Source organism: Parabacteroides gordonii MS-1 = DSM 23371 (assembly GCF_000969825.1).
Taxonomy (GTDB): domain Bacteria; phylum Bacteroidota; class Bacteroidia; order Bacteroidales; family Tannerellaceae; genus Parabacteroides; species Parabacteroides gordonii.
The window spans coordinates 117,281-228,599 of sequence record NZ_KQ033922.1 but is presented as its reverse complement, the minus strand read 5'-3'; the positions used below and the strand labels follow the sequence as shown (position 1 = coordinate 228,599).

The 111,319-nt window shown below is 46.1% G+C and carries 85 protein-coding genes, 1 other RNA gene and 2 pseudogenes; 42 read left to right on the top strand and 46 right to left on the bottom strand.

Annotation, left to right across the window (positions count from 1 at the left end):
* Positions 1–582: 582 nt before the first annotated feature.
* A complete protein-coding gene (locus tag HMPREF1536_RS26340; RefSeq protein ID WP_005641668.1) occupies positions 583–1,443 on the bottom strand; it encodes a sigma-70 family RNA polymerase sigma factor in 861 nt (286 codons plus the stop codon).
* Between the two features lie 143 nt (positions 1,444–1,586).
* Positions 1,587–3,170 carry a trypsin-like peptidase domain-containing protein gene (locus tag HMPREF1536_RS26335; RefSeq protein WP_028727544.1) on the bottom strand — a complete coding sequence of 528 codons (1,584 nt, stop codon included), beginning with the start codon at positions 3,168–3,170 and terminating at the stop codon, positions 1,587–1,589.
* Between the two features lie 518 nt (positions 3,171–3,688).
* On the opposite strand from HMPREF1536_RS26335, the gene rnpB reads away from it, so the two are divergent.
* The 3 genes from rnpB to HMPREF1536_RS26325 all read left to right on the top strand — a co-directional run bounded on the left by rnpB (position 3,689) and on the right by HMPREF1536_RS26325 (position 6,797).
* Positions 3,689–4,045, top strand: an RNA gene (gene rnpB, locus HMPREF1536_RS26840) — RNase P RNA component class A.
* Positions 4,046–4,089: 44 nt separating this feature from the next.
* A complete protein-coding gene (locus tag HMPREF1536_RS26330; RefSeq protein WP_044192022.1) occupies positions 4,090–5,466 on the top strand; it encodes a YihY/virulence factor BrkB family protein in 1,377 nt (458 codons plus the stop codon).
* Entirely contained in the window at positions 5,463–6,797 is a 1,335-nt protein-coding gene (locus HMPREF1536_RS26325; protein ID WP_044192019.1) for an MATE family efflux transporter, read from the top strand. Before HMPREF1536_RS26330 ends, HMPREF1536_RS26325 begins: the two co-directional genes overlap by 4 nt.
* Positions 6,798–6,859: 62 nt before the next feature.
* On the opposite strand, the gene HMPREF1536_RS26320 is transcribed toward HMPREF1536_RS26325, so the two are convergent.
* Positions 6,860–7,462 carry a riboflavin synthase gene (locus HMPREF1536_RS26320; protein WP_028727541.1) on the bottom strand — a complete coding sequence of 201 codons (603 nt, stop codon included), beginning with the start codon at positions 7,460–7,462 and terminating at the stop codon, positions 6,860–6,862.
* A gap of 87 nt (positions 7,463–7,549) precedes the next feature.
* On the opposite strand from HMPREF1536_RS26320, the gene HMPREF1536_RS26315 reads away from it, so the two are divergent.
* Genes HMPREF1536_RS26315 through HMPREF1536_RS26305 form a run of 3 tightly spaced genes read left to right on the top strand, consistent with a single transcriptional unit; the run spans position 7,550 to position 8,663 of the window.
* On the top strand, positions 7,550–7,891 hold the full coding sequence (locus HMPREF1536_RS26315) for a TM2 domain-containing protein (RefSeq protein WP_028727540.1): 342 nt from the start codon (positions 7,550–7,552) through the stop codon (positions 7,889–7,891).
* Positions 7,892–7,901: 10 nt separating this feature from the next.
* Positions 7,902–8,273 carry a DUF2752 domain-containing protein gene (locus HMPREF1536_RS26310; RefSeq protein ID WP_028727539.1) on the top strand — a complete coding sequence of 124 codons (372 nt, stop codon included), beginning with the start codon at positions 7,902–7,904 and terminating at the stop codon, positions 8,271–8,273.
* Positions 8,274–8,330: 57 nt separating this feature from the next.
* Entirely contained in the window at positions 8,331–8,663 is a 333-nt protein-coding gene (locus HMPREF1536_RS26305) for a TM2 domain-containing protein (RefSeq protein WP_028727538.1), read from the top strand.
* 140 nt (positions 8,664–8,803) lie between these two features.
* Here HMPREF1536_RS26305 and HMPREF1536_RS26300 read toward each other — a convergent pair whose 3' ends face one another.
* Together HMPREF1536_RS26300 and HMPREF1536_RS26295 are read right to left on the bottom strand one after the other, a co-directional pair.
* Entirely contained in the window at positions 8,804–10,450 is a 1,647-nt protein-coding gene (locus tag HMPREF1536_RS26300) for a diphosphate--fructose-6-phosphate 1-phosphotransferase (RefSeq protein ID WP_028727537.1), read from the bottom strand.
* Between the two features lie 104 nt (positions 10,451–10,554).
* Positions 10,555–11,205 carry a DUF1349 domain-containing protein gene (locus HMPREF1536_RS26295; protein WP_028727536.1) on the bottom strand — a complete coding sequence of 217 codons (651 nt, stop codon included), beginning with the start codon at positions 11,203–11,205 and terminating at the stop codon, positions 10,555–10,557.
* 93 nt (positions 11,206–11,298) lie between these two features.
* Here HMPREF1536_RS26295 and HMPREF1536_RS26290 point away from each other — a divergent pair, with 93 nt between their 5' ends.
* Together HMPREF1536_RS26290 and HMPREF1536_RS26285 are read left to right on the top strand one after the other, a co-directional pair.
* A complete protein-coding gene (locus HMPREF1536_RS26290; protein ID WP_028727535.1) occupies positions 11,299–11,997 on the top strand; it encodes a DinB family protein in 699 nt (232 codons plus the stop codon).
* A gap of 296 nt (positions 11,998–12,293) precedes the next feature.
* Complete coding sequence (locus HMPREF1536_RS26285; protein ID WP_028727534.1) at positions 12,294–12,899, top strand: HU family DNA-binding protein; 606 nt, start codon at positions 12,294–12,296, stop codon at positions 12,897–12,899.
* 114 nt (positions 12,900–13,013) lie between these two features.
* Here the strand turns inward: HMPREF1536_RS26285 and HMPREF1536_RS26280 are convergent, their stop codons facing one another.
* From HMPREF1536_RS26280 to HMPREF1536_RS26260, 5 genes are all read right to left on the bottom strand, one after another.
* Complete coding sequence (locus tag HMPREF1536_RS26280) at positions 13,014–15,338, bottom strand: GH92 family glycosyl hydrolase (RefSeq protein ID WP_044192016.1); 2,325 nt, start codon at positions 15,336–15,338, stop codon at positions 13,014–13,016.
* Between the two features lie 63 nt (positions 15,339–15,401).
* The gene (locus tag HMPREF1536_RS26275) at positions 15,402–17,690 is read right to left on the bottom strand and encodes a GH92 family glycosyl hydrolase (RefSeq protein ID WP_028727532.1); all 2,289 of its coding nucleotides are present in this window, start codon (positions 17,688–17,690) and stop codon (positions 15,402–15,404) included.
* Between the two features lie 16 nt (positions 17,691–17,706).
* Positions 17,707–20,046 carry a GH92 family glycosyl hydrolase gene (locus tag HMPREF1536_RS26270; protein ID WP_028727531.1) on the bottom strand — a complete coding sequence of 780 codons (2,340 nt, stop codon included), beginning with the start codon at positions 20,044–20,046 and terminating at the stop codon, positions 17,707–17,709.
* 17 nt (positions 20,047–20,063) lie between these two features.
* Positions 20,064–21,191, bottom strand: coding sequence for a basic secretory protein-like protein (locus HMPREF1536_RS26265; RefSeq protein WP_028727530.1), 1,128 nt, complete (start codon positions 21,189–21,191; stop codon positions 20,064–20,066).
* 227 nt (positions 21,192–21,418) lie between these two features.
* Entirely contained in the window at positions 21,419–25,483 is a 4,065-nt protein-coding gene (locus HMPREF1536_RS26260) for a hybrid sensor histidine kinase/response regulator transcription factor (RefSeq protein WP_199884269.1), read from the bottom strand.
* A gap of 192 nt (positions 25,484–25,675) precedes the next feature.
* On the opposite strand from HMPREF1536_RS26260, the gene HMPREF1536_RS26255 reads away from it, so the two are divergent.
* The 5 genes from HMPREF1536_RS26255 (at position 25,676) to HMPREF1536_RS26235 (ending at position 29,253) form a co-directional block, all read left to right on the top strand.
* On the top strand, positions 25,676–26,785 hold the full coding sequence (locus HMPREF1536_RS26255) for a TlpA disulfide reductase family protein (RefSeq protein ID WP_028727528.1): 1,110 nt from the start codon (positions 25,676–25,678) through the stop codon (positions 26,783–26,785).
* Between the two features lie 12 nt (positions 26,786–26,797).
* Entirely contained in the window at positions 26,798–27,244 is a 447-nt protein-coding gene (locus tag HMPREF1536_RS26250) for an OsmC family protein (RefSeq protein WP_028727527.1), read from the top strand.
* 123 nt (positions 27,245–27,367) lie between these two features.
* Positions 27,368–28,060, top strand: a complete 693-nt coding sequence (locus HMPREF1536_RS26245; protein ID WP_028727526.1) for an iron-sulfur cluster assembly scaffold protein — start codon at positions 27,368–27,370, stop codon at positions 28,058–28,060.
* Complete coding sequence (locus HMPREF1536_RS26240; RefSeq protein ID WP_028727525.1) at positions 28,053–28,244, top strand: hypothetical protein; 192 nt, start codon at positions 28,053–28,055, stop codon at positions 28,242–28,244. The genes HMPREF1536_RS26245 and HMPREF1536_RS26240 overlap by 8 nt, the downstream gene beginning before the upstream one ends.
* Before the next feature lie 7 nt (positions 28,245–28,251).
* Positions 28,252–29,253, top strand: coding sequence for a GGGtGRT protein (locus HMPREF1536_RS26235; RefSeq protein WP_028727524.1), 1,002 nt, complete (start codon positions 28,252–28,254; stop codon positions 29,251–29,253).
* Between the two features lie 77 nt (positions 29,254–29,330).
* On the opposite strand, the gene HMPREF1536_RS26230 is transcribed toward HMPREF1536_RS26235, so the two are convergent.
* Positions 29,331–29,975 (bottom strand): hypothetical protein, encoded by a 645-nt coding sequence (locus HMPREF1536_RS26230; RefSeq protein ID WP_028727523.1) that lies wholly within the window; start codon positions 29,973–29,975, stop codon positions 29,331–29,333.
* A gap of 5 nt (positions 29,976–29,980) precedes the next feature.
* Positions 29,981–30,496 carry a DsbA family protein gene (locus tag HMPREF1536_RS26225; protein WP_225608113.1) on the bottom strand — a complete coding sequence of 172 codons (516 nt, stop codon included), beginning with the start codon at positions 30,494–30,496 and terminating at the stop codon, positions 29,981–29,983.
* A gap of 109 nt (positions 30,497–30,605) precedes the next feature.
* Between HMPREF1536_RS26225 and HMPREF1536_RS26220 the strand changes: the two genes are divergently transcribed.
* Positions 30,606–31,829 carry a DUF763 domain-containing protein gene (locus HMPREF1536_RS26220; protein WP_028727521.1) on the top strand — a complete coding sequence of 408 codons (1,224 nt, stop codon included), beginning with the start codon at positions 30,606–30,608 and terminating at the stop codon, positions 31,827–31,829.
* A 490-nt stretch (positions 31,830–32,319) separates the two neighbouring features.
* Here the strand turns inward: HMPREF1536_RS26220 and HMPREF1536_RS26215 are convergent, their stop codons facing one another.
* Both HMPREF1536_RS26215 and HMPREF1536_RS26210 read right to left on the bottom strand, forming a co-directional pair.
* Positions 32,320–32,775, bottom strand: coding sequence for a hypothetical protein (locus tag HMPREF1536_RS26215; RefSeq protein WP_028727520.1), 456 nt, complete (start codon positions 32,773–32,775; stop codon positions 32,320–32,322).
* A 9-nt stretch (positions 32,776–32,784) separates the two neighbouring features.
* Positions 32,785–34,515: a serine protease gene (locus HMPREF1536_RS26210; RefSeq protein WP_028727519.1), complete on the bottom strand. Its 1,731-nt coding sequence runs from the start codon at positions 34,513–34,515 to the stop codon at positions 32,785–32,787.
* A gap of 339 nt (positions 34,516–34,854) precedes the next feature.
* Between HMPREF1536_RS26210 and HMPREF1536_RS26205 the strand changes: the two genes are divergently transcribed.
* Positions 34,855–35,325, top strand: a complete 471-nt coding sequence (locus HMPREF1536_RS26205) for a helix-turn-helix domain-containing protein (protein WP_028727518.1) — start codon at positions 34,855–34,857, stop codon at positions 35,323–35,325.
* 24 nt (positions 35,326–35,349) lie between these two features.
* On the opposite strand, the gene HMPREF1536_RS26200 is transcribed toward HMPREF1536_RS26205, so the two are convergent.
* From HMPREF1536_RS26200 to HMPREF1536_RS26115, 19 genes and pseudogenes are all read right to left on the bottom strand, one after another.
* Entirely contained in the window at positions 35,350–36,534 is a 1,185-nt protein-coding gene (locus HMPREF1536_RS26200; protein ID WP_028727517.1) for an ABC transporter permease, read from the bottom strand.
* Complete coding sequence (locus tag HMPREF1536_RS26195; protein ID WP_044192007.1) at positions 36,518–37,705, bottom strand: ABC transporter permease; 1,188 nt, start codon at positions 37,703–37,705, stop codon at positions 36,518–36,520. Before HMPREF1536_RS26195 ends, HMPREF1536_RS26200 begins: the two co-directional genes overlap by 17 nt.
* A 12-nt stretch (positions 37,706–37,717) precedes the next feature.
* A complete protein-coding gene (locus HMPREF1536_RS26190) occupies positions 37,718–38,710 on the bottom strand; it encodes an HlyD family secretion protein (RefSeq protein WP_028727515.1) in 993 nt (330 codons plus the stop codon).
* Positions 38,711–38,745: 35 nt separating this feature from the next.
* Positions 38,746–40,179, bottom strand: a complete 1,434-nt coding sequence (locus tag HMPREF1536_RS26185; RefSeq protein ID WP_028727514.1) for a TolC family protein — start codon at positions 40,177–40,179, stop codon at positions 38,746–38,748.
* Between the two features lie 72 nt (positions 40,180–40,251).
* Positions 40,252–41,469 carry an MFS transporter gene (locus HMPREF1536_RS26180; protein ID WP_028727513.1) on the bottom strand — a complete coding sequence of 406 codons (1,218 nt, stop codon included), beginning with the start codon at positions 41,467–41,469 and terminating at the stop codon, positions 40,252–40,254.
* Between the two features lie 469 nt (positions 41,470–41,938).
* Entirely contained in the window at positions 41,939–42,484 is a 546-nt protein-coding gene (locus HMPREF1536_RS26175) for an FHA domain-containing protein (RefSeq protein ID WP_028727512.1), read from the bottom strand.
* A 310-nt stretch (positions 42,485–42,794) separates the two neighbouring features.
* Complete coding sequence (locus HMPREF1536_RS26170; RefSeq protein WP_028727511.1) at positions 42,795–43,142, bottom strand: HigA family addiction module antitoxin; 348 nt, start codon at positions 43,140–43,142, stop codon at positions 42,795–42,797.
* A gap of 203 nt (positions 43,143–43,345) precedes the next feature.
* The gene (locus HMPREF1536_RS26165; protein WP_028727510.1) at positions 43,346–44,047 is read right to left on the bottom strand and encodes an Ig-like domain-containing protein; all 702 of its coding nucleotides are present in this window, start codon (positions 44,045–44,047) and stop codon (positions 43,346–43,348) included.
* A 1-nt stretch (position 44,048) separates the two neighbouring features.
* On the bottom strand, positions 44,049–44,903 hold the full coding sequence (locus HMPREF1536_RS26160) for a hypothetical protein (RefSeq protein ID WP_028727509.1): 855 nt from the start codon (positions 44,901–44,903) through the stop codon (positions 44,049–44,051).
* 453 nt (positions 44,904–45,356) lie between these two features.
* Entirely contained in the window at positions 45,357–45,812 is a 456-nt protein-coding gene (locus HMPREF1536_RS26155) for an HU family DNA-binding protein (protein ID WP_028727508.1), read from the bottom strand.
* Between the two features lie 460 nt (positions 45,813–46,272).
* Positions 46,273–46,632, bottom strand: a complete 360-nt coding sequence (locus tag HMPREF1536_RS26150; RefSeq protein ID WP_028727507.1) for a helix-turn-helix domain-containing protein — start codon at positions 46,630–46,632, stop codon at positions 46,273–46,275.
* Between the two features lie 7 nt (positions 46,633–46,639).
* Positions 46,640–46,744 (bottom strand): annotated as a pseudogene (locus tag HMPREF1536_RS28405) (type II toxin-antitoxin system HigB family toxin); the annotation flags it as partial.
* A gap of 233 nt (positions 46,745–46,977) precedes the next feature.
* A complete protein-coding gene (locus tag HMPREF1536_RS26145) occupies positions 46,978–48,660 on the bottom strand; it encodes a hypothetical protein (RefSeq protein ID WP_028727506.1) in 1,683 nt (560 codons plus the stop codon).
* A 16-nt stretch (positions 48,661–48,676) separates the two neighbouring features.
* Complete coding sequence (locus tag HMPREF1536_RS26140; protein WP_028727505.1) at positions 48,677–50,365, bottom strand: RagB/SusD family nutrient uptake outer membrane protein; 1,689 nt, start codon at positions 50,363–50,365, stop codon at positions 48,677–48,679.
* Positions 50,366–50,378: 13 nt separating this feature from the next.
* On the bottom strand, positions 50,379–53,723 hold the full coding sequence (locus tag HMPREF1536_RS26135) for a SusC/RagA family TonB-linked outer membrane protein (RefSeq protein ID WP_081693304.1): 3,345 nt from the start codon (positions 53,721–53,723) through the stop codon (positions 50,379–50,381).
* 150 nt (positions 53,724–53,873) lie between these two features.
* Positions 53,874–54,866, bottom strand: coding sequence for a FecR family protein (locus HMPREF1536_RS26130; protein WP_044192004.1), 993 nt, complete (start codon positions 54,864–54,866; stop codon positions 53,874–53,876).
* 82 nt (positions 54,867–54,948) lie between these two features.
* The gene (locus HMPREF1536_RS26125; RefSeq protein WP_028727502.1) at positions 54,949–55,506 is read right to left on the bottom strand and encodes an RNA polymerase sigma-70 factor; all 558 of its coding nucleotides are present in this window, start codon (positions 55,504–55,506) and stop codon (positions 54,949–54,951) included.
* Positions 55,507–55,822: 316 nt separating this feature from the next.
* Positions 55,823–56,698: an NAD kinase gene (locus HMPREF1536_RS26120; RefSeq protein WP_007658770.1), complete on the bottom strand. Its 876-nt coding sequence runs from the start codon at positions 56,696–56,698 to the stop codon at positions 55,823–55,825.
* A 15-nt stretch (positions 56,699–56,713) separates the two neighbouring features.
* Positions 56,714–57,373, bottom strand: a complete 660-nt coding sequence (locus HMPREF1536_RS26115; protein WP_028727501.1) for a CBS domain-containing protein — start codon at positions 57,371–57,373, stop codon at positions 56,714–56,716.
* An 85-nt stretch (positions 57,374–57,458) separates the two neighbouring features.
* Here HMPREF1536_RS26115 and HMPREF1536_RS26110 point away from each other — a divergent pair, with 85 nt between their 5' ends.
* The 8 genes from HMPREF1536_RS26110 to HMPREF1536_RS26075 all read left to right on the top strand — a co-directional run bounded on the left by HMPREF1536_RS26110 (position 57,459) and on the right by HMPREF1536_RS26075 (position 64,645).
* Positions 57,459–58,175, top strand: a complete 717-nt coding sequence (locus HMPREF1536_RS26110; RefSeq protein WP_028727500.1) for a pyridoxine 5'-phosphate synthase — start codon at positions 57,459–57,461, stop codon at positions 58,173–58,175.
* Between the two features lie 38 nt (positions 58,176–58,213).
* Complete coding sequence (locus tag HMPREF1536_RS26105) at positions 58,214–58,924, top strand: MotA/TolQ/ExbB proton channel family protein (protein WP_007658773.1); 711 nt, start codon at positions 58,214–58,216, stop codon at positions 58,922–58,924.
* 7 nt (positions 58,925–58,931) lie between these two features.
* Positions 58,932–59,342 (top strand): ExbD/TolR family protein, encoded by a 411-nt coding sequence (locus tag HMPREF1536_RS26100; protein ID WP_007658774.1) that lies wholly within the window; start codon positions 58,932–58,934, stop codon positions 59,340–59,342.
* Positions 59,343–59,347: 5 nt separating this feature from the next.
* On the top strand, positions 59,348–60,184 hold the full coding sequence (locus HMPREF1536_RS26095; protein ID WP_028727499.1) for an energy transducer TonB family protein: 837 nt from the start codon (positions 59,348–59,350) through the stop codon (positions 60,182–60,184).
* Positions 60,185–60,254: 70 nt separating this feature from the next.
* Positions 60,255–60,800 (top strand): hypothetical protein, encoded by a 546-nt coding sequence (locus HMPREF1536_RS26090; RefSeq protein WP_028727498.1) that lies wholly within the window; start codon positions 60,255–60,257, stop codon positions 60,798–60,800.
* 201 nt (positions 60,801–61,001) lie between these two features.
* Positions 61,002–61,748 (top strand): energy transducer TonB family protein, encoded by a 747-nt coding sequence (locus HMPREF1536_RS26085; protein WP_225608114.1) that lies wholly within the window; start codon positions 61,002–61,004, stop codon positions 61,746–61,748.
* Between the two features lie 1,334 nt (positions 61,749–63,082).
* Positions 63,083–63,628, top strand: a complete 546-nt coding sequence (locus tag HMPREF1536_RS26080; RefSeq protein ID WP_028727497.1) for a DJ-1 family glyoxalase III — start codon at positions 63,083–63,085, stop codon at positions 63,626–63,628.
* A gap of 93 nt (positions 63,629–63,721) precedes the next feature.
* Complete coding sequence (locus HMPREF1536_RS26075; RefSeq protein ID WP_028727496.1) at positions 63,722–64,645, top strand: DMT family transporter; 924 nt, start codon at positions 63,722–63,724, stop codon at positions 64,643–64,645.
* A gap of 47 nt (positions 64,646–64,692) precedes the next feature.
* Here HMPREF1536_RS26075 and HMPREF1536_RS26070 read toward each other — a convergent pair whose 3' ends face one another.
* Positions 64,693–65,592, bottom strand: coding sequence for a 1,4-dihydroxy-2-naphthoate polyprenyltransferase (locus tag HMPREF1536_RS26070; RefSeq protein ID WP_028727495.1), 900 nt, complete (start codon positions 65,590–65,592; stop codon positions 64,693–64,695).
* A gap of 89 nt (positions 65,593–65,681) precedes the next feature.
* On the opposite strand from HMPREF1536_RS26070, the gene HMPREF1536_RS26065 reads away from it, so the two are divergent.
* The 6 genes from HMPREF1536_RS26065 to HMPREF1536_RS26040 all read left to right on the top strand — a co-directional run bounded on the left by HMPREF1536_RS26065 (position 65,682) and on the right by HMPREF1536_RS26040 (position 69,924).
* Positions 65,682–66,080: a hypothetical protein gene (locus tag HMPREF1536_RS26065; RefSeq protein ID WP_028727494.1), complete on the top strand. Its 399-nt coding sequence runs from the start codon at positions 65,682–65,684 to the stop codon at positions 66,078–66,080.
* Positions 66,081–66,212: 132 nt separating this feature from the next.
* Entirely contained in the window at positions 66,213–66,425 is a 213-nt protein-coding gene (locus HMPREF1536_RS26060) for a hypothetical protein (RefSeq protein ID WP_028727493.1), read from the top strand.
* Between the two features lie 42 nt (positions 66,426–66,467).
* A complete protein-coding gene (locus HMPREF1536_RS26055) occupies positions 66,468–66,674 on the top strand; it encodes a hypothetical protein (protein WP_028727492.1) in 207 nt (68 codons plus the stop codon).
* 202 nt (positions 66,675–66,876) lie between these two features.
* The gene (locus HMPREF1536_RS26050) at positions 66,877–67,824 is read left to right on the top strand and encodes a calcium/sodium antiporter (protein WP_028727491.1); all 948 of its coding nucleotides are present in this window, start codon (positions 66,877–66,879) and stop codon (positions 67,822–67,824) included.
* 89 nt (positions 67,825–67,913) lie between these two features.
* Entirely contained in the window at positions 67,914–68,618 is a 705-nt protein-coding gene (locus tag HMPREF1536_RS26045; protein WP_028727490.1) for a nucleoside-specific channel-forming Tsx family protein, read from the top strand.
* A gap of 10 nt (positions 68,619–68,628) precedes the next feature.
* On the top strand, positions 68,629–69,924 hold the full coding sequence (locus HMPREF1536_RS26040; protein ID WP_028727489.1) for an NCS2 family permease: 1,296 nt from the start codon (positions 68,629–68,631) through the stop codon (positions 69,922–69,924).
* A gap of 214 nt (positions 69,925–70,138) precedes the next feature.
* On the opposite strand, the gene HMPREF1536_RS26035 is transcribed toward HMPREF1536_RS26040, so the two are convergent.
* Positions 70,139–70,393: a hypothetical protein gene (locus HMPREF1536_RS26035; protein WP_028727488.1), complete on the bottom strand. Its 255-nt coding sequence runs from the start codon at positions 70,391–70,393 to the stop codon at positions 70,139–70,141.
* Between the two features lie 91 nt (positions 70,394–70,484).
* A complete protein-coding gene (locus HMPREF1536_RS26030) occupies positions 70,485–72,527 on the bottom strand; it encodes a M13 family metallopeptidase (protein ID WP_028727487.1) in 2,043 nt (680 codons plus the stop codon).
* A gap of 156 nt (positions 72,528–72,683) precedes the next feature.
* Here HMPREF1536_RS26030 and HMPREF1536_RS26025 point away from each other — a divergent pair, with 156 nt between their 5' ends.
* Positions 72,684–75,023: a beta-galactosidase gene (locus HMPREF1536_RS26025; protein WP_028727486.1), complete on the top strand. Its 2,340-nt coding sequence runs from the start codon at positions 72,684–72,686 to the stop codon at positions 75,021–75,023.
* Between the two features lie 121 nt (positions 75,024–75,144).
* Here the strand turns inward: HMPREF1536_RS26025 and HMPREF1536_RS26020 are convergent, their stop codons facing one another.
* Positions 75,145–75,594, bottom strand: coding sequence for a helix-turn-helix domain-containing protein (locus HMPREF1536_RS26020; RefSeq protein ID WP_044191996.1), 450 nt, complete (start codon positions 75,592–75,594; stop codon positions 75,145–75,147).
* A 660-nt stretch (positions 75,595–76,254) separates the two neighbouring features.
* Between HMPREF1536_RS26020 and HMPREF1536_RS26015 the strand changes: the two genes are divergently transcribed.
* The 6 genes from HMPREF1536_RS26015 to HMPREF1536_RS25990 all read left to right on the top strand — a co-directional run bounded on the left by HMPREF1536_RS26015 (position 76,255) and on the right by HMPREF1536_RS25990 (position 84,595).
* Complete coding sequence (locus tag HMPREF1536_RS26015; RefSeq protein WP_028727484.1) at positions 76,255–77,073, top strand: DUF6261 family protein; 819 nt, start codon at positions 76,255–76,257, stop codon at positions 77,071–77,073.
* A gap of 248 nt (positions 77,074–77,321) precedes the next feature.
* The gene (locus HMPREF1536_RS26010; RefSeq protein ID WP_028727483.1) at positions 77,322–78,701 is read left to right on the top strand and encodes a glycoside hydrolase family 27 protein; all 1,380 of its coding nucleotides are present in this window, start codon (positions 77,322–77,324) and stop codon (positions 78,699–78,701) included.
* Between the two features lie 19 nt (positions 78,702–78,720).
* Positions 78,721–81,219, top strand: a complete 2,499-nt coding sequence (locus HMPREF1536_RS26005) for an alpha-L-arabinofuranosidase C-terminal domain-containing protein (protein ID WP_028727482.1) — start codon at positions 78,721–78,723, stop codon at positions 81,217–81,219.
* A 4-nt stretch (positions 81,220–81,223) separates the two neighbouring features.
* Positions 81,224–82,762, top strand: a complete 1,539-nt coding sequence (locus tag HMPREF1536_RS26000; protein WP_028727481.1) for an alpha-N-arabinofuranosidase — start codon at positions 81,224–81,226, stop codon at positions 82,760–82,762.
* A gap of 220 nt (positions 82,763–82,982) precedes the next feature.
* Positions 82,983–83,885 (top strand): glycosyltransferase family protein, encoded by a 903-nt coding sequence (locus HMPREF1536_RS25995; protein ID WP_028727480.1) that lies wholly within the window; start codon positions 82,983–82,985, stop codon positions 83,883–83,885.
* 122 nt (positions 83,886–84,007) lie between these two features.
* The gene (locus HMPREF1536_RS25990; protein WP_028727479.1) at positions 84,008–84,595 is read left to right on the top strand and encodes an RNA polymerase sigma-70 factor; all 588 of its coding nucleotides are present in this window, start codon (positions 84,008–84,010) and stop codon (positions 84,593–84,595) included.
* Here the strand turns inward: HMPREF1536_RS25990 and HMPREF1536_RS25985 are convergent.
* The 9 genes from HMPREF1536_RS25985 to HMPREF1536_RS25945 form a co-directional block, all read right to left on the bottom strand.
* Complete coding sequence (locus HMPREF1536_RS25985; protein ID WP_225608126.1) at positions 84,567–85,958, bottom strand: sulfatase; 1,392 nt, start codon at positions 85,956–85,958, stop codon at positions 84,567–84,569. The genes HMPREF1536_RS25990 and HMPREF1536_RS25985 overlap by 29 nt on opposite strands.
* A 137-nt stretch (positions 85,959–86,095) precedes the next feature.
* The gene (locus HMPREF1536_RS25980; protein ID WP_028727477.1) at positions 86,096–88,018 is read right to left on the bottom strand and encodes a RagB/SusD family nutrient uptake outer membrane protein; all 1,923 of its coding nucleotides are present in this window, start codon (positions 88,016–88,018) and stop codon (positions 86,096–86,098) included.
* Between the two features lie 20 nt (positions 88,019–88,038).
* Positions 88,039–91,599, bottom strand: a complete 3,561-nt coding sequence (locus tag HMPREF1536_RS25975) for a TonB-dependent receptor (protein ID WP_225608115.1) — start codon at positions 91,597–91,599, stop codon at positions 88,039–88,041.
* A 187-nt stretch (positions 91,600–91,786) separates the two neighbouring features.
* Positions 91,787–92,806 carry a FecR family protein gene (locus HMPREF1536_RS25970; RefSeq protein ID WP_028727475.1) on the bottom strand — a complete coding sequence of 340 codons (1,020 nt, stop codon included), beginning with the start codon at positions 92,804–92,806 and terminating at the stop codon, positions 91,787–91,789.
* A gap of 221 nt (positions 92,807–93,027) precedes the next feature.
* Entirely contained in the window at positions 93,028–94,107 is a 1,080-nt protein-coding gene (locus HMPREF1536_RS25965; RefSeq protein ID WP_225608127.1) for a glycoside hydrolase family 43 protein, read from the bottom strand.
* 208 nt (positions 94,108–94,315) lie between these two features.
* Positions 94,316–96,337 (bottom strand): RagB/SusD family nutrient uptake outer membrane protein, encoded by a 2,022-nt coding sequence (locus tag HMPREF1536_RS25960; protein WP_028727473.1) that lies wholly within the window; start codon positions 96,335–96,337, stop codon positions 94,316–94,318.
* A gap of 13 nt (positions 96,338–96,350) precedes the next feature.
* Positions 96,351–99,602, bottom strand: a complete 3,252-nt coding sequence (locus HMPREF1536_RS25955) for a SusC/RagA family TonB-linked outer membrane protein (protein ID WP_044191992.1) — start codon at positions 99,600–99,602, stop codon at positions 96,351–96,353.
* Positions 99,603–99,739: 137 nt separating this feature from the next.
* Positions 99,740–103,897 carry a hybrid sensor histidine kinase/response regulator transcription factor gene (locus tag HMPREF1536_RS25950; protein ID WP_028727471.1) on the bottom strand — a complete coding sequence of 1,386 codons (4,158 nt, stop codon included), beginning with the start codon at positions 103,895–103,897 and terminating at the stop codon, positions 99,740–99,742.
* Between the two features lie 154 nt (positions 103,898–104,051).
* A complete protein-coding gene (locus tag HMPREF1536_RS25945; RefSeq protein WP_028727470.1) occupies positions 104,052–105,335 on the bottom strand; it encodes a DcaP family trimeric outer membrane transporter in 1,284 nt (427 codons plus the stop codon).
* A 126-nt stretch (positions 105,336–105,461) separates the two neighbouring features.
* Between HMPREF1536_RS25945 and HMPREF1536_RS27530 the strand changes: the two genes are divergently transcribed.
* The 6 genes and pseudogenes from HMPREF1536_RS27530 to HMPREF1536_RS28330 all read left to right on the top strand — a co-directional run.
* Complete coding sequence (locus HMPREF1536_RS27530) at positions 105,462–106,133, top strand: peptidylprolyl isomerase (protein ID WP_028727469.1); 672 nt, start codon at positions 105,462–105,464, stop codon at positions 106,131–106,133.
* 18 nt (positions 106,134–106,151) lie between these two features.
* On the top strand, positions 106,152–106,919 hold the full coding sequence (locus HMPREF1536_RS27525; RefSeq protein WP_028727468.1) for a peptidylprolyl isomerase: 768 nt from the start codon (positions 106,152–106,154) through the stop codon (positions 106,917–106,919).
* A 16-nt stretch (positions 106,920–106,935) separates the two neighbouring features.
* Complete coding sequence (locus tag HMPREF1536_RS25930) at positions 106,936–108,276, top strand: MATE family efflux transporter (protein ID WP_028727467.1); 1,341 nt, start codon at positions 106,936–106,938, stop codon at positions 108,274–108,276.
* A 334-nt stretch (positions 108,277–108,610) separates the two neighbouring features.
* A complete protein-coding gene (locus tag HMPREF1536_RS25925) occupies positions 108,611–109,237 on the top strand; it encodes a DUF3575 domain-containing protein (RefSeq protein ID WP_028727466.1) in 627 nt (208 codons plus the stop codon).
* Positions 109,238–109,250: 13 nt separating this feature from the next.
* On the top strand, positions 109,251–110,684 hold the full coding sequence (locus HMPREF1536_RS25920) for a DUF3868 domain-containing protein (protein ID WP_028727465.1): 1,434 nt from the start codon (positions 109,251–109,253) through the stop codon (positions 110,682–110,684).
* Between the two features lie 24 nt (positions 110,685–110,708).
* Positions 110,709–111,319 (top strand): annotated as a pseudogene (locus HMPREF1536_RS28330) (Mfa1 family fimbria major subunit); the annotation flags it as partial.

Sequence of the window (111,319 nt, the reverse complement as noted above, 5' to 3'; positions counted from 1 at the left end):
GCGTTCATCCTGAGCCAGGATCAAACTCTTCGTTGTATAAATTGTTTTGTCTTGCTCAGAATCCGTTATTATTTCAAGTTTTGACGGTATTAATTTTTAATACTTGTACTACTTGTTGATATGTAAATCTTTCAAAGAACTCTTGTTGTTACACCCGCTAGTTTTTAGCGAACGTGGATGCAAAGATAAGAACTTTTATTTCATACTTCCAAATGTTTTCGGAAGTTTTTCTAAAAGTTTTTTTCATCATGTTTTGCAGTGCCGTTCTCTCTCGAATGCGGATGCAAAAGTAGTGCTTTACAACATACACTCCAAACTTTATTCGCATTATTTTTTACTTAAAATCGCACCAAATACACTACTTTTCTGAAGCACTGACGATTACGGGGTGAAAAAAAATAACAAAACAGCAAGTACCGTAAAAGCAGCGAAAGCTCCTTCCTACATATATTATATAGAAGGGCAATAATGACAATCAGAAATTTCTTTCCAAAATATCGAAACAAGACCTTAATAAAAAACAAAAGCCCCGTATCCTACCGGATATGGAGCTTTGTTTACCTCTTTTGGTTTTACCCGAGGTTAACCTAAATACGATTTGAGGAGCTTGCTACGTGTTCCTTGTCTTAATCTTCTGATTGCTTTTTCCTTGATCTGGCGGACGCGCTCTCTAGTGAGGCCAAATTTGTCGCCAATCTCTTCCAATGTCATTTCCTGACAGCCAATACCGAAAAACATTTTGATTATTTCACATTCTCTTTCGGTCAGTGTAGCAAGTGCTCGATCAATTTCTTTAGCCAGTGACTCGTTCATCAACGATCGGTCAGCGATAGGAGCGTCGTCGTTCACAAGCACATCCAAAAGACTGTTGTCTTCGCCTTCTACGAACGGAGCATCTACTGAGATATGTCTTCCGGACACCTTTAGAGTATCTGAAATCTTATCTACAGGAATATCCAGCTCGTCTGCCAGTTCTTCGGGAGATGGTCGACGTTCGTTTTCCTGTTCGAATTTAGAAAAGGCTTTACTGATTTTATTCAGCGAACCTACCTGATTCAACGGAAGACGAACAATTCTTGACTGTTCTGCCAAAGCTTGCAGGATAGACTGACGAATCCACCATACAGCATAAGAAATAAACTTAAACCCTCTGGTTTCATCAAACTTCTCGGCTGCTTTTATCAACCCCAGGTTACCCTCATTAATAAGGTCAGGCAAACTTAGCCCCTGATTTTGATATTGCTTTGCCACAGAAACGACGAAACGCAGATTTGCTCTGGTCAATTTCTCCAATGCCCTACGGTCTCCTCTTTTAATTGCCTGTGCCAATTCAACTTCTTCTTCAACTGTAATAAGATCTTCGCGGCCTATTTCCTGAAGATACTTATCAAGCGAAGCACTTTCGCGATTGGTAATGGACTTTGTAATCTTTAACTGTCTCATCCAATGTTTTTAATTGAGAAATATCAGGGTGCAAAGATAATATTATTTTTATTGAGAAAATTGGTCGTGTGCACCCTACACCCGACCAATTATAAACCTTTAACAATCTTCCCGCCAAATAAGACGAATATAACTTTATTTTATTATTCGGCTAGATCAATAGCATAAACTTTTGTACGTCCATTCGGATAAAAACCTTTCACTACGATGTAGCGATCATCAGAACTTCCTTTCAATACTTTATCCACCAACTTCTCGAGTTGTTCGGGTGAAGATATCTTCTGGTCGTTGACAATCATGATTACGAAGCCTTTCTGGATTCCGGCATCTCTCAACTTGCCTTTCAACAATCCTGTCACTTCAACACCATAACTTACACCAAGTTCGCGTTTTTGTTTATCCGTCAACGCTTTAAAAGCGGCTCCAAGAACATCGGCACTGCTATCACCTGCGCTCTTCACTACAGATGTACTACCTTGTGCGTTACGAAGTTCTACAGTAAATTTCTTATTCGTTCCATTACGATCAACGGTGATCTCTACTTTGTCACCAGGACGATATTTACTGATTTGTTCCTGCAATGCATTTGCATTTTTCACTTTTGCACCATTTACAGCAATAATCACATCGCCCTTTTCGAGTCCGGCTTCTTTTGCGGAACTTCTTTCAGCAAAGTCTGATACACAAGCACCTTCAGATACTTTGATCTTCGACTTCAGTTCAGTCAGTTCTTCTTTCAGCTTACTATTCAAATTCGGATTACTCAACTGATCTGCGATATCACCGACACTCATCATCAACACACCCAGAATAGCACGCTGTACGGTTCCATATTGTTTCAAGTCACTTGCCACTTTACCTGCAATGCTGATGGGGACTGCAAATGAGTATCCGGCAAAGTTTCCGGTTTCTGAATAAATAGCAGTATTGATACCAACCAGTTCACCTTTCGTATTCACCAAAGCACCACCACTATTACCCGGGTTCACAGCAGCATCCGTCTGAATAAACGATTCAATTTTACTTCTGTCGCCACCCATAGAAATGCCACGGCCTTTTGCACTGACAATACCGGCAGTAACGGTAGATGTCAGGTTGAAAGGGTTACCTACGGCCAAAACCCATTCTCCGACTTTCAAAATTTCCGAATCTCCGAACGGGATCGTAGGAAGATCCTTAGCATCTACTTTAATTAAAGCGATATCTGTAGACGGATCGGTACCGATCAATTTAGCCGGAAATTTACGGTTATCATTCAATGTCACTTCCAACTCATCAGCACCATCGATCACATGGTTATTTGTTATAATGTATCCATCTGTAGAAATAATAACACCGGAACCAGCTCCTACGCGAGGCTGCGGTTGCGGACGCTGGAAACCTCCACCCCCTCTACCACCAAAGCCAAAGAAGTATTCAAAAGGATCAATATATTGCTGACCTCCACCTCCATTGCCACCATCGGCATATTGCTTGGCGTTGGTTGTAGCCTTGATATGCACTACTCCATGCACAGAGCTTTCTGCCGCTTTGGTAAAATCGGTATTTTCAGCAGCAACCGCATTCAGCCCTGCATATCGAACAGGCTGACCAAATGTATTTGTTGAATCGGTGACATAAACCGGCTGTTTCTTGTTCATCAGATAAGCACTTGTCCCAACCGCAGCACCTGTACTGATGGCAGCAACGAGAACGACTCCTAGCACATTTTTCCACATTGTTTTCATACTCTTTCTATTTTATCAAACATTTAAATTTAACACTTTTCTTTCGACAAAGAAAGTTCAAAAAACGTGCGATTATTCCATTTGCCTTTGATTTTTTATCACTTTTAACGGCGAATTATCCGGGGTTAACTGCGCTTAACAGTACTGTGCATTGCAAAGTACCTTTTTAACAATCATTCCCCTGCCAAATGGTCATGCTTTCAGTAATATAACAGTAAGAACGGCAGAAAGTTCATTTCAGTTGACAGTTGACAAGTGACAGTTGACAGGTAAGGATATACCCGTCTTTCTTCATAAAAAGAGCTCTTTGTCTACTTATTAAGTAGCTCTCCGTCTACTCGATAAGTAGGCATACCCATTACTTATTAAGTAGACCGACGCTTACTTACTAAGTAGACCGGCGTTTACTTACTAAGTAACCCGAAACCAACTTAGTAAGTAACCACCCCTTGTATTTACCTAAAATTCTCAACCGTCAACCGCCAACTGTCAACTAAAATGCCTATCTTTGTCGCATTGCAGCCTGCCGGTCTGTCGCTCACCTTCGGGTGTGAGGAACGTCCGGGCAACATAGAGCACCATACTTCTTAACGGGAAGCTGTCCGCGAGGGTAGAGTAACGTAACAGAGAATAACCGCCGGACTTGTCCGGTAAGGGTGAAAAGGTGAGGTAAGAGCTCACCGGATGCCGTAGTAATACGGGATGCCGTACGTCTTATGGGTTGTAAGGTCATGTATACCGGCGCATGTAGGATTGCTCGTCCGATGCCGGGGGGTAGACCGCTAAAGCTTGCTGGTGACAGCAAGACAAGATAAATGGCAGACGCTTCCGTGCAAACGGGAGTACAGAACCCGGCTTACAGGCAGGCTGCATTTTTTTATTCATCCGGCAAACACTCTTTGCCCCTACATTTCACAGCATGAAGAAGAAGACGGATAAAAAGACTGCTGATAAAAAGCCTCTGGGAGAACGGATCAACGCCTTGCTGACACGAACCATTCATTTTGTTACTTACGACATCTGGCGAATTACAGAAAATGAAGTAAGCGGCCTGAAAGAGCTTTACATCAACACGATCAAAACAATCATACTTGCCATACGCGGTTTCAACAGCGAAAACCTGCAAACAAAAGCATCCGCTCTTACTTACAGCACCTTACTGGCCATTGTCCCGCTCCTGGCAGTATTACTGGGTATTGCCAAAGGCTTCGGTTTCCAGGAAGCCGTACAGCAGGAACTGTTCGATTATTTCCCCCGGCAAGAGCAGGAATTAAGCGAAGCCTTTAAGTTTGTAGAAAGATACCTGGCCCAGGCACAGGGTGGCGTGATCATCGGAGTCGGTCTTATCCTGTTATTTTACACGGTCATCAATCTGATTTCATCTATCGAAGATACTTTCAATGATATCTGGCAAATCCAGAAGTCACGCCCCTGGCACCGGAAAATATCCGACTATCTGGCATTATTCCTTATATTACCGGTACTCATGACAGCCTCGAGCGGTCTGTCCATTTTCCTGTCTACCCTGCAAAATTCATTTCTAAGCAGCTATGTGTTCTTTACTCCCCTGGTCGAGCTTGTCCTGAATATTGCTCCGTTCGTAATCACGATAATGGTATTTACAGGTCTTTATGTTTCACTGCCCAATACAAAGGTGAAGTTTGTAAACGGATTGATTGCCGGAGTGCTGGCAGGTTCTGCTTTCCAGTTTTTCCAGTTCATCTATATCAGCGGGCAGATATGGGTAAATAAATACAATGCCATTTACGGTAGCTTCGCCGCCTTACCTTTATTATTATTATGGTTGCAGCTATCCTGGCTGATCTGTCTTTTCGGAGCCGAGCTAGCCTATGCTTCCCAAAACGTAAAAAAGTTCAGTTTTGAACGCGACAGTAAAAACATCAGCCGGCGATACAAGGATTTCCTGACGTTACTGATAGCCTCCCTGATCGTAAAACGTTTTGTAAATGAAGAAAAGCCATATACTGCCGACGAGTTATCGGACGCTTACCGCATCCCGATACGTATTACTACTGAAATACTCTATCTACTGACGGAACTCCATATTATTATAGAAGTAAATTATGAAAATGACGAACGTGTTGTCTATTACCAACCGGCGCTCGATGTAAACCAGATCACAGTCAGTTACCTTCTCACCAAAATGGATGAGTATGGTTCTGAAAACTTCAAAATCGACACCTCCCGTCTTTTCAACAAAGAGTGGCACACATTACTGAAAACCCGCGAAGACATGATCAAAGCAAACAGTAATATACTTCTAAAGGACTTATGACACACGACCTGACCCACGGATCTGTCTGGAAAGTAATCGTACGCTTTGCACTTCCCTTACTGATCGGTAACCTGCTGCAACAGTTATATAATGTAACCGACAGCATCATCGTCGGGCAGTTTCTGGGAAAAGAGGCATTGGCAGCCGTTTCCGCTTCCTTCTTTATCTATTATTTCATTATATCACTGGTTATCGGTGTCGGAAGCGGAACCTCCGTTGTCGTTTCGCAGTTTTTCGGAGCCAAGCAATACGACAAGGTTCAACGGGCCTTCTCCTCTTTCTTCATCTTTATGCTCGTAGCAGGGATCGCCCTTTCCATTGCCGGGATCATATTTGCCGAACCGATTTTCCGCCTGACCAACACACCCGAGGAAGTGATACCCGATGCCGTAGCTTATTTCAGGATATATATCGGGGGAACCTTCCTTTTCGTCACCTTCAACAGTATCATCTCTATCCTGCGCGGAGTCGGCGAGTCCGTACGGCCGATGATCTTTATATTTATTACAACTATTCTGAATATCGTTCTCGATCTACTGTTCATCGTAGGGTTCCACTGGGGCATAGAAGGAGCGGCACGTGCAACGGTTATCGCACAAGGCATCGGCATGTGTATCGCATTGGGATATGTAAACAATACCCATCCCCTACTCTCCATTAAAAAGCAGGATCTACTGTTCGATATGAAACTTTTCAAGGAAGGACTGAAAATAGGACTTCCTACCAGCGTCCAGCAATGTGCCATCGCCTTAGGCCTGATCGCCCTGCTCGGAATTGTCAACAGCTTCGGAACCGATACGCTGACAGCCTACGGTGCGGCAGGCAAAATCGATACGATCATCACACAGGCCGTCCTGACTTTATCCGGTGCACTGGCCGCGTTCTGCGGACAAAATATCGGAGCCGGCCGTTTCGACCGCGTGCGCAAGGGGTTGCGGTTTACCATGCTGGTCAACGTTATATTCAGCCTGATCACATTTACAGCCATTTACTTTTTCGGAGAAGAAATGATGCGTGCTTTTACCAACGACCCGGCGGTAATTGCTATCGGAAAGGAATATTTACTGATCATAGGCGGTTTCTTCATCGTGCACGGGGCACTGAATATATATAACGGGGCACTTCGCGGAGCCGGAGATACGATCTTCACAATGGCGACCAGTCTGCTTTGCCTCTGGTTGATCCGCATCCCGCTGGCTTACCAGCTAAGTGCATGGTACGGACGGCAAGGGATCTGGTGGGCGATCGGGATCAGTATCGCAATAGGATTGGTTATTACCTACATATATTATAAGATGGATATATGGAAGAAAAGATGTGTCGTAAAATGACAGAGCGACCGGATTGAATGTCCGGTCGCTCTGCCGCTATTTAGTTAATGAAAGGTTTCCTTTCATTTAAACTGCATCATTTTGCTGATGTACTTACCTACGATATCGAATTCCAGATTTATCACTGTTCCTTTTTCGATCCGGCAGAAGTTTGTATTATCATGTGTGTAAGGAATGATAGCGACCTCAAAACTGTTCTTTTGGGAGTTGCAGACAGTCAGGCTCACTCCGTTCACACAGACCGATCCTTTTTCCACAGTCATATATCCCTGCTGAGCCATCGCTTTGTCGAAGGTATATTCGAAAGTATAATACCAGCTACCGTCAGCCTCGCGTACATTTGTACAAACAGCCGTCTGATCCACATGTCCCTGTACGATATGTCCGTCCAAACGTCCGTTCATAATCATGCTACGTTCAAGATTCACCAGGTCACCCACTTTCAGCAACCCCAGGTTCGAACGGTCTAATGTTTCCTGGATAGCTGTCACCGTATACGTGTCGTCAGTCAGGTTCACCACCGTAAGGCAAACACCGTTATGTGCCACACTCTGATCTATTTTCAACTCGTTTACGAACGAACATTTCATTGTGATATGCAGATTCCCCTGATCCGCATTCAACGCAACCACCTGCGCAGCTTCTTCTACAATTCCTGAGAACATAGTATTGTGTTGTTTAAATTAATATTATCAGGTTCAAAGATACGGAATTTTACTATATTTGTCGTTAGTAAATCAATCTATAAAAAAATGGATGCACAGAAAGTGGACTTATTCCTCCTTACAAACAGTAGCAAACTACCTAGCAGTCACATACCTATTATAAGAGACCGACTACTCGACATGGATGAATCCAAACTGATTTATCTGCAAACCTGCGATTTCAAAGATCCGACAGTCATACTAATTATTTCCGTATTCCTGGGATCGCTCGGCATAGACCGTTTCCTGATCGGTGATGTAGCCCTGGGTATCGGAAAACTGGTTACCTTAGGGGGTTGCGGTATCTGGTCGATCATCGACTGGTTCCTGATCATGGATGCAACTAAAAAGAAGAATCTGGAGCAATTGCAGAACGTACTAATGTTTTAAACCTGCCCACGTGGGAACAAGAAATAAATATGCATATCTCGCTGTAATCATTATAGCAGGATATGCATTATTTTCATTTCCCTGCCTATTCCATTCGGTTACCGGATATCCGTGTCCGGCTTGCGGAACCCGGCGTGCACTCTTCGCCCTGCTAAACGGCAATATCTACGAATCTATCCTAATCAATCCTTACGGTTTATTACTCCTTTTACTGGCAACATCCTATATAATAGGTACGGTGTCAGACCTGATCCGAAAAAGACAGCAGTTCCGGAATTGGCTGAAACAAACAGAACAATACCTTGCAAACAAATACATCCTTACAATCCTTATTGCCCTGACGATCCTGAACTGGATATGGAATATTAACAAAGGGCTGTGAAAGACACAGGAAATAACTATCTTTGTTGCATATTCACAAACCAACCAGTATAATAATATGGAAGCAGATAAAGTCGATAAATTCCTTTTGGCGAACGAAAGTAAATTTCCCGAATATGAAATTCCGATCAACAAGTTGCTCAATCTTGCGCCTGACAAAGAAGCGATCCTCGAAAACACCCGTTTCAAAAGTCCCGGTAAATTATTCCTGCTCTCTTTTTTCTTCGGAATGATCGGTTTAGACCGTTTCCTGATCGGCGACTGGAAAAAAGGTATCGGTAAGCTGCTGACGGCCGGCGGCCTGGCACTGTGGTGGATTGCCGACTGGTTCCTGATCACCGGAGCTACCAAACGATATAATATGAATAAGTTGATGAAAGTACTGTCATAAAACAACTATATATAAAAACTACACAAGAGCCGACAGATCAGCTTTCTCAATCAATATCAGCCTATACAGGCTACCGTAAAAAAAGATAGAGGTAAAGCCTAAGCCTTACCTCTATTATATAAAGATAATATATCTCTATCTTATTTAGCTTGTTCCAACTGCAAAGTCTTAGTCGGTTCGTCGCAAACTTCTGTCGGGCCGAAATACTGGATCGGGCCCGGATAAACGTAGCTGGTAGTCATTGCCCATTCGTCGCGGTTAGCAGCGAACTTCTTGAAAGGAGCACCGTCCAGTTTCACCAACGCTTTCTGGATAACCGGCTTCATTTCGCCATGACGTTTTTCCATGTTCATCATCATTGTTACAGGGATACCACCGGCGATCCACTTGTCAGCAGGAGCAGTCGTATTACGTACAGATGACATATAACCAGTCTTACCGGCAGCAATCAGGCAAGAAGCTGTGTAGCCTAATGAATAGCAATAGTCTGCATCGTAGTTAGACGGAGCAGCGCAACGTCCTTCGTAACCGAAGAAGTGGTGCAATGCAGAGAACTTACCGTTGTATTTACCGGCTTTCTTCCATTCGTCCAATTTCTTGCCAACCATTTCAGACAGCAACTTTTCTGTTTCGATCAGAGAAACCTGAACGTTTCCGTGCGGGTCGCGATCCAAAGACAACTGACGGGCAACGCCTTCCGGAAGAGAAGCATACAGGTCAGAGTTTTCTTTAGTCAGCTTGCTGATGATATAAGCACGCTGTTCGCTCTTCTTGATCATCTTGAATTCAGCATCGTGTTTAGCCAGAAAGTCGTTCAACTCAGCGATCAGGCGCTTCATAGCCGGAACGAATTCGATCAAACCTTCAGGGATCAGTACAGTACCGAAGTTCTGACCGTTCTCTGCACGTTTAGCTACGATCTCTGCAACATAAGTTACGATATCGTCCAAAGACATATTTTTAGCTTCTACTTCTTCTGAAACGATAGCCACGTTCGGCTGAGTCTGCAAAGCACATTCCAGTGCGATGTGAGAAGCTGAACGACCCATCAATTTGATGAAGTGCCAGTATTTCTGAGCAGAGTTACAGTCACGCTGGATGTTACCGATCACTTCAGAATATACTTTACAAGCAGTATCGAAACCGAAAGAAGTTTCAATCTGTTCGTTCTTCAGGTCACCGTCGATCGTTTTCGGACAGCCGATTACCTGTACACCTGCGTTGATAGCTTTGTAATATTCAGCCAATACGCAAGCATTTGTATTAGAGTCGTCACCACCGATAATAACAAGTGCTTTGATGTCCAGTTCTTTCAGAATTTCCAGACCCTTGTCGAACTGTTCTTTTGTTTCCAGTTTAGTACGACCGGAACCGATCATATCAAAACCACCCGTATTACGATATTCATCGATAATATCAGCCGTCAGTTCCATATATTTATGATCGATCAGACCACCGGGGCCCAGGATAAAACCATACAAACGAGAATCCTTGTTTGTAGCCTTTACGCCGTCAAAGATACCGGCAATCACATTATGACCACCAGGAGCCTGACCACCTGAAAGGATCACACCTACATTGATAGCAGGCATATCTTTCTTTTCGCTGCTTTTCTCGAAAGTAACGATAGGCATCCCGTAAGTGTTAGGGAACAATTCTTTAATTTCTTCCTGATCGGCTACTGATTGAGTATACTCACCGTCTACGGCTTTCACAGCACCTTTCAACGCAGCGGGTACCTTAGGCTGGTAAGCTGCTCTTGCAATTTGTAATGCGCTCTTTGTCATTTCTTAATCTGATTTATATAGAGATTATCTGATTCTTATCTAAAGCGGTGCAAATATAGAAATATTTCTCCAATCACGAAAGATAAGGATAACCGATTAGCTCTTTATTCCGCATTTTTCTTCAGCCACTCCAGTCGGCGCATATCAGGCAGGTGCTTCACCTCGAAATGTTCGAACCTGGCATTAAAGCCTTTGCCGTCAGGGCAAGCAGCCATAAAGCCGACCTTTACCGGGATATTGTCCTGCAACCAGGCATTGCGCATCATAGTATATGTCTTGTCGTCGAACGAATAGAATATTTCTACCGCATCCAGGCGTCTGACCGCTTTGATCCAGATATACGGGACAGGTTTATCCAGGGAGATCACACTCCAGTCGCTCGTCTTATGCGTAACCACCGTACTCAGGTTGAATTTACCGTCTACAAACTCGATGCCGGCCTTGATATAATTCTCGTGGTCGATCCGGAGCATCAGTCCGGCCTGGTCGAAACGGGCTTTGTAATCACCTGTCACTTTCACTTTTACTTCAAACTCGCCACCATAGGTTGCGTAATAGAAAGGAGCATCATCGACGGTAAACCCATAATGGGATATGCGCCAGTAATCGCTCTGCGGGGTGACGAACATGGATAAAGACTTATCGTTGATCTCCCATTTCTCCGGCTCGTTGAACCACTGCATTTTCTCCAACGTCTGTGCAGACGCCATTTGTATCGACAGGAATGCGCACATTCCCAAAATCATTTTCTTCATTACTTCCATACATTTAATTACCTTTGCAAAGGTAGATGCTTACAAGCAGACTGGCAATACAAGCGATAATAATAAAGCAAAACAAAAGACACCATGAAATATTTCGGAACAGAACTAAGTGAAAAGCATAAAGAGCTTACAAAGATCATCCGCACAAAAAATACAGTAGATAAAGCAAAGGAGCTCTTCCTGGATATCCATGCAGAGTTACATCTGTCGGAAGTCTCCGGTTCCGGTCAGAACAGAGTAGATGAACTTTTATCCGATCTGACTCCAAACGAATACAGCATTATGCCAACTTCAAAAGACGAAACAATCGCATGGGTAATATGGCATATAGCCCGGATAGAAGATTTAACGATGAACCTATTGGCAGGCAGGACACAAGAAGTCTTCAGTCCGGCATGGAAAGAAAGATTGAACATCTCCATTACCGACACAGGCAACGCACTCTCCGATGACGAAATCATCCGTTTAAGTAAAGAGATAAACACCCGGGAACTCCTTGCCTACCGGAATGCTGTCGGCAAACAAACCCGTTCCATCATTTCCGGCTTCACAAATGCAGATCTGCTCCGCAAAGTTTCGCAACAGGATCTGGATAAGGTTAAACAACAGGGCGGTGTAACAGAACAGGATGAGTCTGCGTGGCTCCTGGATTTCTGGGCAAAAAAGGATGTCGCCGGATTATTATTAATGCCGCCAACCCGCCACGTCATCCTACACTTAAATGATTGCTTTAAATGGAAGCAACATATCAGGGCTAAAAAGAAGTGTTTCCGAACGAACTGACCTACCAATCGGCAAAAGAGCCGGACAAGATAGAATTATCACCGGGATAGTTTCATTTATCCCTTATATTACTTGCTTTTACCTGGGATATATATTATCTTTGGTAGGCAGGAAAGTTGTTGCCGACGCCCTCGGCTATATTGTTGAGGACGTCGGCAAAGCTTTCGAGGACGTCGTTTATTTTGCCGAGGGCGTCGGCAACAGGTTACGTAGGCAGAAAAATAGGATTTGGTCGGTGCTATTTAAAGATACATCCGATGAAATAAAGAATAGATAACCAGTAAATCATAATCAGCATGGGAAGAATTAAATTCGGAGTATATAAAACACCCAAAGGGAACGGTACAGAGCAACAGGCTTGCGCCCGCCTTCTCTCCAAAGGCACAATGCGGATGGAAGAGATTTGCGAGTATCTATCGGATTCATGTTCGCTTACTTCGGCTGATGTGAAGGGAGCGATAGAAGCGTTGACCACTTACATCGGGCGAAACTTATCAAACGGTTACTGCGTGGAACTGGAAGGACTGGGTCACTTCTCCCCTGCTTTAAAGACAGTGCAGAGAACGGACGAAAAAGGCAGGACGGTCTACTCCGCCAAAGCAGACGGGGTGAACTTCCGCTGCTCCAAGCGTTTGCGAAGCCTGGTGAACAAAGACCGCCCGCTGAAAATAAAAAGGGAGAACGTCACTTCCAACGAACTGCCGGATCGGAAACAGAAGATGCTCAGATACCTGCAAAACAATCCGTATATCAACCTGACCGATTATGCAGGGATAAACCATTGCAGCCGTTACCGGGCGGCAGAAGATATGAAGCTGTTTACGGAAGACGGAACAGTTATCAAGATGGGTTACAGGACACACCGGGTGTACTCGTTGCCACAGGAAAAAGAGGAAGAATAAGAATGAATAAAGGCGTGTGGTATTCACATATCACACGCCCCCGTCCCTCACCTAAAGGGATAATAAAAACTCTCTCGTCGTTAATTAAAATATGTATTAAGAAAAACCAGTTGCTTATTTACTGACAGGCTTCTGGTAAAGCATTGTCTTTCCAGACGACGACACAGAGGCCGGCCAGGCATCGGCAGAGACTGCACGTTTATAGTTGGGCTTGTCGCTCATGACAAAGTGCAGGGATATGCCAGGTTTTACGTCGTCGTAGGTCAGGTATGATTTATCGTATTTCTTACCGTTCACATACAGCTCCTTGACGTAGACATTCTCCTTCGACCAGTTTTCAGTTGTCATCTTTATCTCTTTACCGTTGCTCATCGCGATAGAAAGTGCTTCCACACACGGGGAGCCTACATTATATATATTGCTGGACGGAGCGACAGGATAGAAACCGGCACAGTTGAACATATACCAGGCCGACATCTGCCCGCAATCGTCATTACCGCTCAACGAACCCGGCTCGTTGCCGTAGAAGCGGTCGACGATCTCGCGGATCCATTTCTGGCATTTCCACGGTTTACCCAGGTAATTATACAGATAGGCGATATGGTGACAAGGCTCGTTACCATGCCAGTAACCGCCGATACGTCCCTGGATGTCGTGGGCACCCGGTATATCATCCGGCAACTCTACCGTAAAGAGCTCATCCAGACGCTTCTCAAACAGTTTCTTTCCGGCCAGGTTGATATACCCCTGTACATCGTGCGGGACATACCAGGTGTACTGCATGGTGAAACCTTCGGTGATATCTCCCCAACCGTTCACCGAGCCCGGCCCCTGATAGGCGATCGGGGCAAACGGCGTACGCCAGTTTCCCTCGCTGTCGCGGCCACGCATGTATTTGGTTTCCGGGTCGATCAATGTCTGGTAAGATAAAGAGCGGTTCAGGAAATACCGGAAATCGTCCGTCTTACCCAAAACCCGGGCTGCCTGGGCGATGCAGTAGTCGTCGTAGGCATACTCCAATGTTTTGGAAACCGATTCGGCTTCCTTGTCGAAAGGAACGTAACCGTTGCGGTCGTAATCCGGCAGACAGTCGTAATGCTTATTCATAGCGGTCGTTTTCATCGCCTCGTATGCCCGTTCGTAATCAAAGCCTTCTACCCCCTTCACGATCATGTCGGCCAGGACGGAAACGGCATGGTAGCCGATCATACACCAGGTCTCGTTGCCATAGAAAGACCAGATCGGGAGCATTTGCTCTACGCTCTTATCATAATGCGTCAGCATCGAGTTGGCGATATCGGCGTTTATATCCTGATGCACAAGGTTGAACCAGGGATGCAGGGCACGGTAGGTGTCCCACAAAGACAAGGTTGTATAGTTCGTGAAACCTTCAGCCTTTTCGATGTTCTTGTCCAGCCCTCTGAAACTGCCGTCGGCATCCTGGAAAAGGAACGGGTGCAGGGCGGCGTGATAGGCGGACGTGTAGAATGTTTCTTTCGTCTTTTGGTCGGCTGTGATCCGGTATTTCTCCAGTTCCTGCTCCCAAAGGTTTATTCCTTTATCTCTCAGACCGTCGAATGTCATACCGTCCAGCTCCTGCATGTTCAGCTTTGCTCCGGCGGTGCTGACTGCGGAAACGGAAGTTTTGACAGTCACTTCTTCGCCTTCTTCCGTTGCAAAGGAAAGGCAAGCCATCAGGTTCTTTCCCCAGGCTTCGTTTGAACTCCGGAAGCGGGAAGTGTTGTAGATGACAGGTTTCTTATCCTGCATGATGCGGAAGTCTTTCAGCTTTTTGGAGAAGACGGCGGTGAAATAGACATGGCGTTCCGGCCCCCAGCCTTTTACCAGTTTGTAGCCGGTCAGGGTCGAGTCGTTCTCTACGCGAAGGTTCGACCATTCACAGTGCTGCCATAAGGTATGGTTCAGGTCGATCATGATGAAAGACTTGTCCGACTTGGGATAGGTAAAACGAAACATCCCGCTTCGTTGCCCGGCTGTCATTTCGGCTTTCACGCCATAGTCCTGTAAGATAACGGCGTAATAGTTGGGAGAAGCCCATTCCTTTTCGTGCGTATAACGCGAACGGTAACCTTCGTCGGGGTTTTCACGGCTTCCCGGATCGAGTTTCATCTCGCCGGTTCCCGGAATGAACAGGAAATCGCCCAGGTCGGGGATGCCGGTACCGCTCAGGTGCGTCAGGCTGAAGCCGAGGATAGAAGTATGGTTGTATTTGTAACCGGCTGCCGCATCGTAGTATTTGGAGTCGGTATCGGGGCTGATCTGGATGCCGCCGAAGGGGATCTGTGCACCGGGGTAGACATTCCCGTAGCCGTCTGTGCCGACCAATGGCCTGACATATTCCGTTAGTTTCTCATTCTGTGCCGTGGCGGATAAAGCGATGCAGGACGCGGCTAACAGTGTGTATGTTCGTAGTTTCATATTTTATCAGATTTAAACCAATATAACCGACCTCGTAGGGGCGGGGTCGGTTATATTTTCCTGTTATTCTTTTATCTCATTCGAGAATGAATAAGGAGCATCCTTTTCCTGTGTACCACGGGTTTTATTCGGGGTATTGGACATGGTGCAATTGATGGTCATACCGCGCAGCAAGTCTTCGTGGGACAGGTAGTTGCGGGTATAGTTCTTGCCGTTCACCTTCATGGTGGAGATATAACGGTTCGCAGCATCGTTGTTGGCTGCGTTGACCACTACTTTCTTGCCATTTTCCAGATTAAGCGTTACGCTTTTGAATAACGGGGAACCCAGGATATACTGGTCGGTACCGGGGCAAACCGGATAGAAACCGAGAGCAGAGAATACATACCAGGCGGAAGTCTGGCCGTTATCTTCGTCACCGCAATACCCGTCGGGAGTGGCGAAATAGAGCTTATCCATCACTTCGCGTACCCAATACTGGGCTTTCCAGGGTTCACCGGAATAGTTATACATATAGATCATGTGCTGGATCGGCTGGTTACCGTGCGCATAGTTACCCATATTCATGATCTGCATTTCGCGGATCTCGTGGATAACACCACCGTAATAACTATCATCGAACAACGGCGGCACATTGAACACAGAGTCCATCATGGCGTTGAAACCAGTCTTTCCACCCATCAGGTCGATCAATCCCTGCGGATCGTGGAAGACAGACCAGGTATAATGCCAGCTGTTACCTTCCGTGAAAGCATCGCCCCACTTCAACGGGTTGAACGGTGACTGGAAGGTTCCGTCCTCGTTGCGGCCACGCATCAGTTTGGTTTCGGGATCGAAAAGGTTCTTATAATTCATGGCATGTTTTGCGAAGATTGCTATTTCAGATTCCGGTTTGCCGAGCGCCTTTCCTAATTTATAGATAGTCCAGTCGTCGTAAGCATATTCCAGTGTGCGGGCGGCACTTTCGTTGATCTTCACGTCATAAGGGACATAACCCAATTTGTTGTAATAGTCGTAACCCAGACGGCCGGTAGATTTCACTGTCGGATGTACGGCATTAGCTCCATGTACGACAGCTTCCCAGAGTGTTTCGATATCGTAACCACGCAGGCCTTTCAGATAAGCATCGGCAACCACAGAAGCCGAGTTGTTTCCTACCATACAACCGCGATGGCCGGGACTCGCCCATTCCGGAAGGAAACCACTTTCCTTATACGTATTCACCAACCCTTCCTGCATCTTCACATTCATCGACGGATACACCAGGTTCAGGAACGGGAACAGACAACGGAATGTATCCCAGAAACCGGTATCGGTAAACATATAACCCGGCAGCACTTCACCGTTGTACGGGCTATAATGCATCACTTTGCCATTGGCATCCACTTCATAGAAGCTGCGGGGGAAAAGAACGGAGCGGTACAGGCAGGAATAGAATGTACGCAGTTTGTCGATATTATCATCATTCACCTGTATGCGTCCCAGCACGTCGTTCCAGGTCTTACGACCGGCGTCTGCTATCTGGTCAAAAGAACGGTCGCCCAGCTCTTTCAGGTTCTGCTCTGCCTGTTCGGGGCTGATAAAAGAAGAGGCAACACGGGCATGAACGAGTTCGCCGCGACGGGTGGAGAAACCGATAATCGCACCGGTATGATCTTCCTGCGCTTCAGTCTCACCTTTACGGATCTCGTTGTCGCCTACCGTAGCCTTATACGTAAACGGTTTATCGAAGACAACAACAAAATAGTTCTTGAAATTGTCGGGCACGCCGCCACTGTTGCGGGTAGTATAACCGATGATCTTGTTTTCTTCCGGGATGATCTTAATATAAGAACCGCGGTCGAAAGCATCGACAATCACATACGACTTATCCGTTTCGGGAAAAGTGAAACGGAACATGGCAGCACGTTCTGTCGGGGCGATCTCCGTCACCACGTCGTGGTCGGCCAGATACACACGGTAGTAATTCGGCTTGGCCACCTCTGCCTTGTGGGAGAACCAACTGGCACGTTTATCCTGGTCGAACACCACTTTGCCGGTTATCGGCATGAGGGCGAACTGGCCGTAATCGTTGATCCACGGACTGGGCTGGTGGGTTTGTTTGAAACCCCGTATCTTGTCTGCATCGTAGGTGTACGCCCATCCGTCGCCCATCTTTCCGGTTTGGGGCATCCAGAAGTTCATTCCCCACGGCATAGCGATGGCGGGATATGTATTTCCTGTCGACAAGGAATGCTTGGATTGAGTACCGACCAGCGGATTGACGTAATCCACCAGATCTGCCTTTGCAGCCGCTTTCAGCGAAAGCAAGCTGCCGCAAAAGGCAATAGCTAAAACAAATAGTCTCTTCATGGTCTGAATTGTTATTTTAATTGGATGATAAGGAATACGGTTTGTCTGCTTCGGCAAAGACACGCTTCTTATTCGGAGCAGATGTCATTTCGAAGGTCAGTTCTCCCCCGTTCATTATATCCTGTTGAGTAATATACGCTTTTGTGTAAGGCTTTCCGTTCAGTTTAACAGATTTGACGTAACGGTTCTTGTCGCTTACCTTGTCGGCCCTGACTTCGAAAATCTTTCCGTTTTCGAGGGACACCTTCATGTAAGGCAGATACGGGGCACCCAATACATATTGGTCGGTTCCGGGACAAACCGGATAGAAGCCCATCGCCGAAAGGATATACCAGGCCGACATCTGTCCGCAATCGTCGTTACCGCACAGGCCGTCGATGTTGTTGCGGTACATCTTGTTCATGATCTCACGCTGCCAGTACTGGGTCTTCCAGGGTTGGGTAGTCCACATATACAGGAACGGGATGTGGTGGCTCGGTTCGTTACCATGCACATAACCGCCCAGAAGACCTTCTTTCGTAACGTCTTCCGTTTCTGCGAAGAACTCGTCGGGCAGATGCATGGTAAAGAGGGAATCCAGTTTGGTGATGAACGACTTGTCGCCACCCATCAGCCGGATCATATTGTTCACATCCTGCGGCACATAGAAGGAATAGTTCAGGCCATTTCCTTCGATAAATCCCTCACCGTGCGTACTCAGCAGGTTGAAGTTCTCTTTCCAGCGTCCGTCGGAATAGCGGGGACGGGCATAACCGATACTGGTATCGAATACGTTGGCATAGTTCATGGCCCGTTTCTTGTAACGGTCGGCCACTTCACGGTTTCCGGCCAGCAGGGCGGTGTTGTAAATCGTCCAGTCGTCGTAGGAGTATTCCAGGGTCAGGGATGCTGCACTACCGCTACGATCCAGGGGGACATATCCTTTTTCCATCAATTCTTTTGTTCCGTCGTAATAAGGGATGGTAGAACTGCTCACCATTGCTTTCAATACCTCTTCCTTATCCAGCGGCAATCCTTTTGCTACGGCATCCGCCAGTACGGAAACAGAGTGATAGCCGATCATGCACCAGTTCTCGTTTGCCATGTGGCTCCATACGGGAAGCGCCTTGTGTACACTTTGCTCGCAGTGTTTCAACATGGAGCGGGCAATATCCGTATTTACCTGGCGGTTGATGATGTTAAACAACGGGTGCAGAGCACGGTAGGTATCCCAGACGGAGAATACCGTATAGTTCGTGAAACCGTCTGCGGTATGAATGTTTCCGTCCAATCCGCGATACTGTCCGTCTACATCGGTATATACACAGGGGTTGATCATTGTATGATATAAAGAGGTATAGAGCATGGCCATCTGGTCGTCGCTGCCTTTTGCCTCGATAATGGAAAGTTCTTTGTTCCAGATATCCGATGCACGGGAAGCCAGTTGGTCGAAATTGTAGCCGGACGCTTCCGCCCGCAGGTTCTTCAGGGCACCGTCGGTACTGACACCGGAAAGGGCCACTTTCACTTCCAGCTCGCCGGAAGAAGCCGGGTCGAAATCGAAATAAGCGACAATCTTCCGTCCACCTATATCGGGGAAGTTCTCTTTCATATTGAACTTGCCATAACCACCGCGGTAGTCCACTTTCGCCTTTTCATCGCATCCGTAATGGATAACGGGTTTGGAAAAAGACATGGCGAAATAGGTATAGTTGGTACGTGCCCAGCCGTTCGTTATGCGGTAGCCGGTGACGAGGGTATCGTTTTCTACACGGATGTTTGTCCACAACACTTTGCCGTCGTAGTTGTAAATGCCGTGTATCATATCCAGGATAATACGCTGGTTCTTGCTGTCTTGCGGGAAGGTGTATTTATGGACTCCTACCCGCTTGGTGGTTGTCAGCTGGGCTTTTACCCCATAATCGGCGAGCATCACTTCGTAATAACCGGGACGGGAAATCTCCGTATCGTGTGAGAAACGTGAACGGTAGCCGCCGTCGGGATGGGTGGCTGTCCCGGGATTCAGTTTCAGGCTGCCCGTGGTCGGCATGATCAGGATATCACCCAGATCCGAATGCCCGGTGCCGCTGAAATGCGTATGGCTGAAACCGACAATACTACTGTCTTTATGCTGATAACCGGCACAATATTCATAAGAGCGGGGTTGATACTTTCCATCTACATTATGAGGGATCGTATCCGTATCAGGACTTAACTGTACCAGGCCGAACGGCACACATGCCCCGGGAAAAGTATGTCCCATCCCGTTCGTTCCGATAATCGGATTCACAAGAGATACTTTATCCTGCTGGGCAAATAAATTTCCTCCTGCCAGTAAGGCGGACAGAAGTAAGGTTAAACATGTTGAAGACTTCATATTATATAATGTATTTGTTATTTCTCAAGGAAAGCCTGGTATTCGTTCCACATCCCTTCGATACTGCTGTCTTCGCCGAAGATACTTTTTATCGCTTTGTCGAAACTCCATACCTCCAGGTCGCGGACGGTCAGATGCAGTTTGCGTATCGCGTCGGGGTCTTTGGTGGTGAGCCACTGGAAGAAAAAGCCGGTCGTACGGTAACCGTCCATCCAGTTGCCACCGGGTTTACGGGTGCTCCAATCGAAAAAGCCTGCTTCCGCCCGTACAGCGTCGGCCATTCCTTCGATGCATGCCCAGAATTCCTTATTAGTAGAGTAGCTGCCGATGCCTTTCGGTTCGAACTGATAGGCATGAACCAGTTCATGGTATAAGACGCCACGTGTTTCAAAGTCGAGCTTATACAATGACTCGTTGGCCGATTTCTCAATATGCTGTGTACTATACACGATGGAGATTACAGGTGGGTTTCCTGATTTGGCAGATACACCGTCATAATCTTTCAGGGTATATTGAATGGTCTGCACATCATTCATCGTATCTTTTGCGGTATAGAAAAGGATTTCCGCCACTTTTTCAGCATGATATTTTATATAGGCATCGGGATCCTGCACCAGGTCGGTATAGATGGATGCCCCTTTTGTCTGCGGATCGAGCACTTCGAAGTCGACCGCAGGATAGTTGAACTCTTTCCAATCTGTCAACAGATTCTTTTCGGAGAAGGAAACATCTCCCAATATCAGTACGTCATTGCCGGCAGTAGAAGCTTCCAGCATATACTGTTTATAATTCGAAGGATTAGCTATCGTGCAAAGTATCTCCTGGTAACGTGAGCAGAAACGCTGGTCGTTGCGTTCGTCTATTACCACCCATTTCGTTCCGTCGTAAGAGCCTTTCAGTACCCAGCTTACCGGGTCGTGGGCAGGGGCTTCGCCGGATGAATAGAGTTTGTAACTTTGGATAGGAATGCTGGATTGAGTATCAAAAACGATTTTATTTACTCCCTGCGCTCCCGTATAATAAGTGGTAGGATCTCCGTCCGATAATTCCGGAACATTTACTGAGATATGATCCCTACAAGCAGAGAATAGGAATAAGAGTAAGCTAACTACTACATTTACATATTTAATACAACACAACTTCATACTGTTTACTCAATTTTGCATTCACTATCCAAAGAAAACAACTCCCTAATATCCCTTTGTCTGAAAATGCCCGACAGACAAAGGTTTGTGATAATTATCGAGTGCAATATTAGCGGTTTCCCTCTTTCGCAGGTTACTACTCAACGACCGGAAGAGTGTCATAATCTACCTGTTGCAGATTATGACACTCTTTTGGTAATTTATGACACTAACAGGAAATCAGCCACTTAGTGCTTATTCCGGTACTCCATAGGTGTTTGATTGTACCTGGCTGCAAATTCGCGATAGAAATAGGATTTGTTGGAGATACCTACCTTATAGATGATCTCCTGCACATTCAGGTTGGTGGTCACCAGCAACTGGGCGGCATAAGTCATCCGGTAATCTTTGATGAAATCGGAAGGGGTGAGCGGAGAGATTTTCTTGAACCGGCGGTAAAGCGAACGGGTGTTCATCCCCAGCTTCTCGGCTATCAGTTCGGGACGCAAGGTTTCCTCCTCGAGGTTTTCCCTGATAATGGAGATGACTTCATCCATAAATTCTTTATCTTCCTGATGGATCAGTTGACCGCCGGATTGCTCATAGGCGCTTTCCGGCGAATAGTAGTACTCTTTCAGTTCTTTCTTGCTTGTCATCAGACGGTTCACGACAGAGCGAAGCACGACCGAAGAGAAAGGTTTGGTCAGATAGGCATCCGCACCCAGGTCGAGCCCTTCAGCCTGGTCGCTCTCCGAGATACGGGCCGAGACGACAATAAAAGGGATATGGCGGGTAAACTTATCCGACTTGACCCGGCTGATCAGTTCTAGGCCGTCTATATCCGGCATCATAATGTCCGTAATGATAAGGGCGGGTGTTTGCTTTTCCATCAGGCAGAGAGCTTCTTCCACACTGAAGGCTTCTTCTATCGTATAGGCAGAAGACAGCGACTCTTTGATGAGCCAGACAATATCTTTATTATCGTCTACCACAAGGATAGAAGGTTTGTTGCCGGAAGGATCCGCTTCCAACACCACAGACTGATCTGGAGAGGGAGAAGATAAAAGCTGCGACTCTTCGTTTTCATACTCTTCCGTCCTATCGTCTTCATCCAGTTCCAGATAGGGCAGGCGGACGGTAAATTCAGCAAACTGTCCTTCTTCACTCTTTACTTCTATCGTGCCATGAAGGGATTGCACCATGCTATGGCAGATAAACAGACCTAATCCGTTTCTTGAAGTCGTCCGGGTATAATTGTTTCCATCCAGGTCGCCCAATATACGGTAACGGTCAAAGATCGTTTGCAGGTCTGTTTCCGATATTCCTTTACCTGTATTATATACGCTGAAGACGAGCGAGCCGTCCTCTATTGCAGCCGAAATACGTATGCAGCCTGTCTCTTCCGTATATTTAAAGGCATTGGATATCAGGTTGACCAATATCTTCTTCAGGCAGGTCGGATCGGTATTCCAGGTAAGCGACTCCGGCAGGGAGACTGTAAAGTTTATTCCGTTCTGCTCTGCGATAGGGGTAAAAGAGTCGTATTGCCGGCGGATAATATCAGAGACAGAGGTCTTCCGGATGCTGAAATAGTTCATGCCCGCTTCCTCTATCTTTCGGAAATCGAGGATCTCCTGGATCAGTTCGTTGAGGCTTACTACGTTATCCCGCAGGATACGGATATATCTTTTCAGTTTGTTATCGGCTGTATTCTCCGCGTACGTATGAATATAATCCCCTACTCCGTTGATCAGCGTCAGCGGCGTACAAAGCTCATGCGTGATATTGGCAAAGAAATTGAGTTTTGCCTCATACAGCTTTTCCTTTTGTTCTTCCCTGATCTTCCGGGCAACAAGGGCTTGCTTTTCTGCCATCCGGCGGTTCAGGCGATAAAGAAAGGCTCCGACAAACAAAAGGAATACAAATACATATAATACGATAGCCCAGGTAGAACGGTACCAGGGCGGGAGCACCCTCAAAGGCAACAGGTATTCGCGGGCATTCGAGTCGTACACATCGTTTTTGTAACGTACTTTCAGCATATAGTTGCCATAAGGAAGCTTGGTGAACGATATTTCGTTATTCTTTTGTAGCTCTGTCCAGGTGGTGTTATAGTTCTGCAGCAGGTAAGAGTATTCATAGTTTTCCCCATGAATATAGTCTGTTGCGACAAACGAGATGGTAAATGTCGATATATCCGGAGGAATGGTGACCTGAGTTGCTTCTGTTTCCATATAATCATCCAGGCTAACCGTCTCCCCTCCCATCTTCAGTTCAAAGAAATAGAGATCCGGCCGGTAGTTTTCCAACTGGTCGTTCTGGGGATCGATCCAGACCAGACCGTCGATACCTCCGAAGAACAACCGCCCGGTATACTGGCATGTCCAGTACGCATCGTCCGAAAATTCCGTGACCATCAATTCCTGCTGGCCGTAGTTATGGAAAAAGCTGTTGTGGGGGTTGTATTTTGTCAGCCCTTTATTGGTACTTAGCCAGATACATTCGTCCCGGTCTTCCTGTATGCCGTGGATCATATCGTTACTGATACCGTCGCTCCTGTCGAACTGCCTTACGTCGCAGGCACCGGACACATTACATTTCATACGGGTCATGCCGGAACTGGCTCCCAGATAAAAAGTAGAATCGCTGCTATAATATAAGCTCAATACGTCCCCGATAGCCTGATTGGAAGAATTGTTCATCGACATAAAATCATATTCTCTTGTAACCAGGTCGAAACGCGCCATTCCATACCCACCGCGGCTACCCAGGTATATAGTCGATCCACCATCGTAATACATCGAATAGAATTCGTTACATACTTTCCCTTCCTTTTCCAATATATAGGATTCGATATATTTAACGACCAACCCTGACTGGCTTTTCTCCAAAACGACTTCTATCAACCCGTCTCCCGTAGTTGCCATCCATAAAGTGGAATCGTTCACCTCGCAGATAGAATGGACATATCTTATTTTCGTATCGATCTTGCTGGGGAGTGTATGGACTTTCCCATCTTCATAAGAATAGTAAGACAGGCCGGGGCCATCCGTACCGATCCAGACCAACGAATGGAACCGGCTCTTATAAAAACAATATACACGGTTATTGGAGAGCCCGTCAGCGGTTGTGAAACGGGTGATCTTGTCGGAAGGTATCTGCTTGCCTTTAAAAGAGTCGTATTCCTTTATGCGGACAAAGCCATCCCCTTTCGTCCCGAACCATAACGTCTTATCTTCGTCCGTGTAGACGGAACGCACCGGGTTTCGCATCACAAACGGCATGTCTTCCAACGACAGACCGCCAAAACGATTATGCTTATCGTAAAGCATCCGGACTCCCTGACCATCGGTTCCGATCCAGAGAATATCCTGCTTTCTGTCTTTAAGCATACTGAAGATACCGATATTCAGGTCGGAAGCTCCTTCCGGATCGGCCATATCCACTAGCAGGCCATTCCTGAATGCCAGATATTGCTTGTTCTGAAAAGAAACGATACGGGATACGTTACCGTATTTCTCCATCCAAACGGAAAGGTCGGACAAATATCTTTCCGTATGATCTTCCATCCGGTATTGGTAAAGCTTATTTTCTGTATCGACATAGTAGAGAAGCCCTTCTTCGTAAAAGGCCTGTTCTATCTGCTTATCATGTATTTTGTTTTCGGTTATCTGCAAGGTCAAAGGCAATGTGGAGTAATCCGGTACGACCTTCTTCAGAAAACCATCGTATGAAAGGAGATAAAATTCTCCCTGCCGACCGGGAAACAACACCCTGACCGTTTCCGGAGATATCCCCTGTGTATAAATATCCTGGAAAGAGCCGGCACGGGACGTATAGCAAGAGATAAAATTCTTCTGGCTGACCAGCAACGAATTTTCCAAAGAATCTGTAGTGATCAGCCGGCATTCGGGGTATTCCGGATATGATTCCGTTACCTTGCGGTCTTTCAGGGAGAATCTGTTCAGTCCCATCGAGGTGGATATCCATAGATATTCGGAGCCACCATCCGAAATCTTATGTATGATGTTACTGCAAAGCGTATATTTATTGTCAGGTTCAAAACGGTAGACATAGGTGTTCTTCCCGTTATACAGGTTCAGTCCGTCGTAAGTTCCGATCCACATATAACCATGAATATCCTGGTACATATCTATGATCGCATTATTCGACAAGTCGATATTGTTTGCCTTATGCAAAGAGACGGATGCCATTCCTTGAAAAAAAGGAAAAAACAGGAACAAACCGGTTAGCAGAAACTTTATGAAAAGTAACCGAGTCAGTGTATGTCTATTCTTATTGGTCTGAGTCATTAGTATTCATATTTGTAGTACAATAACCTGATATTCGCCTGATAAAAGCCCGGAATATCGATCAGACGACAAATATAATCCATCTTTTCCGTAATATTAGAACTTTTTAAGCCTAAAGAAATAAAGGATTATTAATAAAGCGATAACTTCGCGTATTCCAAGGTGATGACATCGTTTTAACACATATAATATATGAAAAAGTATCTACCTATTGCTGCCTCTGTACTGCTTCTCGCAGCCTGCAGCGAAAAACCTGGTTACGAAATAACCGGTACAGTTTCAAACGCCGATCTGAATGGACAGTATGTATATCTTTATGAATACGGAAATCCTGACGTCTTACCTTTCGACAGCGCATTGGTAGAAAACAATGCTTTCAAGTTTACGGGTACGCAGAATGGCTCTCTTTTGGCAACGCTCCGGTTCTCGACCGATGTTGTTCCGGAGGAACGTGGTAAACCTAATTTATACCGGACAACGTTCACACTCGAAAACGGAAAGGTCGTTGCAAACCTCGATACATTCTCGGTTGTGACCGGCACTCCGGCCAACGACGCGGAGAAAGCATTGAAAGATCAAATTGCTCCGTTCTACGATGAAATGGGCAAATTAGGAGACGAAATCCGTTCCGAAGATCAGAATATAGTAAAGGCGGCTGAAAAGAAATATGACGAGATCAGCGAAAAGATCACTCAGACGATCTGCAACTATATCCTGGCACATATGGATCAGAAAATGTCTGCCAAATATATGTTCGATAACCGCTACAGTCTGAGCGAAGAACAGCAGAACGAGATCCTGTCGCAGGCAGACTCCACATTCAAGGCTTTCCCGGGTATCGACAAGATGATGAGCCGCCTGGAGATATTGAAGAATGTAGCCGTAGGCAAGAAGTTTGCCGATTTTGAAATGGCCGACCCGAAAGGCGAAGTTCATAAACTGTCTGAATTCGTCGGCAACGGAAAAGTGGTATTGATCGACTTCTGGGCTTCCTGGTGTCCTCCCTGCCGCAAAGAAACGCCGCATCTGGTTGAGCTTTACAAACAATATAAGAATAAAGGTTTCGAAATTGTCGGTATCTCATTGGACAGCAAGCCGGAAGCATGGGCCAAAGGGGTAAAAGACCTGAACATCACCTGGACGCAACTGTCCGACCTGAAGGGATGGCAGAATGCAGGTGCTGCTTTATATGGCGTCAACAGTATTCCTCATACCGTATTGGTCGATAAAGACGGAACGATCATTGCCAAAAACATTCATGGTGATGAAATCGATGCCAAACTACAGGAAGTACTAAAATAAATAAGGAACGATATGCCTGCTCAAATCACTCTCGACTGGAAAAAGGATTCCACCTTTGAAACCCAGCTGGATGGTCATACAGTGTCTATCGATACCAGCAAAGAAGACGGCGGCACCGACTCCGGTGTCCGCCCGAAAGCTTTGATGCTGGTTGCGATGGCCGGTTGCAGCGGTGTAGACGTGATCTCCCTTTTCAAAAAGATGAGAGTCCGCTTCGAAAAGCTATCGATCGGCGTCAAAGCAGAGACTTCCGATACCATCCCGATGCTTTATACGGCTTTCGACGTAACATATCATGTCACAGGAAACGCCGACGACAGCGCCCGGATAGAAAAAGCGATCCGTCTCTCGCAGGAAAAATACTGCGGTGTAGCACTTATGATGAAAAAGATAGGTCCTATCACCTACCGGATACTGCTTAACGGCACCGAACTTAATATTCAGTCGACCGACAAATAACGAACTTTGCGTCTTGCATGGCTGGATTAAAAATTTTATCTTTGTGCGGTCTTTTGGAAGGCGATATTACATATAAATTAGCAAAAAGTTTTATTATCACTTTAATATAATAAATTAGCGATTATGATTTATTCACATGAAGTTCAACACATGTGTGTTGTAAAGAAGGGAGCCAACCATCCTTGTGCTCCGATTCCTGAAGAAGGAAAATGGGTTAGATCTACTCAGATCACTGACATTTCAGGTTTGACTCATGGTGTGGGTTGGTGTGCTCCTCAGCAAGGTGCATGTAAACTGACACTGAACGTTAAGGAAGGAATCATTCAGGAAGCACTGGTAGAAACTATCGGATGTTCTGGTATGACTCACTCTGCTGCGATGGCATCAGAAATTCTTCCGGGCAAAACTCTTCTGGAAGCATTAAACACTGACCTTGTTTGCGACGCTATCAACACAGCAATGCGCGAATTATTCCTGCAGATCGTTTACGGACGTACACAGTCTGCTTTCTCTGAAGGCGGTCTGCCTATCGGAGCCGGTCTGGAAGACTTAGGTAAAGGTCTGCGTAGCCAGGTTGGTACTATGTTCGGTACATTAGCTAAGGGTACTCGTTACCTGGAAATGGCTGAAGGTTACTGTACACGTATGGCATTGGATGCTGACGATCAGGTAATCGGATATGAATTCATCCACTTGGGTAAATTCATGGAAGCAGTAAAGAAAGGTGTCGATGCTAACGAGGCATTGGAAAAAGCTAAGGGTTCTTACGGTCGTTTCAAAGAAGCTGTAAAATATATCGATCCTCGTAATGAATAAGAAAACACTGACACGCGTCCTGATCGGGCTGATCATTCTGACTGTTATCGCGACGGTAATCACCTACTTCGTCATGAAGCCGGATCGTCCTTGGATGGCATTCTATATGGCCTGTTGCGGCGGTGTACTTGTTTTCAACTTTCTAATATCTTTATTCCTGGTAAATAAGAATTTAAAAAAGTAAAAATAATATGGCTTTATTTGAAAGTTATGACCGTCGTATTGATACTATCAACGCGGTTTTAAAAGAATATGGTATCAACGGTATCGAAGATGCAAAAGCTATCTGCGACGCTAAAGGTATCGATCCTTATACAATGTGTAAGGAAACTCAACCTATCTGTTTCGAAAATGCTGCATGGGCTTATGTTGTAGGTGCTGCCATCGCTATCAAGAAAGGTTGCACAAGCGCTGCTGATGCTGCTGAAGCTATCGGTATCGGTCTGCAGGCATTCTGTATCGCTGGTTCTGTTGCTGACGACCGTAAGGTTGGTATCGGCCACGGTAACCTGGGTGCACGTCTGCTTCGCGAAGAAACAAAATGTTTCGCATTCCTGGCTGGTCACGAATCTTTCGCTGCTGCTGAAGGTGCTATCAAGATCGCTGAAATGGCAAACAAAGTACGTAAAGAACCGCTTCGCGTTATCCTGAACGGTCTGGGTAAAGATGCTGCTATGATCATTTCACGTATCAACGGCTTTACTTATGTTCAGACTCAGTTCGACTACGGAACAGGTGCTTTGAATGTTATCAAAGAAACTCCGTATTCAACAGGTCTTCGTGCAAAAGTAAAATGCTACGGTTGCGACGATGTTCGTGAAGGTGTTGCTGTAATGCGTGCTGAAGGTGTTGACGTATCTATCACAGGTAACTCAACTAACCCGACTCGTTTCCAGCACCCGGTAGCTGGTACATACAAGAAAGAATGTATGGAAAACGGTCACAAATATTTCTCTGTTGCTTCAGGTGGTGGTACAGGCCGTACCCTGCACCCGGATAATATGGCTGCCGGTCCTGCTTCTTATGGTATGACCGACACGATGGGCCGTATGCACGGTGACGCTCAGTTCGCTGGTTCTTCATCCGTTCCTGCTCACGTAGAAATGATGGGATTCCTGGGTATGGGTAACAACCCGATGGTAGGTGCTACTGTTGCTGTAGCTGTTGCTATCGAGGAAGCTATGAAGAAGTAAGTAAAACTTCATATAAGGAAAGCTCCTGCAGTCGGTGATTGCAGGAGCTTTTTATTTTTATCAGGATAGCTAAAGACTTATTGTCTCCGTCCCCCATTCCTTCCGCTTGTATTCGATCTGTCATTCGTTTTTGACTGACTGTTTGTTGGATTGGTGTATTGTTCTGTCCGGTTACTTGTTCCGCTGTTTGAGGGGCGGGTTACTTCTGAAGGCTTCGTCTGTGGACGGCTGGTTTCAGGACGACCCGGACGGTTGGATTCAGGGCGATTCGACTCCGGACGATTGGATTCCGGGCGGCTGGGTCGGTTCGATTCCGGTCGACTCGGACGATTCGGACGGTTGGGTTTGTTCGGACGATTGGGATGGCTGGGATGATGATCCGGTGGATAGATGTAAATCGGACGGCCATAATCCGGGAATACCATAGGAGGCGCTGCCGGTGGCAGGTAATTTACATCGTCATACAGATACTCGTAACCCGTCAGGTAGTTATCCCAGAACTCCAGGGCATATACTTCATTTCTGCCTGTCCGGTATTCCAACACTTCCTGCACATAACCATCTTTCTTGTTGACAGCCAATACCCGTTCGGGAGGCCCCATAAGGTTCTCCACTTCGGCAATGGTCATCCCGGTAGTCAACATCCCCAAATCGAGATATTTGTAGGCACCACAGGCAACCAACAGGAAAGAGGTCAATATAACCAAACTTAATTTCTTCATGATTACTAAGATATTAAAGACTCCAGATACTCCACGAATTCGGAAGTCATCCAGTTGCCGTCATAGAGCTCTCCGTTAACGAAGAATGTCGGTGTTCCCTGAACATCGTTCTCTATACCGGAATCGTAATCGTCTTTCACCTTCTGGTAGAAACGATCTTTACCGAAATCCGCTTCAAAATCAGCGGCGCTTATTCCCAGTTTCTTCGCATATTCCAATAAGTAATAGTCATCCAACGCATTCTGATGTTCGAAAAGGAGATCATGCATCTCCCAGAATTTGCCGTAGGAACCGGCTATCTCCACAGCTATAGCTGCATGCAACGCATGCGGATGCAATTCTGTCAGAGGGAAATTACGAAACACATATTTAATCTTGTCGCCGAACTTCTTCTGTATCTCTTTGACTATATGATAAGCTTTTCCGCAGTAAGGACACTGGAAATCCGCATACTCAATTATTTCTATCGGTGCATTGACCGGGCCTTGAACATGATCGTTCTTATTTACTTCCAAATACATATCTGTTACTATTTGATTTCTAAATAATAACACTGCTACCATTTCTTTTGTTGCTTTATTAGCATTTCATTAACTGATTTGATTTTGTTTTTTATTTACCTTCGCATATATGAAACGAGGTACAGCTGATTTACCATTACACTACGGAACAGTCCCGCCCTGGCTGGCTCAACGGATGAGTTTGCTTGGAGGAGCTATCGCCGAAGCGATCGTCATCGAATACGGCCGCCCGGAATTATTACGACGATTAAGCGATCCTTTCTGGTTCCAATCGCTGGGATGTGTACTCGGTATGGACTGGCATTCGTCCGGCATCACGACATCTGTGATGAATGCGTTGAGGAAAGCGATCAATTGCCGGTCGGAAGAACTGGGAGTCTATATTTGCGGAGGAAGAGGTAAGTTTTCGAGGGAGACGCCCAACCAACTTCTGGAAGTAGCCGACAAGACCGGGTTGAATGGAAACGAGTTGGTCAGACACAGCAAACTGGCAGCCAAAGTAGATAATACAGCCGTACAGGATGGTTTCCAACTTTATCTGCATACATTTATCGTTACTAAAGAAGGGGAATGGGCGGTTATACAGCAAGGGATGAACCCGAATGAGCGTATGGCTCGCCGCTATCATTGGCTTTCTTCCTCCCTGCGTTCTTTTATGGAGGAACCTCATACTTCTGTTTGCGGCAGAAATCAGGGATTGATACTCAACCTGACGGATAAGTTGGCTACTCCTACCAAAGACGGGATTGTGGAATTGACCAAAGAGACACCGGATAAGCTGATGCGCGAGGTATCCATTATTCTGCCTAACCACCATGAGGTGAAAGCGGAAGATGTGAACCTGAAACGGCTAGGTGCCGCCTTGCTTCTGGCACACGAGACGAATGTAACTGATATGGAGTCGTTGCTTTTGCTGGAAGGTGTCGGCCCGCGTACGTTGCAATCACTTACGTTGGTCAGTGAAGTGATACATGGGACTCCCTCCCGCTTCTCTGATCCGGCACGTTTCTCGTTTGCTCACGGAGGGAAAGACGGGCATCCGTTTCCGATTCCGACAAGCGTCTATGATGAGACGGTCGAGGTATTCGATAAAGCGATACGCCAGGCGCGTCTCGGCGATAAAGAGAAATCGGATGCTTTAAAGAATTTATCCAAGATATCCCAGGAGATGGAAAAAGGATATACTCCGAGTAATTACTTCGACGACTGGGTACAGCATGAACGGGATACTTCCTATAAGTATGGTGGAAAGACTGTTTTCGGCGATGCGAAAAAGCCTTTAAAGAAAGAGGATAAAGGAAAGGGGGGAATACAATTAAGTTTATGGGATTGATTATTACTTTTCTCTTGAAAGAAAAGTAACCAAAAGTTCAAGGCTGCACCGGCTTCGCTGCTACGGCGAAAGACTACGCTGTCGCCTGCGAACTCGCTACGCTCAAACAGCGCAGTCTCCCGAACGCTTCGTCTTTCACCTTCGCGGACGCTCACCCGCTGAGGCCTTTCCAAGAACGCTCCGCGTTCTATGGGGATGGCCGATACTACCTGTTCTACAGATACAGCCTGTTCTACCACAGTCCTGTCATCCCATGCTTGACACGGGATCGCTAAAAAAACAGACGGTGTCGGCAATCCCCACAGAAAGCTCCGCTTTCTAAGAGAGGCCTCAGCTGGTGAGCGTTAAGCGCAGCAGCCGGAGTGAGCGCCCAGAGCATCCGCTGTTTGAGCGAAGCGAGTTCGGAGGCGACAGCGAACGCAGGATGCGGAGTAGCGAACCAGGTGCAGCCTTGATCTTTTGACTACTTTTGGATCAAGCCAAAAGTAGATTACCTTCTGACCAGCGTATATTTATAAGCCGTCTCCGTACAATCCTGGATAAACAATGTATCGCCGCTGATGGCTAACGGGTAGGAAGGGTTGGTTGCATAAAAGACATCCATCAGGTAAGCTTCATAGCCGGCACCCGTATCAGACTTTCGCCAGTTCAGGTCGCCGGGTTCGTCTTTGTTGTCTTCTGTCCAGACGTATTTATCTCCGTTGAATTGGATGAAAGTGTTTTCAAACTCGCAGGTTTCGCGGGCATTCTGACCACTGACCAACTCCCATTTACCGTCCACCAATTCTTTGATTTCCGGTAATGTTTTGTCATAAAGAGTTGTATTAACAGAAGCTTGCGCTTCAAGTTTTACCTCTTTTTGTCCCGATTTGCCTTTGCAACCGGTTGTTCCCAGCAGGCAAAATCCCAGCATGGCTACAATAAAAACACTTTTCACCTTATTCATATCCGGTATTTATTTACAATGTTCTTTTATCAGTCGTTCTGCCAACGGGTCACCCAGCTCTTTGGCTTTGTTCAATGCTTCGCAAGCTTCGGCTTTCTTTTCCAGACGCACATAACAGATACCTTTCAGACGATAGCAGGCAGCAAAATCGGGAGCTACCTTCAAGGCATTATCGATACTTGCCAATGCGTCGTTATAGTTTTTCATGCGGACATAGACGGAAGCCTCTTCAGCACGGTAGTCGGGAACATCCGGACTCAGGCGGATCGCCTCTTTGATATCGGCCAGGGCACCTTCCAGGTCGTCGGAACGGAATTTAGCCTGTTCGCGATAATAGTAGAAGCTGCTGCCCACATCACCGTTCATAGCCTTATAATACAAATCGTAGTCGGCAATAGCGGCATCATATTGAGACAGACGAAGTTTCCAGTCGATACGTTCGAGGATATAAGGGCCGGCTTCGGAAGTAAGCGGCAAACCGCATTTATCGATCGCACCGTCCAGAAGGGCAATGATATCACCGATATTGAAGCCTGTAATATTTTCTTTCGCTTTAGCAGCCCAGTAAAAAGAAGTGGGCGATGCCAGATCGCTGTTGTTCACGATCATATATTCATTATATGCCTGCTCGAAATCACGCTGGAAGAAATAGATATCACCGGATAACTGATGATAGACGGGAAGGTCTTCCTCCTCGATCGCTTTCCGGATTGTTTCCTGTGCAGCCTGTACAGACCAGGTTGGATCGGTCAAAGTGGTATCTCCGGCGGCTACGTTATAGATCAGTTTTGCCTGGTTGTAATAGACATCGCCTTTTTTGTCGCTATATTTTGAAGCGGTGTTGATGTCTGCCAAGGCCATATTGAGATATTTTGCCTGTTCAGCCGGTGTGGAAGCTAGTTCTGCACGGCGGCTGGCATAATGGGAAGCACGGTTCAGGTAGCCGTCTGCCGAGTTCGGGAAAGTGGCGATGAAATCATTCAACGTTTCCAGATAGCTTTTAGCATCCTGCGTGCTGCCTTTCAGGAATAAAGCGACCTGGGCTTGTTCCACATCGGCGGGCCATGCTTTTTTAATACCTATATTATTATAAACCGTATTCAGGAAATCGGTAGATGCGATAGCCAGGCTATTGACATACGAAGCAGAAACGGCATACGAAACGTCCTTTTTACCGGTAGCGTCCGCCTGTGCCAGTCCGAACACCCGGCCTTCGGCATCCAGGATCGGTGAATTTACCCGGTCATCTTCCAAAGGGATAGACAACTTATAATAGCTGTAAGGATCTTTCAACTTGCTGACTTCGGTAATTGCGCCTTGTGCAAAGACTGCGTTTTTAGCCGTATTGTAAGTCAACAAATAGGCTTCCGTCCCCACTGCCAGCGGATCGGAAGCGATCGGCAGGAACTGAACCTTCTTGGGTGTCTCTGCTTTTACTTTTATAACGTCGTATAGCTCGTCGGCACCGATAACGGTTGTCACCGGATATGTTTTGCCTTCCGTATCGGTTGCGGTTGCTTTTTCCGCGCCTTTAAACAGATCGTAAGCGGCAAGGATATCACCCGTTTCAGAAACAAAAAAACCTGTTCCCGAGGTCAGTTTGGCTCCGTCTTTTCCGTATGTAGTGATTAAGACAACGGCTTTTTTACTTTTGTCCATCCATTTAGGGGCGTTTTTCTGTGCTGTTACCGGCAATAGATGGCAACAAATCAAAATAAATAGTAGTAGTGTTCGTTTCATTTCTTTTCTCATGTTATCAGATATGCCGACAAATGTAATACTTTATTGCCTTCGTAGACCTCCAACAGGAGAAAAAGATCGTGTCATGTCATTTCTACTTACATGAATTTATATTTACATTATTTGAAAGTATAATTCTTATTTAGAAATTTATATTTTCACTATTTGAAGATATAAATCGATTTTACAGATTTATACTTACATCATTTGAAGATATAATCTTATTTATAGAATTTATACTTACACTATTTGATAGTATAAATTCATAAAATGAAATTATACTTTAAACACATATTGATATAAAAACGTATCTTTGTAACGAATTAATACCCTATAAAGATGAAAAGGAAACCGCAATTTACCGTCCAGCAACTGTTCGTACCTCCTTTTACGACCATGCGCCGCTATCACGAAGACGGGACATACGAATACGTTCCGCTGCCGGACACCCGCATCCACACAGGGCTCGATGTGTTCGACGAGATGATCTCCCTCATGAGCCGCCAGGTCTATTCCGCACGGCAACTGGCCGTCAGGCTGGGCGTGAAAGAGCCCGACCTCAGCGACCTTGTCCGTATCGCGACCGGCCTTTGCCTTTCGGAGTTCGTTGCGGCCTGGCAATTGCTGATGGCAGACGAGCTGTTGCGCTACACCGACCTGCGCATGACTGAAATCGCCCGTTATTGCGGCATGGGAAAAGGTGTCAACTTCACGAACCGCATCGTACGTGCCCATAAATGCCCTCCACTGACCCGGCGATGGGAACTGCGCCAAAAGAACGACCTGGGGCGCTTCAAATTACCGTCGTAAAGAAGCTCCCCCGGATCTGCGCAATCAGCGATGCGATTTCCTTATATTATACCGGTATACTAAACAGGCTGACAGGAAATAAACGGCACATTGTATCCATAGCGTAATATATTCCGTATGAATCCCGGCCATCGAAGCGCCCATCGAATTCAGCTTCACATACGCCAAGGTTGCCGGGGCCGCCGGGATGAGATAATGCGACAGTTTCCAATACCAGGGCATCAGTTCCAACGGATAAGACACTCCGGAAAGGAAGATCAGGCCGACGGAGAAGAAGGCGATCATCAGCAGAGGTGCATCCGAGTCTGTAAAAAACAGCGATGCCGTCAGGCCGAAGAAACTGGTAGCCATCAGGAACGGGATAAGCAGCATGATGATATTCCATACATTCCCTATGTCCGGCAGATCGAAGATCAAAGGGATCAGTCCCAATAAGAACAGGGAAAAGACGGCATACAGCAGCATATAGACAAACGTCTTTCCGGTGACAAGCCGCATGGCCTGTCCCAACGAAGGCGAATAGTTCCGCAAGGAATGGAATTGCCGCTCGTCGCCGCTGACCATACCGATCACCATCAACAATGTCTGGAACATAATGACGATCAGGACAGCCGGGATCAGATAAGTTCCATAGCCTTCCGTATAATTATACAGGGCGGTTCCGACCACATTGATAGGCTGCACAGAAGCCAGTTGCGCGGCATCTTCGGAAGGAAGGAACACCAGCATCTCCGGGCGGAAACGATCGTTAAGCGCCAGCATGGACGAAGCCGAGGCCTCCTGCATCGCCAGGTAGTACAGGAATGCACTGGTCGTTTCATACATGATAAAGACCGACTCGTCGCCACGGGAAACGCGGTCGGAAAAGTCGTATGGCAGGTAGAGGATACCGGCCGCCTCGTCCATTTTCATCAACTCTTTAGCCTGTACGTTATCCTCGCCCGTAGCGATCACATCTACCTGCGGCGTGGCATTGAGCAGGCGGATATATTCGCGACTCAGGGCTGTTTTGGAATTATCGACAACAACGACCGGGACGTTACGAACCAGGTCGGGGGCATACATATAATTATAAAGCAGCCCGTACATGAATATCCCTCCCATCAGGACAAGCACAATCGCAAAACTACCCGCAATCGTTTTAAACTCTGTCCGGATGATAGAGGATATATCGGCCAGGCCGGCTTTTATGTTATTTAATATTTTCATACTTATGACTTAATATAGCTCTTTTTAAATGTGGCAATATCAGCAATGCCACGAGTATAAAGCAGAACAGGGCGCTGAAGTTCCACCAGGTATAGGCAAACCCGTAATCTCCGTAAAGCAGGTTCTGGTTGATCTCGACAAAATGACGCACCGGAAACAGGAACGAAGCATAATACACCGGGGCATACATGGCCGCAGCCGGGAAAGTAACGCCCGATAAGGTGGCTCCCAGCGAGCCGACCATTGACACGATACTGATAATAATACTGATTGCCGGAAACAGAGAGAACAGAAAGACGGCCAATGCCTGCGTTGCTATCACAAACAGGACGCTCGTCAGGTTCAATGGCCAGAATCCGCAGGAGAAAGGGATATTCATCATTCCGAACATGACGTAATTCCCCAGAATGCTCATCAGGGAGAAGATGACGGTATAGGGCAACAGTTTCCCGAAAAGGGCAGTTACCATATTCATGTCGGCAGTCTGTATCCAGTCATCGCCGGTACCGAATTTGATTTCGCTACCTACGGCATAAACCGTAACCAGCAGGATAATCACCTGGAAGAAGATGAAGAAGAACGGATTGCTCAGGTAGACGGAGTAATCGAGGTCGGGATTGAACAACGGATGGTTCTGTCCTTCGATCGGCACCAGAAAGGTCGTTACCTGCTTCTGGTTGATTCCCATGGCAACGGCCTCTGCAACGATCGGCGACATAGAGAGCGTCCGCAGCACAGTCTCGAAAGCGCCTCTTACCTCACCTCCCACACTCAGCAAGGCGTAGTGATAATAGTAGGATAAGGTGGCCTGTCTCCCACCCGTCACATTGGCTTCAAATTGATCGGGGATCACCAGATAACCGTATATCTCCTTTGCCTGTGTCGCTTTCCGGGCTGTCTCGGCGTCGACATAATGCCGTGTCACCCGGAAAGTGGGGACAGCCTCCACCTGGCGGATCACCTCACGCGACAAGGCTGTCTGATCCTGATCGACAATGCCCACCGGAATATTCTCCATCTGCCCGTTACCGAATATGGTGGACATGAAGAAGATACAGAACAGAGGCAACACGATACAGGCTCCGAAATACAGACGGCGCGAAACCATCCGGCGCAGTTCCCGGTGAAGTACGTTGTAAAAAGGACTATGTTGTTTTTTATTACTACTCATAGACGGCACCGATTACTGTTCTCCCAAGTTAACCAGGACTGACATTCCCGGGCGCAGTCCGTCGACCGGCTTTACGGGAAGGGCATGGATTTCGAATGTCCGCAAGTCGTAGCTTCCGGTTTGTTTAGTCGATTTCCAGGTGGCAAAACTGCCCAGGGGACTGACATAATTAATTTTAAACTCAATATCTTTTGTCGCGATAGCGGGAACATCCGCTTTAAAGGTGCCTCCCATTTTGAATAAGGGAAGGCGGTCTTCACGCACATTCAGTACGACGTGTACATCATCCAGTACGACCAGGTTCATGATAGGCATGCCGGCTCCAACCAGTTCACCGCGTTTCGGGAAGATAGTGGAGATCTGGCCGGATTCGGGAGCTACCAGGCGGGCATCCTGCAAAAGGGCTTCCACTTCGCTGACGGTACCCTGTGCGGCTGTCACCAGCGAACGGGCGCTTTCTTTATCCTGTATCTGTGCACCGTCCAGCGCCATCTGGTATTCATTATAGCACGCCCGCTCGTTGGCGACGGCGGCATTATAGAGGGCTTCCACTTCGTCTTTGCGTTGGGAAGTGACTACACTGTCTTTATAAAGAGCCGTAATACGGTCGTAAGTTGTTTTAGCCAGCTGAAGGTCGGATTTCGATTTGTTCCACAGTTGAAGCACAGAGGCGACGATCTGCTTCCGGGTTCCCTGGTCTATCTTTTGATTCTGGAACCGGGCGATGTTCTCCAATGCGTTCACCTGCTGATATTTTGCCATGGCTTCGGGACTATTGATCACGACAAGCGTATCGCCGGCCTTTACATTCTGTCCTTCTTTCACCAAAAAGGTATCGATACGTCCGGGCAGTTTACCGGATATGCGTATTTCAGTCGCCTCGATCTGGCCTTGCAGGATGACCGGCTTCTTCTTCAACAAAAGCATTCCGACACCGGATATGATTATGACGGCGACCAGCACCACGATAAAGGAGATCGTCAGGTATTTCTTTGTATTATCCATAATTATTATTTGTGTTTAGTTTTATTCGATTTGTTTCATATTATCTCTGTCGTTCCTTCCAGCCGGTACTGATGGAATGCTTCCGGGATACCGCAGATAGACAGCAGGTTGATCAATGCGACATCATACTGGTAATAGGCCAGCAGAAAAGCGGTCTTTACCTTCGACAGCATCACCTCTGCATCCACCACCTCGGTAGAGGTCGCCATTCCTTCCTGAAAAGACTTCTGGCGGATACGAACCAGTTCGTTACTCATTTCGAGCGTTGTATTCAGGGCTTTTACATTATCGAGCGCATTCTGGAGCTGGGTGTAGTACTTGTCTACTCCTACTTTCAGATCCGTCACCGCTTTGTCTTTCCCGATAGCCAGTGTCTGGCTGGTCAGGCGGGCTTGGCGGATCTTCTTTTCGCGGTTCAGTCCGTCGAATATATTCCAGGTAAAGCCGATACCTATCATTGTACGGGGCATCAGGTATTTATCCACGCCATGCGAGTAAAGCGTTTGTTTTCCGAACAGGGCGATTTCCGGGAGATAACCGGAACGGCCGATCTTCAGTTCATTCCCTGCTATATTTTCCTGTAGTTTCAATTGGTTGACCAGGTAGTTGTTGGCGGGGACTAACTCTTTAAAGTAATCGGCGGAAGGGATGTTCTCGTTTATAAACAGGGAGGTCGTCGTACTGATCTCTTTTCCTTCCTCCATATTCAACAGACTTTTCAATGCCTGTGCAGCGACCTCCAGATCCTTGCGGGAAGATTCCAATTCGCGCTTGGCCTCATCCATGCTTACCTGGGCAAAGAGACGTTCGGCACGGTTTATCATTCCGTTCTGTTCCAGTTTGAGAGCCTGGTCGTAATGTGTTTTCAGGGAATTGTAAGTAGCTTCCTTCACGGCAACCACCCGTTGGCCGAGACGTAAGCCGAAATAACTTTCAATCAGCAACGATTGCTGGTTGGCATTTACCTGTTCACGGTTGACTTCGGCTATATTGACCATCGTCTTTCCGATCTTACTACCCCAAATACGTTTTCCCCCGGTAAAAAGCGGCCAGGTAACATTGGCATCGACGGACGTGATATTTTGTGAGATAAGCGGAAGTGTCAGTGTGTTCTGCCCGATCTTATCCAGAATAGAGGAGATAAACTGATCGTCGGGGATGATGGAATGAACAAAATCTTTTGCAGGATCGGTGAATTGATCCAGCGGCTGTCTTACCTCCACCGGATTCGACATATGTACAAAGGCACCGGCTGCACTGACGGAAGGATACCAGAAAGAGTTCAGCTTCTGGTGTTCGTTCTTTGCTAACTCCACCTCTTTTCCTGCTATCCGAATGCTCCGGTTCTCCTTTTGAAGCAGCTCCATCGACTGTTCCAGACTCAGGTCGACAGTCTCTGTCTGGGCAAAAGTAACGGCAGGGAAAAAGAGTAGCAAGCCAATACTGAAATGCGTTAAGTTATTAATCATAAATGCGTTTAAATTTAGTTTGTGCGAAATTTATGATTAATAACAAAGCCCTCTCGGGTATTGTTCAGCGGGCTAACTTCCTTTTTTAGAGGCTTTCTTCAAGTCGGGCAAAAACCAGGTGACCAGCCCGATCAACGGCATATAAGCACAAACATTATATACACTTTCAATACCATAATGGTCGGCCAGATTCCCCAATACAGCCGAAGCGATCCCTGCCACGCCAAAAGCAAATCCGAAAAACAATCCGGAGATAAGTCCCAACTTATAAGGCAGCAACTCTTGTGCATAGACCAGAATAGCCGGAAAAGCAGAAGATAAAGTCAGTCCGACACAAAAACTAAGTACAGCCGTCAGATACAAGCTATGTACATGCGGCATCAATAAAGAAAAAGGTGCCGCCCCCAGGATGGAAGCCCAGATAACATATTTACGTCCCACCTTATCACCGATCGGTCCTCCCATTAGTGTACCAAGCGCAGTCGCTATCAGAAAGATAAATAAGAACAACTGCGAAGACTGAACACTCACACCGAACTTCTCGATCAGATAGAACGTATAGTAACTGTTCAGGCTGGCCATGTAAATATATTTGGAGAAGATCAGGATCAACAGGATGGAAATGGAAAAAACAGTTTTCCCCAGAGGTAACGGCATTTCAATATGAGACTTTGAAGAACCAACATCCTCGCGCTTAAACCGCAGAAGCAAGCCTTTGTACCAACGTCCTACCGAAGTCATTATCAGAATAGCCACAAAAGCCAGGATAGAAAACAAAGCAATATGCTTTCTCCCGTAAGGAGCCACCAGAATAGCCACCAGCAACGGCCCCAACGACCCTCCCAGGTTCCCTCCTACCTGAAACAGCGATTGCGCCAGCCCTCTCTTCCCTCCCGAAGCCAACGATGTCAACCGCGACGCTTCCGGATGGAATATCGACGACCCTACCCCGATCAAAGCGACAGAACACAGCACCCAATGTAAGGAGTTGGCAAACGCCAGACTGAGCAAACCGATCAGAGTAAAACTCATCCCGATGGGCAACGACCACGGAGAAGGATGCTTGTCGAAATACAACCCGGTAAGCGGCTGAAATACGGAAGCCGCAGATTGATAAACCAATGTAATCAATCCGATCTGTGCGAAACTCAATGCCAGATCGTCTTTAAATAACGGATAAACTGCTGTAATAACAGATTGTAACGAATCGTTTATACAATGCGATATGCTCAACGCAATTAAAATCCGGAAGGTAATCCCACTTGCCGACTCTACCTTATTTTGTCCCATTTGTAACCTCTATTGCCTATTGAGCCGCAAAAGTACATATAAAATAATGGATAAGGAACCTTCCGTCCGGTATAATTAGACGAAATAGTAAGTCAGAAGTGTTAAAAACAGGCAGAAATCAATTGTAAAAATATTCCAATTAACATTTAGATTTACTGCAAGAAAGGAGTCCCCTGCTTTGGTTTATAAAGCACTACCTGCATTAACACTGGCTTTTAGCAGAACCTTTCTTTCAGTTCTTTTTGATTCTTTATGTAAACTACTTTGAGCCAAACGGCCTTCCAGTTGTTTTATCGTTGAACAACTAAACAAAAAGCATGAATAATGAGAATTAAACTTTAGAACTGTACCGGAGATGAAAGGAAATCTTGTATCCATCTCTCCCGAAACCTACGCCAATTCCCCCTATCTCCCTTATCGCCCTGATGTAAGAGACTATTTTCACTCCGGTACAGCGTCTAAAGTTTATTTAAAAATCCTCTTCTTCCTCTCCTTCATTTGCCGTATGTAAAATAAAAGTAGTAGCTCCCATAGTAATGATAGCTCCCTCTCCTATTCGTACCTGCTCCTTTTTCCCCAGCAGAACACTCCGGTAGAAAGTACCTGTAAGACTGGGAAAGTCGCGGACGGTATAAATAAATTTGCCTTCTTTGTTCTTTTTCACATTAATAATGCAATGCTTACGCCCTACACTGGGATCGGCGGTAATAATCGGAGCGTCTACTCCCTCTGTATCTTTGTTACGACGGCCAATCACATTATCCCCCATCACAAGCGGCAGATCCTGTTTAAAACCAAACGCATTTTCTATCACAGTAATGTAGCCACAAGAGAAATCCGGTTCTTTCACCTCTTTCTCCTGGCCAGACTCCGTACGCACGGTCTTTCTTCCAAGTTTTATCTTAAATTGGGAACCGCATTGAGGGCACACAAAAGCCAACACTTGTCCATCCGGATATTTAGTTTCATCGAACGATAACTGATTATCACATTTGGGGCAGAATATTCTTTTCATATCTTTATTTGAAGCATTTACGTTTAAAGGAGTACAAAGATAAGATTTTTCTACGGATACAAAGATCAACATCCCTATAAACGCAAAAAAGGCTATCCATCACGGACAGCCAATCTTCATTGTTAACCTTAAATCTAATACCATGAAAAACACAGTGCAAATATAGAGACTTTATGTTATGTAGCATAATATTTCGCTTGTTTTTCTCACACCTTTAATATGATTTAACAAATATATGCTGCATAACATGTTTTTACGACATATTACTATGCTAAGATTTCACTATTCACACGGATAATATTTTCTAAACTCAAAGCACTGCAGCAATTTTACGCACTTCAGCCAGTCGCTCCATAAAAGTCTTGTCTTTGCGGGTGGCCTGCATATTGTATTTAAGTTGAAGGCGCATCAACGGTTCTGCATCGACCCCCAAAACGGCCTCAAAAAGTAAAGCTGTCTTTTCTGTGACTGGACGATGCCCGTTCAAGATTTCGTTCAAAACAGAATATGCTAACCCCATTTGTTTCGCCAGCTTACGCTGTGATATTCCCCTATACTCTATCTCATCTTTCAAAATCTCCCCCGGGTGAGTCGGGTATGCGGGAGTAAGATTATTAGCAGTCATTTGGGGATCTCCCCCTTGTCCAATAGCACTCATATCAATTCTTCCTATTTATAATGATTCGACAACTCTGTTATATTACATATCGTAGCGATAATTTCACCATCCAAAGGATACTTTCAATGGATCACCCAGGAAAATGTTTTTACAGCATATTTATACTATAAAAACTCCGGTAGCAATCGGGAAGAAATCCAATTACTCCGGAGAAAAGTTTGGGTTGGCAGAATGATACGATTCTACCGTTTTATCACTTTAACGACTTCACTATCCATGCGGATAAAATAGACTCCGGTAGGATATGTCTGCATCGTGATTGTATTCCGTCCAGTCTGACACTGGATTTTTTCACATACTTTACCTGATACATTTATGATATAAATCGTTTGTGGTTGTTGCAAATCGGCATAAAGATAATCCTTGGTAACAGTAGGATATATGCGGTTGCTGCTATTCACCATTTCTATTGAAGTAGGATCGGACTTGACCGTCACCTCGCACTGATCTGCAAAAACACCGCTAGCCGAAACGACCGTTACCGTAGCCTTTCCCTCTTGCAAGGCAGAAACAACACCATCCTTTACCCCCACTACCGAAGGATCTGACGAATACCAACCGAGCATCGGGTTATCCACCTCTGCCGGAGAAAAAGCAGCTGTCAGTTGCAACTGCTCCCCAACCTCCGCCGAAACCAGATCTTTTTCTAAAGTTAGAGCCGAGACGTTCGTATATTCGTTGGCTGTGGAAACCACCTCGATAAAACCGTAAGATAACGGCGCTTCAACAGTCATACCTTCAAAAGGTTGACCTCCGATAGCTGTCAATAGAATATCGGAAGTAGCTGTTTCTTCTCCTATAAAACTAAAAGTTCCGTCCAATACTTGGGCTTGAAGAGCGGGAAGAAGAAAGAAGGATGAAATGAAAATTAGTCGATATTTCATGTTATTCATATTTTCTATCAATAATTTTCAGTGTAAAAGGATATTCCTTTAGTATAGTACCATATTTATTCTTTATAAGCATTTTCAGTTCATGAGTTCCTTTCGGTATATTATAAGCAGATATAAGACAGTGATGCCACATTGATGTAGAAGGCAATAGGACATGTTCTCCGTAAGGTTCATCTTCTGTCCCATAACTATCTCCAATCTTAGTTCCAGCGGGCCAATTTTCTATAACAGCATCTAACTCCTGATCTGTTCCATCTAAATATATAATATCCAGTTCAAAACTAAAGTATCCTGTCCCTATTGAATTTGCTTCCTCTTCTATTATATCTCCCCTCAACACTTTGGTTAGCTCTTCAGCGTCATCATCTGACATAATAACAAATTTTGCGATATTACCGCTACCATTACCGCTTCCACCTCCATTTTCCACCGTTCCAGCCTTTGCTGCATACAACGCATAAGGAACAGGCAACATCTGTGTTGTCGAAACTTTTTCGTAATTACTTCCACCGTTCAAGTCCATGCTTAATTGCAGATAATAGGTATCTGCTCCCCAATCGACGGAAGAGAATGTACCGGTTTTGCGTGTACCTTGACCGATCAGGAGATTGACCGTTCCGGTTTTGCTACTTGTTGGAGAATGCGTTTCGGAGAAAACGACAGTGCCGGTAGTCGAACCTTTCAGAATTTCAACCTGGATGCCTATTGGCTTTTGGGCAACCACTTTACCTTGTGCATCACGTGCTACAGCCTGGTAACTAACTGCTTGCGGCATCTTATCCTGTGCCTGCAAGAAACATGTGGCGAAGAGCCACATACACAATAGAAAAATACTTTTTGTATTCATCTGATTTACATTTAAAATATTAATAACTAGTGACTAGTTCTTATAAATCAGCATATACAAAAAAAGCGCGGGATTCGTCTGTCACTTATCCCGTACCTCAGGCCTTCGCATGCCCAACAAAGAGGATAAGCAACGTTGAAGCCCACGCCGATATGTACAAAAATATACATTCATGCGCCAAAAGACGCATGAAGTATACAATTTCACAAATCACCGCAGACATCTACCGCTGCCCTGTCTTCTCTTTGTTCAAAGTTGCGAAGTTTGAGATACCGAAGACAAGACGTCAATAAACGCCTTTCAAATATATGTCTGCTCCCACCCGTAAAATCGGCGTGAGAACGAGACAAAGATATAGACTTTTTCTTTATTTCCAAGGCTTCCCTAAAAAATAAAACTCCCCGAGTCGAAAAATATCGACCCGGGGAGTAACTTTTAAAATAACATCGTGAACTATTCGATTACTGGTCTGTCGTCCTCACCTCCGGAAGGAGAATCAGATTCTTTAGTATCGTTAGTACTGTCTTTGTCATTGAAATCCATTCTCATCCGCTCCATCATTTCACGCAGTTCCGCACACGGAACAAAACGTAATTTCATCTTTCGGATGGATTCAGCATTTGCATCCTTTTCAACAAGGCTACTCTTGGCATTAAAAGACGGGATAAAACTCCCGAATCCTTCCACCTGCACAGTGTGCCCCTGTTGAATGAAGGTTTTCATGGAAGAAACCAACCCAAATAAGGTTGCTCGCACCATACCTTTGTTAACACCCGATATCAATGCGATTTGCTCGCAAAGATATTCAAATCCCACTGGGGTTGCCCTTTCGGGAACCACCACATACTTCTCGGTCTTCGATTTATCGAAACCGAACGACTTTTTGACACGTCTGAATTTTAGTGCCATATTTTATATAAATAAAATGATTATAATAAGGATCGAAGAGATACTCTACCCCTTTTCTTCCCCCTTCTAGAAGAAAAGTTTCCCTCCCACTTCTTGCAACAGACTTACTTTTGTAAGAGTGGGCAAAATGTTGTCGGCAGAATAACTAGCCGACCGGCTTAATTTAGATTTAAGCCAAAATAAATGCTACTAGTTGCATTTATTAAAATCGATGAAGTCAATCTTTCTTGACAATGCAAAGATAAGATTCTTTTTCTGATATAACAAAATTTCTCTGGAGATATTTTATAAAAAAAGATTATTCCATCAAAGCCCGGACACGCTACTAAACAAGGGCTAAGCCTACTTACTAAGTAAGGCGAAATCTACTTAATAAGTAGACTGCAACTTACTTAGTAAGTAACCATACTACCTACTCAATAAGTAGCTGTCGGTCTACTTATCAAGTAAATAAAATAGGTTATACTCCGAGTATTATATTAGCATCAATATTCAGTTTCCGATTAATTTCCCTGGCAACTTTCAAAGTCGGTTCACATTTACCAGAGATATAATCACTAAGCCGGGAAGGACTTACTCCTATCAGTTTGGATAATGATTTTTGATTAAGTCCCATTTCATACATGCGAAGTTTTAGTACATCCACCAAAGTTGGTTCTCCTAAAGCATAATGCTCCTCTGAGTAATCAGCCACAAGATTAGACAAAAGCTCTAATTCTATGCTATTAGGATCATTCAGTGTAGTATTGTCATCCACTAGTGGAAGAAGTTCCTCTACCCTTTTAACTGCCCATTCATATTGAGCCTGATTTTCTATCATAATTAGTCCACTTACTCTGTTTTACTATCGTTGTCCATTCTTGAAGAGCGACTCTTGAGTCGGGATACTTTTCTGCATATTCTTTTAATGCCTGTTCCGTAAATATCCCCATTGCTATTTATTTTTTACAAAGGTAGGAATATGGTTCTATATTTCGAAATGAAATTTCATATTTCAAAACCAAAATAAACAAATGTTATTTTGGTAGAACGCAAAAAAGGCTATCCATCACGGATAGCCTTTCTTTACACAAAAGCGTCATGGTATGCAGCATATTTACCGTACCTTTAATATGGTTAACGAAATATACTACATACCATATTTATTATATAGAAATCATCTTTCTCATTGTATGGGTCTATCTATTCCTGTCGGATTCAAACCGGGGCCACCACCTCCTGTATATCCTCGGCTTTCACCTGTTTTCCAGGGAGAAATCCAAAAAGCATACAGGTCACCATCAGTTACATAGAATTTTATTTTCACGACTTTATCAGTAAGAGAGGACAGGTCTTTTCCGGATTTCCACGTAACCATTTGTTTGGTCGAATTTAAATCCTTCAATGCTTCACAGTCATCTTTGGAAAATCCGGGGATTACTTTTCCTTTTTCATCCAATATCTCTACCTGCAAGTTTTTAACCTGTGCATTGACAAAAAAGTACTTACCGTCAAATTTTATATTTCCGGTAGTGAGGAAACCCTGCCCCGGAGTTTGCATGGAAACAAACCCGTCACGACGTAAGGTTGCCATACCCGTGGAAGTAAAACCATCCCACATGACATCGTTTTTCATTCTTCCGCTGGAATACAGATACAGGGAATCACCTACAATCAGCGGTACGCCGATAATCGATTGCATATTTCCCCAGTTCCATGCCCCGTCCGTTTCATTGACACCCATAATCGGTTCATAAGTAGGACGATAAAAATGGAAACCATCGCGGCTGTATCCCATTCCAATCTCATTCCTCTTTTGAATACCTAATTTATCGCAAACATCATTCTCCGGCCCTTTCCACATAGCATAAAATCCCAACATGACACTCTCATAAGGCATAGCATCAAAGTTATAGATGGCAGGACGCACATCCGGAAATTCAGGATGCACCAACTCCTTATCCGACGGAGTAAACCATAAGACTATATTTTTATCTTTGATACCCGCCGCCAACGAATGCGCCACACTGACAGCCATTTCCGGATCTTCATTTTCCAGATATCCCCTGGAGCGTCCGTCCGCTTTAGCTCCTTGCCGGAGACTCAGTGCCCATTTCCCGGTGAAAGGGTTATAGAAAGCCGTGGTACGGTCGCCTACCGGCCCGGATTGAGCCACCCCTTCCGACCAGTGTATGCCATCTTTCGAATATTTCAGGATCACTTTCCAACCACCCCGGTGCTTCTCTACATTGAAAAGTTTAAAACGCTTTTCCGGATCCGGACACGTTTTATCCAGCCATACCGTAGCAGCATCCCTGTCACAAGTATCGACAATATTGGTACCCGGTTCCACATCCATATTAACCTTCTCCCACTGTTTACCGTCGACCGACTCGGCATAACAGGTGTAAAAACTCTGGCGGTGTTTATGCATAGATCCCGCACCGGCCAGATACCACATTTTGAATTTCCGGTCAGTCTCATCATACCAGATGCCATCGCTGAAAGGAGCTGCATAAGGGGCACGTTCAAACGTATATTCCCATTCCTTATCCGGTGCAAGTACCGGATTTCCTTCGTAAAACGTTGCTTTGTGAGAGACACGCTGCATATCTGTTTCTGCAATGAGAAAATCATCGACAAACAACTGGCGTCCGAGATTAATCGGGATAACAGCCGGTTTGTTTTCAATATACGGCAAAGGCATTTCACGACAAACGCCATCATCCACCATACCCGGAGGCCAAAGCTCCGGAAGAACTATTCCATTATGCAAAGTTTTGCCATTGCCTTCTACCGGACAATTGTTTTGCGAAGAGACACAACCCGAAAGAAAAGCAGTGCATATCAAATAATAAGCTATTTTCATGTTATCTTTATTTTAATTACCAACCTGGATTATTCTTAATTATATACGGATTACCTTCTACTTCATCGATAGGCAGCGGAATCCACTCATTCTTGTTTTCCTGGAAACCCATATACTGAGCTCTGCTAAACTTCTTAAACAAAGGATCGGAAGCTTCCAACTCACGGAAACGTTCCACCACTTTTCCCCAACGAAGTAAATCAAAAAAGCGAAATCCTTCGTAAGTAAGCTCCAGAATACGTTCATTTTCGATCGTTTCCATATTTGCATCTGCAATATGAGGAACACCGGCCCTGTCACGTACACGATTGATCGCTTCCAACGGGGTTATATTAGCCGTAGCTTTACCTCCCATTACGACTGCTTCGGCATACATCAGCAAGACATCCGAATAACGAATCATTCTCCAGTTGACACCTTGTGCACGGCCATTGAAAAAATGGGCTCCGGCATCATCTGTTGGAGGCAGTGTCCAGTCCATCCATTTTCTGCTACACATCTTATATCCGGCAGCCAGTTCATATTGTTCGCCGAATGTTCCGTCTTTGGATCCCATCTCTGCCTCCCAGTTTTTATTTTCCAGGAAAGTCACTTTCATTCCGTCCGGATTAATAATTTCCGGAGCATTATCATTAAAAACAAACGACCCGAACATCCGTGGATCAGTCTTGCCATCAACGGTCTTTGAGGCAACAAATTTGTCATATAACCAATTATGCATCACTTGTGCAGAACTGTTCGAATTTCTGTTTTTATTCATGATACACATTTTACAACGGATATCATTAAACAGGCCGCTATCCACAAAACCGGGATTAAATCCGGTATTCAACACACCGACAAATTGTATTTCAAAAATAGACTCATCGTTATTTTCATGAGTTACGTCGAAGTTCCACGAATAATCGTCTACCAGTCGGTAATTACCGCAATTTCCATTGATGATCTCAGCAAATGCAGCTGCCGCCTCATCATAATAAGTCGTTTGGGAAGTACCGTATTTAGGCTCTATGCCCGAACGATACAGATAAGCTTTACCCAAAAGGGCACAAGCTGAAGCCCTGGTAACACGGCCTTTGTTTTTTAAATCCCAATAATCCTTACCCGGGAGCAGGTCTTTCGCTTTAATCAGATCACCTATGATAAAATCCCAGGCCTCTTCCGGTGTTGCCTGCGGTTTATATTCATTTGGGGCTTTTGGTAATTCTTTGATTAAAGGTATGTTCCTGTAATTAATGAATAAGAAAAAGTGCGTGAATGCACGAAGGAAATAAGCTTCACCCAGATAAGCATCATGCTGTTCTTTATTACTAAATTCAAGATCAGTTAGACTTTCTATCATCTGGTTCGCCTGCGATGCTGCCGTATACATCAACTGAAACGGCTGTACCAAAGAATAATACGAGGGAGTAAATTCCTCGTTATAAGCACCGGGTACACCATAATCGGCTACTGAACATCCCTCATCACTACGGGTCAGCATCAACCCGAAGCCACAAGCACCCAGGTTACGCGGAGTAGAAATGTAACCATAGATACCCAGAACTCCTTTGTTACAATTTTCCGGTGTAGTATAGAATGAATTTACATCCAACTGATTCGGATTGACAGACAATTCGTCAAAAATGTCTTCACAAGAAGTCATCATCCCGGTAATTACGAAACCGATGACCCATATTAATATTTTATGCAAACTGTTTTTCATATTCATACGAGTTTTAGAAAGTTAAATTGATACCGATATTATATACTCTGGAGTTCATTGTTGCTTCATGCGGACTCTCCTGCGCCTGCCAGAATCCATCCACTCCTCTGTCGAACAGCGCGTTGGAACTAACTTCCGGATCATACAGCGGATACTTGGTGATAGTGAACAGATTTTGTACACCTGCATAAATCCGCACCAGATCGACATGGAGCTTCTGCAACAACTTCCTGTCAAAAGAATAACCGATCTGTAAATTCTTGCATCTGAAATAAGAACCGTCTTCTACATAAAATGTACTTGGTAGCGAGTTGATACCCGAACTATTCTTGCTATTCAGCTTAGGAGCCTCTGCATTCGTATTCTGCGGAGTCCACGAGTTGTAAAAAGCATCTTTCAGAATAGCACTGTTGGCACCGCCGAAATACCAGTCGTACTTCATCAAAGCAAAGACATCATTGCCTTGCGTGCCCTGGAAGAAAGCGGTCAGATCCCAGTTCTTATAACCGACATTGATGTTCAACCCATAAGTAAAATCCGGATGAGGATTGCCGATAGCTGTTTTGTCGTTTTCATCGATCTTTCCATCCGGTTTTCCGGTCAATACACCATCCACGCTGCCATTATTATCCTGGAAAATAAAGTTTCCGTCAGCATCAAAACCATCGACCACATATCCCCAGAATGTACCGATAGGAAGCCCCGGCTTAGTAATGGTAGGACGGTCGTTGAATGAACCGCTCATCATCACTTCCGCCTTGATAGGTTGTACCCCTTCGCCCAGACTCTTCACATTATTTTTCAATGCCGAAATATTGGCTGTAACGCCCAGGCTCCAGTCTTTCCAGTCTTTACGATAACCTACCGTAAATTCAAAGCCTTTGTTCTCTACCGACGCAGAGTTGAAAACTGGTAAATCACCTCCATTTGTCATAATGGTCTGCCCGGATGAAGCCAAAGGCAGCAACGGAGCAAGCAGGTCATTGTTATCTTTCCAGAAGTATTCGGCCGTGAATGATAATTGATTATTCAGAAATGCCATTTCTAATGCGATGTTTTTAGAGATAGATTTCTCCCACGTCAGGTTCTCCTGAGCAAATTTAGTAACGTAACCGTTCATCACACTTTCCTGTCCGGTTTGATTTTCACCGAACACTGATGGAATAGGGCCGTATGCCGTGGAAAGGAATGAATAAGGATCAATAAAGTTTGCCCCTAATTCTCCATAGCTGGCTCTAATTTTCATTCTGCTGATCCAATCGATATTAAAGAATTCTTCTTCATGTATATTCCAACCAATAGAGACAGAAGGGAAATACCCTACCCGGTTTCCTTTGGCAAATTTTGAAGACTTATCACTACGGATACTTGCAGAAACAAGATAGCGGTCTTTGTAGTCATAGTTTAACCGGGCGAAAAATGAAAGTAAAGCCGAATTATATTCCTCGCTGGTTATATCTCCTTTTCCATTATAGATAGTAATACTGGGGCCTCCCAGATCCGTAGAACCCGAACCGATTCCCATTGTTCTGTAATATTCACGCATCCAGCTGGTACCTATCATTGCGTCGATAGTATGACCTTCAAAAGTATTCTTATAAGTCAATATATTATCGATCGTATAGTTGAATCGCTGCCCCCGGCTTTCCGACAGGGAGTTAAGCGTCCGGCTGTAATCTGGATCCGGGTCACCATTGGCATCCCAGTTGGAATCGAATGCAATGGAACGGGAATAATTATTTGTGGAAATATAATCACCACCCAGTACAAGCTTATAGTCCAACCCCTTAAACAAGTTCAATCCTATGTTTAAGCTACCTGTTACATTGACCGTCTTATTTCTTCTGACGGTATTGGAATAAGAAGCGAAAGGATTCGTAACCTTACTTTCGTTCACGTAAAACTCCCTGCCTGCCGAAACATATCGTCCTTCGGCATCTGTCATCGGCACGGTCGGAATCCCCATGACCATTCTTACTTGTGGTTCTTTATTCGTGAATGCGGCAGAAAGTGTTTCACTGACAGTCAGACGGCCTTTCTTGAAAGTTCCGTTCACACGTGCATTGTACTTCTTGAAACCGGAGAACTCCATAATACCTTGCTGATCGAAATAACCGATACTGGTATTGAAAGTCGAATATTCACCACCACCGGAAATAGCCGCATTCAGATTATACATAGGTGAGTTTCTTAAATAAGCATCCTGCCAGTCCGTATTGATACCCGGATCAGTCGGATTTACATTTTCCGGTGCCTGGGTCTGATTACTGGAATTAGCGACAAGCTGCTTTGTATATTCACGATGTTCGTTTGCATCCAGGAAATCCAGGTATTTGGAAGGTGTTTGCATAGAGTAGTTTGCGGATATCTCCACTTTCGCCTTCCCCTTCTGACCATGTTTCGTTGTGATCAGAACTACGCCGTTCGCTGCCCGTGAACCATAAATGGCAGCAGCAGAACCATCCTTCAATATTTCCATCGACTCGATATCCGACGGATTCAACGAGTTAAGGCCATTGTTTGAGAATGCACCGTCGATGACATACAGAGGCTCCGTAGCGCCGAATGTACCGGCTCCGCGCACAAGTATCTTTATATCAGCACCTGCTTCTCCTCCTTTTTGCAATACTTCCACACCAGGAGTACGTCCCTGCAGGGCAGATGCCACGGAGTGTCCCACTTGTTTGTTCAACTCCTGGGCAGGAACAGTAGCAACGGAGGCTGTTAAACTGGATTTCTTTTGTGTACCATAACCGACAACAACCACTTCTTCCAGCTGTTCCATATCTTCTTTCAGAGTGATATTGACATTTCTCCTCCCCTCTACATTAACGGAAAGAGTCTGGTAGCCAACAAAACTGACTGATAAAACGGCACCGGAAGACACTTCCAATGTAAATTTACCATCCAGATCTGTTATAGTTCCATTGGTTGTTCCTTTTTCCAATACGGATGCTCCGATTACAGGTTCTCCTCTTTCATCGGTTATCGATCCGGCTACCTTATTTTTGTTTTCAGCAACCACCTGCCTCGAAATAAGGATATGTGATCCCTGTATCGTGAAAGTACAACCGGAGTCTTTCAACAACACTTTCATCAGATCGCCGACAGTTGTTTCCCCCGAAGTTGCAGGAGCCGGACGCGAAGTATCAAGTATTTTCGCATCATAATCTACCGACATCTTTGTTTGTTTCTCTATCTGCTCAAAAGCAGTACGGAGAGAAATATCCGTTCCGGTCAGATGAACCTTTTGATTTTGTGCTTCTGCCAATGGTGCAAAAGCCAACAATAGGAATGTAATTAATATACATGAAAAGATTTTAGTCTTTTCTGATTGTATTAGAAAGGTAATTCGCATATCTTTGTGTGTTATTATTAATATGAATACTATTTTAATATTTCTTGAAATGTTTTTGATGGTATTCTATGATTTCAAAATACGGGGAGGAGATTTTGCCGGTCGTTCTCCCCGTCTTTCTTTTATATATGCTGTGGTTCCTCCTTTCTTTTAGTTTATACTGATTGTTTGCCCTGTTATCCGGTATCTGAAATCTTCTATCAGATGTTTTAAAATCAGAAGAGCATCTTCTATACTTTCGTCCGGATTGAATTTCACATAATAGGTACGCCCCTTATATTTTTCCGCATTATAATTAATTGTCACGTTATATTTGCGTTCCAAAGCGGCAGTCACTTCTTCAAAGCTGGCATTTTTGAATATCAGGTAACCATCTTTCCAGGCCGAGACTTGTTCAGCATCAACCACATTGATTGTCGCCCGGTGTGTCAAATGGGAGTAGATGAATTGTTCATTGGGCTTTAAAACGGAAGCCGGAGTCATCGAAGGTTTCGTATCCACCTGTATACTTCCTTCCTCCAACGTTGCAATAGTTTCTGTTGCACCGGGATAAGCATCTACACTAAAAACAGTACCCAAAGCTTGAACATCCAGATGTTTCGTACTTACAATGAACGGCTGTTCCGGATTTTTCGCCACATTGAAACAAGCTTCCCCACTAAGAAAAACGGTACGTGTGGCAGCTGTAAACTCCGAAGGATAAATAAGGACTGACCCGGCATTTACCCACACAACAGAGCCATCGGATAACGTTATCTCCTGCTTATCACCATAAGGAACATAAAATTCGGTTAGTTTCGGAGATACTATTTTAACATCCTGTTCAGAGAAATAACGGGTTGTGAACACTGTCAGTATCCAAACAGCGGCTACTGCTGCATATTTCAACCAGCGCCTGTTGCGTCTCTCCGGTAATGTCACATTCCGTGACTTTGAAATCCTGTCCTGCATTTCCGACAGTCTGCTCCAGGTCTGCTCTGAAATATCAGACGGACTTGTCTCCCAGATTTCCTGCAAGGCATCCTCCTTTTCATCACGATCTTCTTCCGAACGAAACCAATAACGAAAACGCAATTGAATGTCCTTCGAAAACCGTTTTCCAAAAAATAACCTGATTATCTCCTTTATCTCTTTTTCGTGCATAATTATCGCTTTTTATAAATAAGAAAGCGAACTTCGGTTTTACACACAGTCTAAAATTGATTTTTTTACAGAAAACACAGAATTAGTGATAAAAGAGCAGAATAGAAACCTTAAGCATTTTCCTTAAGTCTGCCAAAGCAACGGTTAAATGATTCTCGACAGTCCGTTTATTTATATTGAGCCGGTTTGCAATTTCCTCATTATTCAAACCTTCCATCCGGCTCATACGAAAAATCTGTCTCCGTTGGGGAGGCATCTGATCGACTCTGAGGTTAATCAATTCCTGTAAGTTGCTGGCAAATAACTGTTCTTCCGGATCATCGGATACCGATGGAGATAAGAATTGCGCCATCCCGTATTTTTCCTGCACCAAAGAATGATCATAATAATTGTATAAGATGTTACGTGCCATCTGATAAAGGTAAGATTGAAACAAACGTATATCCGAAAGCTTGCTTCTGTTATTCCAAAGATTAAAAAAAAGATCCTGGGCTAAGTCCTGCGCGATCTCGTCATCGTGTACAAAGCCTGTAAAGAAATAGACAAGTTTAGGCTGATAACGCAGAAACAATAATTCGAATGCTTTCGAATCACCGTTACTCAGCGCCTTAACATACTCATCTTCCCTGGATGTAATCATAAAAGTAAACCTCCCCTTCATCGATAAGACCGATATCAATCGTACTAAAATTACTTATGTGGATTTTATCAAAGGCAAATATAAAAATAATTGTTTCAGGAAAGTCCAATTGGCAGAAAATAAAAAAGGCTATCCATCACGGACAGCCAATCTTCATTGTTAACCTTAAATCTAATACCATGAAAAACACAGTGCAAATATAGAGATTTTATGTTATGTAGCATAATATATCATTTGTTTTTCTCGCATCTTTAATATGATTTAACAAATACATGCTATAAAACATCTTTTTGCAGCATAATTCAGCTACAATCCTCTATTTCATCCTTGCATCTGCACCCCACATGAGCTTCTCACGGAGCGTCTGATAAAAGGTATGATTATATCTTTTAATCACTTTTGTTGTATAATCCGCTTTCGATACCGTCAGTTGTATACCGGTAGGGAATATTTCCGAACGTCCGTCCAGTGAGATCAGGAAATATTTATTCCGACTCTCGACCCCTAGCGTGATCTTATAAGTATCAGGAATAACCAGAGGGCGAACATTCAGGGAATGAGGGGCAACCGGACTCAATACGATATTGTTACTTTGCGGTATAATGATCGGGCCGTTCACACTCATGGAATAAGCTGTCGAACCGGTCGGTGTTGCGATCAGCAATCCGTCTGCCTGGTATGAAGCCAGGTACTCATCATTAAGCGACGTATGGATCGTGATCATTGAAGAGGTGTCGCGCTTCAATATGGCGATCTCATTCAACGCATAGTTATACCCCTTAAAAACACGGCCTTCCGTATTCAGACGCAATAAAGTACGTTCTTCTATTTTATAATAGTTCTTGAATAACTCATCCAACGTGTCCTCGATATCATTACCACCCACATCTGCCAGAAAACCGAGCCGTCCGGTATTAATACCCAGAATAGGAATATCCTGCCGATTCACCCGGGCTGCCGTACGCAGGAAAGTACCGTCACCTCCCACACTGAGAGCCACATCCAGATCGAAATCATCATCTGTCAGCAACCCGGCCACTACAGGCTCAAAATTCAGGACATCTGTCAGGAAGTAGTAGAATTGAGAGTCCACATACACCTCCGCCTCCTGCGAGCGAAGCTTTTCAAACAAACGTTTTATCTGACTCTGTTTCTCTACCTGATATTCACTGCCAAATACACCAACCTTCATAAAACTGTCAATTGATTAAATATTCATATAATGCAACAACTCATCCATCCGCTGCTGCAACAGATCGTCTACCATTCCCTTTTCCATAAAATAATAGAGAACCGTATAATTAAACCGTTCGAAACTACGGATCACCGGTGAAGCATCTTCCAGGTCGATCTTGATAATCAGGTGCAATCTTCCGGTATCTTTATCTGTGTACGAGAGCAAATTCAACACATGCGCATTATTCGATTCGATCAGACGGGCAATATCCGTCAACGAGTAATCCTGTGGCATCACCTCCAGCACAAAAACACTACCGGAGCTCTCGGCATTACACAGTTCCGAAAGAATGTCGATCAGCTTATCCCGTGTAATCGCGCCTTTATACTCCCCTTCCGGACTTACTACCGGAAGCAGGCAAAGCTGGTAACGGGTAATTAAAGCCAGCGCTTCATGGATATGCGTATTTTCAAGCACACTGGGAGCAAACAGAACCGGTTCGCCGATCGTCGCCGTAGGATCAGGCATAGCCAGTAGATCCTTTTCCGAAACCAGGCAACGGTATATCCCTTCGCTTAGCAACGGTAGATGTTTTAACTTAAAATCATCCATTAGTGCTAATGCATACTCCCCTGTGTCAAAACTTTTTAACACCGGAAGTTCCTTCGTTATGAAATCTTTCACCAACATTATTCTGTTAATTCCCTTAATTCTGCTAAATTTGCCGATACTTTTGTGCAAATGTAATGAAAGAAAAAAGATATAACGATATACGATGACAAATTTAAGTGTAAACATTAACAAGGTTGCAACCATCCGTAATGCACGCGGAGGTAACATGCCTGACATTCTAAAAGTCGCACAAGATTGCGAAAATTTCGGTGCACAAGGAATTACGGTTCATCCTCGTCCGGACGAACGTCACATTAAATACAGCGATGTATATGCACTAAAACCTCTTATCAGGACAGAATTTAACATTGAAGGATATCCCTGTAACGATTTTATAGATCTCGTGTTGAAGGTTAAACCTACCCAGGTTACCCTGGTGCCTGATGCTCCCGATGCTATCACTTCGAATGCAGGATGGAACGTAAGTGCGAACTTCGACCTGCTGAGTGAACTGGTAGACACTTTCACCGCACAGGGAATCCGTACATCCATCTTCGTCGGCACCGATCTCGCCAACATCGAACTGGCGGCAAAAACCGGTACCGACCGTATCGAACTGTATACGGAACCTTACGCAACCAATTATCCGGTAAACAAGGAAGAAGCGGTTGCCCCTTTTATTGCAGCGGCTCAACTGGCAAAGAACCTCGGAATAGGTGTCAATGCCGGCCATGACCTGAGCTTGGAGAACCTGGCCTGGTTCAGTCAGAATATACCCTGGCTGGAAGAGGTTTCCATCGGACATGCCTTGATCTGTGACGCTTTATATCACGGATTGCAGGAAACTATTTCTTTATATAAAGCATGCTTACAACAATAAACTAATGAATTAATATTAACGAATAAGTATACAAACCTATGAGTATTTTACTTTCCCTACAGGCAGTAGGGGCACAGACAGCAGAGCAGATGCCGGATCTGACGGCAGTAACAGTCCCCACTGAAGCAGAGATCAACGTGATAGACCTCGCTTTTAAAGGAGGGTGGATTATGGTTGTACTATTGCTGTTATCGCTAATGGCAGGTTATATCTTCATCCAGCGTTTACTGGTTATCCGTCGCGCAGGTAAAGAAGACCAGAATTTCATGAACCGTATCAAAGACTATATCCATGAAGGGAAAGTCGACTCGGCGCTCAACCTGTGCCGAAGTACCAACACTCCTTCTGCCCGCATGATTGAAAAAGGGATCACCCGCCTGGGCCGTCCGATGAACGATGTACTCGTTGCTATCGAAAATGTAGGAAACCTAGAAATTGCCAAGCTGGAAAAAGGCTTCCCGCTGATCGCTACGACAGCCGCCGGCGCCCCGATGCTCGGCTTCCTCGGAACGGTAACAGGTATGGTACGCGCCTTCTTCGATATGGCCAATGCCGGAACAAACGTAGACGTATCCCTCCTTTCGGGTGGTATCTACGAAGCCCTTGTAACAACTGTCGGTGGTCTGGTAGTCGGTATCATCACTTTGTTTGCTTACAACTATCTGGTATCGCAGGTAGATAACGTGGTGAACAAGATGGAAGCCCGTACGATGGAATTTATGGATTTATTGAACGAACCGGCTAATTAAGAAGCGAATGGCACTAAAACGAAGAACAAAAGTAAACGAAGCCTTCAGCATGGCATCCATGACCGACGTCATATTCCTGCTGTTGATCTTCTTTATGGTCACCTCTACGGTAGTCATTCCGAATGCCATCAAGGTAACATTGCCGCAAGCCAAGAAGCAAACGGCAGCCAAACCGCTTACACGGGTTACCATCGATGCCAACCTGAACTACTACGTAGCCTTCGGTAACCAGCGGGAAACGCAGGTCACATTCGACGAGATCACCCCGTTCCTGCAAGACAGTTATGCAAAAGAGCCCGAAATGTTCGTCGCCCTTTATGCTGACGAGACAGTTCCTTATAAAGAAATCGTAAAGATCCTGAACATAGCGAACGAAAACAAATTCAAGATGGTGCTTGCCACCCGTGCGCAGAAATAACAGATATGAAATTCAACAAAGATGACATATACAGTATAGCCGGTTCAGTCGCTTTCCACCTGGCGATCTTTCTGATCCTGTTGTTCACGGTATTACGGACGGAGATTCCGGACGAAGACGGGGGTGTCCTCGTCAACTTCGGGAATGTCAATTCCGCCGCCGGTACCTTCGAACCGAAATATACAGGACAGGAACTGCCACAGGAAACGACCACGCCTCCCCCTCCACCCACTCCGCCGGTAGAAACGCCGAAGGAGGAAGTCATTACGCAGGATATCGAAGAAAGTGTTGCTCTGGCTGAAGCCAAAAAGAAAGAAGAGCAAAAGAAGAAAGAGGAAGAGCGTAAACGGAAAGAGGAAGAGGATCGTCGCAAACGCGAAGAGGCTGAAAAGAAACGTCTGGAAGAAGAGCGTCGCAAAAAGGAACAGGCCATCAGCAACCGCGTTGCCGGAGCATTCGGTATCGGTGGCGCTGAAGGCAACAGCCAGGGCGATGCAGAAACCGGAACAGGTAACCAGGGAAGCCCGTTCGGTAACTCCGACCACGGAACCAACGAAGGCGTAGGCGGCTACGGTTCATTCAACCTGAACGGCCGCTCCATCGGAGCCGGAGGTTTGCCCCGCCCTGCCTACACGATCCAGGAAGAAGGACGTATTGTTATTAACATTACGGTCGATCCGAAAGGAAATGTAATATTTACAGAAATAGGAAGAGGTACCAACATCGACAACGCTTCCATGCGTAAAAGTGCATTGGATGCCGCCAAGCGTGCGAAGTTCAACAGCATCAACGGGGCGAACAACCAGAGTGGTACGATTACCTATGTGTATAAACTAAAATAATAAACTATTAATGATGATGCATGAAAGCAATAGCTCATAATGCATCATCATTTTTATTATTAAACAACAAATGATTAAGCACTTACTAAATATAGAATATAACACATCAGAAGAGACTGTTAAACAAAGGTTCGATCTCATAGCAAAACAGCTGTTTAATCAATACGAAATAATAAAAGGAGAAAAAACATACGACTTTCTTGAAATTGAATTCTACTTCTACAGCAATAATCATCCAGATACCACAACATATAAACGTAATATGGCCGCCGGACAATGGCATACGCACCTAAGTGGTGTAGACATTACCTTCAAAAGCAATGATGATTATTATGGAGGTATCCTGATTAGAAGTATTATTGATCACGAAGGGAAAGTCATAAACGGCCCTTTATGTGCTCTTATTGAACTCTTTGATAATATCGATATAGAAGGAGGCTGTATAAATATCCCTCTGATAAGAAAAAAGACAAATAGTAATACAGTCCATATCGAAAGTACGACACGCTTCGGTATTAATTCGGGAATATATAAAGACTCTAAGTACCGCTATTATAATACATCGAAAGATATTAAATGGAAGTCCGGTTATACCGCAAATCCTACTCGTAAATAAACACACCTAGTAAATCGAACTACTATGCTCAACAAATTCATCACACTAAGTATTTGTATTATAATCTTGAATTCATGTTCCTTTTTTTCTACAAATACAAAAGATAAGTTAGAAGGAAAGTATGTATTGATTGAAGGTAAATCTGTTTATGACTCTTTCAGCTTCAAAGGCAAATCTACAGTTGTTATAGAATCATTTGGAATGGAGTTTGTAACAAGTTATGTAAAAGACGAGAACTATCTTCGAATAGAGGCTGAGCCAAGCCATCTTTTACTTAAAGTACAATCTAAAGATACTATTATCGGTGAAGGATTTGCATCCGGAATCTATATTAAAGAGTCTTTATGGAAAGAAAATCAAGCATCTCAAACCTTCGATATAAAACAAGACACAATAGCATCTATTCCAAATACCGAGCAAACGGATAAACAGCCTAAAGAGAAAACTCTTTCACAAAAGATTGAAGATAATATCGCCTTGACCAAAAAGAAAGAAGAACAACAAAAGAGAAAAGAAGAGGCTGAAAAAAAACGTTTGGAAGAAGAACGACATAAGAAAGAACAAGCTATTAGTAACCATGTTGCTGGAGCATTTGGTATTAAAAAGACAGAAAGTAACAATCAGAACAGTCCGTTCGGCAACTCCGACCATGGAGCCAACGAAGGCGTAGGTGGCTACGGTTCATTCAACCTAAACGGTCGTTCTATCGGAGCCGGTGGCCTGCCCCGCCCCGCCAACACGATCCAGGAAGAAGGACGTATTGTTATTAACATTACGGTCGATCCGAAAGGGAATGTAATATTTACAGAAATAGGAAGAAGTACTAACATCGACAACGCTTCCATGCGTAAAAGTGCGTTGGATGCCGCCAAGCGTGCGAAGTTCAACAGCATCAACGGGGCTAACAACCAGAGTGGTACGATCACTTATGTATATAAACTAAAATAAAGAAAAAGTCAGGTCTTAACATTTCAAAACACCTGACCTTCAAAAACGGGTGCCTATTCGTTTGTCATCCGATGCCTACTCGTTTGCTGTCCAATGCCTACTCGTTTCTTTATGGAGGGTATCTTAGGATAAGTCAAGGTGGTAGCACTACTGTGTCAGCCATTTGGGATAGTAGTGTCGGCAAGCTGGCACTACTGACCCGGTTTCTTCCCTATATAGTGCCAGCTTGCGGCCTAGAGGGTATCACTCGCTATCTTATATTATAAAGCTGCGCAGGATATAGGGTATGAACCGTAAGCCTTTCAGATAAAAAATGCAAGTCTTTTCCTCAAGTACAGCCTACCTGTTTCCAATGACTGCAGCACCCAATAGTAGTGGCTGCCGCAGCGGTTTAAAATAGCTGCCGCACCCAAATAGGATAACTGTCGCACTCACTTCCGGCAAGAACTGAGCCAACAATATTTACTAAGTATATTTAGAGAAATAACTATCATACTATCACTGATTTATTGGATATTATTATAATCAAAGCTTGTAGCGGTGACAGTTGCCGATTTCAACTATCACTCATCTATCACCCTACTATCACTGTCTTGTCCTGAAACCGGATACATGCCGGTCTTTTTATATGCGGTATATTACTAATTGCCAGACATATAGTGATAAATATCGCTTAATACCTAGGCCTTGATGCTCTCAAAACTCGGTTGCGAGCATCGTCGAGACACAGGTGTAAAACAGGTTAATATGGTGGTTTTGAGAACAAGAAGTAAGTACTTTAATGAAAAAAGCCTATACATTCAGTGTCATTATATAGGGGGATATGAATATGCAGATGGCAAATCCCTCCTTTTATCGCTGTTTTTGGGGAGTAAAAACGCTGTCTATGAGTCAAAATATAGTTAAAATGTTGCCGTTAGTGATGGTTGAGTGATAGATGAGTGATAGTTAAATCTGCAACTATCACCGCCGCAAACCTTGAATATAACGTTAAGAGTAGACTTAGTGATAGTATGATAGTTAATTTGCGAAACAATATAATGTACAGGAGCATATAGAATGTGAACCAAAGTAACAGACCTTGTAGGGGCGATTCGCGAACCGCCCTTTGCGATGGTTAGAACCCTTGCAGGGTTTAGAAAGAAATGAATCAAACAATAAAATCAAAACAATTAAGCGAATATCGCCATCCTTTTGTTTTATACAATCTTATTTTTTACTATTCGGGAAAATAGAACTATATTTGCGATATGCGAAATGGTACGCAAAAGGAAGTAGCAGTATTAAGCACATACAGACATTACAACAATAAATACTAAAATAAAGGAAGTAATATGAAGAAAGCAATTGTATTCTTAGCCAACGGCTTCGAAGAGATGGAAGCCCTGGGTACAATCGATATCCTGCGCCGTGGAGGTATTGAAGTGACAACTGTTTCCATCACAGCCGATCCTGTTGTAACGGGAGCACATAACGTGCCGGTTACAGCCGATACAACTTTGGAAAAAGCGACTCTGGCTGGTGCCGATGCACTGATCCTTCCCGGAGGTATGCCCGGTGCTGCCAATCTGAATAGTTCAGAACCGGTAAAAGAAGCATTACTGCAACAATATCGCGACGGTAAGATCGTAGCTGCCATCTGCGCTGCTCCGATGGTACTAGGTGGACTGGGATTGCTGAAAGGCCGTAACGCCACTTGTTATCCCGGTTTCGAACCGAAGCTGATCGGCGCGAATGTAACAGGCGAAGCAGTAGAAGTATCCGACAATGTAATAACCGGTAAAGGGCCGGGGTTGGTAATAAACTTCGGTCTTGCTTTGGTGGCTGCCATCAAGAGTCCGGCTGTAGCAGAAGAAGTTGCCGCAGGCTTGTTGGTTTAATCATCTGAAATAATATTTAAGAGCCGTGATATTACCTGATAATATCACGGCTTTTTTGTATGTTTGCAGCCGTTTCAGCAAAAAGAAAAAGAGATGAACAACATAAAAGGATTTGCCTACGGTATTTTAACTTCTGCGACATTCGGTTTGATTCCGTTATTTACCCTGCCGCTAATGGCAAAAGGGATGCAGTTCGATTCGATCCTTTTCTACCGTTTTCTTTTTGCAGCCATTGCCCTTACGGGCATCATGACTTACAAGAAGGAGTCTTTTCGCGTAGAAAAAAGGGAGATACCTGTATTAATCCTGCTGGGATTCTTTTATACGGCTTCTGCCATGTTCCTTTTCTGGGGATATAACTTTATGTCCGCAGGGATCGCCACTACGTTACATTTCACCTATCCGATATTCGTTACGCTTATCATGTTATTGTTCTTTCGTGAAAAGACCTCATGGGTCACACTGCTGGCAATCGGACTGGCGATCTGCGGGGTTGCCAGGTTATCGATCAATGAAGGAGAAATGAAGCTGAGCGCACTCGGGGTATTTATCGTACTCTTGTCGGCCGTCGGATATGCACTTTATATCACTACCGTCAATAAGTCGAGGGTACATACGATGACAGGCAGAAAACTGACCTTCTATGTATTTATAATCAGCACCTTCCTGTTCGCGATCAAAGCCGGTTCCAACGAAGGGATACAACCTATCCCCGACGTCCTATCGCTAGTCAACCTGATACTCCTGGCCATTGTCCCGACAGTCATTTCAAATATCACGCTGGTACTAGCCGTTCACAATATCGGCGGCACACTGACTGCCGTGTTAGGAGCTATGGAGCCGGTTACCGCCGTTTTCGTAGGAGTTTTAGTGTTCGGCGAACCGTTCACATTCAATCTGGCCATCGGCATCCTGCTTATCATTATCGCCGTCACCATGATCATCCTCTCCAAAAGTATACAAAAAACCCTGCGGGGACTCCGCAGGGCTTTGTTTCATTATTCTGTTAGAAATTGATACTTATTTCAACACAATTGGCATTTATGCCTAACCGGATATTCCAGTTATCCCCCCGTCGTTAACGAGATTAACAGCACCGACAACAGCAAGGTAAAGAAAAAGACATTGCGGGCGGTATGCGCCAGGGTTTTATTCAGTTCATGTCCTTCAAAATGATAAAGTTCGCGCCAGGTAGCATAGAAGAGGGCAAAAAAGGCGGCGAACAGAAAGAGTATCCACCAGGAAGCACCCAGCAAAAGCGGCATAGCCAGCAATAAGGCCACTACCCCGTTCAGCAGGTAAAACACCCGACCGAAACCACGGCCGAAAAGAACGATAGTCGTTCGTTTACGGGCGGCCTTGTCCTGCACATAGTCGCGGTAGTTGTTTACAACCAGTATATTGGTAGATAGCAGCCCGACCGAAACGGACAGCAGGAATGACAGTAAAGAAAACGAAAGCGCCTGCACATAATAGGTGAAGCATACCGGAATAATCCCATAGAACAGCACTACACAGACATCACCCAGCCCATTATAGGCCAGCGGAAAAGGCCCGGCGGAATAAGCCAGTACGCATAAGGCAATGGCGATACCGACCGGTATCAGTTCCCAACCTGCATAAAAGAGCAGCATACAGCCACAAAAACAGGATAATGCGAGGGTAAGAAAAGTGGCTTTCAGCATAGCTTTCGGGGTTATCCATCCCTGGGCTACGGCGCGTTCGGGCCCCAAACGGTCTTCTTTATCGGCTCCCTTCTTAAAATCAAAGTAATCGTTGGCAAAGTTACTGGCAATTTGCGCCAACAAAGCAACACCAAAACACAAAATAGCCGGTACTAACCGGAAAACGTTGTCGCACCAGGCTAAAACACAGGCTAAAAGTACCGGGCTCAACGATGCCGGCAGGGTCTTCGGCCGTGCAGCCTCTACCCATGATTTCAAATGGCTCTTCTTCTCTTCCATCTTTACTTGTTCACATTTTGACGGACAAATGTATAAACAAAAAACACAATGATTTGTTTTTTTAATAGGAATTCGTATATCTTTGCAGCATGAAAAATTTTCTATTCATATTAACTCTGCTGTTCGGCATTTTGCTTTTTTCTCCCCAAGAGGAGATAGAGAGCAACGATACTGTCGTGTCGAATAAAGAGGCTGTCATGAAGGAAAAAGGTTCTGCCGATATGCAATACTTCCTGACCGTATTAAGTACGGATCTGAAGGGTAGTAATGGACTGACTGCACGCAGGACTATTCAATCGACGAATAATGCATTTAATTTGCGCACGCTGAAAATGGCGGAAAAGATTCTTCAGGATATTCGCCTGAAGGAAATGAATGCGCTTCGCAAGATTTCATTGGATGTATCAGAATGTCAAACCATAAACCTATCTACTCTTCTTTGCCGCATGGCACAACATGTGTTTGTCCTGCGGAAACTTATTATTTGATTTTAATAGGATAATTATGCCTTTTTGGGAACGCTTTGCGTTCTTTGGGGATTGCCGATACTGCCTGTCGTTTGGGAGGGCTATTGGTATGATCCGTTATTAATTATTTAATCATATTAAAATCAGAATATTATGTCAACTAAGAAATCAAATAAAACCCGTATTTATCTTTCAGTGATTATTACTATTGTAGGCTGTGTGTTAGCTTGTAGTTCGATTATACCTAACGATTATCTGAAGTTACTCATCGTGATGGGGGCTTTAGGGTATGGATTATATGGCATCATGAAGGGGCTGAGCGGTTCCGGTTCTGCCGAAGGAGCTGCTATCGATGAAAAAGAATAACACCGGATTTGAACAAAAGTAATAATTAAAAAGTTTAATAAAATGAAGATAAATAAAGATTTGGTAGACGCAGTCATGATGTTGTCGTTTATCATTCTGGTACTGATCGGTACCACAGATTTTGAGAATATTGTTGTTAAGGATGTAACAATGGGAGTTCTCGGACTGATTACAGTTGTTATGGTAGTGCTTCGTGGCATACAGATGCGTCAGGAAGCAAAAGAGCCAAAAGAAGAATACGAATATTAAAATCACTAATACGAATATTCCTAACAACCCTAACTGAATGTCTGATCTGCTTCCTGCTGTTACTCCGGAGGGATTCCTGGGGTTATCCGAGGTGCGTTTTTCTGCCTAAAATAACTTGCTGTTTACTTGGTTACGGCAATCTGACGATTACCGGACAACAGGAAGCCAGACATTGTAAAAAAAGAATAATAAAATTATTACCATGATAACAAGTGTAACATTATTAGTTCTTTCTCTGTTTGCCCTTTACATCGGGGCAGGCTGGTTAGTTAAGGGAAGTACGGAGATCGCCCTGAAAGCTAATGTATCGCATCTGGTGATAGGTCTTACTATCGTCGCATTCGGAACCAGTGCTCCGGAACTGGTGGTCAGTATCAACGCTTCATTGACCGGACAGGGGGATATTGCCATCGGTAATATCGTGGGGTCAAACATATTTAATATCGCCGTCATACTGGGTATCTCTGCCGTTATCCACCCGCTACAGGCCAAACGCCAACTGACCCGGATAGATATTCCTCTCTTGATCCTGGCAACCATTGTACTTACCGTCCTTTTCTGGAACGGCACTTTAAACCGCCTGGAAGGGTCTATATTCCTTATCGGCATTATTCTTTATACGACTTTCAGCCTTTATTACTCGCGCAAGCATGAGGAAAAGGTGGAAAAAAGCATCGGGGAACTGGAAAAACAGCCGGAGCCGTGGTACAAAGATATTTTATATCTGTGCGGCGGACTGGCTATACTGATCTTCGCCTCTCATCTGTTGGTCAACAACGCGGTTTCGATCGCACAGGAGCTGGGGGTAAGCGAAGCGGTTATCGGCCTTACCATCGTTGCCGCAGGAACAAGCCTTCCAGAACTGGCCACCTCCCTTGTGGCTGCCCTGAAGAAAAACCCGGATATTGCGATCGGTAATATTGTTGGGTCGAACCTGTTCAATATCCTGGCGATAGCGGGAACCAGTTCAGTCATTCATCCGATCGTAGCCAAGAACGTCAATTATATCGATCTGCTGGTGATGCTGGGACTTACCTTGCTTTTGCTACCGGTAGTCAAAAGCGGACAGAAGATATCGCGCGCCGAGGGTTGGGTGCTGATTGTTATCTACTTGTGTTATCTGGCCTGGTTACTTCGGGATCTGATATAACACAATACCTGGCAGGGCCTTTCAGAAAGTCCTGCTTTTTTTTATATCTTTGCGGCTTTCCAAATAATAAACCATATTAAACAATCAGGATGAAAAAATTCTTTACGCTGGCTATTCTTCTGTTGGCCACTATTGTATGCGGGAAAGCGCAAAATGTTCAGTTGCACTATGATTTCGGGGGAGCTCTTTACGACAAAGACCTGGACGGCCGGCCGGCTCTGACCTCTACCGTCGAAATGTTCAGGGCAGACAAGTGGGGAAGCACTTACTTCTTTATAGATATGGATTATAAGAAAGAGGGTGTCGCTTCGGCCTACTGGGAGATTGCCCGCGAACTTAAATTCTGGCAACCTCCTTTCTCCGTACATGTAGAATATAACGGGGGATTGATGAAGGGGGGCTCCTATAATAATGCTTATCTCGGGGGTCTTACCTATACATATAATAATAAGGATTTCTCCAAAGGGTTCACTTTCACTCCCATGTATAAATATATCCAGAAGCACCGCAGTCCGAACAATTTCCAGCTGACGGGTACCTGGTATATCCATTTTGCCAAAAACGGGTTATGCACATTCAGCGGTTTTGCCGACTGGTGGCGGGAAAAGAACGATCACGGGAACTTCATTTTTCTTTCCGAGCCACAGATCTGGGTGAACTTAAACAAGCTGAAAGGTGTTGATGATAAGTTCAAGCTCAGTGTCGGCAGCGAGGTAGAATTAAGCCATAACTTCGGTGGACGTAACGGTTTCTATACCATTCCGACGCTGGCTATCAAATGGACATTCGATTAAATACAGATATATGATACAAAAACTATTGGGGTTTGACAAACAGACCATGACCCTCCGGACAGAAGTGATCGCCGGGATTACAACATTCCTGACGATGAGTTATATTCTGGCAGTGAATCCTTCTGTCCTGGGAACTACCGGCATGGATAAAGGAGCTGTTTTTACGGCTACGGCACTGGCTTCCGCCATCGCCACTCTCCTACTGGCTTTCATGGCTAAACTTCCGTTTGCCCAGGCTCCAAGTATGGCGCTGAATGCTTTCTTCGCTTTTACACTGGTACAGGGGATGGGATATTCATGGCAAACGGCAATGACGGCGATGTTTGTGGAGGGGGTTATCTTTATCCTGATCACATTCCTGAATATCCGGGAGATCATACTGAACAGCATACCGATGAATCTGCGGTATGCCATTTCTTCGGGGATCGGAATGTTCATTGCTTTCATCGGGTTGAAGAATGCGGGGATCATTGCCCCGAATCCGGAGACGTTCGTTATGTTCGGGGAGTTTTCCCCGGCTTCCGTCCTGGCTATGATCGGTATCCTGCTGAGCGGCGTATTGATCGTGAAAAAGGTGAAAGGGGCTCTATTCTATAGTATCCTGATATGTACTTTGATCGGAATCCCTCTGGGGGTAACGGAGATACCGGACGGATTTTTCCCGGTTTCCATGCCGCACTCGATGGAGCCGACTTTCTGTAAGTTCGACTTTACCGGTTTCTTTACGTTAGACATGGCGGTAATCATATTTACCTTATTGTTCATGAATATATTCGATACGGTAGGGACATTGGTCGGGTTGGCATCTAAAACGGGCATCATGGGTAAGGACGGGCAAATCCCGCACGTCAAAGAAGCGATGATGTCTGACGCTATCGGGACAACTGTCGGTGCTATGATGGGTAGCTCTACGATCACAACTTATGTTGAAAGTGCTTCCGGTATTGCGGAAGGGGGACGTTCGGGATTCACTTCCCTGGTTACAGGGGGCTTATTTATCCTGGCTTTGTTCTTTGCTCCTTTATTCCTGCTTATCCCGAGTGCCGCCACTACGGGTGCCCTGGTTCTTGTCGGCGTCTTTATGATGGATTCTATCTCAAAGATCGATATGGATGATATATCCGAGGCTTTACCTGCCTTCATTACGATCATTATGATGGTGCTCACCTACTCCATCGCGGATGGTATGGTATTGGGATTACTTTGTTACGTGCTCGTCAAGCTGTTCTGCGGAAAACATAAGGAAGTCAGCATAACGATGTATGTGCTGGCAGGGTTGTTTATATTGAAGTTTATTTTTGCATAGTCGAAATCTCATAAATAAGAAAAGCGCCCTATGCTAAACAGAGCGCTTTTCTTATTATTTCAAAGGTATATCTTCAAACAACTTGTCCGGACTCTGCCGGCAGTCAAAAACAGTCAATATATAAATGACAGTTCCTCTTTGCTTGTAGATAATCTTATAATTTCCTTCAATCGTTTCCTGGCATTACGTGTCCATTTGATCTGATTGACAGGTTTTACCATTTCTTTATCTCTTCCAGAAGTGCTTCGTGAGTTATGCAACGGTTATGAGCGATATCATCTTCGGCCTCCCTGATCTCATTAACCAATCCTTTCTGATCCAGGGCTAAAGGATAGCTCATAGCTTTATCCTTTTTGTACATTCTCTTAACCCAATGTTCAGCTTTGGATATAGCTTCTTCATTGTTGAGTAATTCTGCAAGCTGTTGCAGAATACTTTCACGACGCGCATTTAATTCATAGGTAGTCATATAATTCTTTTTTAAAGGTTTGGTACAAAGATAGAAAATCCTCCGATACAACAGAACGGTATCGGAGGATTATTATATATTAATGTATAGCTTACCAGATAACCACCCGGTCGGCAGGCATCATATACATCGGATCGCCTTCTTTAATATCGAAAGCGGAGTAGAATGTATCGATGTTGCGAAGGGCGGCATTGACACGCCATTTACCCAATGAATGCGGGTCGATCTTGGTCAGACGCAGGATCTCTTCGGGACGGATATTCTGTCCCCAGAGAGTGGCGTATCCCAGGTAGAAACGTTGCTCGTTGGTGAAACCGTCGATCGGAGCCGGCGTTTTGCCATTCAGTGAGTTCAGATAAGCCAGGTGAGATACCAGCAGACCACCCTGATCGGCAATGTTTTCCCCCAAGGTATAACGTCCGTTGGCATGAACACTGTCTACCACAATGATATCGTCATACTGCTGAACCAGACGGTCGGCACGTTCTGTGAAACGGGCGGCATCTTCAGCAGTCCACCAGTCGGTCAGGTTACCATCTTTATCGTAGTTACGTCCCTGGTCGTCGAAACCGTGAGTCATTTCATGGCCGATCACGACACCGATAGCTCCATAGTTCACCGCATCATCCGCATCCGGATTGAAGAAAGGAGGTTGCAGGATAGCAGCAGGGAAACATATCTCGTTGGTTGTCGGGTTATAATAGGCATTCACCGTCTGCGGAGTCATTCCCCAGCGGGATCTGTCAACCGGTTTGCCGGCCTGTGCCAGCATATAATCCATTTCAAAGATATTCGAACGGCATACGTTTGCCCAGTAAGAATCGTCTTTTATCTCCAACGCAGTGTAATCGCGCCATTTGTCGGGATAACCGATCTTCACGATAAAGGCAGACAGCTTTTCCTGTGCTTTTGCTTTTGTTTCATCGCTCATCCATTCAAGGCCGGCGATACGTTCGGATAAAGCTTTCTGCAGGTTACCTACCAGCGTCAGCATCTTTTCCTTCGAAGAAGCCGGGAAATACTTAGCCACATACATCTGACCGACAGCCTCTCCCAAAGCACCGTTTACGGTAGACAGGGAGCGTTTCCAGCGCGGCTGTTGTTCCTGTTTTCCGGACATTGTCTTTCCGTAGAAATCAAATTCGGCAGCAACAAATTCATCGCTCAGGTAAGGAGCAGCGGCATTAAGCAGGTTGAATGCCAGATAATATTTTTGTTCGTCGATAGAAACGTTTTTCAGGAATTCATCCAATGCCCCGTAAAACGGAAGTTGTTTGGCATCCAGGTATTCTATTTCCATCAATCCCATACTCTCAAAATAGACATCCCAGTCGATCGGATTGTTTTTGGCTTTGAATTCTTCCAGTTTGATCTTATTGTAATTCTTCTGGCTGTCGCGCAGGTCTTCACGGCTGTAAGAGATTTCGGCAATACCTGTTTCGATCTTCATTACGGCATTCACCGCCGCTTCAGCCTGTTCGGGAGATGCTCCGGTCAGGGTAAACAGCCGGTTAATGAATTGCTTATAGGCATCACGCATTTTTACCGTTCCTTCATCGTCGAGCAGATAGTAATCGCGATCGCCCATACCGATACCGGCCTGGTATAGCTGTACGATATTCATCGAGCTGTTTTTTTCGTCGGCATCTACGAAGAGAGCAAAGAACGGAGCCATTCCCTCTTTATGCAAAACGGCAACCATCTTGGCAACATCCGCTTTCGTACCTAGTCGCTGTATCGCTTCAAGCTGTTCTTTTATAGGAGCCATACCCTCTTTGTTCAGCTTTACGCTGTCCAATCCCATTTCATACAGGGAGCCGATCTTTTGGGCCACGCTTCCGGCTTCCTGTGGAGTGCTTCCCAGTTCATCGATAAGCGAACGAAGTTGTTCCTGATTGTTGTCACGCAACTGGTCGAATGTGCCAAAACGTGAGTACTCCGGTTTCAGAGGATTTTTTTCTATCCAGCCACCACAGGCATACTGATAGAAATCAGTTCCGGGCGCTACAGTCGTGTCCAGGTTTGCCAGATTGATGGCGTCTACTTTTGCAGTTTCCTTCACAGGTGATTTACTGCAACCCGACATTGCAACCATACCGGCAGCAACCAGGGGAATTACCATTAACTTTCTCATTTTTGTTCAACGTTTACTTGAATTATGCCGCAAAGGTATACAAAATCAGCAAAGTAGAACCATTTTTACCCTAATATGACTGATTATTACACCATCCTCTGCCGGTAAATTATGTACTTTTACGGTCATAAAACAGTTATAAACTTAATTTTTATCATGAATCACTCTATGAAGACCGTAACAATCCTGATGGCCGTGTTGATTTGCGTGCTGACAGGTTGTAAGAACCCGTCCGGAAACGGAGGCACCTTTGAGATAGGTGACAAGACTTTTCTGCTGAACGGCAAGCCTTTCGTTATAAAAGCTGCCGAAATACATTACACACGTATCCCTGTCGAATACTGGGAACACCGTATCCAAATGTGTAAAGCCCTTGGCATGAACACCATTTGTATCTATGCTTTCTGGAATATCCATGAGCAGAAACCGGGCGAATTCGATTTCACCGGACAGAACGACATCGCCGCTTTCTGCCGTCTGGCACAAAAAGAGGGAATGTACATCATGCTGCGCCCCGGCCCATACGTTTGTTCCGAATGGGAAATGGGCGGTCTCCCCTGGTGGTTGCTGAAGAAAGACGATATCCAGCTCCGCACGAACGACCCGTATTTTATGGAACGTACCCGTATTTATATGAATGAGATCGGGAAACAGCTGGCCGACATGCAGATCACCCGCGGCGGCAACATCATCATGGTGCAGGTGGAAAACGAATACGGTTCGTATGCTACGGACAAAGAATATATTGCCAAAAACCGGGACATCCTGCGGGAAGCCGGATTTACGGATGTTACTCTCTTCCAGTGCGACTGGAGTTCGAACTTCCTCAACAATGCGCTCGACGACCTGGTATGGACGGTGAATTTCGGTACCGGAGCCAATATAGACGAGCAATTCAAAAAGCTGAAAGAGGTACGCCCCAACACCCCGCTGATGTGCAGCGAATTCTGGAGCGGATGGTTCGACCATTGGGGACGCAAGCATGAGACACGCGATGCGGAAACCATGATCTCCGGATTGAAGGATATGCTCGACCGCAACATCTCTTTCTCCCTCTATATGACGCACGGGGGTACGACCTTCGGCCATTGGGGCGGTGCAAACAGCCCGGCTTATTCCGCCATGTGCAGCTCATACGATTATGACGCGCCCATCAGCGAAGCCGGCTGGACAACTCCCAAATATCACAAACTGCGTGAATTTATGACGAATTATATGGCTCCGGGCGAAGTGATGGCCGACATACCGGAAGCTTTCCCGGTGATTGAAATCCCTGAATTCGAACTAAAGGAAACAGCTCTCCTGTTCGACAACCTGCCCGAACCGAAAACCAGCCGCGACATCCAGCCGATGGAAAAATTCGACCAGGGTTGGGGTAGCATCCTCTACCGCACTACGTTACCGGCAGTAAAAGCCGGTACAACCCTGCTAATCGACGAAGTGCACGACTGGGCACAGGTGTTCGTCGACGGAAAGTTGATAGGCCGTCTGGATCGCCGCCGCGGAGAAAACACGATCAAACTGCCCGCCACTGCCGCCGGCGCCCGATTGGATATCCTGATCGAAGCGATGGGACGCGTCAACTTCGACAAAGCCATCCACGACCGGAAAGGGATCACCAATAAAGTGGCGCTTATCACCGAATCGTCTACCGACGAATTGAAAGACTGGCAGGTATATAATCTTCCGGTAGATTATGCTTTTGCGAAAGACAAAAAATTCGCAGCCGGTAAAAAGGCGGAAGGCCCTGCGTATTATCGTGCGACATTCAACCTGGAGACTCCCGGAGACGTATTCCTCGATATGCAGACCTGGGGCAAAGGTATGGTTTGGGTGAATGGCAAAGCAATGGGGCGTTTCTGGGAAATCGGCCCGCAGCAGACTTTATTCATGCCCGGCTGCTGGCTAAAGAAAGGGGAAAATGAAATTATCGTTCTCGACCTGAAAGGCCCCGAAAAGGCGACTATCAAAGGACTTAACCAGCCGATCCTGGATATGCTCCGTGCCGAAGCTCCCCTTACCAACCGTAAAGAGGGACAAAATCTGGATCTGAAGAACGAAAAGCCTGTCGGACAAGGTTCATTGAAAGCGGGTAACGGCTGGCAGGAAGTCCGGTTCGATGCGCCTGTCGAAGCTCGCCATTTCTGTCTGGAAGCGTTGAACGCACAGGACGGTGGAAACAATGCAGCTATCGCAGAATTTTATCTACTCGATGAAAACGGTAACCCGCTCGGACGCCAACACTGGCAGATCGGATATGCGGACAGCGAACAGACCTACGGAGGAAACTTTACAGCCGATAAGATCTTCGATTTGCAGGAGTCAACCTATTGGAGTACGGCCAGAGGGGCTAAATACCCTCATCAGGTGGTGATCGATTTGCGTGAAACGGTTACAGTTTCCGGCTTCCGTTATCTCCCCCGTGCCGAAGAAGGCTATCCGGGAATGATCAAGGATTATAAAGCGTATGCGAAGATGACACCGTTCAAGTATTGATTGGTTCGGAAATTGCCAGAATATACCGTGGGATGTGCATCCCACGGTTATTCACATAGAACCCTGATCAGGGTTCTCAACGACGCTATATCAAAATAGCTCACTTAGTATTTTCTATATTTTATCCTTGCTTCTCCTTCAACAACTGTTCCAGCAAAGCGGATTTTTCTTTTTCGAGGGCAAGCATACGCTCGTAAAGCTCGCTGGTTTGTTTATTTAATTCTACGATTTTATCCAGAGGATGAATAATGTTCTCTATCTTTTCGGTATTCCCTACAATATTTCCATTATTAGAACTTCCACTTTCAAATGTATTCTCAATCACTACCGACAGCGGATTCTCCTGTAATTCCTGAATAATCTTCGGAGATACATTTAATATATTAGCTATTTTCAGCAGCGTATCGTTTTCGATCACCCGGCGGCTTTCCAAGCGGGAGACTCCCGATTGGTCTATTCCCAACTTTTCGGCTAGCGTTTCCTGTTTGATACCCAGTATCTGACGTAATCTCTGAACATTTGCGCCCTGGTTTACATTTCCGGTTATTCTCTGTTCTGCTTCTTTTTCCATACCTTATTTATTTTATTGGAGACAAATATAAGGACAAAACAATTAAGTACCTGTCCGTGATATAGGGAAATAACAAAATCAAATCTGTTTTTCTTCGGATGAAGCTGCATAAAATATGCAAGGCGCCACATATTTTATGCAGGAAAATATTTCACCGGAAAAAAATAATTACCGTCTTTTGTAAAACCAAAGCAATAGCATGATTTTATTGCCTAGAGGTACATCTCCTAACAACAGAAAAGGGGAGAAGGAGATCGACAAGCCTAATAACTATATTTACTTTGCTGTAGGTAAAAGCACGTAAATAGTCAGAAACTGCCCCGTCCGAGAGGATAAGGCAGTTTATTTTTGAAATTCGGGGCGAGAAGTTAGGTCGGAGAGTTTAAAAAGACTATATTTGGCTCGTCAGAACTTTCTGATTGCTCTGTTTGAGCGATTGGATTTTTTCAGAATCTTCTGAAGATGCTTTTTCGATAAAAAGACAAATTCAGAACTCTCTGAAATAAATTATTCAACAGAAAAATAAAATCAGAAGGTTCTGAATCTATTTTTTTGAAGGAAAAACGCTTTCAGAGCTTTCTGAAGATATTATTTCCATAAAAGACCATTTTCAGAACCTTCTGACTTTATTTTTTAGTATAAACCTTATAAAAAAATGCCATGAAAGAAATTGTTGCTGCCAATTTAAACAACGCCCGCAACACCGAGCATTTCCAGTTTCATGCCAACGTCCTCACCTTCGCCACCTCCGCCCTGGCTGTCGAGTTGAAGATCGAAACCCTTCAGAAAACCTATGCCGACCTTTTTAAACGCGAAGACGACCTTTATATGCAGACCCGCGCCTACGAAGAAACACAGGCTATGAACGAAAAAGACCGCGAACGCGATGATCTTTTTATCTATATCAAACAGGTGGTTGCTGCTATGCTTTATAGCCCGGTGCCCGAAAAAAAGATCGCTGCGCAGAAAATCGAGTTCCAGATGCGTCCTTACAAAGATGCAGCCTCAAAACCGGCCGCCGAAAACACGGCGCAGGTGACAAATTGCCTGCAAGTCCTCGAAAGTGATGCCAATACAGCATACATCACCACCCTGGGGCTGACCGACGTGCTTCCCCTGTTGAAGCAGGCAAACAATGAGTTCAACGAACTGTATGTGAACCGTTCCGATGTCAAGCTCGGCCGTGTCAGCAACGACAACCTGAAATCTGTCCGTTCGCAGACGGACGAGGCTTACCGTGCGATGGTGAAGGCTATCAACGCCCTCTGGCTGGTGAACGAAACGATTACCCACGATGCAGCGCAGGCAGCAAAGCTGGGTGTTTTGATCGATAATATTAACGCATTGATCGTGCAATTCTCCGAAACCCTCTCGCGCCGCAAAGCCGGAACGAAGCCGGAGATTCCTGCCGATCCGACTCCCAAACCTGATCCCACTCCGAAGCCCGATCCCGACGACGATCGTCCGGTGATTGAATAAATACGACAGACTTATACAGGGCAGGCTTCGAACCTGCCCTTCTTTATATTGAATATCCTCAGCTAACCGGAAGCACAAATCATCATCATTTTTCCGATATCTCCTCCTTTTCCACGAATATTTGTATAAAAAACAATAATTCGTAGGATATTGCTCTAAAATTCCCCCTTTTTGACGAATTAGTGGTACTGTGGTTTGAATAATATAACGTATTTTTGACACATAATAAAGAATCACAGTACCATATCATGAAGAAACATTTATTATTATGGATCGCAGCGACCGCACTATGTTGCTCCTGCACGCAGAAAAAAGAAACCAGTCAGCCCCTACCATTCAAAGACGGTGAATTTAAAGAATGGGCGCAAACTCCCCCGATGGGTTGGAACAGTTGGGATTGCTACGGCCCGACAGTGGAAGAACACGAAGTAAAGGCGAATGCCGACTATATGGCCGACAAGCTGAAAGAATATGGCTGGGAATATGTAGTCGTAGACATCCGCTGGTTCGTGGAAAACGACAAGGCAGGCGGTTACAACCAGACCGATCCCCGATATGTATTGGATGAATACGGACGTTACCAGCCGGCAGTAAACCGTTTTCCGTCGGCCAAAGACGGCAAAGGGTTTAAGGAACTGGCGGATTATGTGCATAATAAAGGACTGAAATTCGGTATCCATATTATGCGCGGTATCCCGAAAGAAGCGGTCGAAAAGAAACTGCCGGTAAAAGGGATCGAGGGAATCACCGCCGACCAGATCTATTCACCCGAACTGCAATGCGAATGGTTAAGGGATAATTATACGATCGTTGCCGATAAACCGGGGGCGCAGGAATACTACAATTCTATCTTCGAGCTTTATGCTTCGTGGGGAGTGGATTTTATTAAGATCGACGACCTGTCGCGCCCCTACCATCAGGGTGAGATCGAGCTGATACGAAATGCCATCGACCATTGCGGCCGCCCCATCGTATTAAGTACTTCCCCGGGGGAAACTCCGGTTGCCAATGCCGACCACGTGCGCAGCCATGCCAATATGTGGAGAATGGTGGACGACGTGTGGGATACCTGGCCGCATATCACCCATCTGTTCGATATCAGCCAGAAATGGTATCCTTACATCGCTCCGGGCACATGGCCTGATTGCGATATGATCCCGCTCGGACGTATCTCCATCCGTGGCGAACGGGGGGAAGACCGCATGACCCGCCTGACCCGCGACGAACAATATACATTAATGAACCTGTTCTGCATCTTCCGCTCCCCGCTGATGTTCGGCGGCGACCTGCCCAGCAACGACGATTTCACCCTTTCCCTGCTGACAAACAAGGAAGTCCTCAAAATGCACAAGGAAAGCACGGAAGTACGCCAACTGTTCCAACAGGACGGCAAAGTGGGTATCACTTCCAGAAATAAAAATACAGGGGATGTATACCTCGCCCTATTCAACCTGAACGATAAAGGGAATACCGTGATCGAAGTTCCGCTGAAAGACCTGGGACTAAACAACAATTGCCTGATCACGGAAATGTGGAACAACAAATCGGTCGAACAGAAAGGGGATAAAGTAAGCTGCGACCTTCCCCCGCATGCATCCGTCCTATACAAATTAGTCTCTGACAATTAACCGATAAATAGATATCATGATGAAAAAGATCAAACTAATCATTTCCTCTTTTTTGATCCTTACCACCCTATTCCCCGGTTCTTCCTATGCAAGAACCGGAGAGTTGGCAAGCAAACCGGACTCCGCCTATCTGTTTTCCTACGCCACCGGTAAGGATAATAACCATAACGGACTGCATTTTGCCTGGAGCAACGACCAGGAAAACTGGCACCGCATCGGCCCGGAACACAGTTTTCTCCGCAGCGACTACGGAAGGTGGGGCAGCGAAAAAAGAATGCTTTCCCCCTACCTCACCCAAACACCCGACGGCCTGTGGCATTGCTACTGGACGCTCAACGAATATACCGAAACGTTTGCCCATGCCGCTTCGGCAGACCTGATCTACTGGGGCAGGCAATCGTACGATGTGAAAAGCTACCCCGTCGACCCGCAGCATGAACGCTGTTCGATCGTCTTGTATGATGAGCCGGAGACAGGGGTTATCCACAAGGTGGCCTGGAAGGTGATCGAGAACCTGATTGCCGCCAAAGACAGGACTGTTTACAAAGACAGGATTTACAGTGAAACAACCGGAGAAGACCCGGTACGTTTCGCCACCCTGAAACCGTTCGATACAAAAGTGATCGTGAACGGACAGCAAAAAAAGCCGATCAGTGACCTGTTGGTAGGCGTATTCTTCGAAGATATCAACTACGCTGCCGACGGCGGCCTGTATGCCGAACTGATACAAAACCGTGACTTCGAGTACACACCTGCCGACAAAGAAGGTCACGACCCCGACTGGAACAGCCGGACAGCCTGGAGCCTGAAAGGGAACAATGCCACTTTCACCATCGACTCCGTGCAGCCGATACATCCCAACAACCCTCATTATGCCGTATTAAAGACCGACCGTCCCGGAGCAAGCCTGACGAACGAAGGCTTCGACGGTATCGTTCTCAAAGCCGGTGATAAATATAAATTCTCCGTTTTTGCCCGTACGCTGGAAGGAAAGAACGGGAAGTTACAGGTACACCTGACGGGTAAGGATGGCCGCATCTACGCCGAAGGTTCCACCGGGGGATTATCCCGCGAATGGAAGAAACTGAATGTGACCCTGGCGGCAAAAGAAAACGTATCTGATGCCCGGTTGGAGATTACCCCGGCCGCAACCGGAACGATCGCCCTCGATATGATCTCCCTGTTTCCCGAAAAGACATTCAGGAACCGTCCGAACGGCCTGCGTGCCGACCTGGCACAAGCCATTGCCGATATTCATCCGCGCTTCGTCCGCTTCCCCGGCGGTTGTGTGGCGCATGGCGACGGACTGGATAATATATACCGCTGGAAAAACACCATCGGCCCATTGGAAGCGCGCAAGCCGCAACGCAACCTTTGGGGGTACCATCAGACTGCCGGACTGGGTTATTTCGAATACTTCCAGTTCTGCGAAGACATCGGAGCCGAACCGGTTCCTGTCGTAGCAGCCGGCGTCCCCTGCCAGAACTCGGCTTGCAAACATCTTGTAGGCGGCGGGCAGCAAGGCGGCATCCCGATGTCTGAAATGGACGCTTACGTGCAGGAAATACTCGACCTGATCGAATATGCCAACGGCGACGTGAAAACCGAATGGGGACGGAAACGTGCCGAAGCCGGACATCCGAAACCTTTCAACCTGAAATATATCGGTATCGGCAACGAAGACCTGATCACCGACCTTTTCGAAGAACGGTTCACCATGCTGTTCAATGCAGTAAAGGAGAAGCATCCGGAAATCACCGTCATCGGTACGGTCGGCCCGTACTCGGAAGGAACCGATTATGAAGAGGGTTGGGAGCTGGCCAACAAACTGAACATCCCGATGGTGGACGAGCACTACTACCAGAAACCGGGTTGGTTTATCCACAACCAGGATTATTACGATAAATACGACCGTTCCAAATCGAAGGTCTACCTGGGTGAATATGCCGCCCATCTTCCCGGCCGTCCCAACAACCTGGAAACGGCTTTGGCAGAAGCGCTCTATATGACTGCCCTCGAACGTAACGGGGATGTCGTACACATGACTTCGTATGCTCCTCTCCTGGCCAAGGAAGGTCATACGCAGTGGAACCCGGATCTGATCTATTTCAATAACGAAGAGGTCAAACCGACAGTCGGCTACTATGTACAACAGCTTTACGGGCAACATGCCGGCGACGAGTACCTGACCAGCCGCGTGATCGTCTCTGAAAACAGCGATGCCGTGCAGAAACGTGTTGCCGCCTCGGTGGTACGCGACAGCCGTACGAACGACCTGATCGTTAAACTGGTCAACCTGCTGCCTGTCCCGACGCAAACGAATATCGTCCTGAACGACGTACCTGCCATCGAAGGAACGGCAGAATTGATCACCCTGACCGGCAAGCCGGACGACAAACAGGCTAAACCCGCAACCGGCACCGTCCGCATCAGCAACGACTTCGACGTCGACCTGCCGGCCTATTCATTTACCCTGATCCGTATCAAACAGAATAATACTAATCTCACAAAAAAGTAATATCATGAAAAAGTTATTCATCAGTGCCCTTGCCTTTCTGGCACTCCCCCTGTTCGCTCAAAAAGATGCGAGCATTCGTGTATATCCCCAGCAGGGAACACAGCAAATCAGTAAACACATATACGGTCAGTTCGCCGAACATCTGGGAACCTGCATCTATGGCGGGCTTTGGGTAGGCCCCGAATCCGACATTCCCAACACACAAGGTTACCGCAACGATGTATTGCAGGCCTTGAAAGAGCTGCAAATCCCCAACCTGCGCTGGCCGGGCGGCTGCTTCGCCGACGAATATCACTGGATGGACGGTATCGGCCCGAAAGAGAACCGTCCTAAAATGGTCAACAACAACTGGGGTGGAACGATCGAAGACAATAGCTTCGGTACCCACGAGTTCCTCAACCTTTGCGAACTGCTGGGTTGCGAACCGTATATCAGTGCCAACGTCGGTAGCGGGACTGTTGAAGAAATGGCAAAGTGGGTCGAATATATGACTTCGGAAGGCGACAGCCCGATGGCTCGCCTGCGCCGCCAGAACGGCCGCGACAAAGCCTGGAACGTGAAATTCATCGGTGTCGGCAACGAGAGCTGGGGATGCGGTGGCAGCATGCGCCCGGAATATTATGCCGACCTCTACCGCCGCTATTCCACCTACTGCCGCAATTACGACGGTAACCGCCTGTTCAAGATTGCCAGCGGTGCCAGCGACTATGATTATAACTGGACAGAAACGCTGATGAAAAACGTCGGCGGCCGGATGGACGGCCTTTCCCTGCATTATTACACCGTGACCGGATGGAGCGGCAGTAAAGGTTCCGCCACCGACTTCAACAAGGAAGACTTCTACTGGACGATGGGGAAATGTCTTGAAATAGAGGACGTCATTAAAAAGCACATCACCATCATGGACAAATACGACCCGAAGAAGAACGTAGCCCTGATGCTCGACGAATGGGGAACCTGGTGGGATGAAGAACCGGGCACTATCAACGGCCATCTTTATCAGCAAAACACCCTGCGCGATGCATTCGTGGCCGCCCTCTCGCTGAATGTATTCCACAAATACACCGACCGTCTGAAAATGACGAACATCGCCCAGATCGTAAACGTCCTCCAGTCCATGATCCTGACCAACGGCCCGAAGATGATGCTTACTCCTACCTATCATGTCTTTGAAATGTATAAAGTGCATCAGGATGCCACCTTCCTTCCGATGGATCTGATCTGCGACAAAGCCCAGGTACGCGACAACCGCGAAGTACCGATGCTGAGCGCATCCGCCTCGAAAGATAAAAACGGAGTGATCCATATCACATTAGCCAATGTGGATACAGACAACGCCCAAAATATTTCTCTCGACCTGCAAGGCCAAAAAATATCCGGAGTAAACGGCCGCATCCTCACCTCTCCTTCCATCAACGACCATAACACCTTTGAAAAGCCCGATTTCGTTAAACCGGCAGTTTTCAACGGAGCGAAGGTGGAAAAAGGACAGCTGAAGATCAGTATGCCGGCTAAGTCGATCGTCGTTCTGGAAGTGAAATAACCTTTCCTTTCGTGTGCAGTAACCGCACCCGGCAAGGTACGACTACCGCACGTGAGAGGGTGCGACCTCCGCACGCGGTAAGGTGCGATGACCGCACTCGGGCGGGTGCAGTCTTCGCACTAACCAGGTAAAATTTATTCCAAATGTGAATTGCGATTTGTCAATAGTTTTCTACCTTTGCCAGCAGAATGAAAAATACATTATCTAAAATAAAAGAATTATGAAACCTACATTATTTGTATTAGCTGCCGGAATGGGTAGCCGTTACGGTGGTCTGAAACAGCTGGATGGCCTGGGCCCTAATGGTGAAACAATCATGGACTACTCTATTTTCGATGCTATCCGCGGTGGATTCGGGAAATTAGTTTTTGTTATCCGTGAGTCATTCGAAAAAGATTTCCGCGAAAAGATCATTTCAAAATACGAAAACCATATTCCTGTTGAAGTCGTATTCCAGGATCTGAATAACCTGCCGGAAGGTTTCACCTGCCCGGAAGGACGCGAAAAGCCCTGGGGTACCAACCATGCCGTTCTGATGGGTAAAGACGTGATCAAAGAACCATTTGCCGTTATCAATGCCGACGACTTCTACGGACGCGACAGCTTCGCCGTGCTTGGCAAAGCCCTGACTGAAATGACCGGTAAGAAGAACGATTATTGTATGGTAGGCTACCGTGTAGGTAATACATTGAGTGAAAGTGGTTCCGTAGCCCGTGGCGTTTGCGAGACAAATGCAGAAGGTTATCTGACAGGTGTAGTGGAACGTACGGCTATCGAACGTATCGACGGCGACATCCAATTCATCGACGAGAACGGAAAGAAAGTGGTTCTGGAAGAAAACACTCCGGTTTCCATGAATATGTGGGGCTTCACTCCCGACTATTTCGCTTATTCGGAAGAGTTCTTCAAAGACTTCCTGAAAAAGAACATGGATAACCTGAAAAGCGAATACTTCATCCCGCTGATGGTAAACGAACTGATCACGAACGGCACTGCCCGCGTAAAAGTATGGGACACCACTTCCAAATGGTTTGGCGTAACATATGCAGCCGACCGCCAGGGTGTTGTTGACAAAATCCAGGCATTGGTAGATGCCGGCGAATACCCGGAAAAATTGTTTTAATTAAGACAAGTTGAATATAATAGGTTCCCGGAAGATACACTAAGTGTACTCTCCCGGGAACTTTTTTTATTGCGAAAAAAGCCGTATTATTGTAGTACACAAAGGAGAAAGAGTATACCACAATGAGGCTTAGGGATAAAACGGACACAGATTTAATCACTTTAATTATACACGATGACGAGGCCGCTTTCAGCGAACTTTATATCCGGTATAAGGATAAGTTGCATTATTTCTGCCTGAGCCTGCTGAAATCGGAAGAGGAGACGAACGATATTGTGCAGGAGATCTTTATCCGCGTGTGGGAATCGCGCGTTTTCATCAATCCAGACCTTTCCTTTTCTTCCTTCCTTTATACGATGGCCCGCAACCGGGTACTGAATTATTTCCGGGATATGGATATAGATGCAAAAGCCAAGTCCATACTGGCACAGAACAAACCGGTCGAAGAAGACGTAATCGAGTCGGATCTGATCTATACGGAATATCAGAACATCCTGAAAGAAGCCATCGAACAGCTATCGCCGCAGAGAAAGAAGGTATTCAATATGAGTCGGATGGATAACCTGACACATAAAGAGATTGCGGAACAACTCGGCATATCGGTCAACACCGTTCAGGAACATATCTCCGAGTCGCTCCGCTTCATCAAGACCTATTTCGGCAAACATAGCGATATTTCGATCAGTGTCCTTTTATATCTGATGATGTAAAATAAGGGTTCGGTTCCGTCGGGATCGGGGCATGGGTCTGTTCGATCCACAGCTTCAGCTTGCGGTAAAGCTCCTCCCGTTTCTCCGGACGGCTCTCCGCAAGGTTCTTCGTCTCTCCCAGATCCTCTTTCAGGTTATACAGTTCGAGCGACTGATCCTCGTAATTACAGATCAGCTTCCAATCGCCCGAACGCATGCTGGAATAAGGCCGGGAACGGAAACCCTGTCCTCCATCTGCATAAGACTCCAGGTAAGCCGGGAAATGCCAGAAGAGATCGCGGTCGGACTTACAATTCTTTACGACTTCGAAAATATCCTCTCCGTCCAGATCCGCAGATACCGTACCTTGCGCCAGATTGACAAAAGTCGGATAGAAATCGACACCCGTAACGGGCACCGAAGTACGGCTTCCGGGTTCTATCTTTCCTGCCCATTTCAGGATCAGCGGGACGCGGGAACCTCCTTCGTAAGGCATTCCCTTGCCGCCGTTCAGCGGGTAATTGTCCGTCACCGGCTCCGAACCGCCGTTGTCCGAATAGAACACGATCAGGGTATTAGCGGAAAGGCCGAGGTCTTCAATTTCTTTACATAGCTTACCCACGCCATCGTCGAGCTTCTCGATCATTGCCGCGTAGATGGGATTGGTGTGATACGTTCCGGCAGGCTTGTTACGGTATTTCTCCACCAGCGAGTCGGGAGCCTGCAAAGCCGTATGTACCGCATGATGGGACAGATGCAGGAAAAAAGGAGCATCTTTATGGGAGCGGACGAAAGCAATCGCCTCATCCGTCAAACGATCCGTCAGGTATTCGCCCGGCTGTCCTTCGTCGAGCCCCAAATGGCATTTGCTCTTGTCCGGTAGGCAATAAGGATAGAAATACGAATAAGGAGATCCGGCACGGTTTCCGCCAACGTTTCGGATGAAGCCTTGCGACAACGGCCCTGTCCCGTCGGCATCATCCCCCAGATGCCATTTACCGATATGTCCGCACTGATAGCCTTGTTGCTGAAGCGCTTCGGCCAGGGTCACAAAGTCGGCACGCACATCGTCCGTATTGGGACACGGGATCAGCTTACGTTTCGTACGGTCGCCCCGGTCGGGTGGGCTGACGGTGAATACGCCATGCCGCGGCGTGTACATGCCGGTCATCATACAGGCACGGCTGGGAGCTGAGTTGGCTGCCGCCGCATACGCATTATCGAACAGCAACCCCTGCGAGGCAAGGCGGTCGATATTGGGGGTTTCGTAATAATCGCTCCCCATCACGCCCAGGTCTGTCCATCCCAGGTCGTCCGCCAGGATGAAAACAATGTTCGGCTGTTTGCTGTCGCCTGCCGCCTGTATCTGTTGCAGGCCCGCCATCCATACCAGAGGCGCAGCCCAATATAAATTACCATGTTTCATAGGATGCAAATATAGAGATAAAACAGAAAGGCCGTTTCAAGCAGGGATAAATACCTTCCGAAACGGCCTTCATTTATAAATTGATCAAAGGATGATTACCATCCGGGGTTCTGTTCCAGTTCCGGATTCAGCAGGATCTCTGTGGTCGGAACCTGATACAGGTAAAACTTTTCGAGCCATCCCTTGCCCTCTTTCAGCGGATCGTTGAAAAGGTAAATATTACCTTCCGCCAACGAACCGTTCGTTCCGTCCGAATAACCGGTCTGAGGATTATAGAGCGTCATGCTGTTGGTCGAAGCCATCTCCTTCGTCGTCCAGATACCCGTAGCCGGTTTGTTCAGGAACCACGGAGCCATACGCCAACGGCGCACATCATAAAAACCGAAACCTTCGCCCATCAACTCGATGATACGTTCGCGGCGGATCTCCCACAACACCGGGTCTACCTGAATACCTGCATCGTTGTTTTTCGGATAATATTTCCCGCGGTTCGGGTCGAAGCCGGCATCGATATCCGCTACCACCATCTTGGCGATTCCGGCACGGTCGCGTAGCTTATTAATCGTTTTGTCAGCAACGCTTTGGTCGAAACTACCCAGTTCGAACTTCGCTTCCGCTTCATTCAGCAATACCTCTTCGATCTTGAAGATCGGTTTGTCGGCCGTATTCAGGTTACCGTTATTAAAGCTGGTTTCCCAGTTATCCCAGTTCTTCCATACATAGTAACCGGAGCGGCAGGTGACGAAAGCACCCGTACCCAGTCGTGGTATTTCGGGAACCAGAGAAGCACTCCAGTTCTGGCCCGGAAGGCGTTTCATACCCACACCCGGGTTACTGCAACTTTCATTAGGCCCCATAATATCTATATATTCGCGGTCGGCCGGATTATCCGTATACGACCAGGTAGGATAATCGCCTTTACCGGCCTGCACCTTATAAGGTGGTATCACCGTGTGGTACAAACGCGGATCGCGGTCGCGGAAGGTAGCATACATATCCTTGTTTCCATGATAGGCGGATGCACTGTTCAAGATCGGCTTACCGTTCTTCATCAGATACAGGTCGACCGTATTCTGGTTCATTTCCACATAGTGCGAAGAGGTATGTTCGATATAGCTGCTACCGCTCGGATTGATGTCGGCTACATACGACTTGTAAAAGATAACACCCGGAATAGACCCCAGATCTTCGGTTGTCCACATTTCACCATATCCGGCTGCCGGCTGTCCGTCGGTACCGAGATACAAGGTCGGATAATCGCTCATCAGCAGTTCGGATACACGTACGCATTCGTTCAGGTACTTTTCATAATCACCCAACTCATGGTATTTGCGCCAGGTTCCTTCACGCAGGGTAAAGCGGGAAAGGGCTGCCCGTACACAGTTGCGATCGATCGTATTCTCCCCGTTTTGGGAGGTGAAGTTACCGATGTTCTGTTCGGCCCATTGCAGACGTTCCAATACTCTATCGGCAACCACCATCCGGTCTTCACGTTTCCCGTAAGCTTCTGGAGAGTCTTCCGCCAACACCTGGTCTACCCAGGGGACATCACCGAAACGGTCGATCAGTTCCATATACCAGAAAGAATGGAAGAAATAGCCCACTGAACGCCAATGGTTTTTCTCATCCTCTTTCATACTCGAGCCATCGATATGCGAAAGCATGATGTTGATACGGCGGATAAACGTTTTAAAGTCCCACCCGTTACCGCTGGCGGCACTGGCCACCGTTTGGTAAGCAAACTTATTATAACCGCTTTCGTACTTCTGCTGCATGTAACCCGCATCCAGATCCCCCTGATACTGTCCGTTCTGCCCGAAGCCGGCCAGCGAAGTACGGATCGTCGTATTCGTAAACATCTCGTAGCAAGGCCACATGAAAGCCTTGAAGTTATCATAGGAATTGAAAGCATTCTCCTCAGTCAGATCCGTCACCGGTGCCTTATCCAGAAAACTGTCGTTACAGCTCGAGAACGTGAGGCCGGTAAGAACTGCTAAACTTATAAATAATCTTTTCATATACTCGTACTAATTTAGGTTTATAACGTAAGATTAAGACCGAACGAAACGGTACGGTAAGCCGGATAATCCCATTTCAACGTTTCCGGGTCGATCCCCTTCGGCAGCGAAGAGAAGGTAGCGAGGTTTTCCACGCTTACAAATGCCCTCAACTGAGACAAAGAGATCTTCGACAACCAGTTCTTCGGGAAGTTATACGACAAAGTAACATTCTTGATACGCAGATAAGAAGCATTCGAAAGATACTTGTCAGACTGGCGATAATTGGATGCCTGGTTTCCGTAATTACCATAGATACGCGGGAATTCGGCACCCGGATTAGCGTTGGTGTAGTCACCGTTAGCCGCATCGACCGGTTTCCAGTAATTACTCAAACCTTCGTACAACGGGATAAACTTAAAGTCCGAATACAACGGGAAGGTCAGCGTATTAGCCAGCCATGCATCCCGTTTACCGGTTCCTTGCAGGAAGACGCTCAGGTCGAAACCTTTATAATCGACTCCCAGGTTAATACCGTACAGATAACGGGGCGTCTCGTTACCGATCACTTTCCGGTCACCCGGATTGGTCAACGTATTGTCGCCGCTCGAGATCATATTCGTTCCCCGTTCGTCATCTATCAGGTTCTTGAACTTCACGTCACCCGGACGAGGGTTGTAACCGTCGATCGATGCTACGCCGTCTTTCAACTTCCAGGAAGAAGTATCCGTGAAGTCATCCACAGAATAGAAACCGTCTGCTTCATATCCCCAGATTTCCCCCAGGTTCTTTCCTTCGTAGAAATTCCAGAAGGTATATGTACCGCCGGTCAGTGCATTTGTCTGCTGGCTGCTTAAGATATAGGAAGAGTTGCTGTTATACTTTACAATCTGCGATTTGCTGTCCGACAGGTTGAAGCCGACACGGTAACCGACTTTGGCTATCTGATCGCGCCAGTTCAGGCTCAACTCCCAACCACGCGTACGCATATCCGCCGTGTTCTGGTAAGGCGCATCCGCACCCACTACCGCCGGAAGCTGCATGCCCGGAGCCAACATACCGTTCGTGTTACGCTGGTACCAGTCGAAGGAACCCACCAGGCGGCTGTTGAGCATAGACATATCCAAACCGATATCGAGCGTACCGACCTTCTCCCAGGTAAAGCTGGAGCTTACCAGCGAAGGGATGGAAGTGATGGCCGTCACATAATCGCCGCCGGTCACCCAGCCGTTATACTTGTTGTTGATCGTCATGGTCGGGATGTACGAATAAGCCGGAACATTCTGGTTACCGATCATACCATACGAAGCACGCAACTTCAAAGAGCTCAACCAATCCTGCGTACGTTCCATAAACTGTTCCTGTGCGATATTCCAACCGGCGGAAACAGAGGGGAAGAAACCATAGCGGGAGTCTTTCGGGAACTTCGACGAACCATCGTAACGCCCGTTCACTTCCAACAGGTAACGGTCGGCATAGTTGTAGTTCACACGGAAGAAACCGCCGCGTACCGTATATTCGTTATACTTATCGGTTGCTTTCAAAGTAGACGTTCCCGAACCCAAAGAAGGCACCTCGATCACCGCCTGCCCGTAAGAGAAGGCTTCCATCGTTTCCTGGTAGCTCGACTCCTGGTTGAAACCGGCCATCACTTTGAATTTATGCTCCTTACCTAATACGAAGTCGTAAGTACCATAGAGGTTGATCGAATTATAATTGGTATAGCGTTTTGTTTTCTGCAGATAATCGTTGGTCGGAGTCGTGTCTTTACCGCCCTGTACGGTCGTATAATCTACACTTCCGGTATACCAATGATAGTCATAAATGTTCTTGTCGAACGTATATTCGAAAGCTACCTGGAAACCTTCAAAAGGCTTCACGATCGACTTCAGGAATAGGCGCGGATTATCCCCCAGGGTAGTTGCCGTATTAGACCAGCGTATCTGGTTGGCCGGAGTGAAGAACGGTAGACCTGTTCCCGCATCGGAGATACCTTCCGGCATAGTGCCTTCCGGATAGAAAGAAGCCAAACGGGTGGAATATACGGCGCCCAGGGCCGACTTCGGTTCGGTCGTCTTGCTGTGGGCATAGCTGAATGTCGCCTCCTGGGTGAACCAACTGGTTACATCCGCAGAAAGGAAACTACTGATATTCATACGTTTGTATTTATCCTTATCTGTGATCAATACACCGTCGTTTCCGATATATCCAGCCGACAAACGATAACGGATCTTATCCGTGCCACCGGTGGCCGACAGGTTATGGGTCTGTTGGAAACTCGTTTCCATCATATTCTTCACCAGGTCTTTCTCATTCAGATAATAGACAGCGCCGTCGGTATCTTTGAAGATGCCATCCCCTACCGTATTGAGGGAAGAAGGATTGTTACGGTACTGTTCCAGATACCCCATCCATTTCTGCACGCTGGGTGATCCCATTGTCCAGAACTGATCGCCGGCGGCATCCGAATAAGCCTGCAGGTAGTCCATCAAAGGTGCCTGTTTCGGCAGGTTTATTGAATTGGCAAAAGCGAAATTATTGTTGTAATTCAGCTGGAAGGTGGTTGCGCCTTTCGGACGTTTGGTCGTCACGAGGATAACACCGCCGGCAGCACGTGCCCCGTAGATGGCAGCAGAGGCCGCATCTTTCAGGACGGTCACCGTCTCGATATCTTCAGGATTGATCATATCCAGGTCGCCTTCCACGTTGTCGATCAGGACAAGCGGCTTGATGGCACTACCATACGAACCGTCGTCGTTCTTGATACCGACCGAATAAGCACCGCGTATCTGGAAAGATTTGCTCTTACCCGGCGTATTTCCGTTATTGCTCACCAGCAAACCGGCCACTGTACCCTGCAAGGCATCCGTCGCATTCGTCAGCGGACGACTCCCCATCACTTCTTCCATCTTCACGGAAGAAACGGCACCGGTCAGGTTCGCTTTCTTCTGGACGCCATACCCTACCACGACTACTTCATCCAGCCGCTGGGTATCTTCCATCAACGTAACATCTATCGAAGTGTCCTTCCCGACAGGAATTTCACGGCTCAGATAGCCGATAAAAGAGACTACGAGTGTCCCGTTCTCCGGTACGTCGATCGAGAAGTCACCGTCGATACCGGTGATCGTCCCGTTTGTCGTTCCCTTCACGATCACGTTGGCTCCGATAATAGGATCGCCATAGTTATCGCGGATCACACCCGTTAGTTTTTTACTCTGCTGGGCAGACTGCGGCCCGGCTACATCAAATCGTTGGCGACTAACTGAAATCGTGTTATTGATCTTCTTAAAATAAAGTCCTGTCTGATGCGATAGTTCATTCAGAATAGTATCGATAGACCCATTCTTCACCTGAAGGTTCACTGCCTTCAGATCCTTCAATACCGACTCGTCATAAAAGAAATTAAATCCGGTGATCTTACTCAATTGCTCGAAAGCGTCGCTAACGGAAACCTTTTTTACTGTATATGAGATGTTATTCTCTTTAAGGCCTTGCCCTAAAACTGCTTCCGCGCATAGCAGCTGGGAAGACAAAGCGATCGCACATACAGTCAACGATGTTCGCATAATGGTCTTGTTAAATATTAGATTATAATTCATACATTTGTAATGTTTTAATGAATGATGTTTGTTAAGACAAGCAGGGACACTCGATCATTAGTGGTTCAAATTAGTGGTTATTCCCCGCTGAAATTTTAGTAAAGCAGTAGTGTGACAGCACTACTGCTTTTTGAGTTTTTACTTCTTTTTAGTATCTATATCATAGGCTGTTTATTTTATGTTCGACTTATAATTTATCATATAATATTATCTTTTCCCCTTCTTGTCGGCTATGAAGGCCGGTGGTAAAGCAGATCGCTTCGATTACCGCTTCGATACTCTTGTTGTCGTGTGTCCCGGTGATCTTGTAGTCACAATTCTTACATTGCAGGATTACTTTGCGGTTGTATGTCCGGTTAATGGTTTTTATCACCTCGCGTATCGGTTCCTTATTGAAATACAAAGAACCCTGTATCCATTTGATATAATTGTTTTCCTGAATGGTTTCCTTATTAATATTCCCGTCCACTTTATTAATGGACAGGTGTTCGTTGGGAGATACGGATAACTGGAGATCCTGGTCGGTGACATTTATCCGAACTTTACCGGTCGAGACGGTCAGCTTGATGAACTCGTCTTCCTTATAGGATTTGAAATCGAAGGAAGTACCCAACACACGGACTTGTGCATTTCCGCTCCGGATGATAAAAGGTTTATCCGGATTGGGGGCGACATCGAAAAAGCCTTCCCCTTCCAGTTCTATCACGCGGTTGTCCTTATTAAAGTCGGACGGGATGCGAAGGTTCGTCCCGGAATTCAGGATAATACGGGTACCGTCTGCCAGTTGTAGGCTTTTCTTCTCCCCTTTCGCGGATGTTTTCTCGGCATAGGTTATTACGGGTTGCGAACGGTCGAGCACTTTCAGCAGGCCAAATGTCACACTGAAAACCAGTACCAACATGGCGGCGATCCGGTAAAAGTTAGTTAAATATTTCTTATTACCAACGCCTGTATTAGAGACAGGTTTACTGCCCTGTTTGATTGTAGAGAGCAGGGAAGATACTTCTTTGCGCAGCTCGTTTTCCCTTTCCTGATCCGGACGAGCCATATTCTGATCGATCGCATTCCATAGGGGCTGGATGACCAAATCTAAATCCACAGGATTGTCCGACGATTTCAGCCAATGGAGCAATGTGCGTAGTTCCTGCTCGGTGCATTGATCCTTTATATACTTTTGTAAAAGTGACAGGATGGTAGTTTCTTCCATATATATCTTTATAATCGTACTTGTTAGTTGTATCGTTTATAAAGAATACACACTATCCGGTTTCGTCTGGGGGTAAGATTCGGTTATTTACAATTCATTAACATATCAATAAAGGGTGCCCTCGTAGGGGCGGGTTCCAAACCCGCCCAATATCAACGAGACAATATAACTGACTGCTATAAACAGAGAATTCAATATTTCCTAAAGCTACATCATCCGCACTAAAAGGTCTTTGTATCAAAATAATCCAAGCTCCATTTATCCATCCACTTCAATATCGGCAGGCCGTTCTCAAACTGTATCGGTAGCCAGATATAACGGGCATCGGATGGATGCTTCGGTGTCCAGCGATCGCCCATAAAGATGAAGGCGTCCTTTTTGCCGGCTACGGGGAAGATAAAGGTGCTTTGCGAATGGAAAGTGAGAGCGGCATCATCTCCACGGCAAGGGTTAGGATGCTGTGTCCACGGCCCCCAGATGGAAGAAGCGGAGAACAGGCGGGCTTCATTCGGATCCCAACCCGTACAACCGGAAGTAATCATAAAGTAGGTTCCGTCTTTTTTGAAGATGGCCGGTGCCTCGTTATGACCGCCAGGGAATATACGGATATATCGTCCGGTATGGCTCTGGTAATCGTCGGTCAGTTCAGCGATCTGCAAAGTAAGGTTTTCTTCCGAAGAATAGATATGATAGGCTTTTCCGTCATCATCCACATAGATAGTCATGTCGCGCGACATTTGCCCGCCTTCCATATCCCGGCGGACGAACAGGCCTTCTTCTACGGCTTTGCTCCATTCGGGTGTCCACCATTCGGCAAAATCTTTCGGCGTTACTTTCAGGGAACGGTCTTTTTCCGGCATATTCTCCGGCCAGAAGCCGGCACAGGGACGATAAGAATGGACGAAACGGTAAGGGCCTGTAACCTTATCGCTTACAGCTACTCCGACACGGGCGGCCGCATATCCCTTTCCTTTCAGTTCCAGATGAAACCACATTATATATTTATTGGTCTTTTTATTATAAACAACCTTCGGACGTTCCAATATACAACCCCTTTCAATATCGCTATAAGACTCTTCCGGCATAACGGGCATGGCAATTCCTTCATTCTTCCAGTGAACCAGATCGCAGGAAGAATAGCAGGTAACACCATCCAGCGCCACACTGGTCGTATCGTTTTTAAACTCACCGAACCAATAATAGGTTCCGTCGGCATACAACATACCGCCGCCATGCGCATTGACATGAACGCCTTTATCATCCGGCCATCTTTCACCGGGCATAATCTCCTGAGCCTTCATACCGGTACATGACACCAGTAGTAGAACCAAACTTAATATTCTTATCATTGCTATTCTTTTTTATTTGACTAACCGACTGGCAACAGAAAGCAGCCGGACTTATTTTTGTTTCATGCAGGTGAAACAGTTGTTCCACCCTGATGAAACAAGTGTTTCACCTGCATGAAACACTTGCAACTTACCTAAGGAGATAAACCAAAACTCCCAACTATTCCGTAGCTCCCTGGTTAGCCACTGTCGGCCATCCCGGGTTCTGATAGATCGGTGAGACGGATATATCTGCACCGTTGGCAGCAATCATCAGATGCTGGATACAGATCGGTTGCAGGTAATGAGCCATTGCCCAGCGATAACCGTCTTTGGCAACCGAACGGCCGGAGATTTCATACGGGCGGAGATATTCGCTCAATGCCGGGTCGGATACGTTTGCACTCGGATTATCCAGACCATATACCAAACGGGTTGAGCCGTCTTCATTCTTATACCATTCGTTCATGCCGGCCCACAGGCGGAAACCTTCGATATGATACGGAGTCTTGATCATCTGATCCATTGCACGCCAGCGGCACAAGTCCATGAAACGTAATCCTTCGGCCATCAGCTCGCAACGACGTTCGCGGCGGATGTTATACAGAGTCGGATCGATCAGATTTCCGGCAGAATAAGCACCCCAGTCGTTCTTTGCTTCTTCGCTCATGCGGGTAGCGGCGATCGTCTTGTTGTAGTCCGTATCGACTTTGGCACGGGCACGGATGGCACGCCAGTAGTTCTGGGCTGTTGCATCCAGCGATCCGTTCTTTTCATAGCAGGCTTCCATATAGTTCAGATAAGCTTCCACACCACGGAAGGTGATCGAGCCGGTGTAGCTGGCACCGTTGGCGCACTGGTTCTGATAATAAGAATTACCTTTGCGCAAAGCGTAACCGGTAGTATATGTCTTTTCCAGAGAAGACTCCAGGATCGCCGGGTTAGGCTCTACCAGTACGGCATGTGTCCCTTCGGTCGACTCGAACAAGATATTCTTTTGTCCCGGTTCTTTCAGGAAGATATTCAGACGGGAGTCGCGGCCGACACGGACGTCGGCAATCGTTTTATCGCCTTTGTAAGCGGAAGAGGCATAGATAGGCATACCGTCGCTCATCAGGAAACCGTCTACCATACCACGGGTCACTCCTACTCCATAGTCACCGTTCTGTGCTCCGACAACCACACAATGTGTTTGTCCTAATCCTTTATTATATGGACGCCATAAAAGGACTTCACTGTAGCCGGACAGGTCTACATCGCCGAACATATCCATGTACGGATTGACCGGATCTGCTGCATCCTGCTGAACCAAACCGGTATTCTCTACCAGAGGAGTTGCGTCGGCCACCTGTTTGGCAGCATCCATCGCCTCGGTCAGGAAGTAATCGATCTCGCCTTCTATACTTCCGGAAGGGAACTGATAATTAGCATTATACTCCTTGCTCTTGCCAGGCCATCCGTCTCCATTCGGGACAAAGGCCGTTCCTTTAAAGTATTTCAACCAGGTTCCTTCGAACAAGGCCACACGCGACTTAAGCAGCAAAGCGGCTTCTTTCGAAATACGGCTCTTATTCTTGTCCGGGGTTGTAGCCATCAGCATAATAGCCGAATCGAGGTCGGAGATAATGAAACGGGCCACTTCATTACGGGGAGAACGCTTGCAGGCTTCGATCAGCGGTTCCATTTCGTCCGGCAACGTATGGCGGATGATAGGGAAATCGCCAAATTTCTGATAGCGTTTGAAATATTCATGGGCACGAAGGAAATAGATCTCGCCGACATAATGGTTGATATTGTCCGTGCTTCCGGTGATCTTACCTTCAGCCAGTTTAGGCAATACGTTATCCAGGAAATAGTTGCAACTATAGATACGTTCGAAGAACCAGTGGCGTTTGTTCTTGTCGCTGTCTTCTGTCTGGGCTGTTCTCCACTGCCCGGGGACAAACTTATTATCATACGTTTTCGTTGCCTGGTTGTCGGTATGTTCGTCCGTACCGAAGGTTCCGTAACTCCATTCGCCGTGCGAAGGCAGGATATCCGTATACAATCCGTTGGCATAGGTTGCCAGCTGGGATTCTTCGTTCAGGTATTTATCCGGAGTGATCTGTGACAGAGGAGACTGCTCCAGGTAGTCATTGCAGGAAACCAGTACGCCTAACAAAGCGACTCCTGCCAGTTGTTTGATTTTATTTATGTGTTTCATCGTAAATCAGCTATTAAAGAGTAACATTTATACCGAATGAGATCGTTTTAGAGAGTGGGTAAGCGTTACCGTTACCTTTCTTTGTGTTATCATCCACCTTACCACCGTTGATAGTTTCCGGATCGAACATGTTGGCCATGCCTGTACCTGTCCAGAGGTTTTCACCGGAGACGAAGATACGCAGTTTGGATACATAGAACTTGTTGGTCAGCGTAGCCGGCAGCGTATATCCCAACTGAACATTCTTCAGGCGGATATAAGAGGCATTCTGAAGATAACGGCTCTGTATCTTCTGGTTCTTATCGGTATTGAAGATAGGACGCGGATAGTAGGCATTCAGGTTAGCAGCCAGGTCGTTGGATGCTTCTGCGCGGAAATAATCGGCATGTTCTTTAAAGCCGGCCGACCACCACATATTATCCGTCACACCCCAGAAGTATTCGCTGTCTTGCCAGAAGTCGCGTTTCATCACACCCTGAAAGAAGGCACGGAAGTCGAAACCTTTATAGTCGGCACCCAGGTCGATACCGAACTGGAAGCGCGGCGTGTTATTTCCCAACAGTTTATAGTCGCCGTGATCGTCGATCGTATTGGCACCGTTGCTGATCATGCCGTCGCCATTGAGGTCTTTGTACATGATGTCGCCGGCTTCCCAGCTTGTGCCCAGAGCTTCCTGTCCGCCATTCGGCAAAGAGGCCAGGTGGTTATCCATTTCCTGTTGCGTTTGGGCGATACCGATCGTTTCGTAACCCCAGATCTCACCCAACTTCTGGCCTGTACGGTATTTGTCGAGCGTTCCGGTCGGGTTCGGGTAGCGGGTGATCTCGGTCTGCGCATCCGACAGGATAAATTTGGCACTATAGCCCAGGCCGTTCTTTAGACGGTCGTTCCATCCGATCTCCAGGTCGAAACCGTAAGTCTTTAAGTCGGTATTGTTTGTCTTCGGGACATCCGCACCCAAAGAAGCAGGCAGTTCGGGAGCCGGGCCGATCATATCGAGTGTCAGACGGTTGTAATAATCGAACGATCCGGTCAGGCGGTTGTTCAGTAATCCGAAGTCGACACCGACGTTCCAGTTACGTACGCGTTCCCATCCTAAGGTGGAACTGATCAGTCCGGGCACATAAGCGGCATTCGGCTTCAGGCCGTTCTGCAACCATTTACCGTCGCTGGCTTTTACTTCCAGTATCTGATAAGAAGGATACCAACTGGTTGTATTCTGGTTACCCAGTTCACCATAAGAACCGCGCAGTTTCAGTGTGCCGACGTATTCAGCGATAGGTTCCCAGAACGCTTCACGGGCAATATTCCATCCCAGGGAGAATGAAGGGAACAGGTTCCAGCGCTGGTCTTTATGGAAGCGGGAAGTACCGTCGTAGCGAAGGTTTACTTCTGCAAGATACCGACCCTGATAGTCATAGTTGATACGTCCGAAGAAACCGGCTGTTGTCCAGCGTTGACGGGCACCGTTGACGGAAGGAGTCACCACGCCACCGTTATAATCGAGTCCCGAAGTAAGGTCTACTTCCGGCAGTCCGGAGATAATGATACCATCGCGTTGCAGGCCAAACTTGGTCTGGCGCATCATTTCCGACTGGAAACCGACCATTGCTTTGAAGTTATGTCCCGACTCCAGATTGTAGCTGTATTCCGTATAGGCATTCAGGTTCATATAGTTCTCCTTGTGAAGTTCTTCATGCACATTCGATCCTGTGCCGTAGATTACCGGATTGCCGTCCACATCATGGTTGAAGGTCTGTTGCGAGTCCCAGTGACGGTTGGCCGACATAATGCGGTAGTTGAAGTCGATATGGGTAATCCAGTTCTTGATCGGTTCGAGGATCAACGAAGCCTGCTGGTAGATATTATCGGTCTGCGTATAATCGCGTCCGCCGGTAGCCAGTCCCAGTGCGGGTGACGGAGAAGAATAAAGGTAACCGTTCGGATCATACAAAGGCAACACCGGCCAGCCCTGACGTCCCAGATCGGAAAACAATCCATCCGACATGGCAGAAGGACGTCCGTAATCTTCACGGGTGAAACGGGTGCTGTAATTCAACTTGGCCCAGTCTGTCAGCGTGGCATTGATCTTACCGGTAGCCGTATAACGATCGTACGTATCCTGGTTGAATACCATCAGACCGTTCTGATCCAGATAGTTGAAAGAAGCATAGTAGCTTACCTTGTCGGAACCGCCGTTGATGCTAAAGTTATGTTCCTGCGAGAAAGCCCAGTTGCGGTACAGAGCATCGTACCAGTCGACGTTGTCGTTACCCTCGGCATAACCGTCTGCCCAATATTGCGGGTTGTTCGGATTGGCAATAACAGAATTGGAAATCTTACCCTGCTGGTAATCTTTGATACGTTGCAGACGCTCCGGGGTAAAGAACAATCCGTTACCGGCATTCACATTGGCATCATTGAAATAAGTGGCGAAGGTATACGAGTCCATCATATTAGGAGTCTTTACCGGATCGTTCCAACGGAAACTGTTGTTATAATTGATCACCGGTTTACCGCTGCGGCCGCTTTTGGTAGTAATAAGGATTACCCCGAAAGGAGCACGTGAACCATAGATAGAAGAAGCAGCGGCATCCTTCAGAATTGAGATATTTTCGATATCCTGCGGATTGATGGAATTAATATCGCCTTCCATCCCGTCGATAAGTACCAGCGGGCTGCCGCTCGAACCTTCACCGATCGTGGCTGTACCACGTATATTAATATCAGCTTTTGTTTCCATACTACCGCCGGCCGATGAGATCTGTAAACCGGGAACCAACCCCTGTAATGCCTGCGTCGCATTCATTACCGGACGTGCTTCCAATGCTTCAGAGTCGACTGTTCCTACAGAACCTGTCAGGTTTACTTTCTTTTGGGTACCGAAACCAACAACAACGACTTCATCCAAAGCCTGGCTGTCTTCCACCAGTTTGATATTAAAAGCCGTTTGATTTCTTACAGGCATTTCCTGCGCGATATATCCGATATAAGATATTTGCAGGATAGCATCCGACGGGACATCCAGATTAAACTGTCCATCGATGTCTGTCATGGTTCCGTTTGTAGTTCCTTTCACAATAACGTTAGCTCCGATTACCGGTTCGCCGCTTGTATCCTTAACGACACCGGAAATCTTTTTACTCTGCTGCGGACTGGCCGCATTACTTTGCCGGACGATAGGATCAGCTCCGGCAGCATTTCCGTATAATACGGGGCATGCGCTTAACAGCGCGGCTGCCAACACAAAACTGTGTGCTTTCATGCAATACAAATTTAATGGTTTAACATTGCGGTTAATTTCTTTCCGCAAATGTGACCATTAAAAGAACAAGTGTACTCTACACATGATTACAAATAGTCTGTAAACTAACACAGTATCTATTTACAGACTTCTTTTATCTATAATTCACCCTCCTCGGCAGCTTCCGGATGATAACGCTCCATATACTCGGAAGGAAGCATACCGAATTCCTTCCTGAAGCAGGCACTAAAGTACTTCGGATCGTTAAATCCGACAGCATAAGCCAGTTCGGAAATACGTACCCGCTTCTTTTCTTCGATAATCTGGCAGGCCGCCTTCAAACGGATATTGCGGATAAAGGCAGAAGTGTTCAGTCCGGTAAGCGACTTCAGCTTTTTATATAAGGTAGATTTGCTGGTAGCCATTTCCTCCATAAACTGCTGCTGGTCGAATTCCGAATTATCCAGATGCTTCTGCACGCAACTGATCGCCCGTTGCAGGAAATCCTCATCCAGGCTGGTATAATTCAGTTCCTGCGCTTCGAAGACAAGTTGCTTCTTAAAGTCGCGGGCGGTTCGTTCCTTCCCCCGCAACAAATTCTTGATACGGGCATGCAGCAACGAGAGGTTGAAAGGCTTGCTAAGGAAACCGTCGGCACCGGATTCATAGGCTTCGATACGGTCTTCTTCCTTATTCTTAGCCGTAAGCAGGATGATAGGGATATGGCAGATGTCGAAGTTCCCTTTCACGTAGCGACATAACTCCACTCCGTTCATCTCCGGCATCATTACGTCGGAGACGATCAGGTCGATATCGTTCGACTCGATCGCCTGGATGGCTTCTTTCCCGTTATGTGCCGTATAGACCGGGTATTCGCGTCCCAACAGTTTGACCATCAGAGCCAACAGTTCTTCATTATCTTCTACCAGCAACAAAGAATACCCGCTTTTCTCTTTTGAAGTACTTCCGGTATCCCCGCTTTCCGCAGGCAGCACCTGCTCATCGGCAGCCGGAGTTATCAGTTCATCCACTTGTTCCTCCTTATAAGCGGAGCGGGAGATCGGTAACGTGACGATAAAGGTCGCCCCCTGCCCTTCTTCACTCTCCACACGGATAGTTCCTTCGTGCAATGTAACCAGGTCTTTTACCAACGACAGACCGATCCCTGTCCCGGTCGTATTGAAACGCCGGTAGTCGCCTTCATAGAAACGTTTGAACAGGTTCTTCATTCCTTCCTTGGAAATACCCTGGCCGTTATCCTTCACGGAAAGGGTTACGATGTTTTCTTCTTCATCCAGAGACAGGTTGACATCGATCGTACCCCCTTCGCGGTTATATTTCGAGGCGTTGGATAGCAGGTTATATAATATCTTATCCAGTTTGTCCGGATCGAAATACCCGGTAATCGTATCCGGTTGGCAGGTAAAGCTGAACTGCATTTTCTTTTTCTTCATCAGCGGGCGGAATGCTTCTACTTCCTTCCGCACGAAGGTAGCCAGGTCTGCTTCCGATACTTTCAGTTTCAGGTTGCCGGTCTCCGCTTTCCGGAATTCCAGGATTTGCTGCAACAGGCGTATCAGACGGTTTATATTGTCGGACATCACCTTATAGAAGTCGTCGAGTTGCGGCGCCTGCATCTTCATTTCGTCCAGCGAAGCGGACAGGATGGTAAGAGGTGTCAGGAACTCATGCGTGATATTGGTAAAGAACTGCAACTTGGCATGGTTGATCTCCTTCGTTTTAACCAGTTCCATCTTCTGTAACTCCTGCGCCTGCTTCTCACGGATACGGTTTTTCAGTACACGGTAGGTGACAAACACCGTTGCCGACAGCAACAGTATATATAATGTATAAGCCCAGGTCGTTTTCCAGGGTGGCGGCAAGATACGGATCTGCAATACCCGTTCCTGTTCGTTCCACAGGCCGTTCTCGTTCGAACCTTTCAGGTGGAACGTATAAAGGCCGCTTTTCAGGTTGTTGTAATTGGCAACGCGGCTGGACGCTCCCGTGTACTGCCAGTCCGTGTCGTATCCTTCCAGCTTATAGGCATATTTGTTTTTGGAAGGATTGGCATAACTCAGCGAAGAGAATTCGATACTGAAATGATTCCGGTTATAGTCGAGAACCAGTTCATTGGCAAAGCTGGAAGAGTTAGGGGTTATTTCCTCCCTGTCTGCGGGAGTAAGCTCATCCAGCGGAGTATTAAAGATTGATATATTCGTAATGGCTACCGGTGGAACCACATCGTCCTCCTTTACTTTCTGCGGATAGAAACTGGCATAACCGTTATGTCCGCCGAAATATAACTTGCCATCCTTCGCCTTCGCTATGGCATCCCGTATAAACGAGTTGTCGGGAAGGCCATCGGTTGCCGTATAGGTTCGCGACGAAGCCGTTGCAGCATCCGGTGAAACCGTCAGGCGAACCAGCCCCGAACCGGTTCCCAGCCAGAGGTTACCGCTTTCGTCCTCCTGTATATTGCTGACTACATCGGTTTGCAGGTTATACCGTCTGTTTACGGAGATAAAAGAATCGCTCTCTTTATCGTATAAGTTCAAGCCGCCGCCATCGGAACCGGCCCACAGGTTACCCTTCGAATCTTCATACAGGCATTGCAGCCATTCGTAGGTAAGTTTGCCGTTCGCCCTGTCATACAGGCTGAACTGTAACTGATCCGGTTGGGATGCATCTCCGGAAACACGGATAATCCCGTGATTACTTCCCAGCCAGATATTTCCGTCCCGTGTCTCTTCAATGGCATAATAGCAATAGTTGATCGGGGCTCCATCCGGTTCCGCCCGGTAGTCGCTCAACGAAACGCCTTTGCCATCGGGCCCGTAAACAGCCACACCGCTACGGCAACCTATCCAGACGTTCTTCCGGCTGTCTTCCAACATACTGAAGATAAAGCCATCCGGCAGCCAGGGAGTATTTTCTTCATTCAGGTGCCGTATCTTATTTCCGGCTGCATCCTTATCATAGATGGTAATGCCACTGCCCCACGTCCCGAACCAGATTTCCTGCTCGTCCCTGCGTTCTATGATATGGTTGATCGTATACAGATAAGGTGTCGGTTGCCTGAAATCGGGATGATCGATATAAAAGACCGGTTGTTCGGCTCCCTGCTCCTGGATAACCAGGCCATAACTGCCTATTCCCATCCAGAGCGTCTGTTCGCTATCCACAAACATACTGCGCACGGAGTTACTGAACAGCCTGTGCTTGACCGATTCCAGATCATTCTTCTGAAAAGGGGAATGCCGCATATTAACGGAATAGACTCCCCCTCCCATCATACCCAGCCACATGATACCCGAACGGTCGCGCACAATGGCATCCAATTCATTATAAGGTAGTTTATAGGATTCACTTTCCGGTAAATAATTCACAAACGAATCATCTTTGGAGTCCAGATCGAGGATACTCAGGCCGCTGCGGGTTCCGATCCAGAGGGTGTTGCTGCCGGTTTCTTCTTCTATGCTGTAAATGATATTGTCCGAGAGGCTTTGTTTATTACCCGGTTGACTGAGATAGTGCTTCCAGGTAACCGTCTCAGGTGTTTCCGGAGTATTCAGATGATACAATCCCCGATCCCAGGTACCTACCCAGATGGTTTGGTAACTGTCCTCAAATAAGACATGGGCGGAGTTACGTTCGTCCATCTGCGGATAGCTGATAAAGGCATCCTTATCCTTTTCATATCTTAAAAGGCCTACAGCCCAGGTCCCTATCCAAAGCCGTCCTTTACTATCTTCCATGATAGACTTAATGCCAACCAATGGGCGCCCATTGGTTGCTTTATCGTATACGATAAAAGATCCCCGTTCCGGGATATACCGATATAATCCATCATCCATACCGACCCATACATTATTGTCTTTCGATACATACAAGACAGAGACCACCTTATCCTGCAATCGGCTATCCTCCGCTTTATGGATCTGTCCGGTTATCATATTCAATATGTTCAGGCCGTTATTTGTGCCGATCCAAAGGTTGTAACTATGATCTTCTGCAATGGTCTTGATTTGGTTGTCCGTCAGTATACCCGGTGTGAACAGGTTGTCCTTATAGGTACGAATACGGTAACCGTCGTAACGGCACAAGCCGGAATTGGTAGCTATCCAGATATATCCTTTATTATCCTGTATGATCTGCGTTATTTCTTCCGATGGTAAATCCTCAAAAGATGATATTCTGTTGAAACGAAGGTTCTTTATTGAAGCATTGTCCGCCAGCAAACGATCTTGTATACCCCATAATAACACCGACATCAGCAGAATGTTAAATAGCCAAAAACGTGAGGTGTTTTTCATGTGCTTTTCCTTAATTTGTTTATGCAAAAGTAATAAATCCTTTCCACATTTTAATTAAGTAGCATCAATACACACATAAAAATAAGAGAGACGTCATTACTGCATCTTGCAGCGACGTCTCTCTCTTATTGTATAATAAACAAACAAATATCCGTTAGAAACTGTATTGAACGGCTACATTCAGACGGTTGGCATGGCGTGTCTGATCATTAAAGTCCGTACGCCATCCTCTAAGATATTCAGCACCTAATTGAAGATCCGGTGTTACGTTCCAGAACAAGTTTGCTACGAGATACTGGCCGTAACGATATTGTTCGGACGGAGTTTCGGGATAATCATTATCGCTGTACAGGCGTGACTGGCTATAGGTACTTGAAACAAAAACTTTCGGGGAAATATTATACTGCAATCCGGCATACCATCCCATCATAGGAAGCACCTGCATATGTCCCGCTTTAGCCGGATCGGGAACGATATCCACATTCAGATTACTCAGGTCGTTCATATATTGACTTATACCTTTACCGTAAACACCCTGTCCGTACATCTGCACTTTGCTGCACAGATTGAAAGTGGTAGAAAGCAGCACACCCCAGCCGGTTTCCGACTCAGCCTTGTTAGCGACCAGGTTATCATAAGTCATACTCCGTACGATAGCGGCGGCACGTACATGGCTGCTCTTATTCCATCCGTACTGAACGTAAGCCGGGAAGTTAGGCATACGTTGCGAACCGATATTCAACTTATCGTTGGTAGTGCCATCCACTACGGGCATTTCCACACCGACACCGGCTTTCCATCCTTTACCGAAAGCGCGTTCATAGCGGAACTGGGTAGCATGATAGATCGCCATCCCATTCGGCCCGGCAAAGTCGATCGTCGGGGGAATAGCGGCCAGATCCATAAACGAACCGTAATCGTAACCGAGCGTAAAGCCCAGCAAAGAAGCATAAGCGTTACGCAACTCAAAACCTTTGCCGTCGCCCCGGAAGTTACCGGCCGTATACACCACAAAGTCGCCCAGATGCTTGGTATGGCCTACCAATTTGAGGAAAACAGTGCTGGTAGTGGCATCCATCTGGAACTGGTTTCTGACATGCGAGGCACCTTTGTTGGGGATCAGTGCCGGATAGAAATCAATATCTTTGGAGATACCGCCGAAGTCATATTCGGCAGTTGCCTTTACATACCCGCCGATACCTAAAGCGAAACGGCCTTTCCGGTCGGTCATCAGGAAACGTGGAATACCCGGTTCATGGAAGCGCGGACTTTTCGTTTCATTCAATATCCGGATTATCTCATCCCCCGCCTTGTCGCGCGAAACAAAGATTATAGAATTCGGCTCCTCATCCTGAATGATCACTTTCTGAGCCTGAGCATGGGAAGAGAATACTCCTAACCCGAGCAGAAGAACTGCTCCTTTAACAAATGCTTTCATAAATGTGTTTTGTTTAGACGTTTTACCAGTAAGGAACAAGCACCGCATGAAAAGGTTGTGTTAAAAGGTTGCGTTAACGACTAAAAGTAACTATTTTTGTTGCCTTAATAACTAAATAAAACGAAGATGAAGAAGCTGTTTGCTATATGTTTATTACTAGTCGGATTACTGACATCCGTTCATTTGCAAGCGCAGGATGTTGAGACACTTGTACTGATCGACACCGATATGGGGAAGATCAAAGTGAAGTTATTTAACGATACGCCCTTACACCGGGATAATTTTATCAAAAATGTGAAAGAAAAGCGTTACGACGGCCTGCTGTTCCATCGCGTAATCAAACAGTTTATGATACAAGGGGGCGATATCGACTCGAAAGATGCCCCTATCGAAAAGCACCTGGGCGACGGCGATCCGGGCTACACCATTCCCGCCGAAATCGTTTATCCGAAATACTTCCATAAACGCGGTATGTTGTGTGCTGCCCGCACCAGCGACGAAGAAAACCCGGAACGTGCCTCATCCGGCACACAGTTCTATATCGTCACCGGAAAGTTCTATACCGAAATGGAACTGGACAAGATGGAGAAAAGCGACAACAAAACATTTACCCCGGAAGAACGCCAGGCCTATATGCTTGAAGGCGGCGCACCTCATCTGGATAACAAATACACCGTCTTCGGAGAAGTTGTTAAAGGGATGAAAGTGGTAGATAAAATCCAGTTTGTCGAAACAAATGAGGAAGACAGACCTCTGAAGAATATAAAGATCAAGACAATGACTATTGTCGATAAATAATCAATAAAAGAGATAAGAATGGAAACGCAAACAAAAGAAACCCAGGTAGTGATGAAAACCAGCCTGGGAACAATCAAGCTAAAACTATACAACGAAACGCCGCAACACCGCGACAACTTTATCAAGCTGGTAAAGGAAGGACAATACAACGGCCTCTTGTTCCACCGTGTAATCAAGGATTTCATGGTACAGGGTGGCGATGTAACCTCGAAAGACGCTCCCATGAGCAAGCAACTGGGTGCCGGCGACCTGGGTTATACCGTTCCCGCCGAGTTCGTTTACCCGAAATATTTCCATAAGAAAGGGGCACTTTCCGCAGCCCGCACAGGTGACGAAGTTAATCCGGAAAAGGAATCTTCGGCTTCCCAGTTTTATATCGTAACCGGAAAAGTATACAAAGACGCTGAACTGGCACAGATGGAGAAACAAAAAGAAGGCCGCCTGAAACAGTCGATCTTTGCCCGTCTGCAAAAAGAAAACAGCGCCAAGATCAAAGCGGCTTATCAAAGTGGCGACAAGGCCGAACTGGCCATCATCCGCGATACACTGGTCGGCAAGACGGAAATGGAAGCCGAAAAGCGCAAGGACGAAACCAAGCTTACACCGGAACAACGGGAAGCCTACAAAACAATCGGCGGCGTGCCTTTCCTGGATAATGAATATACGGTTTATGGCGAAGTGACAGAAGGTCTGGACGTGGTAGACGCCATCCAGAACGTTAAGACCAACCGACAGGATCGCCCGTTGGAAAACGTCGTTATCGAGTCGGTCAGCATCATAGAATAAGGATTTGCATTTCTGAATGATACAATTCTCTACTTACAAAGAACATTATAAACAAACAATACGCCTGGGTGTCCCGATCATGTTGGGACAGCTGGGCATTATTATTGTAGGCTTTGCCGATAATATAATGGTAGGCCACCATAGCACCAACGAACTGGCGGCCGCCTCATTCGTAAACAATTTCTTTAACCTGGCTTTCATCTTCGGGATGGGTTTCTCGTATGGCCTCACTCCCATTATCGGCGGTCTTTTTGCCGGCAAAGAGTTTCGCAAAGCCGGGGAGACATTGAAGAACAGTTTATTGATCAACTTCATCGTCGGCATACTGCTCAGCCTTTGTATGCTTTTGCTGCTCTTGAATATCGACCTGCTGAACCAGCCGGAAGAGCTGATGCCCTATATCGTCCCCTATTACATTCTCCAGTTATTTTCCGTTATATTCGCCATGTTGTTCAACTCCTTCAAGCAATTCAGCGACGGGACGACCGACACGGTTACCCCTATGTGGATCATGCTTGGAGCCAATGTTCTCAATATCATCGGGAACTATTTCCTTATCTACGGAAAATGCGGCGTACCGGAAATGGGGCTGACAGGTGCCGGGATCTCCACCCTGGTCAGCCGTATCCTGACATTCATTGTTTTCCTTATCCTGTTCTTCCGCCACAGTAAATATAAAGAATACCTGAAAGGGTTCAGGGAAGGAGTCATCAACCGGGTGAATCTCAACAACCTGATCCGGATGGGATTTCCGGTCGGCCTGTTGATGGGAGTCGAAACGGGTTCATTCAGCCTGAGCGTAATCATGATGGGATGGATAGGCAGTACAGCATTGGCAGCGCATCAGGTGCTGGGTGTCATCACGACATTAGGATTCATGGTGTATTACGGTATTGCGGCAGCGGTCACCATCCGTGTAAGTGCTTTCAAAGGGCAGGGAAACTGGTTGGATATACGCCGGGCTTCTTTTGCGGGGCTGCACCTGATCATGGGAGTGGCGGTTATATTTGTCCTGTTCATTCTCGCCTTCCATAAAAACATGGGATATTTGTTTACTCCCGAGCAGGATGTGGTGGCGATGGTTGCCCTTCTGTCGTGGTCGGTTATCCTGTATCAGTTCGGGGACGGATTGCAAATACTGTTTGCCAATGCATTACGCGGCATTGCCGATGTGAAATATATGGCTTATTGCGCATTTGTTTGCCATTTCGGGTTAGCTTTGCCGATAGGATACATCTGCGGATTCATCTTCGATTGGGGAGCAATTGGTATCTGGTGTGGCTTCCCTGTAAGTCTGACAACCTTAGGCATATTATTATGGAGAAGATTTAATCGATTGAGTCTTTCCCAACAATAAAAACGATTGATAATCTTCATAATCTTGAAAAACCGATCATAATAGTAAAATAACCATCCTTTTTAATTAAAAAACTTAAAAAAACTAAATCGATTTATTTTAACCATAAGACAATCCCGTTGTTTATCAAATTTATCATAAATAAATAAACCAATTTGTATCAATTCGTAAACAAACCACACGCTTTTCACATTTCTTTTATATTGAGATTTCATATACATTTGCTAATCATTAGCTCTTTGATTAAAAAAGATAGGAAAGATTATACACTTGGTAATAATATTAAATAACCGCACAGAAAAAAGAATAAATAATATAAATAATCGATTGCAAGATGAGAAAGACAATTTTACAAATTGCTCTTTGTGTCTTGCCTTTCTTGGCAACGGCACAGGAGACATCGCTCAGACAAGAAATACGACCTATTCGAGGTTCTATATCCGAAGGCCGTGGCTCCGTCTTCGGACTTAAAACCAACATCCCATATTGGGGAACAGGAACTTTTAATCTTGGAGGCGAAGTACGCCTGGCACGGCACTGGACATTTGACGCAGAACTCGGACTAAACCCCTTTGACGGTAAAAAAGACGATGGCAGCTACGGAAAATCACTCAAACACTTACACGTACATCCTGAAATGCGCTATTGGTTTTGCGAAAGTTTTTATAAACATTTTATCGGCCTGCATATACCATACGTTCTTTACAATATTTCAGATATTAAAATATTAGGTACAGAGAACGAACGTCACCAGGGATGGGGTGCCGGTGTAGGTGTTAGTTACGGATACTCCTGGATATTGTCCAAACATTGGAACATGGAAGCTACAGTCGGTGTGGGTTATCTTTATCTCGAATCAGAAAAGTACCCGTGCACAAACTGCGGACGCCGTGAAAAATATATCAAAAAACATTATTTTGGCCCGACACAGGCCGCTATCAACCTTATTTACCAATTTTAAAGACCGTAGCCTTATGAAAATAAATAAAAACATATTGCTAATCCTATCCGGCTTGGTGGTTGCGATCGCACCGCAGGCACAAGAGATTAAAGTAAAAGACAAAATCGTAGAGAAAACGGACAATACCTTGATTGTAGGTATGACTTTAGACTTCAGTGAAATCGAAGTTCCGTCCGACCGTAGTCTCGTTTGTACCCCGGTCATTACGGCCGGCGACAGCATACGCACCCTAACACCTCTGATTGTCAATGGGCGTGATCGTCATATCCTATATGAACGCACAGGTCGTACTTATACGACACACAATGAATACGAACTGCGCCGTCAAAACAAAAAAGAACAAACTTTCGAATATACAACGCGCACGCCAATGGCACCCTGGATGAAAAAATCGGAAGTCTCTCTCATCACCGACCTTTGCGGTTGTGGCTGGGAAGCTTTGCAAAACGATCGTCATCCTCTTTTCCCTATCAATTTGGCAGAACCGGTTATTCTGAAACCGTTGCTGGCATATCGTACCCCGGAAGCAGAAGCAGTAAAGGCACGTGCAATAGAGGGAAAAGCATTCTTAGACTTCCCGGTCAATAAGATCACGATTTATCCTGACTATCGTAATAACCCGCGCGAACTGGCTGCTATCCGTGCCACGATCGAATCAGTGAAAGATGATCCGTACGCCACCATCACGGAGGTCTGGATTAAAGGTTTCGCCTCTCCCGAAGGGACTTACGCCAACAACACCTATTTAGCAGAAAACCGTGCCAAGGCACTGCGCGACTACGTGAAAAGCCTCTACCGCTTCGAACACGCCACATTTAGCGTCGACTTCGAGCCGGAAGACTGGGAAGGTTTGGAAAAGCGGCTGGAAGATATGAACCTTCCCGACAAGGCGGAACTGCTCGCCATCATCCGCAACCCGGAACCGCGCGACATGGACAAGAAGGAGCTGAAACTGAAGACACTGAACGGCGGTGCTTCCTACAAGATCTTGCTGCGTGATATTTATCCCGCCCTACGCCATTCGGACTATGTTGTGAAATACAATATCCGCAATTTTACGGCCGAAGAAGCGAAATCACTCATCTACACCGCCCCCAAACAGTTGAGCCTGAATGAAATGTTCATGGTGGCACAAACCTATGAGGCCGGAAGTGCAAAGTATAACGAAGTATTCGAAATCGCCGTGCGGATGTTCCCCGATGATCCAGTCTCCAACCTGAATGCCGCAAACACAGCTATTCGCAACGGTCAACTGGAACAGGCGGAGCGTTACCTTCAGAAAGCAGCCGAAGGCGACGAGAAACAGCTTGCACAGGCGGCAATCCTCATGTTACGCGGAGATCTGGATGGTGCGGAAGTTATCTTGAACACCCTGCAAAACAGCCCTGTTGCAAGCAAACCTGCTAAAGCAAACCTTGAACAGATCAAGGCGAAACGTGAAGAATAAGAAACTTCAAAACAATGATCGATCATGAACATAACATATAAATATCTTTTATCCGTCTGTACAACCGCTTATCTTATATTAGTAGGTTGTACAAACGAAGTACGCTTCGACAGAGATGACGGAAACGGGAATGTGACGGAAGAAAACTATCTCAGCCTGACCGTCAGCTGTTCATCAGCCCATACCCCTACCCGCTCGAATCCTACCGGCGGCGAAAACGGTGACGGCTATGAACCGGGCCAGGATTACGAAACACGTATCGACGACCTGATGTTGCTTTTCTACCAAGGGACAAACGGTGTAAATTCGCCCGCATCAACTCCTATCGACAAGATTATGTACCTGGACCGTAATGCCATACAGGGCGACAATAAAACCGAACCTGTACTTGTAGGTTTACCCGGCGGATGGTACGACCTGCTAGTAATCACTAATACAGGCAACATACGCCCGCAACTTCAGGGATTGACTCTGGGAGGTGTACGCGACTATCTGCAAAAACGTGCCTGGACGGAAAATAACGGCAAATACACCCGGTTCGTCATGGCCTCGGACGGCCATTTAGACGAACGGGTGTATATTTGCGGGGACAATAGTATTGACAATCCCGCCTCGGCTGTGGTCGAGGCGGAGCG

Excerpts from the sequence above, each read along its gene's own strand:
- HMPREF1536_RS26340 (WP_005641668.1), bottom strand. The coding sequence starts at position 1,443 with ATGAGACAGTTAAAGATTACAAAGTCCATTACCAATCGCGAAAGTGCT.
- HMPREF1536_RS26335 (WP_028727544.1), bottom strand. The coding sequence starts at position 3,170 with ATGAAAACAATGTGGAAAAATGTGCTAGGAGTCGTTCTCGTTGCTGCC.
- HMPREF1536_RS26330 (WP_044192022.1), top strand. The coding sequence starts at position 4,090 with ATGAAGAAGAAGACGGATAAAAAGACTGCTGATAAAAAGCCTCTGGGA.
- HMPREF1536_RS26325 (WP_044192019.1), top strand. The coding sequence starts at position 5,463 with ATGACACACGACCTGACCCACGGATCTGTCTGGAAAGTAATCGTACGC.
- HMPREF1536_RS26320 (WP_028727541.1), bottom strand. The coding sequence starts at position 7,462 with ATGTTCTCAGGAATTGTAGAAGAAGCTGCGCAGGTGGTTGCGTTGAAT.
- HMPREF1536_RS26315 (WP_028727540.1), top strand. The coding sequence starts at position 7,550 with ATGGATGCACAGAAAGTGGACTTATTCCTCCTTACAAACAGTAGCAAA.
- HMPREF1536_RS26305 (WP_028727538.1), top strand. The coding sequence starts at position 8,331 with ATGGAAGCAGATAAAGTCGATAAATTCCTTTTGGCGAACGAAAGTAAA.
- HMPREF1536_RS26300 (WP_028727537.1), bottom strand. The coding sequence starts at position 10,450 with ATGACAAAGAGCGCATTACAAATTGCAAGAGCAGCTTACCAGCCTAAG.
- HMPREF1536_RS26295 (WP_028727536.1), bottom strand. The coding sequence starts at position 11,205 with ATGAAGAAAATGATTTTGGGAATGTGCGCATTCCTGTCGATACAAATG.
- HMPREF1536_RS26290 (WP_028727535.1), top strand. The coding sequence starts at position 11,299 with ATGAAATATTTCGGAACAGAACTAAGTGAAAAGCATAAAGAGCTTACA.
- HMPREF1536_RS26285 (WP_028727534.1), top strand. The coding sequence starts at position 12,294 with ATGGGAAGAATTAAATTCGGAGTATATAAAACACCCAAAGGGAACGGT.
- HMPREF1536_RS26280 (WP_044192016.1), bottom strand. The coding sequence starts at position 15,338 with ATGAAACTACGAACATACACACTGTTAGCCGCGTCCTGCATCGCTTTA.
- HMPREF1536_RS26275 (WP_028727532.1), bottom strand. The coding sequence starts at position 17,690 with ATGAAGAGACTATTTGTTTTAGCTATTGCCTTTTGCGGCAGCTTGCTT.
- HMPREF1536_RS26270 (WP_028727531.1), bottom strand. The coding sequence starts at position 20,046 with ATGAAGTCTTCAACATGTTTAACCTTACTTCTGTCCGCCTTACTGGCA.
- HMPREF1536_RS26265 (WP_028727530.1), bottom strand. The coding sequence starts at position 21,191 with ATGAAGTTGTGTTGTATTAAATATGTAAATGTAGTAGTTAGCTTACTC.
- HMPREF1536_RS26260 (WP_199884269.1), bottom strand. The coding sequence starts at position 25,483 with ATGACTCAGACCAATAAGAATAGACATACACTGACTCGGTTACTTTTC.
- HMPREF1536_RS26255 (WP_028727528.1), top strand. The coding sequence starts at position 25,676 with ATGAAAAAGTATCTACCTATTGCTGCCTCTGTACTGCTTCTCGCAGCC.
- HMPREF1536_RS26250 (WP_028727527.1), top strand. The coding sequence starts at position 26,798 with ATGCCTGCTCAAATCACTCTCGACTGGAAAAAGGATTCCACCTTTGAA.
- HMPREF1536_RS26245 (WP_028727526.1), top strand. The coding sequence starts at position 27,368 with ATGATTTATTCACATGAAGTTCAACACATGTGTGTTGTAAAGAAGGGA.
- HMPREF1536_RS26240 (WP_028727525.1), top strand. The coding sequence starts at position 28,053 with ATGAATAAGAAAACACTGACACGCGTCCTGATCGGGCTGATCATTCTG.
- HMPREF1536_RS26235 (WP_028727524.1), top strand. The coding sequence starts at position 28,252 with ATGGCTTTATTTGAAAGTTATGACCGTCGTATTGATACTATCAACGCG.
- HMPREF1536_RS26230 (WP_028727523.1), bottom strand. The coding sequence starts at position 29,975 with ATGAAGAAATTAAGTTTGGTTATATTGACCTCTTTCCTGTTGGTTGCC.
- HMPREF1536_RS26225 (WP_225608113.1), bottom strand. The coding sequence starts at position 30,496 with ATGTATTTGGAAGTAAATAAGAACGATCATGTTCAAGGCCCGGTCAAT.
- HMPREF1536_RS26220 (WP_028727521.1), top strand. The coding sequence starts at position 30,606 with ATGAAACGAGGTACAGCTGATTTACCATTACACTACGGAACAGTCCCG.
- HMPREF1536_RS26215 (WP_028727520.1), bottom strand. The coding sequence starts at position 32,775 with ATGAATAAGGTGAAAAGTGTTTTTATTGTAGCCATGCTGGGATTTTGC.
- HMPREF1536_RS26210 (WP_028727519.1), bottom strand. The coding sequence starts at position 34,515 with ATGAAACGAACACTACTACTATTTATTTTGATTTGTTGCCATCTATTG.
- HMPREF1536_RS26205 (WP_028727518.1), top strand. The coding sequence starts at position 34,855 with ATGAAAAGGAAACCGCAATTTACCGTCCAGCAACTGTTCGTACCTCCT.
- HMPREF1536_RS26200 (WP_028727517.1), bottom strand. The coding sequence starts at position 36,534 with ATGAAAATATTAAATAACATAAAAGCCGGCCTGGCCGATATATCCTCT.
- HMPREF1536_RS26195 (WP_044192007.1), bottom strand. The coding sequence starts at position 37,705 with ATGAGTAGTAATAAAAAACAACATAGTCCTTTTTACAACGTACTTCAC.
- HMPREF1536_RS26190 (WP_028727515.1), bottom strand. The coding sequence starts at position 38,710 with ATGGATAATACAAAGAAATACCTGACGATCTCCTTTATCGTGGTGCTG.
- HMPREF1536_RS26185 (WP_028727514.1), bottom strand. The coding sequence starts at position 40,179 with ATGATTAATAACTTAACGCATTTCAGTATTGGCTTGCTACTCTTTTTC.
- HMPREF1536_RS26180 (WP_028727513.1), bottom strand. The coding sequence starts at position 41,469 with ATGGGACAAAATAAGGTAGAGTCGGCAAGTGGGATTACCTTCCGGATT.
- HMPREF1536_RS26175 (WP_028727512.1), bottom strand. The coding sequence starts at position 42,484 with ATGAAAAGAATATTCTGCCCCAAATGTGATAATCAGTTATCGTTCGAT.
- HMPREF1536_RS26170 (WP_028727511.1), bottom strand. The coding sequence starts at position 43,142 with ATGAGTGCTATTGGACAAGGGGGAGATCCCCAAATGACTGCTAATAAT.
- HMPREF1536_RS26165 (WP_028727510.1), bottom strand. The coding sequence starts at position 44,047 with ATGAAATATCGACTAATTTTCATTTCATCCTTCTTTCTTCTTCCCGCT.
- HMPREF1536_RS26160 (WP_028727509.1), bottom strand. The coding sequence starts at position 44,903 with ATGAATACAAAAAGTATTTTTCTATTGTGTATGTGGCTCTTCGCCACA.
- HMPREF1536_RS26155 (WP_028727508.1), bottom strand. The coding sequence starts at position 45,812 with ATGGCACTAAAATTCAGACGTGTCAAAAAGTCGTTCGGTTTCGATAAA.
- HMPREF1536_RS26150 (WP_028727507.1), bottom strand. The coding sequence starts at position 46,632 with ATGATAGAAAATCAGGCTCAATATGAATGGGCAGTTAAAAGGGTAGAG.
- HMPREF1536_RS26145 (WP_028727506.1), bottom strand. The coding sequence starts at position 48,660 with ATGAAAATAGCTTATTATTTGATATGCACTGCTTTTCTTTCGGGTTGT.
- HMPREF1536_RS26140 (WP_028727505.1), bottom strand. The coding sequence starts at position 50,365 with ATGAAAAACAGTTTGCATAAAATATTAATATGGGTCATCGGTTTCGTA.
- HMPREF1536_RS26135 (WP_081693304.1), bottom strand. The coding sequence starts at position 53,723 with ATGCGAATTACCTTTCTAATACAATCAGAAAAGACTAAAATCTTTTCA.
- HMPREF1536_RS26130 (WP_044192004.1), bottom strand. The coding sequence starts at position 54,866 with ATGCACGAAAAAGAGATAAAGGAGATAATCAGGTTATTTTTTGGAAAA.
- HMPREF1536_RS26125 (WP_028727502.1), bottom strand. The coding sequence starts at position 55,506 with ATGATTACATCCAGGGAAGATGAGTATGTTAAGGCGCTGAGTAACGGT.
- HMPREF1536_RS26120 (WP_007658770.1), bottom strand. The coding sequence starts at position 56,698 with ATGAAGGTTGGTGTATTTGGCAGTGAATATCAGGTAGAGAAACAGAGT.
- HMPREF1536_RS26115 (WP_028727501.1), bottom strand. The coding sequence starts at position 57,373 with ATGTTGGTGAAAGATTTCATAACGAAGGAACTTCCGGTGTTAAAAAGT.
- HMPREF1536_RS26110 (WP_028727500.1), top strand. The coding sequence starts at position 57,459 with ATGACAAATTTAAGTGTAAACATTAACAAGGTTGCAACCATCCGTAAT.
- HMPREF1536_RS26105 (WP_007658773.1), top strand. The coding sequence starts at position 58,214 with ATGAGTATTTTACTTTCCCTACAGGCAGTAGGGGCACAGACAGCAGAG.
- HMPREF1536_RS26100 (WP_007658774.1), top strand. The coding sequence starts at position 58,932 with ATGGCACTAAAACGAAGAACAAAAGTAAACGAAGCCTTCAGCATGGCA.
- HMPREF1536_RS26095 (WP_028727499.1), top strand. The coding sequence starts at position 59,348 with ATGAAATTCAACAAAGATGACATATACAGTATAGCCGGTTCAGTCGCT.
- HMPREF1536_RS26090 (WP_028727498.1), top strand. The coding sequence starts at position 60,255 with ATGATTAAGCACTTACTAAATATAGAATATAACACATCAGAAGAGACT.
- HMPREF1536_RS26085 (WP_225608114.1), top strand. The coding sequence starts at position 61,002 with ATGGAGTTTGTAACAAGTTATGTAAAAGACGAGAACTATCTTCGAATA.
- HMPREF1536_RS26080 (WP_028727497.1), top strand. The coding sequence starts at position 63,083 with ATGAAGAAAGCAATTGTATTCTTAGCCAACGGCTTCGAAGAGATGGAA.
- HMPREF1536_RS26075 (WP_028727496.1), top strand. The coding sequence starts at position 63,722 with ATGAACAACATAAAAGGATTTGCCTACGGTATTTTAACTTCTGCGACA.
- HMPREF1536_RS26070 (WP_028727495.1), bottom strand. The coding sequence starts at position 65,592 with ATGGAAGAGAAGAAGAGCCATTTGAAATCATGGGTAGAGGCTGCACGG.
- HMPREF1536_RS26065 (WP_028727494.1), top strand. The coding sequence starts at position 65,682 with ATGAAAAATTTTCTATTCATATTAACTCTGCTGTTCGGCATTTTGCTT.
- HMPREF1536_RS26060 (WP_028727493.1), top strand. The coding sequence starts at position 66,213 with ATGTCAACTAAGAAATCAAATAAAACCCGTATTTATCTTTCAGTGATT.
- HMPREF1536_RS26055 (WP_028727492.1), top strand. The coding sequence starts at position 66,468 with ATGAAGATAAATAAAGATTTGGTAGACGCAGTCATGATGTTGTCGTTT.
- HMPREF1536_RS26050 (WP_028727491.1), top strand. The coding sequence starts at position 66,877 with ATGATAACAAGTGTAACATTATTAGTTCTTTCTCTGTTTGCCCTTTAC.
- HMPREF1536_RS26045 (WP_028727490.1), top strand. The coding sequence starts at position 67,914 with ATGAAAAAATTCTTTACGCTGGCTATTCTTCTGTTGGCCACTATTGTA.
- HMPREF1536_RS26040 (WP_028727489.1), top strand. The coding sequence starts at position 68,629 with ATGATACAAAAACTATTGGGGTTTGACAAACAGACCATGACCCTCCGG.
- HMPREF1536_RS26035 (WP_028727488.1), bottom strand. The coding sequence starts at position 70,393 with ATGACTACCTATGAATTAAATGCGCGTCGTGAAAGTATTCTGCAACAG.
- HMPREF1536_RS26030 (WP_028727487.1), bottom strand. The coding sequence starts at position 72,527 with ATGAGAAAGTTAATGGTAATTCCCCTGGTTGCTGCCGGTATGGTTGCA.
- HMPREF1536_RS26025 (WP_028727486.1), top strand. The coding sequence starts at position 72,684 with ATGAATCACTCTATGAAGACCGTAACAATCCTGATGGCCGTGTTGATT.
- HMPREF1536_RS26020 (WP_044191996.1), bottom strand. The coding sequence starts at position 75,594 with ATGGAAAAAGAAGCAGAACAGAGAATAACCGGAAATGTAAACCAGGGC.
- HMPREF1536_RS26015 (WP_028727484.1), top strand. The coding sequence starts at position 76,255 with ATGAAAGAAATTGTTGCTGCCAATTTAAACAACGCCCGCAACACCGAG.
- HMPREF1536_RS26010 (WP_028727483.1), top strand. The coding sequence starts at position 77,322 with ATGAAGAAACATTTATTATTATGGATCGCAGCGACCGCACTATGTTGC.
- HMPREF1536_RS26005 (WP_028727482.1), top strand. The coding sequence starts at position 78,721 with ATGAAAAAGATCAAACTAATCATTTCCTCTTTTTTGATCCTTACCACC.
- HMPREF1536_RS26000 (WP_028727481.1), top strand. The coding sequence starts at position 81,224 with ATGAAAAAGTTATTCATCAGTGCCCTTGCCTTTCTGGCACTCCCCCTG.
- HMPREF1536_RS25995 (WP_028727480.1), top strand. The coding sequence starts at position 82,983 with ATGAAACCTACATTATTTGTATTAGCTGCCGGAATGGGTAGCCGTTAC.
- HMPREF1536_RS25990 (WP_028727479.1), top strand. The coding sequence starts at position 84,008 with ATGAGGCTTAGGGATAAAACGGACACAGATTTAATCACTTTAATTATA.
- HMPREF1536_RS25985 (WP_225608126.1), bottom strand. The coding sequence starts at position 85,958 with ATGGCGGGCCTGCAACAGATACAGGCGGCAGGCGACAGCAAACAGCCG.
- HMPREF1536_RS25980 (WP_028727477.1), bottom strand. The coding sequence starts at position 88,018 with ATGAAAAGATTATTTATAAGTTTAGCAGTTCTTACCGGCCTCACGTTC.
- HMPREF1536_RS25975 (WP_225608115.1), bottom strand. The coding sequence starts at position 91,599 with ATGAATTATAATCTAATATTTAACAAGACCATTATGCGAACATCGTTG.
- HMPREF1536_RS25970 (WP_028727475.1), bottom strand. The coding sequence starts at position 92,806 with ATGGAAGAAACTACCATCCTGTCACTTTTACAAAAGTATATAAAGGAT.
- HMPREF1536_RS25965 (WP_225608127.1), bottom strand. The coding sequence starts at position 94,107 with ATGAAGGCTCAGGAGATTATGCCCGGTGAAAGATGGCCGGATGATAAA.
- HMPREF1536_RS25960 (WP_028727473.1), bottom strand. The coding sequence starts at position 96,337 with ATGAAACACATAAATAAAATCAAACAACTGGCAGGAGTCGCTTTGTTA.
- HMPREF1536_RS25955 (WP_044191992.1), bottom strand. The coding sequence starts at position 99,602 with ATGAAAGCACACAGTTTTGTGTTGGCAGCCGCGCTGTTAAGCGCATGC.
- HMPREF1536_RS25950 (WP_028727471.1), bottom strand. The coding sequence starts at position 103,897 with ATGAAAAACACCTCACGTTTTTGGCTATTTAACATTCTGCTGATGTCG.
- HMPREF1536_RS25945 (WP_028727470.1), bottom strand. The coding sequence starts at position 105,335 with ATGAAAGCATTTGTTAAAGGAGCAGTTCTTCTGCTCGGGTTAGGAGTA.
- HMPREF1536_RS27530 (WP_028727469.1), top strand. The coding sequence starts at position 105,462 with ATGAAGAAGCTGTTTGCTATATGTTTATTACTAGTCGGATTACTGACA.
- HMPREF1536_RS27525 (WP_028727468.1), top strand. The coding sequence starts at position 106,152 with ATGGAAACGCAAACAAAAGAAACCCAGGTAGTGATGAAAACCAGCCTG.
- HMPREF1536_RS25930 (WP_028727467.1), top strand. The coding sequence starts at position 106,936 with ATGATACAATTCTCTACTTACAAAGAACATTATAAACAAACAATACGC.
- HMPREF1536_RS25925 (WP_028727466.1), top strand. The coding sequence starts at position 108,611 with ATGAGAAAGACAATTTTACAAATTGCTCTTTGTGTCTTGCCTTTCTTG.
- HMPREF1536_RS25920 (WP_028727465.1), top strand. The coding sequence starts at position 109,251 with ATGAAAATAAATAAAAACATATTGCTAATCCTATCCGGCTTGGTGGTT.